Origin of the sequence: Kutzneria sp. NPDC051319, from assembly GCF_040682195.1 — a bacterium.
In the GTDB taxonomy this organism is placed as follows: domain Bacteria; phylum Actinomycetota; class Actinomycetes; order Mycobacteriales; family Pseudonocardiaceae; genus Kutzneria.
This window is the reverse complement of the sequence record NZ_JBFBAM010000042.1, coordinates 1-81835: the sequence shown is the minus strand read 5'-3', so window position 1 is coordinate 81835 and position 81835 is coordinate 1. Positions and strand designations below refer to the sequence as shown.

General features: G+C 70.1%; 44 protein-coding genes and 1 pseudogene. 14 read left to right on the top strand and 31 right to left on the bottom strand.

What is annotated here, in order from left to right:
• Positions 1-49: 49 nt before the first annotated feature.
• The 3 genes from AB0M73_RS32105 to AB0M73_RS32095 form a co-directional block, all read right to left on the bottom strand.
• Positions 50-2554: a DUF5127 domain-containing protein gene (locus tag AB0M73_RS32105; RefSeq protein ID WP_363898486.1), complete on the bottom strand. Its 2505-nt coding sequence runs from the start codon at positions 2552-2554 to the stop codon at positions 50-52.
• Positions 2555-2620: 66 nt separating this feature from the next.
• Complete coding sequence (locus AB0M73_RS32100; RefSeq protein WP_363898483.1) at positions 2621-4939, bottom strand: ricin-type beta-trefoil lectin domain protein; 2319 nt, start codon at positions 4937-4939, stop codon at positions 2621-2623.
• Between the two features lie 165 nt (positions 4940-5104).
• Positions 5105-5740, bottom strand: coding sequence for an HAD family hydrolase (locus AB0M73_RS32095; protein WP_363898480.1), 636 nt, complete (start codon positions 5738-5740; stop codon positions 5105-5107).
• 22 nt (positions 5741-5762) lie between these two features.
• Between AB0M73_RS32095 and AB0M73_RS32090 the strand changes: the two genes are divergently transcribed.
• Positions 5763-7316, top strand: a complete 1554-nt coding sequence (locus AB0M73_RS32090) for an NAD(P)/FAD-dependent oxidoreductase (RefSeq protein WP_363898477.1) — start codon at positions 5763-5765, stop codon at positions 7314-7316.
• On the opposite strand, the gene AB0M73_RS32085 is transcribed toward AB0M73_RS32090, so the two are convergent.
• Together AB0M73_RS32085 and AB0M73_RS32080 are read right to left on the bottom strand one after the other, a co-directional pair.
• The gene (locus AB0M73_RS32085) at positions 7313-8722 is read right to left on the bottom strand and encodes a S1 family peptidase (RefSeq protein WP_363898474.1); all 1410 of its coding nucleotides are present in this window, start codon (positions 8720-8722) and stop codon (positions 7313-7315) included. The two genes, AB0M73_RS32090 and AB0M73_RS32085, sit on opposite strands and share 4 nt — an antisense overlap.
• A gap of 35 nt (positions 8723-8757) precedes the next feature.
• Positions 8758-9414: a helix-turn-helix transcriptional regulator gene (locus tag AB0M73_RS32080; RefSeq protein ID WP_363898472.1), complete on the bottom strand. Its 657-nt coding sequence runs from the start codon at positions 9412-9414 to the stop codon at positions 8758-8760.
• A gap of 139 nt (positions 9415-9553) precedes the next feature.
• On the opposite strand from AB0M73_RS32080, the pseudogene AB0M73_RS32075 reads away from it, so the two are divergent.
• Positions 9554-10467: pseudogene (locus AB0M73_RS32075) on the top strand (SDR family NAD(P)-dependent oxidoreductase).
• On the opposite strand, the gene AB0M73_RS32070 reads toward AB0M73_RS32075, so the two are convergent.
• The 3 genes from AB0M73_RS32070 to AB0M73_RS32060 are packed head-to-tail and all read right to left on the bottom strand — an operon-like array spanning position 10445 to position 12797.
• Entirely contained in the window at positions 10445-11062 is a 618-nt protein-coding gene (locus AB0M73_RS32070; protein WP_363898469.1) for an alpha-ketoglutarate-dependent dioxygenase AlkB, read from the bottom strand. The pseudogene AB0M73_RS32075 and the gene AB0M73_RS32070 sit on opposite strands and share 23 nt — an antisense overlap.
• Positions 11063-11072: 10 nt before the next feature.
• Complete coding sequence (locus AB0M73_RS32065) at positions 11073-11615, bottom strand: hypothetical protein (protein WP_363898466.1); 543 nt, start codon at positions 11613-11615, stop codon at positions 11073-11075.
• 18 nt (positions 11616-11633) lie between these two features.
• A complete protein-coding gene (locus AB0M73_RS32060; protein ID WP_363898463.1) occupies positions 11634-12797 on the bottom strand; it encodes a 4-hydroxybenzoate 3-monooxygenase in 1164 nt (387 codons plus the stop codon).
• 90 nt (positions 12798-12887) lie between these two features.
• On the opposite strand from AB0M73_RS32060, the gene AB0M73_RS32055 reads away from it, so the two are divergent.
• The 3 genes from AB0M73_RS32055 (at position 12888) to AB0M73_RS32045 (ending at position 16835) form a co-directional block, all read left to right on the top strand.
• Positions 12888-13703: an IclR family transcriptional regulator gene (locus AB0M73_RS32055; RefSeq protein WP_363898460.1), complete on the top strand. Its 816-nt coding sequence runs from the start codon at positions 12888-12890 to the stop codon at positions 13701-13703.
• Between the two features lie 81 nt (positions 13704-13784).
• Positions 13785-14645, top strand: a complete 861-nt coding sequence (locus AB0M73_RS32050) for a serine hydrolase (protein ID WP_363898457.1) — start codon at positions 13785-13787, stop codon at positions 14643-14645.
• A 150-nt stretch (positions 14646-14795) separates the two neighbouring features.
• Positions 14796-16835 (top strand): alpha-galactosidase, encoded by a 2040-nt coding sequence (locus AB0M73_RS32045; protein ID WP_363898454.1) that lies wholly within the window; start codon positions 14796-14798, stop codon positions 16833-16835.
• 2 nt (positions 16836-16837) lie between these two features.
• On the opposite strand, the gene AB0M73_RS32040 is transcribed toward AB0M73_RS32045, so the two are convergent.
• Positions 16838-17674, bottom strand: a complete 837-nt coding sequence (locus tag AB0M73_RS32040; protein WP_363898451.1) for an LLM class F420-dependent oxidoreductase — start codon at positions 17672-17674, stop codon at positions 16838-16840.
• A gap of 47 nt (positions 17675-17721) precedes the next feature.
• Between AB0M73_RS32040 and AB0M73_RS32035 the strand changes: the two genes are divergently transcribed.
• Both AB0M73_RS32035 and AB0M73_RS32030 read left to right on the top strand, forming a co-directional pair.
• Positions 17722-20298 carry a fibronectin type III domain-containing protein gene (locus AB0M73_RS32035; protein WP_363898448.1) on the top strand — a complete coding sequence of 859 codons (2577 nt, stop codon included), beginning with the start codon at positions 17722-17724 and terminating at the stop codon, positions 20296-20298.
• A gap of 88 nt (positions 20299-20386) precedes the next feature.
• Positions 20387-21280, top strand: a complete 894-nt coding sequence (locus AB0M73_RS32030; RefSeq protein ID WP_363898445.1) for a hypothetical protein — start codon at positions 20387-20389, stop codon at positions 21278-21280.
• On the opposite strand, the gene AB0M73_RS32025 is transcribed toward AB0M73_RS32030, so the two are convergent.
• From AB0M73_RS32025 to AB0M73_RS32015, 3 genes are all read right to left on the bottom strand, one after another.
• Positions 21229-21783: a hypothetical protein gene (locus AB0M73_RS32025; protein WP_363898442.1), complete on the bottom strand. Its 555-nt coding sequence runs from the start codon at positions 21781-21783 to the stop codon at positions 21229-21231. The genes AB0M73_RS32030 and AB0M73_RS32025 overlap by 52 nt on opposite strands.
• 8 nt (positions 21784-21791) lie before the next feature.
• Positions 21792-22202, bottom strand: coding sequence for a PPOX class F420-dependent oxidoreductase (locus AB0M73_RS32020; protein ID WP_043727263.1), 411 nt, complete (start codon positions 22200-22202; stop codon positions 21792-21794).
• Between the two features lie 64 nt (positions 22203-22266).
• Complete coding sequence (locus AB0M73_RS32015; protein ID WP_363898439.1) at positions 22267-22944, bottom strand: DUF998 domain-containing protein; 678 nt, start codon at positions 22942-22944, stop codon at positions 22267-22269.
• A gap of 160 nt (positions 22945-23104) precedes the next feature.
• Here AB0M73_RS32015 and AB0M73_RS32010 point away from each other — a divergent pair, with 160 nt between their 5' ends.
• From AB0M73_RS32010 to AB0M73_RS32000, 3 genes are read left to right on the top strand one after another with little or no spacing between them, the layout of a single operon-like run.
• On the top strand, positions 23105-23506 hold the full coding sequence (locus AB0M73_RS32010) for a VOC family protein (RefSeq protein ID WP_363898436.1): 402 nt from the start codon (positions 23105-23107) through the stop codon (positions 23504-23506).
• Positions 23507-23550: 44 nt separating this feature from the next.
• Entirely contained in the window at positions 23551-23889 is a 339-nt protein-coding gene (locus AB0M73_RS32005) for a helix-turn-helix transcriptional regulator (RefSeq protein WP_043727257.1), read from the top strand.
• Positions 23886-24821 (top strand): hypothetical protein, encoded by a 936-nt coding sequence (locus AB0M73_RS32000; protein ID WP_363898432.1) that lies wholly within the window; start codon positions 23886-23888, stop codon positions 24819-24821. The genes AB0M73_RS32005 and AB0M73_RS32000 overlap by 4 nt, the downstream gene beginning before the upstream one ends.
• Here AB0M73_RS32000 and AB0M73_RS31995 read toward each other — a convergent pair.
• From AB0M73_RS31995 to AB0M73_RS31955, 9 genes are all read right to left on the bottom strand, one after another.
• Positions 24799-25587, bottom strand: a complete 789-nt coding sequence (locus AB0M73_RS31995; protein ID WP_363898429.1) for an alpha/beta fold hydrolase — start codon at positions 25585-25587, stop codon at positions 24799-24801. The two genes, AB0M73_RS32000 and AB0M73_RS31995, sit on opposite strands and share 23 nt — an antisense overlap.
• Positions 25584-26165: a TetR/AcrR family transcriptional regulator gene (locus AB0M73_RS31990; RefSeq protein WP_363898426.1), complete on the bottom strand. Its 582-nt coding sequence runs from the start codon at positions 26163-26165 to the stop codon at positions 25584-25586. Before AB0M73_RS31990 ends, AB0M73_RS31995 begins: the two co-directional genes overlap by 4 nt.
• Before the next feature lie 34 nt (positions 26166-26199).
• Complete coding sequence (locus AB0M73_RS31985) at positions 26200-26724, bottom strand: GNAT family N-acetyltransferase (RefSeq protein WP_363898423.1); 525 nt, start codon at positions 26722-26724, stop codon at positions 26200-26202.
• A gap of 82 nt (positions 26725-26806) precedes the next feature.
• Positions 26807-28006 (bottom strand): cytochrome P450, encoded by a 1200-nt coding sequence (locus tag AB0M73_RS31980; protein WP_363898420.1) that lies wholly within the window; start codon positions 28004-28006, stop codon positions 26807-26809.
• A complete protein-coding gene (locus AB0M73_RS31975) occupies positions 28003-29211 on the bottom strand; it encodes an MFS transporter (protein ID WP_363898417.1) in 1209 nt (402 codons plus the stop codon). Before AB0M73_RS31975 ends, AB0M73_RS31980 begins: the two co-directional genes overlap by 4 nt.
• Before the next feature lie 37 nt (positions 29212-29248).
• Complete coding sequence (locus AB0M73_RS31970; RefSeq protein WP_363898414.1) at positions 29249-47692, bottom strand: non-ribosomal peptide synthase/polyketide synthase; 18444 nt, start codon at positions 47690-47692, stop codon at positions 29249-29251.
• Between the two features lie 42 nt (positions 47693-47734).
• The gene (locus AB0M73_RS31965) at positions 47735-48976 is read right to left on the bottom strand and encodes a serine hydrolase domain-containing protein (protein WP_363898411.1); all 1242 of its coding nucleotides are present in this window, start codon (positions 48974-48976) and stop codon (positions 47735-47737) included.
• 66 nt (positions 48977-49042) lie between these two features.
• Positions 49043-49243, bottom strand: a complete 201-nt coding sequence (locus tag AB0M73_RS31960; protein WP_043733703.1) for an MbtH family NRPS accessory protein — start codon at positions 49241-49243, stop codon at positions 49043-49045.
• Positions 49244-49257: 14 nt separating this feature from the next.
• On the bottom strand, positions 49258-66567 hold the full coding sequence (locus AB0M73_RS31955; RefSeq protein ID WP_363898407.1) for a non-ribosomal peptide synthase/polyketide synthase: 17310 nt from the start codon (positions 66565-66567) through the stop codon (positions 49258-49260).
• Between the two features lie 906 nt (positions 66568-67473).
• Between AB0M73_RS31955 and AB0M73_RS31950 the strand changes: the two genes are divergently transcribed.
• The gene (locus tag AB0M73_RS31950; protein ID WP_363898404.1) at positions 67474-67737 is read left to right on the top strand and encodes a hypothetical protein; all 264 of its coding nucleotides are present in this window, start codon (positions 67474-67476) and stop codon (positions 67735-67737) included.
• A 125-nt stretch (positions 67738-67862) separates the two neighbouring features.
• Here AB0M73_RS31950 and AB0M73_RS31945 read toward each other — a convergent pair whose 3' ends face one another.
• The 5 genes from AB0M73_RS31945 to AB0M73_RS31925 all read right to left on the bottom strand — a co-directional run bounded on the left by AB0M73_RS31945 (position 67863) and on the right by AB0M73_RS31925 (position 72347).
• A complete protein-coding gene (locus AB0M73_RS31945; protein WP_363898401.1) occupies positions 67863-69038 on the bottom strand; it encodes a histidine kinase in 1176 nt (391 codons plus the stop codon).
• Positions 69035-70762, bottom strand: a complete 1728-nt coding sequence (locus tag AB0M73_RS31940; RefSeq protein WP_363898398.1) for a cation acetate symporter — start codon at positions 70760-70762, stop codon at positions 69035-69037. Before AB0M73_RS31940 ends, AB0M73_RS31945 begins: the two co-directional genes overlap by 4 nt.
• A gap of 3 nt (positions 70763-70765) precedes the next feature.
• Positions 70766-71143 carry a hypothetical protein gene (locus tag AB0M73_RS31935; RefSeq protein WP_363898395.1) on the bottom strand — a complete coding sequence of 126 codons (378 nt, stop codon included), beginning with the start codon at positions 71141-71143 and terminating at the stop codon, positions 70766-70768.
• The gene (locus tag AB0M73_RS31930; protein WP_052396422.1) at positions 71140-71973 is read right to left on the bottom strand and encodes a LytTR family DNA-binding domain-containing protein; all 834 of its coding nucleotides are present in this window, start codon (positions 71971-71973) and stop codon (positions 71140-71142) included. The genes AB0M73_RS31935 and AB0M73_RS31930 overlap by 4 nt, the downstream gene beginning before the upstream one ends.
• A gap of 89 nt (positions 71974-72062) precedes the next feature.
• Positions 72063-72347, bottom strand: a complete 285-nt coding sequence (locus AB0M73_RS31925; RefSeq protein ID WP_363898391.1) for a hypothetical protein — start codon at positions 72345-72347, stop codon at positions 72063-72065.
• Positions 72348-72539: 192 nt separating this feature from the next.
• On the opposite strand from AB0M73_RS31925, the gene AB0M73_RS31920 reads away from it, so the two are divergent.
• The 3 genes from AB0M73_RS31920 to AB0M73_RS31910 are packed head-to-tail and all read left to right on the top strand — an operon-like array spanning position 72540 to position 78285.
• Positions 72540-74243: a fatty acyl-AMP ligase gene (locus AB0M73_RS31920; RefSeq protein ID WP_363898388.1), complete on the top strand. Its 1704-nt coding sequence runs from the start codon at positions 72540-72542 to the stop codon at positions 74241-74243.
• Positions 74240-77584: a cytochrome P450 gene (locus AB0M73_RS31915; protein WP_363898385.1), complete on the top strand. Its 3345-nt coding sequence runs from the start codon at positions 74240-74242 to the stop codon at positions 77582-77584. Before AB0M73_RS31920 ends, AB0M73_RS31915 begins: the two co-directional genes overlap by 4 nt.
• Positions 77585-77592: 8 nt before the next feature.
• Complete coding sequence (locus tag AB0M73_RS31910; RefSeq protein ID WP_363898382.1) at positions 77593-78285, top strand: hypothetical protein; 693 nt, start codon at positions 77593-77595, stop codon at positions 78283-78285.
• Here AB0M73_RS31910 and AB0M73_RS31905 read toward each other — a convergent pair.
• The 5 genes from AB0M73_RS31905 to AB0M73_RS31885 are packed head-to-tail and all read right to left on the bottom strand — an operon-like array spanning position 78251 to position 81671.
• Positions 78251-79054, bottom strand: a complete 804-nt coding sequence (locus AB0M73_RS31905) for a hypothetical protein (protein WP_043727219.1) — start codon at positions 79052-79054, stop codon at positions 78251-78253. The two genes, AB0M73_RS31910 and AB0M73_RS31905, sit on opposite strands and share 35 nt — an antisense overlap.
• Positions 79055-79102: 48 nt before the next feature.
• The gene (locus AB0M73_RS31900) at positions 79103-80086 is read right to left on the bottom strand and encodes a serine hydrolase domain-containing protein (protein WP_363898378.1); all 984 of its coding nucleotides are present in this window, start codon (positions 80084-80086) and stop codon (positions 79103-79105) included.
• 13 nt (positions 80087-80099) lie between these two features.
• Positions 80100-80462, bottom strand: coding sequence for a DUF4180 domain-containing protein (locus tag AB0M73_RS31895; protein ID WP_363898375.1), 363 nt, complete (start codon positions 80460-80462; stop codon positions 80100-80102).
• The gene (locus AB0M73_RS31890) at positions 80455-81255 is read right to left on the bottom strand and encodes an alpha/beta hydrolase (protein ID WP_363898372.1); all 801 of its coding nucleotides are present in this window, start codon (positions 81253-81255) and stop codon (positions 80455-80457) included. The genes AB0M73_RS31895 and AB0M73_RS31890 overlap by 8 nt, the downstream gene beginning before the upstream one ends.
• Positions 81252-81671 carry a helix-turn-helix domain-containing protein gene (locus AB0M73_RS31885; RefSeq protein ID WP_043727210.1) on the bottom strand — a complete coding sequence of 140 codons (420 nt, stop codon included), beginning with the start codon at positions 81669-81671 and terminating at the stop codon, positions 81252-81254. The genes AB0M73_RS31890 and AB0M73_RS31885 overlap by 4 nt, the downstream gene beginning before the upstream one ends.
• Positions 81672-81835 lie beyond the last annotated feature (164 nt).

Genomic DNA, 81835 nt, shown 5'->3' with positions numbered 1-81835 from the left:
CGAGTTACGGAACTCGACACATGCTTGCCCGAGAGCGGGACTCGCGGTTTTAGAGGAGGCGCCAGAGGTGGTCTTCGGAGCCGTTGTCGGACCACTGGGTGACCTGGGCGGAGTCGGCGGTGGACTGGTCCTGCACGGCCATCACCTTGCCGCTGTGCACGTTGACGATCTTGGACCAGCCGTCACCGGCGTCGACGATGCGCCAGAGGTGGTCGGGCGTCCCGTTGTCCACGTACTGCTGCACGTGGGCGCCGTCGTCGGTGGACTGGTTGTGCACCGCCAGGATCTTGCCGCTGTGCCGGTTGACGATCCGCACGACACCCGAACTGTCGGGCACGATCGCCCACAGGTGGTCGGGGGTGCCGTTGTCCGCGTACTGAGTGACCTCGGCGCTGTTGGCGGTGGACTGGTTCTGCACGGCCAACAGCTTGTTGCTGTGCTTGTTCTGGATCCGTACCCACTGCGTGACGCCGGTCTGCGTGCGGGGCAACAGGGCCAGAAAGCCTCCGACGACGGGCCGCGCCCTGAAGTACAGGAACGAGCCGTTGGCCACCCTGTACCAGTCGGACACCGGCACCCGGTCGCCGGTGGTGTTGGCGAAGTTGAACACGCCGTTGATCAGCGTGTCCCGGACCGGGCGGTCGGCCAGCCAGGCGGCGGTCCACAGCTCCCAGTCCGCCTTGGTGTAGTCGTTGCGCGGATCCAGCAGCACGCCGTACGGGGTGGCGTTGGCCTGGTACCAGGCGGCCTCCTGCGCATGCACGGCCTCGGGCACCAGGTCGAGGCCCAGCAGCTCGTCGGGGTAGCCGTTGTACTTGAGGCTCCACGTGTTGTTCAGGTCGTAGGCCAGCTTCAGGTGCGTGCCGGACGGGTCCTGGGCCAGGTCGAACCACTGGCTGATGTAGGAGCGCGCCACCGAGATGTAGTGGTCGGCCTCGGCGGCGTTGCCGAGGAACCGGGAGATCACGCTCATCGCGCCGACGCCGACGATGCCCTTGAGCGCGAGGTTGGCGCTGTGCGCGATGAAGCCGGTGAAGTCGTCGGTCTGGTTCTGCAGACCGGGATCCAGGGTGTTGCCGACCAGGTAGTCGGCCCACTGCTTGAGGATGGCGTAGTGGGCCTGCGCGAAGGCGTGGGCGTCGGCGGCCGGCAGGCGCTGCACCAGCGCGGCCGACATGATGAGCATGTTGGCCGATTCCTCGACCGGCATGTCCTCCTCGTTGCCGTCGTTGTGGCCGGTGGCGTTGGGGTAGTGCGTGCCGAGGTCGTGCTCGGCGAACTCCTTGGGCCAGCCGCCGTGCTCGGCGTAGTCGAACAACGGCTCCAGCAACAGCCGCAGGTACGACGGCCCGAGGTAGAGGTAGCCGGGAAAGGCCGGGTAGATCACGTCGACGGTGCACATGTTGCCGTTGGAGGAGATCTCCTTCAGCGTGGCCCACGGGGATCCGTTGCGGTCCACCAGTTCCGTGGCGCCCATGGCCTGCCGCACGGCCAGCGTGCACAGCGCCGCGTACTTGGCGCCGCCGGCGGCGGTGGCGTCCTGGTTGAGCTGGGCGTCCAAGGCGACCGCACGGGACAGCGCCGCGCCGCGGTCGGCCACGAACCAGTCCATCATGGACTGCCACGTCGACCAGTAGTGCGTCCACCATGGACGGAGCGCGTCGGTCAGGTAAGCGACGACCGGGGTGCGGACATGGCCCAGCACGGCCGTGAACTCGGCCGTGGTGGAGCCGACGGAGCCGAGGTCGGCGTTGAGGCCGAGCACCGGCCAACGGTTGGAGATCTGGCGCGGCATGTCCGTGTCGACGGTGCCAGGCAACGTGCCGGCCGAGGCAGCGTTGCCGCGCACCACGGTGTCCTGCCCGATCTGCCATGTCAGGCCGTCGGTGTTCACGCCGGCCAGCATCACGGTTCCCCACGACGCCTGGTCGTTGTTCTCCGCCAACGGGGTCGGCGAGGTCGGCGTGAACGACAGCGTGGTGGTCGACGCCGTCTGGTCCTTGCGCCAGTTGACGAGCTGGCCGTTGTCGCCGTGGGCCCACTCGGCGGAGATGTCCAGATACACGCTCACCTGGTGCTGCCGGCCGTCGGCGCTGGCCACGCCGACCGTCACGTAGCTGAGCGGGACACACTGCCGCTGCACGTTCTCCGGGTCGACCGGGGAGAAGAACGTCACCGTCAGGGTGACGCCGCCGCCGGTCAGGGTGTAGATCGACCGGGTTGCCGTGACCTGCAAGGACGTCTGCGTCAGCTGGGGCAGCGCCGGCTGCGTCGGCGCGCCCGCGAACACATAGGACGTGCCGTCCACACGGACGATGCCGCACAGCGCGGTGGTGCGGCCGTTCCAGAAGCTCGACCACGCCCCGGGCAGGTTGTCAGCGGCATGCCACGCCGACAGGTACGGAGACCGCACCGCCAGCGGGGTGGCCGGCGGACGCAACGGCGTGAAGGTGCCGGCCGGAGCTGCCTCCGCAGCGCCCGGCACCGTCATCATCGGCAGCGCCCCCGCCGCCGCGATCACGCCTGCGAGTCTCAGCACCGAGCGTCGTGACATGTCTTCCACTGTGCCCCCTTTGATCAGCCTGTTCCATAGTCCGTTGGTGCGGGCCGTCGCGCCCGGTCAAGCCGCCGGCAGCTGCCAGCGCTGGTTCGCACCGCCGTTGCAGTCCCAGATCTCCAGCTGGGTCCCGTCCGTGGTGGAGAAGCCCGGGTCGTCCAGGCACTTGCCCGACTGGACGCTTCGCAGGCTGCCGTCGGCCGCCTGCGTCCACTGCTGGTTTCCGCCGCCGTTGCAGTCCCACAGCTCGACCAGCGTGCCGTTGGCCGTGCCCAGTCCGGTAACGTCCATGCACTGCCCGGAATTCACGAGCGAGCCGTTGCGGACGGTCCAGGTCTGCGCGGCGGAGCCGTCGCATGTGGCCAGCGCGACCTGCGCGCCGGCCCGGGCGCACTTGCCGGCCATGCCGGACGTGATCGGGCCCTGGCGGGCCGGCGAACCGGCGCCGGGCGTGATCGCCAGGTTGTCGAACTGGTCCGTGGCATAGCCGACGACGCCGATGCCGGCCTGGCCGTTGGTCCAGCGCCCGTCGGTGGCGGTGCCCGCGGTGTGGCCGTCGACCGATCCGGTGATGGTGCTGCCCTGGAAGGTCACGGAGAGCGTGTGCCACGCGTTCGTGCCGAGGGCGGTTGTGGTGCCGGAGGCCAAGGTCGTGAGGGTTCCGCTGGTGTCGCCGGAGACGATGGACCACGCCCCGGTACCGCTCACCCGGAAGTAGTAGGCGTCCTGATGGGACTGCGGGCGGGACTGCGCGTTGGCCCGGCCCATCAGCTCCACCGTGCCGGCCTTGGCCAGCCGGACGTCGGCCGAGACGGTGTAGTTGCCCCAGTCCTGGTCGCCGATCAGGGAGAACGCGTCGGAGTCGTCCTGCCACTCGATCGGCCGGATCGGCGCCATCTGGGTGAGGCACTGGCCGCTGCGGCCCACGCACGGCTGCGCCTCGTACGAGCCCTGCATGTCCGAGAGGTACTTGGCTTCCGTGCCGCTGGCGTACTCGAAGCCGTCGCGGTACGGCAAGGCCAGGCCGTGCTCGGCCGGGCTGACCGCGGTTCCCTTGCCCTGCCCGGTGGTCGTGGAGATGGTGTAGATCGTGTTCGGCTGGAGGGTCAGCGTGTAGCTGGCGCCGTTGACGTCGGCGCTGTGCTGGAAGTCGGGGCCGGTGCCGAGGCTGGTGGTCCAGACGTGCGCGGTGCTCGTGTTGAGGCCCCGCACGGAGAAACTCACCTGCTGGGCGGCGGTCGCAGTGGACGTCTCGATGACGGTGCTGTAGTCGTGGCCGTCGGTCAGGGTGACGTAGCTGCCGCTGGTGCCGAGATAGCCGCTGGCCGAGTCGATGAAGTGCCAGCCCGGTTTGGTGAACTGGGTGACCTGCGCCGTCGCCCAGGTGCTCTTGCCCGTGCTGTACGCGCCCGACCACGGCGACGGCGCGACGGCGAGCCCGACCGTGCTGTACGGCAGGTTGGGGTAGATCGCGGCGAGTAACGGCCAGTTCAGGTAGGCGGTCATCTTGGCGTCGAGGTAGCCGCGGGTGATCGACCTGATCAGGGCCGCGGTGCCGCTGTTGATGTCCTGCGACCCGTTCTCGCTGGCCCACAGCGGCTTGCCGGTGGCCAGGGCGTTGGACGTCGTGCCGCACGAGACAGCGTCGCCGCCGTCGCCGCCGTGGCAGGGGTAGTGCGCGCCGACGATGTCCACCGCCTTGGCGAAGGTGGGGTCCTTGACCATGTCGTCGGCTACTTCCCAGCCGGAGTCCGCGCCGACGACCTTCACGCCGCCGTAGCCCTTCGCGGCCAGGGTGGCGTGCAGGTTCTCGTACCAGCCCTTGTCGTAGCCGCGTTCGTTCCAGCCGCCGAGGAAGCTGATGCCCAGGCCGTGCTGCCTGGCACAGCCCAGCCACGTCATCAGGTAGTCGACCATGTCCTGGGACCAGAAGTTCCCGTTGCCGATCCAGCCCGGGGCGGCCCAGGCCAGCCCGTACAGCTCGATGTTCGGGTTGCGGGACTTGGCCTGCTCGGCCAGCCACCACTCGTAGCCGCCGCCGCAGTTCACGGCGCCTTTTGTGTGCTCGATGCTCGGCTCGGAGCCGTCGGTGGAGTTGGCGTCGCCGCCGATCTCCAGCTTGAGGACCTGGAGGTCCGCGCCGTAGCCCGGCTTGAACAGGTAGTCCAGCACCTGGCTCCGCTGGGGTTCCGGGTAGTCGATCAGCAGCCTCGAGTTGCCCCCGCCGCCGCTGATCGCGCCGATGCCGTCGAAGGTCCGGCCGCCTTGGGAGCCGTCGATGGTGATCGACGTCGCCGCGTCGGCCGTCGCCGGCCCGGCGAGGGCCAACGCGGTCACGACGGCCAACATCGCTGTCCAGTACCTGGCCACGGCTGTCCCCATTCATCCTGGCACCGTGGCGGCGGCGCTTTGACATCGTTGTCAGCGATGACGCACCCACCATGCTGCCCGGTCCCCCCAGGGCCGGACAAGGATCACGCGTTCACAGATGTGCACGGCCCCCCGGTCCACAACGTCCGGTTCAGTATGGACGATCGGGCCCGGCGGTCACCGCAGAATGAGGCGAACCGCATCCGCCGCGGCGGCCACGACATGATCCGGACCATGGCCCCCGGCCGGCCACTCGCGGCCGTGACGCACCCAGGCCGTGCGCAGGCCGGCGGCGCGGCCGCCCACGATGTCGGCCTCGCTGTCGCCGACCATCCACCCGTCACCGAGCGCCGAGCCGGCCCGTGCCGCGGCGATCTCGAACAGGCCGACGTCGGGCTTCCGGATGTTCTCGGCGGCGGAGATCGCCCAGCCGTCCACGTGCTCGGCGATGCCGCTGCTGGTCAGGGTGAGCGTCTGCACGTCCTCATAACCATTAGTCACAACGCCGATGCGCCAGCCAGCGGCCCGCAGCTGCTTCAGGCCGTCGAGCACGCCGTCGTAAGCCGGGACCAGCGTCGGCTGGCGGTCGCGGTACTGCACCCACAGCTCGTCGTAGGAGGCGGCGAGCCCGTAGCGCTCGCGGACCAGGCCGAAGTACTCCTCCTTCGGCACCATCCCGTTGCCGTCGGCCGCCATCAGCCAGTCCGCCTCCGCCGGGTCGAGGCCGTGGTCGGCGGCGAACTCCACGGCCCAGGCGAGCTGGCCGGCGTGGCGGTCGGCGAGAGTACCGTCAAGATCGAAGAGTGCGAGCACGAAGCAGATCTTAGGGTGGGGTATGGACTTCGACGCCGTGGTCATCGGGGCCGGGCACAACGGGCTGGTCGCGGCGAACCTGCTGGGCGACGCCGGCTGGCGGGTGCTGGTCCTGGAGGCGGCGGACGAGCCCGGCGGGTCGGTGCGCAGCGCGGAGGTGACGGCGCCGGGCTTCGTGACCGACCTCTACAGCTCCTCGTATCCGCTGGCCGTCGCCTCGCCCGTGCTCAAGGGCCTCCAGTTGGAGCGGCACGGGCTGAAGTGGCGGCACGCCCCGGATGTGCTGGCCCATGTGCTGCCGGACGGGCGCGGGGTGACGCTGTCGCCAGACATCGAGCGGACGATGGCCTCGGTGGCGCAGTTCGATTCCCGTGACGGCGAGGCCTGGCGCGCGATGCACGACCAGTGGTTGACGGCGCGGGATCCGTTGCTGGAGGCGCTGCTCCGGCCGTTCCCGCCGGTGCGGGCGGCCGGGAAGCTCGTGGCCGCAACGGGATCGGCGGAGGCGCTGCGGCTGGCCCGGATGCTGACGTTGTCGGCACGGGTGCTGGCCGAGGAGCGGTTCGCCGGCGAGGGTGCGCGGTTGTTGTTGAACGGCAACGCGATGCACGCAGATGCCGGGATCGACAACGCCGGCAGCGGGGTGTTCGCCTGGCTGCTGGCCATGGTCGCGCAGGAGCTGGGCTTTCCGACACCGGAGGGCGGGGCCGGCGAGCTGACCCGGGCGTTGGTGGCGCGGCTGAAATCCGTTGGCGGGCAGGTGGAATGCGGCCGGCGGGTGACCGAGATCCTGATCGCCCGAGGGACGGCCGTCGGCGTGCGGGACCACGAGGGCAACGCCATCCGTGCCCTCAAAGCCGTCCTGGCCGACGTGCCGGCGCCGCAGCTGTACACCGACCTTGTTGGACCGCAACACCTTCCGTCACGTCTCGTGCAGGATCTTCAGCGGTTCAGGTGGGATCCGGCCACTGTCAAAGTGAACTGGGCTCTGTCGGCGCCGATTCCCTGGACGGCCAAGGAAGGTGCGACCGCCGGCGTGGTGCATCTGGGTGGCGACATGGACATGATGTCCGGGGCCAGCACCGACATGGCACTGGGGCGCGTACCCCGCAACCCGTTCCTGCTTCTCGGGCAGACCACCACCGCCGACCCGACCCGCTCCCCCGCCGGCACCGAGTCGGCGTGGGCATACACCCATGTGCCGCAGGGACAACGCTGGACCAAGGACCGGGTGACGCGGTTCGCGGACAAGATCCAGCAGGTGGTCGAGAAGCACGCCCCCGGCTTCGCCGACCGGATCATCGCCCGGCACGTGCAGGGCCCCGACGACTTCACCGCCACCGTCAACGGCGGCACCGCGATCATCGCCCAGCAGCTGGTGTTCCGGCCGACGCCGGGCCTCGGCCGCGCCGACACTCCCGTCGACCGGCTCTTCCTCGCCGGCAGCTCGGCCCATCCCGGCGGCGGCGTGCACGGCGCCCCCGGCGGCAATGCCGCCCGGGCCGCGGTGGCCCGGGCGAAATGGGGCGACGCCTACAAGTCGGTCGTCGGCGTCGCCCACCGCCTCGTGTTCTAGCCGTTGGGCGTGGTGATCACGTCGAAGTGCGAGCCCTTGCCGCCGCTGAACGCGTTGACGTCGTCGAGGATCGTGCCGATGGGCGAGTAGTTGTTGGCCTCGCCGCTGGTGCACGGGCCGCTGCCGTTCTGGCCCGGCAGGTTGCCCTCGAGAATGCCGAGCGCGGTGTTGTCGACCTGGCTGAACAGCGGGCCGCCGCTGTCGCCGGGGCGGGCGCAGATGTTGGTGTTGATGCCGACGTCGGTGGAGGTGACCTGGCCGCAGCGGGTGCCGGGCAGGTAGTCGGCGCCGGCACCGCTGTCCACGGCCTGCGGGTAGTTGCGCTTGCTGGAGGCCGAGCCGTCGGCGCAGACCACCCAGCCGGCCTTGATGTCGGAAAGGGGGTGGATGCCGGTGATGGGCTGGCTGCCCGAGTCGGCGTTCTGCCCGTTGCACGCCTGCGAGGAGTCCAGGCCGCCGGGGCGGCAGTACAGCAGGACCGTGTTGTGCGGGGTCTGGTTGTTGAGCCACGCGTCGGCGGTGGTCAGATCGACGTACTGCACGAACTGGTAGTCGTACGGGTACGCGTACTTCTCCACGCCGTGCTGGTTCACGATCGGCGTCGTGTTGTGCTGTGTGGGCGTGAAGTTCGTCTTGTTCTGGGCGCAGTGCCCGGCGGTGAGCACCCAGGGGGTGTTGTTGGGGAAGCCGCCGCCGGTGGACCGCACGTTGAAGGCGACCGTGCAGCCGCCCATGCTGCCGTCGTCCCGGGTGTAGTCCAGCCGCAGGCCGCCGCGCATGGGGCCGTAGCCGCTGCAGAACAGCGGGTGGCAGTAGCCCCAGTCGACCGGGCCGCTCAGTGGCGTCGGGATCGGCAGGTCCTTCACAACCACGCCGGGCTGGCTGACAGCGGCCCGGGCCGCGGCCGGCGTGCGCCGCCACAGGACCACGTTGTTGGCCTGCTGGTCGATCGCCGGCAGGTAGGCGGAGTCAGCGCCCGCGTCGACCTGCGTGGCCAACTGGTTGCGGACCGTGGTCAGCTCGGACAGGGAGTTCGCGACGGTGCGGGTCCGCACGTGCGAGCGGTCCGGGAGCTGGGTCAGGTACGGCTTGATCGCCGCCTGGTCGGTGGCGTCCACGGTGAGCACGCCGCCGTGCTGCTGGTCGATCGCCATGCCGCCGTAGGTGGCGGAAGCCTTGGCGCGCAACGTCGTGTCCAGTCGGGACGCGTCGAGCTGTAGCTCCAGACGGCGTAGCGCCTCGGCCGGACTGACGCCGTAGGCCTGCTCCAGATAGCTCATCGACGCGGCCACGGTGGCCGGATCGAGTGTCGGCGCCTGGCTGACGGCGGCCGCGTTCACAGTGGACGCGGCCACGGCCGGGACGGCCACCGCGACAGCCGCGATGAGCACGACGATTCTGCGCACTTCTCCCCCTTCGTCGCTGAGACGACGGGGGAACTTTACAGAGCCCGCAACAGGGCCAGCGCCTGGGCGGACCTACTGCCCGGCTCGGCGTGGAAGACGACGAGAATCTGCCCGTCGGAACCGGTCACGGCCAGCTTCTCGTGCCGCAGGTCGAGGTCGCCGACCAGCGGGTGGGTCAGGTACGAGACGCCGCTGGTGCGCCGGCGGACGTCGTGCCGGGCCCACAGCCGGCGGAACTCCTCGCTGCGTACGGACAAATCCCCCACCAGCTCGGCCAGCGCGGGATCGTCCACATCGGGACCGACCAGGGCGCGCAGCCCGGCCACCGTGCCGGCGATGATCGCGTCCCAGTCCCTCCGGTACATCCCGCGCACGGCCGGGTTGAGGAAGGCCTCCCGCATCATGTTCTTGCCCTCGCGGTAGCTCGGGCACAGCGCGGTGGCCATGGGGTTGGCCACGAGCACGTCGTGCAGACGGCTCTGCACGTACGCGGGCGTGTCGGGCCAGGACATCACCAGCTGCCGGATGCCCTCGGATGCCTTGTCCGCCTTGCGGGTCGGGCGTTTCCGGACCGCGGGCCGGGCCAGGGCGCGCAGGTGCTCGGTGGCCTCTACGTCCAGTTGCAACGCCCGCGCGATCGCCTCCAGCACCTGTTCGGACGGGTTCTGGTCTCGCCCCTGTTCCAGCCGCACGGCGGGCCCGCAGGTACTCGCCGAGTCGCGTGTCCATGCTTCCAGCGTAAGGGGATCGCGTGCGCCCTGCCTGTCCCCCGTGGTCCCAGGATCCGGGGAGCACTGGCTGGCCTATGTGGACGGTCGCAGACTGATTCCCATGACACGTATCACGACTCCGTTCGGATTCGCCTCCACCGCCGGCGAAGTGGCCGCCGGTGTCGACCTCGCCGGCCGCCGCGCGATCGTCACCGGCGGCGCATCCGGCATCGGCGTCGAGACGGCCCGCACACTGGCCCGCGCCGGGGCCGAGGTCACGCTGGCCGTCCGGGATGTCGAGGCCGGCAAGCGCATCGCCGCCGACATCGGCGGGGAGTTCGAGTGTCCCATGTGGACCTGGCCGACCGGCGGACCATCGCCGACTTCGTGGGCGGCTGGGACGGGCCGCTGCACGTCCTGGTGAACAACGCCGGCGTGATGGCGATGCCGGAGCAGCACACGGCCGAGGGCTGGGAGATGCAGTTCGCCACCAACCACGTGGGCCACTTCGCGCTCACCGTGGGGCTGCACGAGGCACTGGCCCTTGGACGCGGCCGGATCGTGGCCCTGAGTTCCAGCGCCAACAAGCACTCGCCGGTGATCTTCGACGACCTGCACTTCGCGTTCCGCCCGTACGACCCGTGGCTGGCCTACGGTCAGTCCAAGACCGCCAATGTCCTGTTCGCGGTGGAGGCGACCCGGCGTTGGGCGGCCGACGGCATCACCGCCAACGCCGTCATGCCGGGCGCGATCTCCACCAACCTCCAGCGCCATGTCGGCGGCCGGCTGCGCAGCTCGACCGACGACTGGAAGACGGTGCAGCAGGGCGCGGCGACCTCGGTGCTGCTGGCGGTGTCGCCGCTGCTCGACGGCGTCGGCGGACGGTACTTCGAGGACTGCAACGAAGCCGAGACCCTGGATGCGCGCGGCGAGGACCTGCTGCACGGCGTCGCGGCCTACGCGCTGGACCTGGCCAATGCCGTGCGGCTGTGGGAAGTGACCGAGCAGATGCTCAGTGCACACCCCGTGGCCTGAACTGCACGCTGATCCGCGGCCCGACCGGCTTCGCCGTCTTGGGCACGGAGTGCTCCCACGTCCGCTGGCACGTGCCGCCCATGACGATCAGGTCGCCGTGGCCCAGCGTGTGCCGGACGCTCTCCCCGCCGCCTCGGGGGCGCAGCAACAGCGCCCTCGGGGCGCCCAGCGACACGATCGCCACCATGGTCCGATCGGTGTTGCGGCCACTGTTGTCGCCATGCCAGGCCACGCTGTCGTGGCCGTCGCGGTAGTAGCACATGCCGGCCGTGCGGAACGGCTCCCCCAGCTCCGGCCCGTAGTGGTCGGTGAGGGCGTCCCGGGCCCGGTCGAGCACGGGATCCGGCAGCTGGACGTGCTCGCGGTAGAAGCAGACCAGCCGGGGCACGTCCACTATCCGGTCGTACATCTGGCGGCGCTCCGCGTACCAGGGCACGTGTCCCACCAGCCGGTCGAACAGCAGATCCGCGCCGGTGAGCCAGCTCGGCAGCACGTCCACCCACGCGCCCTCGGTCAGTTCGGTGCGGTGGACCCCGCGCAGCGACGCCAGCGTGGGCGACTCGGCCTGGTCGAACAGTGAACCCTGCAACGCCATGCCACCGACACTATCGAACGTCTGTTCGAACCGCCAGCCACCGCGGCCAAGTCGTGCGGGTGAGCGGCCGGCCGGGATGGTCGGCGACGTGCACCAGGAACTGCGCGCGGGCCGACACCAGCGGATCGGGATCGTCGACGCTCGGCCGGAATGCTTCGGTCGGCACGTGGTGGACCAACCCGGCGTAGCGCCAGTCCTTGCAGCGGTACGGCCGCCGGATCGCCGTCAGCACCAGATCCGCGGCCTCGGACCGCAGCTCGTCGGGCACGCCGCCGACAGCGAAGCGGCGGAGCACCTGCTCCTTGATTGACCACGGCGAGTAGGCGTGCGCGTTCCGATCCCGCCATTCCCCTGCACGCAGCGCCTCCCAACGCAGGAAGAGCAGGGCGAACGACGCGAATTCCATGCCCGGCGACCACACGTCCAGAAAGGCCGCGATCAGCCCGGCGAAGCCACGGTCATCGTTGGCATGAGCCCGTTGGCATTCGAGCGCGCGAGCACGGACCTGGTCGTCGGGATCGACCAGGCCGTGCAGCCATGCGTGATCAAGCACGCACGCAGGATGCCAGATCTACCAGGGCAGACCGACGTAGTTTTCGGCAATGCTGGTCAGCGCGGCCCTACTGCCGGCGGTGTAGCGCAGCTCGGCCAGCTGAATCTGACGCTGGAAGGCGTCGGCCGTGGGCAGAATGTGCAGCATCGACGTCATCTTCCACGAGAACGCCTCGGCCTTCCACACCCGTCGCAGCGCGGCGTCCGAATAGGACTCGACCAGACGGGATTCGTTGCGCTTCAGCAGTTCCGTCAGCGCCCGGGCCAGCAGGCGGACGTCCGCGACGGCGAGGTTCATGCCCTTGGCCCCGGTCGGCGGCACGATGTGGGCGGCGTCGCCGGCCAGGAACAGGCGACCGTGCCGCATGGGGGCGGCGACGAAGCTGCGCATGGCGGTGATTCCCTTGTCCAGCACGGGTCCTTCGAGCACCGGACTTTCGCCGTCGACGGCCATGCGGGTGTGCAGCTCGGCCCAGACCCGGTCGTCGGGCCACTCGTCGAGGTCCTCGTCCGGGTCGACCTGGAGGTAGAGCCGGGTGATCTCGGGCGAACGCATGCTGTACAGGGCGAAACCCCGCTCGTGATACGTGTAGGCGAGTTCTTCGCGGGTGGGCGCGGCCTTGGCCAGAATGCCCAGCCACGCGAAGGGATAGGTGTGGTCGTAGGCGTCATGGGGCACGGCTTTCCGGCTGGGGCCGTGGAATCCGTCGCAGCCGGCGATCACGTCGCAGACCAGCTCCTGGACCTGCCCGTCGGCGTCGCGGAAGGTGATGCGCGGGCGGTCGGTGTCGATGTCGTGCACGGCCGTGTCGCTGACGTCGAACAGGATCTGCCCGCCGTCGCGGTTACGGGCGTCGATGAGGTCCTTCACGACCTCCTGCTGCCCGTACACGGTGACGTTGCGGCCGACCAGCTCCTCGAACGCGACGCGGTGGTCGGCGCCGTCGAAGCGCAGCGAGATGCCGCCGTGGACCAGGCCCTCGCGGTCCATCCGGTCGCCGAGGCCGACCTCCCGCAACAGGTCCGTTGTGGTGTTCTCCAGGACGCCGGCCCGCACGCGGTGCCGCACGTAGTCCTCACCGCGCTCCTCGATCACCACGGAGTCGACACCGTCGAGATGCAGCAGGTGGGACAGCAGCAGGCCGGCCGGGCCGGCTCCGATGATCCCGACTTGTGTGCGCACGGTGTCGTCCTTCCTGGTTGCGAGCGTCCAGCATGGGAGCCATGCTCGTTCCGGTCACCGCCGGTTTCCGTTGAACGGAAGGGTTGCCCGTTGCCGCCTCGCACCACCGAGCCCGTCAGTGTCGGGGCGCGCCTGATCGCCGTGCTGGACACCTTCTCTGCGCGCGCATCGGCACTGACGTTGTCCGAGATCAGCCGGCGCACGGGACTGCCGCTGACGTCCACGCACCGGCTGGTCGGCGAGCTGGCCGCCGGTGGGCTGCTGGAGCGTGGGGATGACAGCCGGTACCGGATCGGGTTGCGGCTATGGGAGATCGCGTCGCTCGCGCCGCGCGGAGTCCGCCTGCGGGAGAGCGCGATGCCGTTCCTGGAGGACCTGTACGAGGCGACGCACCAACACGTGCAGCTGGCCGTGTTGGAGGGGCACGAGGTGCTGTACCTGGAGCGGATCTCCGGGCGGGACGCCGTGTCGATCATCTCCCGGGTCGGTGGGCGGCTGGCCCCGCACGCCACCGGCGTCGGGGTCGTGCTGCTGGCCCACGCTCCGGCCGATGTGCAGGAGGCGATCCTGGCTGCCCCGCTGCGCCGGTTCACGCCTCGGACCGTGACCAGGCCATCGGACCTCCGACGAATCCTGGCCGACGTCCGCCGCGACGGCTACGCCATCACCGACGGCACCATCGAGACCGTGGCGCTGTCGGTCGCCGCCCCCGTGCGCGGGCCGGACGACGCCGTGGTCGCGGCGATCTCCGTGGTGGTGCCGACGGAGTCGGCCCAGCCCCGAGAGATAGTTCCGGCGGTCGTCGCGGCCGCCCGGGGCATTTCCCGCGTGTTGGGCGCACCGAGCAGTCAGCGGCTGGCGCGCACTGTACGTCGGGAGACCCACCGAAGAGATCTCCCATTGTGAAACAACACTGTCACAAGCCCTGTGACACGGTTGTTTCACTATGGCGACCATCCTTTTCGCGGTGCCGGCGACTAAACCAGCATGCGAATCCCGGCGACCGTTGTCCTCACGGTGGCGTCGCTGACGCTCGTGGGCTGTGGGCACGTCCGCGCCACCGGCAGCCAGCCGTCCCCCGTGGCCGTCACCGCCCCACCTCCCCTCAGCTCCGTCGCCGTGACCAGCACCTCCGATGCCGCGGCCGGCACCTCGGACACCGTCGCGGCGGCTGCGCCGGGCTCGCCCGAGGCCGACGGGCGGTTCTCCCTCGTCGTCTTCGACCGCACGACCGGGCAGGTCGTGATGAGTGAGAATCCGACCGATCACTTTCCGGCGGAATCGGTCGTGAAACTACTCATCGCGGTCACGGCATTGCAGAACGGCTCCGATGCCGGTCTGGTGGCGACGATGTTGTCGGTCAGCGACGACGACATCGCCAACACATTGTGGGAGCAGTACGGCAATATCGCGATCATCGAGCGGATGGCCAAGGTGATGGACCTGCCCGACATCGTCGTGCCGGACGATCCGGGCTGGTGGGGCAACACCCAGATCACCGCCGACGACGTGGTGGAGATCTACCGGTACATCCTCGACCGGGCGCCCGCGCCACTGCGGGACACCATCATGAAGGCGCTGGCCAGCACCACCAGAACCGCCGCCGACGACTTCTACCAGTACTACGGCATCGTCGACGCCACCGAAGGCCATGACTGGGCGGTCAAGCAGGGCTGGGCGTGCTGCAAGCCCGACCGCGTGCTGCACAGCACCGGCGTCATCGGGGACGACCATCGCTACATCATCGCCGCCCTGAGCGCGCACGATGGGCCGTCCACCACCTGGGACCAGGTCGGCGGCGAGCTCACCGACACGATCCGGCAAGCGGAGGCGAAGCTGCACCGCTGACAAAAATCACCCATGTGAACCGGAATGCATTCAGTCATCCGATGAATTCACTGTGGATGTGGGCCGATCGGCCTAAAAACGCCCGGTCACTGTTGCTTGCAAAGGTTCTCCGCCCTAGGTTTCGCCTCAGTTACGGCGAGGAGGTAGGATGTGTTCCGGGTCTTAGCGATGGTGCCCGTGCTGCTCGCCGGGTTGGCCACGCCGGCGGCGGCCCAGAACGCGCCGGCCCCGACGCCGCCGATGGGGTGGAACGACTGGAACGCCTTCGGCTGCGGCGTCGACCAGCAGCTGGTGGAGCAGACCGCGGACACGCTGGTGTCCAGCGGCATGCGGGACGCCGGTTACACCTACGTGAACATCGACGACTGCTGGGCGCTGCCCGACCGGGACACCAGCGGCAACCTCGTCGCCGACCCCGCGAAGTTCCCGGACGGCATCGGCAAGCTGGCCGACTACGTGCACGCCCGAGGCCTCAAGCTCGGCATCTACGAGGACTCCGGCACCCACACGTGCTCGAAGAGCGGCGGTTTCCCCGGCAGCCTCGGGCATGAACAGCAGGACGCGGACCTGTTCGCCAGTTGGCACGTCGACTACCTCAAGTACGACGACTGCAACGTCCCGGCCGACGGCCAGAACGTCGAGGCGACGATCGCCCGGTACCAGGCGATGCGGGATGCCCTGGCCGGCAAGGGAATCGTGTTCAGCATCTGCGAGAAGACCGACTTCGGCGTGCCGAACTCGGCGTGGCCGACGGTCGGCAACCTGTGGCGCACCACCGGCGACATCCACGACAACTTCGCGCGCATGGTGTCGCTGTTCCACACCAACGTGACGCTGCCCGAGCTGGCCGGCCCGGATCACTGGAACGACCCGGACATGCTGGAGATCGGCAACGGCGGCATGTCCGACGTGGAGTACCGGTCGCACTTCGCGCTGTGGGCGGAGATGGCCGCGCCGCTGATCGTCGGCACCGAGGTGCGCACGATGTCGGCCGCCACCAAGGACATCCTGACCAACCGCGAGATCATCGCCGTTGATCAGGATCGGCTGGGCGCGCAGGGGCGTCCGGTGTCGTCGACCAACGGCTTGTGGGTGCTGACCAAGCCGTTGGCCGACGGCAGCCGTGCCGTCACGCTGTTCAACGAGACCGCCTCGCCGGCGACCATCACCACCACCGCCGACGCCGTCGGGCTGGACCGGGCTTTCGACTACCAGGTGCGGGATCTGTTCGCCCACACCACGTCCGAGTCCGCCGGCAAGATCACGGCGGCGCTGCCGGCGCACGGCTCGGCGATGTACCGGATCTCCCCCAACCGGCAACTGGCCCTGCCGCACGTAGTGGTCGGGCTGTCCGATGTGGACTCATCGAGCGTCACCGCCACCGTCACCAATGACGGCCTCCTGCCGGCGATCTGGAACCAGCTGCACCTCACGCTGCCGCCGGGCTGGTCGGCCCGGCCGTCCCACGACGAGCTGATCCCGGTCGTCCCGTCCGGCGCCGGCCGCTCCGTCAGATACCAGCTCACGCTGCCGGCGGTCGACACCCCGTTGCCGACCGAGCAGTTCACGATCTCCCTGAACGGCAAGCAATCCTTCACCGAAGAGCTGCACCGGCCGACGCCCGTGGCGGCCCCGCTGAAGACCTTCGCCGCCGTGGACCCGACCACCCGGCCCCAGTTCGGCCAGCTCGGCGACCGCCTGGCGATCATCGCCGCCGGCGCCGACGTCTCCGGCACCAACAACCAGTACGGCACGATCTACCGGCCGCAGGGCCTGCCCGCTACCGGCGTCTCCACCGTTCACGTGCTGTCGCAGCAGAACCGCAACGCCGCCACCAAGTCCGGCCTGATCGCGCGCAACGATCTGTCCAAAGCGGACAACTCGGCCGGCTACGTCACGCTGGAAGTGACGCCCGGCAAGGGCATCCAGCTCCAGTGGGACGCCGACGGCAACGGCCAGCTGGAGTCGTCCAAGACGGTGACCGGCGTGACCGCGCCGGTGTGGCTGCGCCTGGTGCGCGACGGCACGGCGTTCACCGGGCAGTACTCGGTGGACGGTTCCACCTGGAGCACCGTCGCGATGATCACCGTGCCGTCCGCGCTCACAACAGAGGACGTCGGCGTGTTCACCACGTCCCACAACAAGTACGTCGACGGCCGGGCCGACTTCGCCTCGTTCACGGCCGGCTGATGCTACTCGCCGTGCAGCTCCGCCACCGCGGTCTCGATCCGGTCCAGCTCCCGTTCCATCGGGCCGCGCCCGACGGACGGCACCCAGAACACCGCGCGCCGGAAGCCGTCCGTCTCGAACCGCTCCAGCGAGGAGGCCTTGGCCTGCGCGTTCATCAGCACGAAGTCGAGCTTGCGGTCGGCCCGGTCCTGCATGTCCTTGGCCCGGCCCACGATGTCGTCGGCCCGACCGCCGTAGTTGGGCATCCAGCCGTCGCCGAAGGACAGCACCCGGTCGGCCACCGTGGGGCCGTTGCCGCCGATCAGGACCGGCGGGTGCGGCCGCTGCGCGGGCTTGGGCCAGGCCCAGATCCGGTCGAACTTCACGAACTCGCCGGCGTAGGAGGCCTCGTCCTGCGTCCAGATCGCCTTCATGGCCCCGATCCGCTCGGCCATCAGCCGCATCCGGGTCCGCGGGTCGGTGCCGTGGTTCTCCATCTCCTCGCGGTTCCAGCCGGCGCCGACCCCGAACTCCAGCCGTCCCCCGGACAGGTGGTCGACGCTGGCGACCTCCTTGGCCGTGGTGATCGGGTCGCGCTGGTTCACCAGACAGATCCCGCTGCCCACCCGCAGCTTCGTCGTCGCCGCGGCCGCCGCGGTCAGCGCGACGAACAGGTCGTAGGTGTGGGCGTACTTGCGGGGAAGCTCGCCGCCCGAAGGGTAAGGAGTGCGGCGATCGGCCGGGATGTGGGTGTGCTCCGGGAAGAACAGCGACTCGAACCCGCGCTCCTCGACCAGCCGCGCGAGCGGCCCGGGGGCGACGGTATCGGGCGTGGCGAAGACGGCAACACCGATGTCCATGCACGCACCGTACGCCGATCGTCACGCGATCACGATGTGGAGAACTCATGAAACGATCAGTCCAGCTGGCGGTCGGCGCGGCCGCGGCGGTGATCTCCGCCGTCGCGCTGACGGCCACCCCGGCGGACGCCTCCGGGTCACACGGCGCGGACGTCTACGTCTCCCCGCACGGAAACGACCGGCTGTCAGGCACTTCGGCGCAACCGGTGCGCACTCTGCCGAGGGCGCAGGAACTTGCGCGTGAGCGGGCGGGGCATGCCAACGGGGACATCACCGTCCACCTCGCGGCCGGGGTGTTCGATCTGTCACAGCCGCTGAAGTTCGACGCGCGGGACTCCGGGGTCAACGGTCACCGCGTGATCTGGCAGGGCAGTCGCGGCACGGAGATCAGCGGCGGCAAGCAGGTCACCGGCTGGCACGCGGTACCGGGCAAACCGGGCCTTTTCTCCGCCCCAGCGCCAAAGGGGCTGGACAACACGCGCCAGCTGTACGTCAACGGCGTGCGCGAACAGCGGGCCCAGGGGCCGCTGCCGGTCACGGTGAAGGCCACCGCCACCGGCTACACCGCCTCCGCGGCGACCATGGCCGGCTGGCGCAATCCGACCGACATCGAGTTCGTGTACACGGCCGGCGAGGCGCTGTGGAACATCCAGCGTGACGGGCTCGGTCAGTGGACCGAACCGCGCTGCCCCATCGGGTCCATGAGCGACACCACCATCACCATGGCCCAGCCCTGCTGGGACAACTCCACCAAACGTGTGCTGTTCCCCGACATTCCGGGTCGCAGCGTCAACATGGTCGGTCCGTACGACCTGACCAACGGCCGGCATCCCACGTACGTGGAGAACGCGTTCGAGGTGCTGGACACGCCCGGCGAGTGGTACCTGGACCGGTCGTCGCACACCGTCTACTACATGCCTCGGCCCGGCGAGAACCTGCGCACCGCCGACGTCGAGGCGCCGGCCCTTGAGCAGCTGATCACCGCCACGGGCCTGCACGACGTGTCCTTCCGCGGCATCCAGTTCGAGTACGCGACCTGGCTGACGCCGTCGTCGCCGGAGGGCTTCTCCGAGATCCAGGCCGGGTACACCAACACCGGCCCCGACGGCTGGGCCGTGCAGGGCCTGTGCCAGTTCGTGCCCAACGGCAAGTGCCCGTACGCCTCGTGGACGCCGGAACCCGGCAACATCACCGTGTCCGGCGGATCAGGGGTGGAGTTCAGCGACTCCGCGTTCACCCATCTCGGCGCGGCCGGGCTGCGGCTGGCCGACAACACCGCGAACACCATGGTGCGCGGCAACGTCTTCACCGACATCTCCGGCAACGGCATCGAGATCGGCGGCGTCGACCAGCCCACCACCGGCAGCACGCATGACGTGCAGGTGCTGGACAACCACCTCTACGGCCTGCCACGGGAGTTCCATGGCGGCGTCGCCATTCTCAACGGCTACAGCCAGCACGACGTCATCTCGCACAACCAGATCGACCACGTCGCCTACTCGGCGATCTCCATGGGCTGGGGCGGCTGGCCGGACAAGATCAAGGTCGCCGCCACACCCAACAACTCGCACGACAACATCGTGTCCGACAACCTGATCCACGACTACATGCTGTCGCTGGACGACGGCGGCGGCATCTACACCCAGGGCATCACCGGCAGTTCGCTGGCCACCGGCGAGAAGGTCACCGGCAACGTGATCTACGGCCAGCTGGGGCTGGGCAAGGGTGTCTACACCGACAACGGCAACACCTATGAGAACATCGTAGGCAACGTCATCTACGGCGTGGCCTACGCCGATGTCGGCACCGCGCACGTCGACTACCGGGACAACCTCGGCAACAACGATCCCACGCTGATCCAGGGCAACTACTGGGAGCAGGGCGACAAGGACGGCAACAACAAGGGCGTCATCACCCAGGACAACCACCTGCTGGCCAACCCTTCGGCCGCACCGAAGTCCATTATGGACAACGCCGGGCTGGAGCCGGCCTACCGCGGGCTGCTTTCCCGGTCCGCCACCGGCAACGGCGTTCCCGCGCAGCCGACCCGCGTCGGCGCCTTCGCCGCCGACGGCAAGGTGTACGTCACCTGGAACCCCAGCTACGCCTTCAACAACGCCGCCCTGGACAGCTACCTCGTCACCGCCGGCTCCAGGACCGTGAGCATTCCCGCGGCCCAGTTCGACAAGCAGGGTTACGCCGTGGTCGACGGGTTGGCCAACGGAACGTCCACTGTGGTCACCGTTCGGGCCCACAACCGCTTCGGCGCCAGCACTCCTTCGCTGCCCGCCGCCGCGGTCACGCCCGGTCCGTTGGCCGGCAAGGTGTCCGACGCCCCCACCGGCGGCAAGGCCGTGCCCTCGGCCGGCGCCGTCAGCCTGCACTGGACTCCCCCGGCCGCCATGGGTGACACGCCGATCGTCGCCTACGTGATCACCGTGTCCGACGGGCGGACGATCACCGTCAACGGGCGGGACGCCCTCGTCACCCAGCCCACCGCCAAGGGCATGCTTCGGGTCGTCGACGGCCTCAAGCCCGCCACCGCCTACACCTTCACCATCGCCGCCGTCACCGCCGACGGTCCCGGCGCCGCTCTCACCGTGACGGCGACGACGCTGTCCTAGAAGTTGCCGCCACGCCGGCGTCATCAGCCGGCGTGGCGGCCCCAAATTCGGTGGCGCCGCCGCTGAGACCCGCGTCACACTGCTGGGCATGCTGGAACAATGGGGGGACCAGGGCTTCGTCATCCTGCCGGAGCTGTTGTCCCATAACGACCTCGCACCCGCCGTCGCCGAACTGGGATTGATGTTCCCCTCCGCCGCCGGCTTCCACGACGGCTCCGATCCCCGACGCTCGCGCTTCCTCGACGACGAGTTCGACGGCATCGACAACTTCCCCTTCACCAGCACCGAAGTCAGCCTGCTGGCCGTGCACTCCAAGATCGTCGACCTGGCTTCGTCCCTGCTCGGCGCCGACGACATCCGCATCTACGGCGCCGAGGCGTGGGCCAAGTACACCGGTGCCACCTCCTACGACCAGGACCTGCACCGGGACTACCTCAACCACACCGTTCTCGTGCCCAGCACCGAGTTCCGGCAGGTCGAGATGTTCGTCTACCTCGTCGACGTGCCCGAGGAACTCGGCCCTCCGCACCTGCTGGCCCGAGAGTGGACCTCGCACCTGCCCGCCGTGCCCAACTGGTTCCCACGCTCCGGCGCCGGCTCCGACTTCGTCGCCCCTGCCTCCCCAGACCTCTACACCCACGAGGTCTCCGGCGCCGGTCCCGCCGGCACCGTCGTCGCCTTCGAGACCGGCACCTTCCACCGCGGCACCGAGCTCCGCCGGCCCGGCGGCGCCCGCTACTCCATGCACCTCAACTTCCGCCGCGCCACCGACGACTGGGCCATCCAGAAGGGCTGGGCCGCGCAGAGCCACCTGCCCGCCTGGTACTCCTTCGTCGACCGCGCCTCCGCCCGCCAGCTCGGCCTCTTCGGCTTCCCCCCGCCCGGCCACCCGTACTGGACCCCCGACACCCTCGCCGGCATGGCCCTGCGCTACCCCGGGCTCGACCTGTCCCCGTGGAAGAGCGCCAGCAAGGCCGACTGAGTGGGGCTGACCGTGAGCACGGCATTCGTGGCAACGGGATAGATCTCCGCCCGCTGCCACTGCACCTTGGTGACGCTGGAGGCAACCCCGACACGGGCATCGCGGGCCCGTTGCTCGGCACCGAGTTGGCGGGCGTCGAACAGGTGGACGCTGTTGACGCACAGCGGCCGGGCGGTGCCTCTGGAGCTGCCCGCCGGTGCCGGCGGGCCGGCCAGGACCAGGTAGTAGTCCAGGGTTTCAGCCTTGGCGATGTCGAGCAGGCCCTCCCGCTTGAGGTACCACTTGACGTTGACGGTCTTGCCGCTCAGCGCGCCGGTCGTGAAACGACCGTCGATGGCCGCCGTCGCGGCGGACAGCTCCAGTCGGATGTCGAAGATCCTCGCCGCAATCCACTCGCCGAGGTGACCGGAGACATGCGGGCGTCCGATGATCGCCGCGATCCGATGATCAATGGCGTTGCGCTCACGGACCAGCGCGGCGATCTCCTCGATGTCCTCGGCCATCGAGGTTCTCAAACGTTCCTGATGTCGGCCTTGAGGGTGTGGGGCTCGCGGTCCACGTCTCCGGGCTGGAGGCCGAAGCTGATGATGCGGCGGGGGTGGACGCGGATGGTGGGGCCGGCGAGCTGGCCGGCGCCGTCGGCGAGGGCCTCGGCGGTGCCGCGGATCTCGAGGCAGCGGACGCGCCACGGGGAGGTGGAGACGATGTCGTCGATGACGAAGGCGACGCGGCCGTTGGCGGCGACGTTGCGGAACTTGCGGCTGGCGGCCATGTTGTGGCCGCCGATGTCGATGGTGCCGGTTTCGGCGTTGTAGCGGAAGCCGACGGGGCTGACCTGGAGGGTGCCGTCGGGCTGGGACGTGGCCAGCCGGCCGAGGGGCTGGGTGGCGAGGTAGTCGAGCTCGGCCTGGGTGAAGGACACGGTGGCGGACCTTTCCTGTGGTGGAGGCTGCGACATCAGTCTGCAACCTCCACCATCCTGGAGATCAAGCCTGGGTCACGACCGCGGCCGGCGTGGGGAACACGTCGCCGAGGATGGCCTCGCCCTTGGTCAGCCACGCGAAGCCGAAGGCCATCACGGCGATCGATTCCAGCCACAGCTCGGGGTGGATCGCGGCGGTCTGCGCCTGGAGGAACTGGTGCACGGCGGCGATGGCCAGCAGGCAGCCGATGATCACCACGCCACAGGTCAGGTACAGCCGGTTGCGCTGCAACTTGCGCTCGGTGGGTCCCATCTCGTTGGTCCGGCGGAACAGGAAGATGGCGAAGAACGCGATGGTCAGGAAGAAGATGGACGCGAACACCAGGTGCAGCACGCCGATGACGTGAGCGGTGCTCGACGGGTTCTCGGGCGCCGTGGGGAACAGTCCGACGCCGATGGCGGCGACGCCGGCGAGGTTGCCGGCGACGTCGTCGATGACGTCGTATCCACGGTAGGAGAACAGGAACGCGCCCACCGCGAACATGCTGCCGACAAAAACGCCGCGCATGTCGGTGTAGAAGTAGGCGCTGATCGAGTCCTGCAGTCCGCCGCCCTCGACGAGCAGCTTGCCGATGATCAGCACCGCCGGCAGGCCGATGCCGATCAGGCCGATGGCTCGCCGCAGGTACAGGTACGAGTGGACGAGAGTGTCCGATGGGGATCGTGTTGTTGTCGGGGTCATGGCCGCCTCCGCGCGAAGTCGCTGTCTGCTTGATCGGCTCGTCGCGCCAGGGACCTTAGTCCTGACCTCGGGTTTTCACGTGATCGGCGGACACTTCGCGTTGTCGGACCCCCGAGCCGGTGCGAGGATGGCGGCCTGTTGCCTACCCGAGGAGCGAGCCATGGGCTCACAGCTCAACCCCTACATCAGCTTCGACGGCGACGCCCGCCAGGCCATGGAGTTCTACCAGGCGGTGTTCGGCGGCGAGCTGACCCTCAACACCTTCGGGCAGTTCGGCCAGGGCGGAGAGATCGGCGACAAGATCATGCACGGCCAGCTGACCACCGCCAGCGGCTACACGATCATGGCCGCGGACACCCCGCCCGGCATGGAGTACAAGCCCGGCAGCAACATCACGGTGAGCCTGTCCGGCGACGACGAGGCGGAGCTGCGCGGCTACTGGGAGAAGCTGTCCGACGGCGGGACGGTGAGCACTCCGTTGGAGAAGCAGATGTGGGGTGACGTGTTCGGCTCCTGTCAGGACAAGTTCGGCATCTACTGGTTGGTCAACATCGCGGGCTGACTCCCCCCTTGCCAATAGTCCGGTGATCGGTATATACCGATCACGTGACTGATGGCGCGCTCAGAGAGCCGACCTTCCTCGTGCTGACCGCGCTCGCGGCCGGCCCCCAGCACGGCTACGGGATCCTGCTCGACGTGGAGCAGATCTCGGCCGGCCGGGTCCGGCTGCGGGCCGGCACGCTCTACACCGCCCTCGATCGGCTGGTCGCCGACGACTGGGTGGCCGCGGACCGCGAGGAGGTGGTCGACGGGCGGCTCCGCCGGTACTACCGGCTGACCGACCGCGGCGCGGCGCGCCTCGCGACCGAAGTGGAACGGCTGCGCGTGACCACCCGCGCGGCCGAGACGCGCCTGCGCGCGCGGACCGTCGGGGGGACGGCATGACCAGGGAAAAACATTACCGGCGGCTGCTTGCGCTGTACCCGAGCGACCATCGCCGACAGCACGGCGAGGAGATGCTCGGGGTGCTGCTGGCCGCGCACGGCGGCTGGCGCGACGACCTCGATCTGGTCCGCGGGGCGGCGGCGCTGCATCTGAGGCGGACGTTCAACATGGACGGTGGGCTGCGCCGGCGGGACGTGCTGGCGATCATCAGCCTGCTTGGCCCGATCGTGACACTGACCGGCGCGGTCACGAACCTGCACGAGATCGTGTGGTGGATCTTCAGGGCCGGCAGCCTGTCGGACATGCCGCTCGAACAGGTCCCGGACGCCCCGGTGTGGGGGATCTGGCTGGTGGTGGCGATTCTGGCGCTGCTCGGACTGCGCCGCGCCGCTGCGGTGTCGGCCTGGCTGGCGGTCGCCGCCTACGTGGTGATCATGCCCCTGGTCGCCGGCAGCCAGGCCTGGCACTTCGAGGCGAACGGCCTGTCGCTGCTCGGCGTCTTCGCGGCGGTCGCGCTGACCTGGTCGCCGGGCCCTCGGCGCGGCAAGGAGCTGGTCGGTCGGCGGGGCATCCTGCTGGCCATCGCCACCGTCGCCGCCGCCGCCCTGGTCATCGCCATGACGCCCTCCCTGTACTGGGTCAGTGTCCTGGCCTGGGAGGCGGGGCCGTGGCTGGCCATCGGCGCAATGGCACTGGGCCCCTACCTCGCCTGCCGTGGTGTCACAGACCGCAGGGTCGGCCGGCGCGCGACACTGGTGCTCGCGCTGCCGACCGTCACCTACCTGCTCCAGGAAGTCCTGGCGGCGATCGTCGGTCCCCCGCTGTACTGGATCGCGACGATCCCCTGGTTCCTGTTCTACGGCGTGCCGGCGCTGATCGTGTTGGCGGGCTTCGGAATCCTGCGTCCGATCACGGCCGCGCGGGCGAGCTGAGTACCTCGTGCAGCTTGGCGGCGAAGTCCACGGCGTGCCGTGCGTAGCCGAGGTGGTCGCCGGGGAACTCCACGACGTCGATGCCGAGCCGGTCGGACAGCACCTCGTTCGGCCGGTACGCCAGCAGCCCGCGTGACTCGACGCCGCAGGTGAGGACCAGCTGGTCCTTGGCGGCGGCGAGCGCGGCCAGGTCCGGCACGTGCCGCGGGTACGGGACGAACTCGTGGTCGAACCAGAACGGCACGTTGTGCTTGGACCGCCCCATCATCTCGCGCATCGCCGGCGGCGGCTCGTAACCGGGCGGCGGGGCCTGCTGGGCCAGGCCGACGACCTTGCCGAACAGGCCCATCGCCGCCTCCGGCCCGTCGGTCCGGTACAGCTGGTACACCTCGTCCATCTCGGCCAGCCGCTCGTCACGGTCGGGCAGCAGCGAGATCAGCGGCGGCTCGTGCGGCACGGCCTTCAACACCACCGACGGGTGCTTGGCCAGCAGCTCCAGCGTGACGATGGCGCCGGAGCTGCTGCCGAACACGTAGCCGGGCTCGTCGGCCAGCAGCGACCGGGCGTCCTCGACGTCGGCGGCCAGCTTGTCGGCCGGCACGGCGTCGACCGGGCTGCGGGCGAAGCCGGCCCGGTCGTACAGCACCACCTTGTAGCGGTCGGCCAGCTGCGCCGCCACGCCTTCGAACACGGTGCTGTCGTCGTTGCCGCCGACGATGAACAGCAGCACCGGACCGCTGCCCATCGTCTTGGTGTACAAGGTCATTGCGTCCCCCTCAACTGCTTGAGCGCCGTCTCCACGAGACCGAGCAGCGGCACCGGAGGGTCCGCCCGCAGCCAGTGTTCGGACGCCACCTGGGTGGCGGCGGCGACCGCCGCCGCCATGATCTCCGGATACATGCCGTGGTCACCGGGACCGAGCCGGTCGGCGATGGCCGCGGCCAGGCCCTTCTGCATCTTCACGTACGTCTTCAGCAGCTCGCCGGCCATCGCCGGTGAGGACAGCACGGGCCGCAGCCCGGCCAGCCACCCGGGCGGCGGCAGCTCGGCGGCCTCGGCGTGCACCTCGAGCACGGCGGCGGTGATCGCGTCCCACAGCGGCTCGTCGGCCGGCCGGTCGAGCAGGGCCTGGCCGACGCGGAAGATGCGGTCGGACGCCCGGGACGAGATCGCCTCGTACTTGCTGGAGAAGTAGTTGTTGAAGGTGCGCGGGGACACGCCCGCCGCGGCGGCGATGTCCTCGACCAGCACGTTGTCCAGCCCGCGCTCGACGGCCAGGGTCAGCGCGGCCATGCTCAGCGCCTCGCGGGTGGCCACCTTCTTGCGCTCACGGAGTCCGGACACCCCACCACCCTAGCAAAAGTTGCGGGGCGCGCAGTTATTTCCGGAGGAGCTGCCGGTCGGCGGCGCGCAGCGTGACCACGCGGGTGACCTTGCCGTCCTCGCCGGCCACGTCCCGCACGATCTCGAAGCCGGCCTTCAGGGCCATCGCCAACGAGCGGGTGTTCTCGGCGGCGACACAGCCGTGGACGGCGTCGAGGCCCAGCTCGTCGAAGCCGTAGTCGATCACACGATTGGACAGCTCGGTGCCCAGCCCCAGCCGCCACACGTCACGGACCAGGGCGCAGATCAGCTCGTGGCCGTCGACGTTGCCGGTCTTCTTCAGCTCGGCGTGGCCGACGTAGCGGCCGTCCAGCCGCACCGCCCACACGTCGAACATGTTCTTGGCGTACACCTCGGTGAACAACAGCCCGAAGAGCGATCTGATCGTCTCCTCGGGCTGTCGCTCCTGTCCCATCCACTTGCAGACCTCCTCGTCGCGTAACAGCGCGACGAAGTGTTCCTCGTCCTCGGGCGTGTAGGGGCTCAGCACCAGGCGCTCGGAGCGCAGCGTGGGAGTCACGGCAGAACGCTATCCGCAGCCCGAAACGGCGGCAATAATCCTATCGTGCAAGGAAAATAGCCGATGGGGTGAGTAACGGGGGTCAGCGCGGCTCGACGTCAAGCGGAAGCTTGCGAACACTCACGATCATAGCCGGATTCTGGAACTCGACCGGCTCGTCGCGGGCCACCGAGAACCCGGAGTAGCGGCGGTGCAACGCTTCGAAGGCGATGCGGCCCTCCATGCGGGCCAGCGGCGTGCCGAGGCAGAAGTGGATGCCGTGGCCGAACGTCAGGTGCGGATTGGGGGTGCGGGCGAAGTCGAAGCGCTCGGGGTCCGCGAAAACCTTGGGGTCGCGGTTGGCCGAGGCGATATTGGCCATGATGATCGAATTGGCCGGAATCGCGCGCCCGCCCAGTTCCACCTCCGCCGTGGTGCGCCGGCCGAGTTCGTTGAACGGCGGCAGACAGCGCAGGACTTCCTCCAGTGCCACCGGAATCCGGGACGGATCCGCGCGCAGCGCCGCGGAAACCTCGGGGTGGCGGTCGAAGCTGATGGTGGCGTTGCCGATCAGGGCCGTGGTGGTGATGTGGCCGGCCACCAGCAGCAGCGCCACGAAGCCGACGATCTCCTGGTCCGTCAGGCTTTCCCCGTCGACCGAGGCCCGAATCAGCTTGCTGGTCAGGCCGTCGCTGGGGTTGGCCCGGTGGTGGCGGATGTGGGCCAGCACGTACTCGTTCATCTCACGGATCGTCGGCGCGATCAGCTCCAGCGCCGCCTCGATCTCGGCCATGGTGGAGCTTTCCGTGAGCTGGTCGCCGCTGAACAGCACCTTGGCCCACTTCTCGAACAGCTCCCGGTCCTGCGCCGGGATGCCCAGCAGCTCGGCGATCACCAGGATCGGCAGCGGATAGGCCAGCTCGTCGACGATGTCGACGCGGTCCTTGCCGGCCACGCCGTCCAGCAGCTGCTCGGTGATCTCCCAGATCCGCGGCTCCAGCCCGGCCACCGTGCGCGGGGTGAAGGCCTGGCTGACCAGGGTGCGCAGCTTGCGGTGGTTGGGCGGGTCCATCGTCAGGAACATGCCGCTGCGGAACGCCTCGAAGTCCTCCTGCACGGGGGCCAGGCCGGAGAAGTCGCTGGAGAAGGCGCCCGGATCGGACAGCACGCGGGAGACGGAGGCGTGGTCGAGCAGCCGCCACATGCCGTTCTCCTCGTCCAGGTAGACCGGCTCCGTGGCGCGCCGGTCGATCCACTGGTCCAGGCGGTCCTCGAAGGCATACCGGGGCGGGGCGAGCGTCATGGGGTGGGCTCCTTGACTCGGTCGATGACGGGAAAGGCGCGCATGGTGGGGCTGACCGTGACGACGACGGTGACCACGGCGATGCCGGCCGCGCACAGCAGGATCGCGTTGACGCCGCCGAACTGCTGCACGAGCACGCCGCCGAAGGCCGGCCCGGTGGCGGCGGAGACGCCGGAGATCACCGCCATCACGCTGGTCATCCGGCCGTGCAGGCGTTCCGGGGTGAGCAGCAGCTGGGAGGTGGCGATCGTGGTGTTGGCGGTGGGTGGCAGCAAAGCCATGCCGGCGAACAGAATGCCGAGCACGTAGCCGTTGTCGACGAACACGGCCAGCGGCGTGAGCAGGGTCAGCACCCAGAACACGCCGGCGATGGACAGGAACGGGCTGATGGCCCGTTGCAGCGTCGGCGCGAGCAGGGCGCCCAGCAGGCCGCCGACGCCCAGCATGGCCGCCATGATGCCGATCTCGCCGGACGGCACGTTCCGTTCCTTGGCCAGCACGACGAGGATCACGTAGTAGGCGGAGAAGAAGAAGTTCAGGCTGATCGCGCAGGCCACGGTGGCCCGGACGTGCGGCTGCCGCCACACGAAACGCAGCCCCTCCACCATTTCCTTGCTGAGGTGGCCCTTCTCCAGCTTCTCGGGCCGCCGGTAGGGGACGCGCACGAACAGCAGCAACACGAAGCTGATCAGGTGCGTCAGCACCTCGACCGCGAACGGCACGGCCCGCCCGACGGCGTAGAGGAAGCCGCCGGCCGCCGTTCCCGTGAGCTGACCGAGGGCACCACGGGCGGAGTTCATCGCCACCGCCGTGGACAGCTGCTCCTGCGACACGATCTGGGCCACAGCGGCGTTTTCCGCCGGCAGGAACAGCGCGCGGCACACACCCATCGTCGCCGCCACGAAGATCATGTGCGGCACGGTGGCGTGGTCCAGCAACAGGGCGACGACCAGGCTGGCCACCACGATGCCTTGCGCCGCTTCGCAGCAGAGCATGACGATCTTGCGGTTCCACCGGTCGACCAGCGCCCCCGCCGGCAGGCCGGCGACCAGCTGGGCCGCCGCGTCGACACCGAGCACGAAGCCCGAGACGGCCGGCGAGCCGGTGATGGCCAGCACCAGCAGCGGGAAGGCGATCATGGACCCGCTGAAGCCGGCCGTGGACAGCGCCTGCCCGGCCCACAGGAGGCGGTAGGAGCGGTTCATCGGCTGTCCTCCGTAGTCACGGGGCGGTGGCGGGCGTTCATCGGCAGTCCTCGGCGATGGCGCGCAGGGCCGCGGCGAAGTCGTGCACAACTGCGTCCACAGTGGACCGTTCGTGTCGGGACGGTTGGTAGAGCCACGAGAAGGCCAGCTTCCCGTCCTGCACGGCGCCGACGACGTCCAGGAGGTGGGCCTTGCGCTCGGCCGGGTCGTGGTCGCGGCCGAAGGAGCCGTGGGTGGCGGCGAACAGCCCGCCGCCGGCCTGGCCGTCGGCGGCGTCCCACTGGCCGAGGTAGTTGAAGGCGATGCCCGGCTCCACGACCGGGACGTCGCCGCCGAGGTAGCGCAGCGCGCCGTAGCCGAAACCGTTGTCCGGCACGGCTCGCAGCTGCTTGCGGACCGACTTGATCCGGCTCCGCCAGTCGCCTTGGACGTGCAACGTCACCGGGAAGATCGTGGTGAACCAGCCGACCGTCCTCGTCAGGTCGACGTCGTCGAGCACGTCCTCGCGGCCGTGTCCTTCGAGGTCGATGGCGACCCGCTCCTCCCCCGTCCACTTGGACAGCGCGGAGGCCAGCGCGGTGAGCAGCACGTCGTTGATCCGCGTGCGGTAGGCGGCGGGAGCCTTGCGCAGCAGGGCATCCGTGTCGGCCTCGTCGAGCACGACCGACACGGTGTCGGTCGCCGGGTCGTCGCCGTCGTGATCGACCGGCAGCTCCTCGGCGGCCTCGATGTCCTGCCAGTACTCGGCATCCAGCCCGCCGTTGCGGACGTGCTCGGTCAGGCGGTTGGACCATTCCTGGAAGGACGTGGTCTTCGGCCCGAGGTCGATCTCCTCGCCGCGGGCGGCCTGACGGTAGGCGGTGTCGAGGTCGTCGAGCAGGATCCGCCACGACACGCCGTCCACGATGACGTGGTGCGCGGCCAGGAACAGCCAGGGCCGGCCGTCCCGGTCGAACAGCACGGCCTTGAACAGCGGGCCGGTGGTCAGGTCGAGGCCGGCGTGCACCTCGTCGGCGAACTCCTCGCTGAACTCGTGGCGGATCAGCGCCGGGACCGGCTCCAGCGGGGCGTTGTACTGCTCCCCGTCGAACCGCATCCGCAGCGCGTCGTGGTGGCCCCACACCGCGTCCAGCGCCCGCTGCAATGCTTGCTCGTCCACGTCCTCGACGAGCTCGGCCAGCAGGGACTGGTTGAAGTGGTGGGGATTCACGGTGTGGTGCTGGAAGAACCAGTGCTGGATCGGGGTCAGCGGCACCGGGCCGGTGACCAGCTGCCGGCGCTCGCCGGCATTGGTCACGGCCGTCACCGCGGGCGCCAGCTGCTCGATGGTCTGGTGCAGGAAGACGTCCTTGGACGCCAGGTGCATGCCGGCCTGCCGAGCCCGGGACACCACCTGCATGCTGAGGATGGAATCGCCGCCCAGCTCGAAGAAGTTGTCGGTGATGCCGACGTTCTGGACACCGAGCACGTCCGACCAGATCTTGGCCAGCGCCTGCTCGATCTCCGTGCTGGGCTCGACGTGCTCGCCGCTGGCCGTCACGGTCACGTCCGGCAGCCGCTTGCGGTCGACCTTGCCGCTGGGGTTGAGCGGCAGCGCGTCCAGCTCCTGGAACGCGGCCGGCACCATGTAGTCCGGCAGCGTGCGGGCCAGGAAGTCCCTGAGGCCAGCCGTTTCGCCGACGACGTAGGCGATCAGGCGCTTGTCGCGGGCGATCACCACTGCCTCGCGGACGTCCGGACGGCGGCGGATGGCTGCCTCGACCTCGCCGAGTTCCACGCGGAAGCCGCGGATCTTGACCTGGTCGTCGGCGCGGCCGAGGAACTCCAGCTGGCCGTCCGGCCGCCAGCGCACCACGTCGCCGGTGCGGTACATGCGGCCCGGCTCGAAGGGGTTGGCGACGAACCGGGCGGCGGTCAGGCCGGGGCGGTCGAGGTAGCCGCGGGCCAGGCCGAGGCCGGCGACATAGAGCTCGCCGGCGACACCGACCGGGACCGGCGTCAGCGCGTCGTCGAGGACGTAGGCCCTGGTGTTGCGGATCGGCCGCCCGATGGGCGGGACAACACCTGTTGTCAGCTCCTCGCTCCAGGTGCTGACCACGGTGGACTCCGTCGGCCCGTAAGCGTTGATCATGCGCCGGCCGGGGGCCCACCGGGTCACCAGTTCGGCCGAGCAGGCGTCGGCGCCCACGATCAGCGTGGTGAAGGTCGGCAGCTCGACGTCGGGGAGCGTGCCGAGCGCGGCCGGTGGGATCAAGGCGTGGGTGATCCGGTGACCGTCGAGCACCTCGGCCAACTGCTCCCCGAGCAGCGGCCCGGGCGGCGGGACAACGAGTGTTGCCCCGGCCGGCAGTGTCATGCACAGCTCCAGGATCGACGCGTCGAAACTGGGCGAGGAGAACGCCAGCACCCGGTCGCCGGGGCGGACCCGGAAGTGAGCGATTTCCGCCGCCGCGAAGCTCGCCAGGCCGGTGTGTGTGACGACAACGCCCTTGGGTCGGCCGGTCGAGCCGGAGGTGTAGATCACGTAGGCCGGCTGGTCGATCCGGTGCGGGCGCTGCGGGTTCGCCTCGTCGCTGCCGGCGAAGTCGTCCAGCAGCAGCACCGGCAGTTCGGTGTCCGGGGCGATTTCTCGTTGTGTGACGACGAGTTGTGGCTTGGCGTCGGCCAGCATGTAGGTGATGCGCTCGACCGGGTAGGTCGGGTCGACGGGTAGGAACGCGCCGCCGGCCTTGGCCACCGCCAGCTGCGCGACGATTGTCTCCACCGACTTCGGCAGCGCCAGGGCGACGATCTTCTCCGGCCCGACGCCGCGGTCGATGAGGATCCGGGCCAGGGCGTTGGCCCGGGCGTTCAGCTCGGCATAGGTCAAGGTCTCGGTGCCCATGACCGCAGTGGCGATCGGCGTGCGGGCCGCCTGCTCCTCCACCAGTTCCGCCAGCGTGCACGGCTTGGTGGCGACGGTGGAGTTGTTCCAGGCCGCCAGCTTCTGGAGCTCGTCGGCGGTGAGTAGCGGCAGCTCGGCGATCTTGACCGACGGTTCGGCCGCGATGCCGTCGAGCAGGATGCCCAGGTGCTCGGTGAGGCGGGCGATGGTGTCGGCCTCGAACAGGTCGGCATTGTAGGTGACGGCGACAAGCAGGTCACCGCCCTGCTCCTGGAATTCGATGGTCACGTCGAAGTTCGCGGTCGTCAGCGGCAACTCGACGTCCTCGACCTCGATGCCCGGCAGCCGGGGCGCGGCCTGCGGGGCGTTCTGCAGCACGACCATCACCTGGAACAGCGGCGTGCGGCTGGGATCGCGCTGCGGCTGCACGGCGTCGACGACCCGCTCGAACGGAACGTCCTGATGCCTGAACGCCTCCTGGACGTTGCCGCGCACGGTGTCCAGGTAGTCGTCGAAGGTGCCGGCAACGGTCGAGCGCAGGACCAGGGTGTTGACGAAGAAGCCCACCACCCGGTCCAGCTCCGCGCGGTCACGGCCGTTGGTGACGGTGCCGACGGTGACATCGCGCTGGCCGGTCCAGCGGGACAGCAGGATGTTGCAGGCGGCGTTGAGGGTCGTGAACAACGTCGTCTCGTGACGGCGGCTGATCTCCCGCAGCCTGGTTGCGATCCGTTGCGGGACAACGGCCTCGTGCACGGCGCCGGTCGTGGTGCGGACCGCCGGGCGGGGCCGGTCCGTGGGCAGGTCGGCGGCCGGCAGCTCGGCCAAGGTCTGGGTCCAGTACGCCAGCTGACCGTCGAGGTCACGGCTTCGTTGCCAGGCGGCGAAGTCCGCGTACTGGATCGTCGGCCGGTCGAGGGTCTCGCCGCGGTAGAGGGCCATCACCTCGTCGAGGATGACGCCGTTGGACCAGCCGTCGGTGACGATGTGATGGATCTCCAGGGTGAGCACGTGTTCGTCGTCGGCCACGCGCTCCAGCCGCGGCCGGATCAGCGGGCCCCGGCGCAGGTCGAACGGCCGGTTGTCGGTGAAGGTGACTTCGTGCGGCGGGTGCACGATCTGCACGCCGTCGTCGAAGGTGGTGCGCAGCGCCTCGTGCCGGGCCACGACCTCGGTGAAGGCGTCGGCCAGCCGGTCGGCGTCCAGCGGGCCCCTGAGCTTGATCGCCAGCGACGTCACATACTCGCCGCCGCCGGGGTTGAAGCTGTCCAGGAACCACAGCCGCTGCTGGTTGAACGACTGCGGCAGCGGCGCATCCCTTGGCACGACCGGGATATCGGTCTCGGTGGCACCGAGGGCGCCGACGAGTTCGGCCACGGTCGGATGGGTGAACAGAACCCGCGGGGAGATCGACACGCCGCAGTCGGCCAGCAGCCGCGAGACGAGCCGGATGCTCAGGATGGAGTCGCCGCCGAGCTCGAAGAAGTTGTCGTCGATGCCGACCTTGGGCACGCCGAGCAGCTCCGCCCAGATGCCCGCTACCGTCGCCTCCAGCTCGTTGCGGGGTGCGACGAAGTCGGTGTCGGCGGCGGTCGGCTCCGGCAGTGCCCGGCGGTCGACCTTTCCGTTGCGGCTCAGCGGGAGTTCGTCCAGCGTGATCACGGTCGAGGGCACCATGTACTCCGGCAGCACGGTCCGCAGCGCGGCCAGATCGGCGGCGCCGACGACGTAGGCGATGATCCGCTTGTCCCGGACGATCACCACCGCCTGGTCCACTTCGGCCTGCGCGGTGAGGGCCGTCTCGATCTCGCCGAGCTCGATCCGGAAGCCGCGGATCTTCACCTGGTCGTCGGCGCGGCCGAGGAACTCCAGCTCGCCGTCGACGCGGCGGACGATGTCCCCGGTCCGGTACATGCGCCGGCCGGCATCGAACGGGTCGGCCACGAACCGGTCCGCCGTCAGGCCCGGCTGGTCGTGGTAGCCGCGGGCCAGTCCCGCGCCGGCGATGCACAGCTCCCCCGGCGCACCGTCGGGAACAGGCCTCAGGTCGGCGTCGAGGACGTAGGTGCGCATGTTGTCCAGGGGACGGCCGATCGGCACCGAGTCGACAACATCTGTTGTCATCCGGTGCGCGGTCGCGAAGGTCGTGGTCTCCGTAGGTCCGTAGCCGTCGACCACCGCGATGCCCGGGCACGCCGCCAGCACTCGCCGCACGGCATTGGCCGGCACCACGTCGCCGCCCGTCCACACCTCCGTGACGCCGCTCAGGCAGTCCGGCGCGTCCTGGGCGATCATCCGGAACAGCCCGGCGGTCAGCCAGAGCCCGGTCACATCGACGCTTCGCAGCTCTTCGACCGTGAGGTCCGGCCGGCCGGTCAGCACCACTTCGCCGCCGCGCAGCAACGGCACCCACAGCTCGTAGGTGGACGCGTCGAACGCCAGCGGCGAGTGCGCCAGCACCCTCTCGTGGCCGTGATCGAAGCGACCGTCGTGCATCAGCGCCACGACATCCCGATGCCGGACCGCCACGCCCTTCGGCGTTCCCGTCGAGCCCGAGGTGTACATGACGTAGGCGAGGTTGTCCGGGTGCACCTCGACGTCTGGTGCCGTCGCCGCCCCGTCCGCGGTGATCATCTCCGGGCCGATCACGATGCTGTCCCCCGCGATCGCCCGCCGCCGCTCCTCCGGAGCCCGGACATCCAGCGGCACGTAGGCCGCCCCCGCCTTGAGCACCGCCAGCTCGGCGATCACGTGCTCGATCGACGGCTCCAGCAGCAGCGCCACCCGGTCTTCGGCCCGCACCCCCATCGCCCGCAACCGGTGCGCCAGGTGATTGGCCCGGCCGTCCAACTCCGCATAGCTCAGCGTCACATCGCCGCAGGTCACTGCCGGTGCGAACGGCGTGCGCGCCACCTGCTCGGCGAACAGCGCCGGGATGCTAGCAGCCGGCACGTCCCGCCGCTCCCCAGCCGCCTCGTCGATCATGCTCCGCAGCTCTTCCGCGCCCAACCGCGGTAGAATTGATACGGGGGCGCTCAAATTCGCGACCATCGAGCTGATCAACTTCTCAACACGTTTCAGCAGCTCAACAGCCGTTTTCGCGTCGAACAGCTCCGGGTCGTAGCCCAGGTCCAGCGTCAGCTCCGCGTCCATCGACGCCCGCACGCACAGCGGGAAGTTCGTGACATCCCCGGACGCCACCGACAGCACCCGCGGCGCCCCGGCCACCCCCGGCTCGCTGATCGGGTAGTTCTCGAACACCACCATGCTGTCGAACCGGCTGCCGACCTGGACGAACCCGTTGTCCCGGGCCTCGCTCTGCTCGTCCTGCAGCCGCCGCAGCCAGTCCCGCACCGGCACCGCGCCGCCGATGTCGACGCGCGTCGGCACGGTGTTGATGAACAGCCCGATCATCGACTCCACGCCCAGCAGCTCGGCCGGCCGCCCGGAGATCGTGGTGCCGAACAGCACCGTCCGCTCCCCCGAGTACAGCGACAGCACCAGGCCCCACGCCGCCTGGATCATCGTGTTCACGGTGATCCCGTTGCGCCGCGCCACTTCCGCCAGCCCGCTGACCGTGATCCTCGTCGACGCGCTCGACCGCGACCGGTGCGCCTCCGCCGGCTGCCGGTCGTACGGCAGCGCCGTCCGCGGGACACCGTCGAGCACCTCGCGCCAGTACTCCTCGGCCGCCGCGTGGTCCTGCTCCCCCAGCCATTCCAGGTAGTCGCGGAACGGCCGGCGGGTGATCGTCGGCGTGCGGCCGCAGTATTCCTCGCACACCTCGGTGAACACCTGGGCCAGGCTCCAGCCGTCCATCAGCACGTGGTGCGAGGTCCACGCCAGCTCGATCTCGTCGCCGTCTTCGATGACATCGACCCTGGTCAGCGGCGACCGGTCCAGGCTGATCGGGCCGTCGACCAGCCGCGCGGTGCGGTCGACGACCTGCACCGGCTCGTCGACGCCGGTCCACACCAGCCTCGTCCGCAGCGCAGGCGTCCGGTCGACAACCCGTTGCCACGCCTCGCGGAACCGGCCGGCGTCGTCGATGCCGGCCATGCGGATCCGGAGCGTGTCCACGTACAGGTCGGGATCCACCAGGCTGTGGAACAGCAGGCCCTTCTGCAACGGCGTGAGCGGGTAGACGTCGTCCACGCTTCGGCCGTCGCCGACGATCGTGTCCACTTCGGACTGACTGAGCCGCGTCAACGGGAAGTCCGACGGCGTTCGGCTGCTGTTGTCCGCGCAGTGGGCCACGATCTCCCGCAGCCCGGCCAGCATCGACTCGGCCAGGTTCCGCACCGTCTGCTCGTCGTGGACCTCCGGCCAGTAGGTCCAGCCCAGCTCCAGCTGCCCGTCCTGCACGATGCCGATCACGTCGACCAGGTACGTGCGGGACCCTTCCTGGTCGCCGCCGCTGATCGACCGGTAGAAGCCGCTCGCGCTGTCGGCCCACTGGCCGTGGTAGTTGAAGCTGATGCCCGGCTTGATCTCCGGCGCCGTGCCACGCAGATGCCGCAGCGCCCCGTAGCCGAGGCCCTTCGACGGCACCGCCCGCAGCTGCTCCTTGACCGACTTGAGCTTTGCGCCCCAGTCCCCGGCCGGGATGGTCAGTGCCACCGGGTATTCCGCCGTGAACCAGCCGACCGTCCGCGACAGGTCGACGCCGTCCACAATGTCCTCACGGCCGTGCCCTTCCAGGCCTATCAGCACCGTGTCCCGGCCGCACCAGCCGGCCACCGCCTGTCCGAGCGCGCTCAGCAGCACGTCGTTGGCCTGCGTCCGGTAGGACTCCGGCACCTTGCGCAGCAACGCATCCGTGGTTTCCCGGTCGAGCCGAACGGTGATCGTCTCGCTCACGGCCGTGTTGCCCTGCCCATCCATCGGCAGGCTCGCATCGGCTTCCGCCGTGTGCTCCCAGTACGCCAGGTCCTGACCGAAGTCATGGGCCGCGATTCGGCGGGACCAGTCCACATAGGACGTCGTCTTCGGCGGTAGCGGCCGGCCGTGGTAAGCCGACTCGATGTCGTCGAGAAGGATCCGCCAGGACACGCCGTCGACCACGAGGTGGTTGATCGTCAGCGCGAGGTTGGGGGCGTCAAAACTCCACCCCACGTGCTCGCTCTCCGCCTGCACCTCCTGCCGCCACGCGCCGTCGACCTGCGTGAACCTCGTGCGCAGCGCGTCGTGGTGTCCGATCACCTCGTCCAAGGCCCGTCGCAGCCGCTCCACGTCGATGTCTTCGCCCAGTTCGGCGACGAGCGACATCGTGAACGCGTCCATGCCGCTGTTCAGGTACCACGCCTGGATCGGCGTCACCGGCGCCGTGCCGGTCGCGTCCGCCACGATCGCCCGCTCCGCCCGTACCACCCGGGCCAACTCCGCCACCGTCTGATGCCGGAACACATCCTTGGACACCAGGTTCAGCCCCGCCGCCCGAGCCCTGGACACCACCTGGATGCTCAGGATCGAGTCCCCGCCCAGCGCGAAGAAGTTGTCCGTGACGCCCACCCGCTCGGCCCCCAGCACCTCCTCCCAGATCCCCGCCAGCACCCGTTCCTTCTCGCTGCGCGGCCCCACCCACTCCTCGGCCTCGACCACCGGCTCCGGCAGCGCCTTCCGGTCGATTTTCCCGCCGCTCGTCGTCGGTAGCCGATCCATCGCCACGAACACCGACGGCACCATGTAGTCCGGCAGCGATTCCCGCAGCCGATCCTTGAGGCTGACAACAGCTGTTGTCGACACCGCGCCCGCGCTGATGCCCGCAACGCTGCGCGGCAACTCGGCCGAGGTCGGCGTGACAACATCTATTGTCGAAGAACGGTCGACCACGTAGGCGACCAGCCGGTGGTCCCGCACCACGACCGCCGCCTGCTCGACCTCGGGCAGCCGCAGCAACGCCGCCTCGATCTCGCCCGGCTCGACGCGGAAGCCCCGCAGCTTGACCTGCTCGTCGACGCGGCCCAGGTACTCCAGGGATCCGTCCGTGGTCCAACGAACCCGGTCACCGGTGACGTAGAGGCGGCCGGCGCCGAAGGGGTTGGCGATGAAGCTGGCGGCGGTGAGCCCGGGGCGGTTGAGGTAGCCGCGAGCCAACTGGGCGCCGGCGATGTGCAGCTGACCGGCGACGCCGACGGGTACCGGGCGGAGCGAGTCGTCGAGGACGTAAGCCCGGAGGTTGCTCAGCGGGCGGCCGATCACGGGGCGCGTGCCAGTGATCGGGGCGATGGTGGCGTCGACCGTGCACTCAGTGGGGCCGTACAGGTTGTAGGCCCGCGTTCCGGGCAACTGCTGAAGGTCGTGCCACAACTGCTCGTCGATCGCCTCGGCCCCGAGCACGAGCACAGGCGGCATCGGGCGACCGGTGGTCAGCAGGTGGCGGATGAACGACGGCGTCGAGTTGATCAGGTCGACGTCGTGATCAAGCACGGTCTCGGGGTCGACGATGTGCAGCTCGTGGCCGGCCGCCATCAGCAGCAGGCCCTCCCACGCCGCGTCGAACGACAGCGACGCGGTGAGGGCGACCTTGAGCCACCGGCCATCGGCGAAGTCGTCGCCGTGATCGAAGTGCAGGTTGGTGAGCGCTCGGTGGCTGATCACCACGCCCTTGGGCGTGCCGGTGGAGCCGGAGGTGTAGATGACGTACGCGGCGCTGTCGGGCTGCGGAGCCGGCAACGGCCTCGGCTCGGCATCGGTGGCCGCGGCGGTCAGCACCAACACGGGCTGCGCGTCGGCCTTGATGAACCCGGCGCGGTCGGCCGGCAGCTCGGGATCGAGGTAGAGCACGGCGGCGCCGGCCTTGTGCACGGCCAAGATGGCGATGACGGCGTCGGCGGAGCGCGGCATCGACACCGCGACGATGCGGTCGGGACCGGCACCGCTATCCACCAGTTGGGCCGCCAGCCGCGAGGACCGGTCGTCGACCTCGGCGAAGGTCAGGCGGACGTCGTTGTGCACCAGGGCAACTGCGTCCGGGGTGACCAGAGCTTGGGCGGTGAAGATCGAGGGGAACGTGGTGGCCGGAACCTCGGTCGACGTGCCGGACCACTCCACCAGCTGCGCGACCTCGGCCGACGTGAGCAGCGGCAGCTCGCCCAACGGCCGGTCGGGGTTGTCGGCGACGGCGGCCAGCAGGGTGCGGAGGTGGCCGATGAGACGAGTGATGGTCGAGGCGTCGAACAGGTCGGTGTTGTAGTTGACCAGGCCCCGCAGCTGAGAACCGGCCTCGGCGAACTCGAAGGTCAGATCGAAGCTGGCGGTGGTCATGGGCAGCGCCAGCTCGGAGGCGGTGAGCCCGTCGAACGACGGCAGCTTCGCCCCGCCGTTCTGCAACGTGACCATGGCCTGGAACAGGGGCGAACGGCTGGTGTCGCGAGTGGGCTGCACCTCGTCGACCACCCGCTCGAAGGGAACATCCTGGTGGGCGAAGGCCTCCAGGACCGATTCCCGAACGGCAGCGGCGAACTCACGGAAGGTCTGCCGACCGTCCACACGGGACCGGAGCACGACGGTGTTGACGAACATGCCGACAACCCGCTCCAGCTGAGGGTTGTCGCGGCCCGAAGTGACGGTGCCGACGGCGATGTCGTCCTGGCCGGTCCACCGAGCCAGCAGCGCCTGACAGGCGGCCACGAGCGTCATGAACAGGGTGCAGTCGGCGAGACGAACCGAAGGCAGGTCGAACTCGATGGCGGCGCCGTTGTGGGTCTGCGTGGCCGGGCGGGGGCGGTCGGTGGGCAGTTCCAGGGCGGGGACGTCCCGCAGACGGTCGCGCCAGTAGGACAGCTGGCCGTCCAGGTCCTGACCACGTTGCCACGCGGCGAAGTCGGCGTACTGGAGCCCCACCTCGGGCAGCGTGGAACCGTTGTACAGCGCGGAAAGCTCGTCGACCAGGACGCCGATGGACCAGCCGTCGGTGATGATGTGGTGCATCGACAGCACCAGCTCGTGCTCACGCGGCGACGACTCGGTCAGCCGGATCCGCAGCAGAGGGCCGTTGACCAGGTCGAACGGGCCGTCAACGTCGCTGAACTCGACCTCGTGGGGCGGATTCACGACCAGACCGGGGCGGTCGGAGACGGTGGTGCGCAGGGACTCGTGCCGAGCGATCAACGTGGTCAGCGCGGACCTGAGCCTCGGCTCATCCAGCTCACCCAGCAACCTCACCGCGAAGACGGTCGTGTACTCGGTGCTGTCGGGATCGAACTGGTGCAGGAACCACAGTCGTTGCTGGGCATAGGACAGCGGCAGCTCACCATCGCGGGGGACGGCCGGGATGACGGTGAGGTCCGAAGACCCCGGCAGTGCGGCGGCCAGGGCGGCGACCGTCGGGGCGGTGAACAGGACGCGCGGGGAGACCTCGACGCCGAACTCGGCGCGCAGCCGGGAGGTGATCCGGATGCTGAGGATGGAGTCGCCGCCGAGCTCGAAGTAGTTGTCCTCCAGGCCAACCCGCTCGACACCGAGGGTCTCGGCCCAGATCGTGGCGATCTTGCGCTGCTCCTCGGTGGCCGGCGCGACATAGCCTCGGCTGACGACCTCGGGGGCCGGCAACGCACGACGGTCGAGCTTGCCGTTGCGGGTCAACGGAATCTCGTCGACGCGCACGAAGGCGGCCGGGATCATGTGATCCGGCAACGTCTTGGCCAGGTGCTCGCGCAGGCCCTCGGTTTCGCCGACAACGTAGGCGACGAGCCGGTGATGGCCCGGGGTGTCCTCGCGCGGGATCACGGCCGTGGCGGTGACCTGCGGTGACGTCAGCAGGGCGGCCTCGATCTCGCCGAGCTCGATGCGGAAGCCGCGGATCTTGACCTGGTGGTCGGCACGGCCGAAGTACTCCAGCTCGCCGTCCGCCCGCCACCGGGCCAGATCGCCGGTTCGATACATGCGACTGCCCGGATCGAACGGGTTCGCGATGAACCGGGTCGCGGTCAGGCCGGGGCGATTCAGGTAGCCGCGCGCGAGACCGGCGCCGGCGACGTACATCTCGCCGATCACACCGGCCGGCACCGGGTTGAGATCCGTGTCCAGCACGTAGACACGGAGGTCGGGCAGGCCGACGCCGATGGTGTTGCCGGCGCTGGCATCGAGTGCGCGATGGGTGACGTGCACGGTCGTCTCGGTGATGCCGTACATGTTGACCAGCTCGACCTTGCCCCACCACGCGTCCAGCCGCCGCGCGTCGAGCGCCTCGCCGCCGAAGATCACGTAGCGCAGCGACAGGCCATCCACCGGTTCCAGCTGGTAGAAGGCCGACGGCGTCTGGTTGAGCACGGTGACGCGCTCGTCGACCAGCAGCCGCAAGAAGTCCCGGGGCGAACGGGAAACCGCGTGCGGCACGACAACCAGCCGGCCGCCGTGCAGCAGCGGGCCCCACAGCTCCCACACCGAGAAGTCGAACGCGTACGAGTGGAACAGCGTCCAGACATCGTTGCTGCCGAGGGAGAACAGGTCACGTGTCGAGGCGAAGAGCCGGGTCACGTTGGCGTGCGTGACCACCACGCCCTTGGGCACGCCGGTCGAGCCGGAAGTGTAGATCAGATAGGCCGGGCTCTCGGGTGTGATCAGCACGTCCGGGTCGGTGGACGGCTCGCCGTCGGCCTCGACCGAGGTCAGCATCAGCAGGGCGTTGCTGTCCTCCAGCATCCGCTCGACCCGGTCCCGCGGGTAGTCGGGGTCGATCGGCAGGTACGCGGCTCCGGCCTTCAACACCGCCAGCACGGCGACGACCAGGTCGGCGGTCCGCGGCAGGCACAGGGCGACGAAGGTCTCCGCGCCGGCGCCGGCGGCGATCAGCCGGTGGGCCAGCCGGTTGGCCCGGGCATTCAGGTCCGCATAGGACAGACTCGTCCCCTCGGACGTCAGCGCGACGGCGTTCGGGGTGGCCTCGACCTGCGCGGTGAACAGGGAGGTGATCGTCGGGGCCGGTAGATCGACGGCGGTGCCCTGCCAGCCGGCCAGCACGTTGTGCCGCTCGGCCCCGGACATCCACGACAGGTTGCGCAGCTGATCGTCAGTGAAGCTGACGACCAGCGTCTGCAACCGGTTGGCCATCGTCTCGGCCGTCCGCGCGTCGAACAGGGCGGGATCCGTGGCCAGCTCGAAGGTCAGGCGGCGGTCGAGGTAGGCCCGCAGCACGACCGGAAAGTTGGTGCTGTCCGTGGCCTCGACATGCTGCACGGCCACGCCGGCCCGCTCGTCGAACGGGTAGTTCTCGAACGCCACCATGCTGTCGAACAGGCTCTGCCCGGCCGGCACGTCGCTGTAGGCGCGGAGCCTGCCCAGCGCCACGAAGTCGTAGCGGCGCGACTCGGTCTGCCGATCCTGCACCGACCGAAGCCACGGCACCAGCCGCTCCTGGCTGCGCACCTGGACCCGGGTCGGGATGGTGTTGATGAACATGCCGATCATCGACTCGACGCCGGGCAGGTCGTCCGGACGCCCGGAGACCGTGGTGCCGAACACGACGTCGTCGGTGCCGCTCTGCCGGGCCAGCAACAGCGCCCATGCGCCCTGCACGACGGTGTTCACGGTCAACCCGTTGCGCTGCGCGAACTCCCGTAGCCGAACGGACTGCTCCTCCGACAGCGGCACCCGCACCGACTGCGAGGACCGGGCCTGATGTGCCTGCGCCGGCTGACGGTCGTACGGCAGCGGCGTCGGCGCCTCGAACCCGCCGAGCTCTTCCCGCCAGAACGCCTCGGCCGCGGCCGAGTCCTGCGACGACAGCCAGGACAGGTAGTCGCGGAACGGCCGGCGGACCGTGGTCACCTGGCCGCCGTACTGGGCGCAGACCTCCTCGAACACCTGCCCGAGGCTCCAGCCGTCCAGCATGATGTGGTGCGAGGTCCACGCCAGTCGGATCCGGTCGCCGCCCAGCGGCACGATCGCCAGCCGCATCAGCGGAGCTTGAGTGAGGTCGAGGTCGGTGTCGCCGGAGTCCTGGTAGGCGATGGGCACGGTGACATGCCGCTGCACGATCTGCACCGGCTCGTCGAGCCCGTCCCAGGCCAGCCGCGTGCGCAGCGCCGGCGTGCGGTCCACGACCGCCTGCCATGCCGCCCCGAACGCCACCGGGTCGGCGATGCCGTCCAGCACCATGCGGGCCTGGTCGACGTAGATCTCCGGCTCGACCAGGCTGTGGAACAACATGCCGGCCTGCAGCGGAGTCAGCGGGTAGATGTCCTCGACGTTGCGGCCGTCGCCGACCAAAGCGTCCACAGTGGACTGCGACAGCCGGGCCAGCGGGAAGTCCGACGGCGTGCGGCCGCCGGCCATCGGCCAGCCGCAGTGGTCGATGATCTCCCGCAACGCCCGCAGCATCGCGTCGGCCAGCCGCCGGACGGTCTGCCACTCGTACAGATTGTCGGAATACAGCCAGGTCAGGGTGAGCTCGCCGGACTCGACGACGCCGGCGACATCGAGCAGGTAGCCGTTGCGCTGCTCCGGGGCGAGGTCGAAGCCGGTCGTCTCGCGCTGCCCGCGGAACAGGCCGGCGGCGCCGGAATCCCACTGGCCGTGGTAGTTGAAGCAGATCCCGGGCTCGGCGTGAAGATCCTTGCCGCCGAGGTAGCGCAGGGCCTCGTAGCTGAGGCCACGCTGGGGCACCGCCCGCAGCCGTTCCTTGACGGACTTCAGCGTGTGGCCCCAGTCCCGGCCGGCCGGAATCGCCAGCGCCACCGGGAACTGCGTGGTGAACCAGCCGACCGTGCGGGACAGGTCGACGCCGTCGAACAGGTCCTCGCGGCCGTGGCCCTCCAACGCGATGAGCACGTCGTCGCGGCCGGTCCAGTCGGCCAGTGCCTGACCGAGTGCACTCAGCAGCACGTCGTTGATCTGCGTGCGATAGACGTCCGGGACCTTGTGCAGCAGCGCGTCCGTCTCTTCGCGGCCCAGGCTGACGGTCATCGTCCGGGTCGAGCCGGAGGTGTTCTCGCCGATGTGGTCGGTCGGCAGCGGCTCGCCATCGGTGATCTGCTGCCAGTACGCCAGATCCTCGTCGAAGGTGTGCCCGTTGAGCCGGTGCGCCCACTGGGTGAACGCGGTGCCGGTCGGCTCCGGCGTCGCGCCGCCGTAGGCGGCCTCGATGTCGCCGAGCAGCAGCCGCAGCGAGACGCCGTCCACGACGAGGTGGTGAATCGCCAGGAACAGCAACGGAGTCTCGCCGGGGATGAAGATCGCCTTCACCATGCGGCCGGCGGTGATGTCCAGGCCGTCACGGCTGATCTCCGTGCCGTCCTCCAGGATCCCGGTCGGCGCGGCCGCCGGCTCCTGCCGCCAAACGCCGTCGTCGCAGGTGAAACGGGTGTGCAGGGCCTCGTGATGGGCGATCACGGTGTCGATCGCGGCCGACAGCCGAGCCCGGTCCACATCGGCCGGCAGCTCCAGCAGCATCGACATCGTGAAGTGGTTCAGCGGCCCGTAGGTCTCGAAGAACCAGTGCTGGATCGGCGTCAGCGGCGCGGGGCCGGCGATGACCGGCGCCGCGACCTCGGTTTCGGTCCGGGCCACCAGCGCCAGGTCGGCGATCGTCTGGTGGGTGAACAGGTCCCGCGAGGTCAGCCGCAGGCCGGCGGCCCGAGCGCGGGACACCACCTGGATGCTGAGGATGGAGTCGCCACCCAGCGCGAAGAAGTTGTCCCGCACGCCGATCCGGTCGCTGCCGAGCACACCGGCCCAGATCTCGGCCAGCAGCCGCTCGTTGTCCGTGCGCGGCGCGACCCACTCCGCGGTCTGCGCCACGGGCGCCGGCAAGGCCTTCCGGTCGAGCTTGCCGGTGCTGCTGACCGGCAGCCCGTCCAGCTGCACGAACACCGCCGGCACCATGTAGTCCGGCAGCGATTCGCGAAGCCGTTCCCGCAGGGACGAGGTGTCCCCCACCACGTAGCCGACGAGTCTGTTGTCCCGCACGACGACCGCGGCCGCGTCGACCTCGGGCAGCCGGAGCAGCGCGGCCTCGACCTCGCCCGGCTCGATGCGGAAGCCGCGGATCTTGACCTGGTCGTCGGCTCGGCCGATGTACTCCAGACGCCCGTCGGCCCGCCGACGCACCAGGTCACCGGTCCGGTACAGCCGTCCGTCACCGAAGGGATTGGCCACGAAGCGATCGGCGGTCAGGCCGGGCCGGTTCAGGTAGCCACGGGCGACCTGCGCGCCGGCCAGGCACAGTTCCCCCACCACGCCGGTCGGCACCGGCCGCAGATAGCCGTCCAGGACATAGGCCTGCATGTTCCGCAGCGGACGGCCCAAAGAGGACTGATCACCAGCGACGACGCAGGACAGCGCGTCGACGGTGCACTCGGTGGGGCCGTAGAAGTTGTGCGCGGTGGTTCCGTCGACGGCCGCGAGTTCCCGCCAGAGCTCGTCGCTGAGGGCCTCGCCGCCGAGCATCAGCACGGCCGGGCGGTGTCGCGGATCGGTCAGCAGGCCGGCCGGCAGGAGTTGCCGCAGGTAGGTCGGGGTGAGGTCGAGGAAGTCGATCCCGTTGCCCGCCACGTAGTCCACGAGGGCGTCGGCGTCCATCCGGGTCTCGTCGTCGATCACGTGCAGCTCGTGGCCGTCGGCCAACAGCACCGGGCCTTCGAGGGAGGTGTCGAAGGAGAACACGGCGGTGGTCGCCACCCGCAGCCGACGGCCGGCGGCGAAGTCGTTGCGGTGGTTGAACAGCAGGTTCACCAGGTTGCGGTGCTCGACCGCGACGCCCTTGGGGGTGCCGGTGGAGCCGGAGGTGTAGATGATGTAGGCGGTGCTGTCCGTCCGCACCGGACAGTCCGGATTGGTCTCCGGCATGCCGGCCGCGTCCGACAGCACCACACGGTTACCCACCACAGGTGTGGTGGCGTCGTCCGGGTCGACCACCACAAGTGTGGTGCCGGCGTCACGAAGCAGCAGATCAACACGGTCCTTGGGCAGTCCGCGGTCCACCGGCAGGTACACCGCACCCGCCTTGAACACCGCCAGCATCGCGATGACCAGTTCGGCCGAACGGGGCAGCGCAAGGGCAACGACCCGCTCCGGTCCCGCGCCCGACGCGATCAGGTGGTGGGCCAAGCGGTTCACGCGGGCGTTGAGCTCGGCGTAGGTGAATTCTGTGTCCTGGAACACCAGCGCGCGGGCGGTCGGCGCCTTGGCCACCGTCTCCTCGAAGACCTCGACAATGGTGGAGGCCGTCACGTCCAGGGCGGTGTCGTTGGCCTCGACGAGCAACCGTGACCGCTCGTCCGCGGCCAGCAGGGGCAGGTCACCGACCCGCCGGACCGAAGTGATCTCCATCAGCAGCGTGGAAAGGTGCCCGGCCATCCGCGACACCGTGTCCGCGTCGAAGAGATCGGTGCTGTACTCCACGGATCCGGCCAGACCGTCGCCGGTGTCCTGGAACTCGAAACTGAGGTCGAAGGTCGCGGACCGCCGGCTCACATCGACCGGTTCCACCGCGAGGGCGCCGAACTCGGGCTGGCTGCCGGCCGCCCCGTGCAGCAGCACCAGCACGTCGAACAGCGGGTTCCGACTGGGATCCCGCTCCAGCCGCAAGGCCTCCACGACCTTGTCGAACGGCGCCTCGGCGTGCTCCAACGACGTCAGCACGGTCGTCCTGACCTGCGCCAGGAAGTCGCCGAAGGACACCTCGTCGTCCACTGTGGACCGCAGCACCACGGTGTTGACGAAAAAGCCGACCATCCGCTCCAGCTCGGGCCGGTTGCGGACGTTCACCACCGAGCCGACGGCGATGTCCGGTCGGCCGGTGTATCGGGCCAGCAGGATCTGACAGGCCGCCACCAGCACGGTGTACAGCGTGGTGTCGTGCTCGCGGGCCAGCTCCGACAGCCGCTGGGAAACCGCTGCCGGCAGCCGGAAGTCGTGGACGGCGCCGGCCGAGGTCCGCACCGCCGGGCGCGGCCGGTCGGTCGGAAACTCCAGCGGCTCCACACCGGCCAGCTGCGAGGTCCAGTACTCCAGGTGCTTGTCCAGCGAGCGGCCACGCTGCCACACGGCGTAGTCCGCGTACTGAGCCGTGGGCTCGGCCAGGGTTGCGCCGCCGTACAGGCGACCCAACTCGTCGATCATGACACCCATCGAGGCGCCATCGGTGATCACGTGGTGCGCGGTCAGCAGCAGCACGTGGTCGCCGGCGGCCAGCCGGACCAGAAGTGCCCGCAGCAGCGGGCCTTTCCGCAGGTCGAACGGCCGCGAGTACTCGTCGGCCAGCACCTGGTCCAGCTCCGCCGGCTCCTCGACCACTCGCAGCGGGACGTCGACGGCATCGGCGATGGCCTGCACCGCGACGCCGTCCACAACGGACACCGTGGTACGCAACGACTCGTGCCGGGCGACCAGCGCCGCGATCGCGGCGGTGAGCGCCGGCACGTCGAGGTCGCCGGACAGCCGCAGCGCGACGGCGCTGTTGTACTCCGACTCCCCCGGACGCAGCTCGTCGAGGAACCACAGGCGCTGCTGGGCGTACGACAGCGGCAGCGCCGAGGTCCGATCGGCGCGCGGGATGCCGTCGGACGCCTTCGCCCGCCCGGCGAGTCGTCGCCTGAGCTGCTCGCGCAGTTCCGCCGGCAGCGCGTCGATGCGGCTCTGCCTCGATGTCGTCATGATGTCCGTTTCTCTCCAGAGGGTGGTCGAGACAGTGGTCGCTCAGCGGCGGGCGGCCACGCGGCCGCCGGTCTGCAGGCCGCTGACCAGGCCCGTCGACGGGTCGCGCAGGAAGCGGCCGCCGAGCACGCGGCGTCCGGACTCGGGCTCCAGCACGGAAAAGGCCCAGTCGGCATGCACCGTCAGCTCCGGGTACAGCTCGCCGCCGACGCGCAGCACACCGTCGCCGGCGTCGACGAAGTACTCCATGTCGCCGTTGGCGTAGCTGCCGGTCAGCCCGGCCGGCATCGGCATCTCGTCGCGGCGGTGGGACAGGTCGTAGTCGGCCACGTCGAGGCCGAGCGCGCGGAGCCGGCCGACAAGATCCACCCACAGTGCCGCACCGGAAACGGCGTTGGTGGTCAGCGCGACGACCTGGCCGCCGGTGGGGTCGATGCGCAGGTGGCAGGACGTGCCGTCGGCGGTGCCGTCGTGGCCGACCCAGCCGTCGAACACCGCGAGCCCGAGGCCCCAGCCGTTGGCCAGTCCGAACGGGACGACGCCCGGCACCTCCCGGCGCATCGTGCGAAGCAGCTGCGGGGTCAGCGGACCGTCGCCGGTCACGTGCATGAGCCCGAAGGTCACGAGGTCCTCGGCGCTCAGCGCCAGCGCCCCGGCGCCGGCCTCGATCTCCTGCAGGGTCTGCTCGACCTCGATGCCACGACCGGCGTGACCGGCCATGAAGGTCCCTACGGATCGCTTTCCGCCGTGCTCCACGGTGAACGCCGGCTCGATCCCCAGCGGGGTGAGCAGCAGCGCCTCGACCGCCTCCCACCAGTCCATCCCGGTGATCTCCTCCACCAGCCGGGACAGCAGCACGTAGCCGACGTTGGAGTAGGAGAAGCCGAGTCCGGGGCGCAGCACCAGTTCCGCGTCCCGGCAGGCCCGTAAGTACTGGCGGGCCGAGGAGGTCTCGCCGCCCAGGGCCGCCGGCAGGCCGCTGGTGTGGCTGAGCAGCTGCCGCACGGTCAGCCGCCCGACCCGTGGACCGAGGTCACCCAGGTGCTCGCCGAGCCGGTCCTCCAGGTCGAGGTCGCCGTCCGCGACCAGCAGCATGGCCAGCGTTGCGGTGAACGGCTTGGTGATCGACCCGATCGGATACTTGCCGGGCGCGCCGACGGTGATCGTCTCACCGCCGGTGTGCACGGACAGCTGCGCCGCCGGCACATCGTGCCTGGCCAAGAGATCCCGCAGCGCCTCCGCCAGCGTCGATCTGTCTACATCGGACCGGACTGTCGAGGTCACGGCATGCCTCCCCAGTTGGTGTTCCTGACCACGGGCTTGTTTTCAGTCTTCCCTGAAGTGATAGTGTTATTGATTGGCGGTCATCCACTCCCGCAGGCTGCGCGGGCGCATGTCGGTCCACACCTGGTCGACGTGGTCCATGCACTCCTGCTTGCCGCCCTGGAAGCCCGTCGGCCGCCAGCCGGCCGGCACCTCGTTGGCCAGCGGCCACAGCGAGTACTGCTCCTCGTCGTTGACCAGCACCTGGTAGTCGATGTCGTCGCGCACTGTCTTGTGTCCCTTCACAGTTCCTCGTCGCCGAAGGCGACCCGTTCCAGTTCGAGCAGGACCCGCTCCTCGATGAGCTCGGCGAGGACGGTCACGGTTGCGCTGGCCAGCACGTCACGCGGCGTCAGCTCGACGTCGAACGCGGTGCGGACCATGGAGGTGATGTGCAGGCTGCGCACGGAGTCGCCGCCCAGGTCGTAGAAGTTGTCGGTGGCGCCGACGCGGTCGAGCTGCAGCGCCTCGGCCCAGATGCCGGCCAGCACCTCCTCGGTCTCGGTCTCCGGCGCGGTGTAGCCGGTGGTCGGCAGCTCCTGGGTGGGCGCGGGCAGCGCGCGCCGGTCGAGTTTTCCGTTGGGGGTCAACGGGAGCTCGTCCAGCGGCACGAAGACCGACGGCACCATGTGCTCCGGCAGCCGGCCGCCGAGGTGTTCCCGCAGGCCGTCGGTGTTGCCGACGACGTAGGCGACGAGCCGCTGATCAGCGGCGACCACCACTGCCGCCTTGACGTCCGGGCGTGCTGTGAGGGCCGCCTCGATCTCCCCCGGCTCGACCCGGAAGCCGCGGATCTTGACCTGGTTGTCGGCGCGGCCGAGGAACTCCAGCTCGTCGTCGGCGTTCCACCGGACCAGGTCGCCGGTGCGGTACATCCGGACGCCAGGTTCGAACGGGTTGGCCACGAAGCGGGAGGCCGTGAGCCCGGCGCGGTCGAGGTAGCCGCGGGCGAGGCCGATGCCGGCCACGTACAGCTCCCCCGGCACGCCGCGCGGAACCGGCCGCAGCCCGTCGTCCAGCACGTACGCCTTGGTGTTCCAGATCGGGCGGCCGATCGGCGGCGTGCCACCGGGTTCCAGCGGATCGCTCCAGGTGGCGACCACAGTGGACTCTGTCGGGCCGTAGGCGTTGATCAGCCGGCGGCCGGGCGCCCACCGGGCCACGAGATCCGGCGTGCAGGCGTCGCCGCCGAGGATCAGCGTCCGCAGCGACGGCAGCGGGACCTCGGGCACGGTGGCCATCGCGACCGGCGGCACCAGGGCGTGTGTGACCTCCCGGCCGCTGAACACCGCGGCGAGGTGCTCCCCCAGCAGCGGTCCCGGCGGTGGCACGACCAGCGCCGCGCCAGCCGGCAACGACATGCACAGTTCGAGCACGGAGGCGTCGAAGCTCGGCGAGGCGAACTGGAGCACCCGGTCGCCGGGGCGGACGTCGAAGTGCTCGATCTCCGCCGCGGAGAAGCTGGCCAGGCCGGCATGCGTGACGACGACGCCCTTGGGGCGGCCGGTCGAGCCGGAGGTGTAGATCACGTAGGCCGGGCTGGTCGGCGACAGGGATCGAGTCACCGGTTCGTCCGAATAGGACGCTTCGGAGCCGTCCATGACGATGTCCGCCCGCAACGGGCTGTCCGGCATGGTGATCGTGAGCACCGGCTTGGCGTCGGCGAGCATGAACTCGATGCGCTCCGCCGGGTAGGCGGGGTCGACCGGCAGGTAGGCGGCGCCGGCCTTGAGCACCGCGAGCTGGGCGACGATGATCTCCAGCGACCGCGGCAGGGCCAGTGCGACGATCTTCTCCGGGCAGGCCCCGGCGGCGATCAGCTTGCGGGCCAACCGGTTCGCCCGCCGGTCCAACTCGGCGAACGTCAACGTGGTGTCGGACAGGACCGCGATCGCCTCGGGAGTGCGGGTGGCCCGGGCCTCGATCAGCTCCGGCAACGTCGCCGGCACGACCACCCGCGCGGTGGCGTTCACCCTGGTCAGCACGTGTTCCCGCTCGTCGGCGGCGAGCACGTCGATGTCGCCGAGGAGGGGGTTGTCGCACAGGGCTTCCACCACGCGGACCAGGTGGCCGACCATACGCTGCACGGTGTCCGGCTCGAACAGCTCGGGGTCGTAGCCGATGCCGAGGGTCAGGGTCTCCCCCGGCACGCCGACGACGGTCAGCGCGTAGTTCGTCGCCTCGGTGGCGTCGAGGTCGCGGATACCGCCTTTCTCGCTGACCGGGTAGTTCTCGAACACCACGGCACTGTCGAACAGCGTCGGCACGCCGGCCAGGGATTGCAGGCGGGACAGGGGAACGTACTCGAACCGCCGCGATTCCGCCTGCGCCTGCTGCATCTCCTGCAACCAGTCCACGGCGGACACTCCGGCGTCCACGGTGGCCCGGACCGGCAGGGTGTTGATGAAGATGCCGGCGATGTCGTCGGCGCCGGGCAGGTCGGTCGGCCGACCGGAGACGGTCGCCCCGAAGCAGACGTCGCCCTGCCCGCTGTAGCGGGACAGCAGCAACGCCCAAGCGCCCTGCACGACCGCGTTCACGGTCAGCCTGCGGCTGCGGGCGAACTCGTGCACCCGGCCGGCCGCCCGCTCATCCAGCCGCGCCGACACCCACTCGGTGGAGGCCGTGTCGTGGCTGGTGGTCGGCGTGCGGTCGAACGGCAGCGGCGTCGGGCCCTCGACGCCGGCCAACGCCTCGCGCCAGTACTCGTCTGCGGTGTCGAGGTCCTGCCGGCGCAGCCAGGCCACATAGTCCGAGAACGGCCGGCGCACGGGGATTTCCGTGCCCAACACGTCGGACAGGACCTGGAACACCGACCAGCCGTCGAGCAGCACGTGGTGGAAGGACCAGACCACCTGCACCTCGGTGGCCGACAGCCGGGCCAGGGTGATCCGCAGCAGGGGGCCGGCGGCGAGGTTGAAGCCCTCGGCCCGATCGGTGGCCAGGAGATCCGCCAGCAGCGGCTCGCGGTTGAGGCCCTGCCAGTCGTACATGGCGATCGGCACGTTCACGTGCCGGTCGACGACCTGCACCGGCTCCGGCACGCCGTCCCACACGATCCGGCTGCGCAGCACCGGGGTCCGATCCACCACCCGCTGCCAGGCCGCGGCCAGCCGCGACACGTCCGGCGCGTCCTCGAGCACGAAGGCGACCTGCTCGAAGTAGAGGCCACGGTCCTGTTGGGACAGTCCGTGGAACACCATGCCGGCCTGCATCGGCGTGAGCGGGTAGATGTCCTCGATCTCCCGGCCGTCGCCGGCGAGCCGGTCGACCTGGTGCTGGGCCAGGCCGGCCAACGGGAAGTCGGACGGCGTGCGGCCGCCGGCGCCGGGCTCGGCGCAGTGCCGGATGATCTCGTGCAGCGCGGCGACGAGGTCGCCGGCGAGCCGGCGGATGGTCGACTCACGGTGCAGTTCCGTGCAGTACTGCCAGGTCAGCTCCAGCTTGCCGCCCTGGACCAGCCCGACGACGTCGAGCTGGTGCGGGCGGCGCTCGTCCGGGCTGATCGAGGAGTCGAGCGTGCCGGCGTCGGTGAACTGGCCGAGGTAGTTGAAGCTGATCCGGGGCTCAGCCGTGGCGTGAACCAGGCCGGCGACGCCCTTGTTCGGCACCACTCGCAGCTGTTCCTTGACGGACTTGAGCGTGTCGGCCCAGCCTCCGCCGATGGTCAGTTCCACCGGGTACATCGAGGTGAACCAGCCGACCGTGCGGGACAGGTCGACGTCGTCGAACAACTGCTCCCGGCCGTGGCCCTCCAGGTCGATCAGCACCCGGTCGCGGCCGGTCCAGTCGGCCAGGACCCGGCCCAGCGCCGCCAGCAGGACATCGTCGACCTGGGTGCGGTAGACGCCCGGGACGTCCTGGAGCAGGGCCCTGGTCTGGATGGAGTCGAGGCCGACAACAACTGTTGTCGTGGTGGCGAAGGTGTTGGGGCCGTTGCCGTCCGTCGGCAGTGTCGGATCGGCGGTCATGCCCGTCCAGTAGGCGAGCTCCGCGCCGAAGTCGTGCTTGTCCAGGCGCTGAGACCACTCGCGGAACGAGGTTGTCTTGGGCGGCAGGGCCTTGCGGTGGTACGCCGCCTCCAGGTCCTCGACCAGCACACGCCAGGAGACGCCGTCGATCACCAGGTGGTGTGCGGTCAGCACCAGCACGTTCGGCTCGGCCAGTCGAGCGGTGATCACCGGCCCGTCGGCGAGGTTGATCTCGGCGTCGAGGATCTCCGACGACTCGTCGGGGGCGTTGTGCTGCCACCACGTGCCGTCGATGCGGTGGAACCGCATGCGCAGGGCGTCGTGGTGCGCGACAACGGTGGCCAGTGCGGCCCGGAGCTGCGGGACGTCGAAGTCCTGCGGCCACTCGATCCGCATGGACTGCTTGAACGACTCCGGCGCGACCAGGTCGCCGTCGAGGTACCAGCGCTGGATCGGCGTCAGCGGCACCTCGCCGCTGACTGCGCCCTGCTCGGCGACGATCTGCACGGCGGTGGTGGCGTTGGCCGCGAGGCCGGCGACGGTCGGGTGCGCGAACAGGTCCCTCGGCGTGAGGTCGAGGCCGGCGGCACGGGCCCGGGAGACCACCTGAATGCTGAGGATGGAGTCGCCGCCGAGCTCGAAGAAGTTGTCCTCCACGCCGATGCGCTCGGCGCCGAGGATCTCCGCCCAGATGCCGGCGAGGACACGCTCGTTGTCGGTGCGCGGCGGCAGGTAGCCGGTGCTGGCGGCCAGCTCGGGGGCCGGCAGCGCCTTGCGGTCGACCTTGCCGTTGCGGCTGAGGGGGAGCTCGTCCAGCCGGACCAGCGCCGCCGGCACCATGTAGTCCGGCAGCCGCTCGGCGAGGAAGTCCTTGACGCCTTCGGTTTCGCCCACGATGTAGGCGATGAGCCGCTTGCGGCCGTCGTCGTTCCGCATGGCCACGACCGCCTGCTCGACCGCGGCGTGCTCGGCCAGGACGGCCTCGATCTCCCCCAGCTCGATGCGGAAGCCCCGCACCTTGACCTGGTCGTCGGCACGGCCGACGAACTCGACGACGCCGTCACGCCAGCGGACGAGGTCACCGGTGCGGTAGAGGCGCTCGCCGCCGCCGAAGGGATCCGCGATGAACCGCGAAGCCGTCATGCCCGGACGGCCGATGTAGCCGCGGGCCACGCCGGCGCCGCCGATGTACAGCTCGCCGACGGTGCCCGGCGGCACCAGGCGGAGGTCGCCGTCCAGGATGTGGAGCCGCATGTTGTCCAGCGGCGAGCCGATGGGAACGGTGTCCGGGACGTGGCCCTTCATCTTGTGCCGGGAGGCGAAGGTGGTGGTCTCGGTCGGGCCGTAACCGTCCACAACGGACACGCCGGTGGCGATCACCCGCCGCACGGCGTCGGCCGGGACCACATCGCCGCCGGTCCAGACCTCGGTGAGGCCCGCGAAGCACTCCGGGTCCTCCTGGGCGATCAACCGGAACAGGCCGGCGGTCAGCCACATGCCGGTCACGCCCTGGCCGACCGCCCACCGGATGACCGAGGCGTCGACGTCTCCGGGCGGGGCGACGATCACGCGGCCGCCGTTGAGCAGCGGGACCCACACCTCGTACGTGGAGGCGTCGAAGGCCTGCGGCGAATGAAGCAGCGTCGTGCCGTGGCCGCCGGCGAAGGAGCGGTCCCGGGCCAGGTCGACGATGTCCGCGTGGGTGACGGCGACGCCCTTGGGCACGCCGGTCGAGCCGGACGTGAACATCACGTACGCCAGGTTGGCCCGGCCGACCTTGACAACAGGTGTTGTCGAAGGCTCGTCGACATCGACCTCGCCGTCGTTCAGCACCAGTCGCACGCCGGCCTGGTCGAGGACCGCCTGCTGACGGTGGGCCGGGGCACGGAGGTCGATCGGGACATACGCGGCGCCGGCCTTGAGCACGGCCAACTCGGCGACCACCAGGTCGACCGACCGCTCGATACGCAACCCGACGCGGTCCTCGATGCCCACCCCCAGTTTCACCAGGCGGTTGGCCAGGCGGTTCGCGCGGGCATCGAGTTCCGCGTAGGTCAGGTGATCCAGCGCCAACGCCTCGGGATCCTGCTGGGCGAAGGCCGTGAGCACGGTGTTGAAGCAGGGCGCGGTCGCCGTGGCGTTCCACTCCCGCAGCACGAGGCGGCGTTCGGCGTCGGTCAGCAGGTCCAGGTCCCGCACCGGCTTCTCCGGCGCGCGTGCAATGGCCGTGAGCACCAGTTCGAGCTGGTCGGCCAGGCTGTGGACGGTGGCCTCGTCGAACAGGGTCGGGTCGTAGTCGAAGCTGACGGCCAGCGCGTCGCCGGGCTGCACGACCACGCTGAGCGGGTAGTTGGTCGGCTGGACCTCGCCCATGCCGTGCATGCCGATGCCGTGCGCGGCGATCGCTTCCTCGTCGAACGGGTAGTTCTCGAAGACCAGCAGGCTGTCGAACAGGGTCGCCCCGATCCAGCCCTGGAGCTGGGCCAGCGACACGAAGTCCCACTGGCGGGCCCGGGAGAGCTCCTGCTGCACGCCGCGCAGCCAGTCGGCCACGGACTTGCCGTCGTCGATGCGGATCCGGCTCGGCAATGTGTTGATCACCATGCCGACCATCGACTCGACGCCGGCCAGATCGGCCGGGCGGCCCGACACTGTGGTGCCGAACACGATATCGCGGCCGCCACTGCGGCGGGCCAGCAACAGACCCCAGGCGGCCTGCACCACCGTGTTCACGGTGAGGCCCAGGCGATGGGCCAGCGCCTTGAGCGGCTCAGCCGCGTAGTCGACACGGACAGTGGCGCAGGACTGCGCCCGGTGCGACTCCACCGGCTGCCGGTCGAACGGCAGCGGCGTCGGGCCTTCGACGCCGTCTAGGGCCTCACGCCAGAAGGTCTCCGCCTGGTTGAGGTCCTGTCTGGACAACCAGCGCAGGTACTCGGCGAAGGGCGTGCGCCGCGGCGGGGTGCCGACGGCCTTGTAGTCCTCGCACACCTCCTGCACCAGCTGGGCGCAGCTCCACCCGTCCAGCAGCACGTGGTGGAACGTCCAGACCAGCAGCACGTCGCCGGCGGCGAGCTTGGCCAGCGTCACGCGCATCAGCGGGGCGACGGCGAGATCCATGCCAGCGGCCCGGTCGTTGGCCAGCAGTTCCCGGAGTCGGACGTCGATGTCGCCGGAGGTCCAGTCCAGCACGGTGATCGGGAGCGTGACGTCACGCTGCACGACCTGGACCGGCTCGGCCAGGCCGTCCCACACGATCCGGCTGCGCAGCACCGGGGTCCGGTCCACGACCCGTTGCCAGGCGGCGGCGAACGCGGCCGGGTCGTCGATGCCGGTCAGTCTCAGCTGCACCTGGTTGAAGTAGGCGCCGGAGGAGCCGTCGACCAGGCTGTGGAAGATCATGCCGGCCTGGAGCGGAGTCAGCGGGTAGATGTCCGCCACGCCACGGCCGTCGCCGACCAGTCCGTCCACATCGGACTGGCTCAGTCGGGCCAGCGGGAAGTCGGACGGCGTGCGGCCGCCGACGCCGGGCCGGGCACAGTGCCGAACGATGCCGGTCAACGCCTGGACCATGGCGTCGGCGAGAGTGCGGACCGTTGCCTCGGTGTGCACCTGGTCCGAGAAGTACCAGGTCAGTTCGAGCTTGTCGTGCTGCACTAACGCGACGACGTCCAGCAGGTGCGGGCGGCGCTGGCGGGGGTCGGCCGAGCCGCCGATCGAGCCGTCGTCGGTGAACTGGCCGAGGTAGTTGAAGCTGATTTCCGGGTCGATGGCCGGGGCGGAGCCGGTGAGGTGGCGCAGCGCCCCGTAACCGACGCCGCGGCGCGGGATCGCCCGCAGGCTTTCCTTGACGGACTTGAGGATCGTGTCCCAGTCGCCGCTCGCGGCCAGCTCGACCGGGAAGATCGAGGTGAACCAGCCGACCGTGCGGGACAGGTCGACGTCGTCGAACAGCTGTTCCCGGCCGTGGCCTTCGAGATCGACGAGAACCCGGTCGCGGCTGGTCCACTCGGCCAGCGTCCGGCCGAGCGCGCTGAGCAGAACGTCGTTGACCTGCGTGCGATACACGCCCGGCACGTCCTGGAGCAGCGCCCGGGTGTGCTCGGCGTCGAGGCCGACGGTGATCGTGCGGACCGAGCCCATGGTGTTGACGCCGTCGGCGTCGGTCGGCAGCCCGACGTCGGAGGTCAGGGACTTCCAGTGCGCCAGCTCGTCGTCGAAGCCGCCGGCTTCGGCGAAGTCGGCCAGCCGGATCGACCACTCCTGGAACGAGGTCGTCTTGGCCGGCAAGGCGTCGCCGCGCAGCGCGGATCGCAGGTCCTCACCGAGGATCCGCCAGGACACAGTGTCGACGACCAAGTGGTGGGCCTCGACCAGCAGCCGGCCGTCGACCAGCTCCGCGCGCAGCAGCGGCCCGTTGACCAGGTCGAACGCCGGGCCGTCGAGAATCTTGGTTGCCTGCACCGGTTTCGTGGTCTGGCCCTCGGCGAAGGTGGTGCGCAGGGCGTCGTGGTGCGCGAGCAGGACGTTGAGGGCCCGGTCGAGCGCTTCCCGGTCGTCGGGGACGTCCAGCAGCATGGACTGCGTGAAGTGCTGGGCCTGCACGGGTTCGGCGTCGAGGAACCAGCGCTGGACCGGGGTCAGCGGCGCGTCGCCGGTCACCGCGTCCTGGCTGGCGGTCACGGTGGTGGCGGTGCCGGCGGCCTTGGCCAGCGCGGCGATCGTGGGGTGGGTGAACAGGTCGCCGGGCATCAGGCTGAGGCCGGCCTGGCGGGCGCGGGAGACGACCTGGATGCTGACGATCGAGTCGCCGCCGAGTTCGAAGAAGTTGTCCTCGACGCCGATCCGGTCCAGTCGCAGCACTTCGGCCCAGATCTTGGCCAGCGTCAGTTCGGCGTCGGTGCTCGGGGCGACGTGGCCCCGGGTCGTGTCGGCGATGTCCGGCGCCGGCAGCGCCTTGCGGTCGACCTTGCCGGTGGCGCTGAGCGGCAACGACTCCAGCCGGACGATCACCGCCGGCACCATGTAGTCGGGCAGCGTCTCGGCCAGGAACTCCTTCAGGCCCACGGTTTCGCCGACGACGTAGCCGACGAGCCGCTTGCGGCCGTCGTCCGTGCGCACAGCCACGACAGCCTGCTCGACGCTCGGGTGCGCGGCCATGGCCGCTTCGATCTCGCCGAGCTCGATGCGGAAGCCGCGGATCTTGACCTGGTCGTCGGCGCGGCCGACGAACTCCACCACACCGCCACGCCAGCGCACCAGGTCACCGGTGCGGTACAGCCGCTCGCCACTGTCGAAGGGATCGGCGATGAAGCGAGAGGCGGTGAACCCGGGCTGGCCGCGGTAACCCCGGGCCACGCCGGCGCCGCCGATGAACAACTCCCCCACCACACCGGGCGGCACCAGCCGAAGGTCGGTGTCCAGCACGTACAGCCGCATGTTGTCCAGTGGCGTGCCGATCGGCACCACGTCCGGCACCGCGTCGGTCATCAGGTGCCGGGAGGCGAAGGTCGTGGTCTCGGTCGGGCCGTAGACGTCCACAACGGACAGACCGTCGCAGGCGGCCAGCACACGGCGCAGGGCCTCGGCCGGCACGGCCTCGCCGCCGGTCCAGACCTCGGCCAGTCCGTCGAAGCACCCGGGATCCTCCTGCGCCACCAGGCGGAACAGGCCGATGGTCAGGAACAGCGAGGTGACGCCCTGGCCGACCGCCCACCGGATCACGGCCGGGTCCACGCTCCCCGGCGGGGCGACGATCACGCGGCCGCCGTTGAGCAGCGGCACCCACAGCTCGTAGGTCGAGGCGTCGAAGGCCTGCGGCGAGTGCAGCATCACGACCCGGTGGTGCGGCCGGAAGGACCGGTAGGCGGCCAGCGCGACGATGTCCCGATGGGTGATCGCGACGCCCTTGGGCACGCCCGTCGACCCGGACGTGAACATCACGTACGCCAGGTTGGCGGGGTGCACGGCCACATCCACCGGGCCGTCGGACGTCCCCTCGTCGATCATGGTGATCTGTCCGCTGTGGACGGACTCGCCGATGGACCGCCATCTCTCGTCGGTGATCAGCACCGACGAGCCGGCCGCCATGGTGCGGAGCCGGTCCTTGGGCGCGCGGGCGTCCAGCGGCAGGTACGCGCCGCCGGCCTTGAGCACCGCCAGCTCGGCGACCACCAGCTCCGGCGACCGCTCCAGCAGCAGCGCCACCGGCTCGTCCCGTACGACGCCGAGCTCGATCAGCCTGTGCGCCAAGCGGTTCGAGCGGCGATCCAGCTCAGCGTAAGTCAGGTTGTCGACCGCCATCTCGGTCGGCCGCCGGCGGACCTGGGCCGCGAACAGGTCGACCACGTTGACCTCGGGCAGCGGGTGCGCGGTGTCGGTGTACTCGTCGAGCAGCAGCGTCCGCTCGGTGTCGGTGACCGTGGACAGCGACGACAGCAGTCGGTCGGGGTCGGCCGCGATCTCCTCGATCAGCACGCGCAGCCGGTTGGCCAAAGCCTCGATCGTCGACCCGTCGAACAACTTGGGGTCGTAGCCGAAGGCCAGGGTCAGCCGGTCGCCGGGATAGGCCACGACCGCGAGGGGATAGTTCGTCGTCTCGACGCCGCGCAGGTCGCGAAGGCCGAGGTCGGCGTCCACCGGGTAGTTCTCGAACACCAGGATGCTGTCGAACAGAGTGCCGGTGGGCGGGGCGTAGTCGAACCTCCGGGCCGCCGCCTGCTCGTCCTGGATCCGGCGCAGCCACGGCACCAGCGCCCTCGACTCCTCGACGTCCACTATGGACGGCAAGGTCGCGATGAAGATGCCGGTGATCCCGTCGGACCCGGGCAGATCGGCCGGCCGGCCGGAGACGGTGCTACCGAAGCACACCTCCCGCTGCCCGCTGTGCCGGGCCAGCAGCAGCGCCCAGGCGCCCTGCACGACAGTGTTGACGGTCAAGCCGTTGCGCTGCGCCATTTCCCGCAGGCCGTCGGCCGGGAAGTCGATGCGGAGGCTCGCCGTCGACTCGGTGACGCCAGACGGCTGCCTGTCGTACGGCAGCGGCGTGCGCTCGCACGTGTGCTGCCGCCAGAATTCCTCAGCGGCCGAAGCGTCCTGTTCGGACAGCCAGGCCGCATAGTCCCGGAACGGGCGTCGAGCCGGCAGTTCCTCGCCGTGCACCGCAGCCATGACGTCCGCGAGCACCTGGAACAGGCTCCAGCCGTCCAGCAGCAGGTGGTGGAACGTCCACAGGACCCGCGTTTCGGTGCCCAGGTCGACCAGCGTCACCCGCATCAGCGGGGCGACCTCCAGGTCCAGGCCGGCGGCCCGGTCCTCGGCCAACAGGGCGTCGAAGTCCCCGTCGTAGCGGCGGACGGGCAGCGTGACGCCTCGACGCACGATCTGCACCGGCCGGTCGACACCTTCCCACACGATGTCGCTGCGCAGCACCGGCGTCCGGTCCACCACCGTCTGCCAGGCTGCCGCCAGCTCGTCGGGCCGAGCGTCGACGGTGAAGGTGACCTGCTGGAAGTAGGCGCCCTGGCCGTTCTCGACGAGCCGGTGGAACACCATGCCGGCCTGCGTCGGCGTCAGCGGATAGATGTCCTCGACGGTGCGCCCGTCGCCGACCAGACGATCCACTGTGGACTGATCGAGACCGGCCAGCGGGAAGTCCGACGGGGTGCGACCGCCGACGCCCGGCTGCGCGCAGTGCTCGATGATCTCCAACAACGCCATGCGCAGCGCGGCGGCCAGCCCCTCGATGGTCGCCCGCGAATGCCGTGCACCGTGGAAGACCGTGAACTCCAGGCAGCCGTTCTCGACGCGCCCCACCACGTCCAGCAGGTGCCGTCGCGGCGCGGCAGGGTCCTCGTGCAGCGCCATTTCACCGTCGAACTGCCCGAGGTAGTTGAAGCTGACCGCCGGCTCGATCGCCGGCACGCTCCCGACGAGGTAGCGCAGCGCCCCGTAGGAGACACCCTTGTGCGGCATCGACCGCAGTTGTTCCTTGACGGCCTTGAGGTCCCGGGCCCAGTCACCGACGATCTCCAGCGGCACAGGGAAGATCGACGTGAACCAACCGACCGTGCGGGAGATGTCCACGCCGGGGAACAGGTCCTCGCGGCCGTGGCCCTCCAGATCCACCACGACACGCGGGCTGCCGGTCCACTCCGACAACACCCGGCCGACGGCCGCCAGCAGCACGTCGTTGACCTGCGTGCGATACACACCGGGCACGTCCTGCAACAGCGCCCGGGTCTCGGCGGCGTCGAGCCGCACGCTGACCTCGCACGTGTCGGCAACGGTGTCCGGGCCGTCGCCGTCGACCGGGATCGGCACGTCCTCGATCGCCTGCCAGTGCGCCTCGTCGCCGAACGCGTGGTTGCTGAGCTTGTGCGCCCACTCCTGGAACGACGTCGTGCGCGGACCGAGGTCCCCGCCGCGGTAGGCGGTGATCAGGTCCTCGGTCAGGATCCGCCAGGACACGCCGTCGACGACCAGGTGGTGCACGTACAGCGTGACCTGACGGTCGCCGGTGATCGCGGCCCTGATCAGCGGGCCCTGCGTCAGATCGAACACCGGATCCGCGTCGCCGAGCACGGTGACGGGCTCCGTAGCCCGAATGACCTGACGGTCGGTGAACCGTGCCCGCAGCATGTCGTGCTGGTCGACCAGGGCCTGGAGGGCAACGGACAGCTTCGTGGCGTCGATGGGCTCGTCGAAGCGAACCACGGCGCTCTGCGTGAAGTGCCCGGGCGTAGCCGGGTTCGTGTCGAGGAACCACCGCTGGACCGGGGTCAGCGGCACCTCGCCCAACGCCGGGCCACGCTCGACGAGCTCGCCGACAACAACTGTTGTCGCCAGTCCGGAGATGGTCTGGTTGAGGAAGATGTCCTGCGACGACACCTTGAGCCCGGCCCTGGCCGCCTTGGACACGACCTGGATGCTCAGGATCGAGTCGCCGCCCAACTCGAAGAAGTTGTCCAGCACGCCGACGCGGGCGACGCCCAGCACCTCGGCCCAGACCTCGGCCAACACCCGCTCCGTGTCGGTGCGCGGGGCCATGAAGTCGGTGCCGTGGGACTCCCAGTCCGGGGCCGGCAGCGCGGCCCGGTCGAGCTTCCCGTTGGGGTTGAGCGGGAACTTGTCCAGCCAGACGAAGCCGGCCGGCACCATGTGCTCGGGCAGCGACCGGGCCAGGTGCACCCGCAGGTCGGCCTCGTCGCCGCCGATGACGTAGCCGACGAGGCGCTTGTGCCCGTTGTCCTCACGAACGACCACGACCGCGTCGGCGACGTCGGAGTGGGCGCGCAGGGCGTTCTCGATCTCGCCGAGCTCGATGCGGAAGCCGCGGATCTTCACCTGGTGGTCGGCGCGGCCCAGGTAGTCCAGCTCGCCGTCGGCGGTCCAGCGCACGAGGTCGCCGGTGAGGTACATCCGGCTGCCGGCCGGCCCGAACGGGTCGGCGACGAAGCGGTCCGCGGTCAGGCCGCCGCGGTTGAGGTAGCCGCGGGCCAGGCCGTTGCCGCCCAGGCACAACTGCCCGGTCACGCCCGGCGGCACCGGCCGGAAGGCCGAGTCCAGCACGTACGCCCGGGTGTTGGCGATCGGCCGGCCGATGGGCGGGTTCCGGTCGTCGCCCCGATGCCGGCTGATGCTGTCGTACCAGGCAGTCGCGTAGACGGTGGCCTCGGTCGGGCCGTAGATGTTGGCGATCTTCACGCCGGGCAGCGCCGCCCGCACGTCCCGCACGGCCTTGGCCGTCAGAGCTTCGCCGGCCAGCACGACGTGATCCGGCGTCACGGACACCGCGCCCTGGGTCAGCAGCTGCGCGAACGCCGACGGCACGCCGCTGACCAGGCTCGCCGTCCAGTCGGCGTCGGGACGTTCACCGAGGGCCAGGACGTCCCGGACAACCTCGATGCGTCCGCCGACCATCAGCGGGCAGAGGATCTCGAACACCGACACGTCGAAGTTGAGCGAGGTAGAGGCGACCACAGTGGACAGACCGCCGGGCCCGAAGTCCTTGGCCGCCCACGTCATCAGGTCGACCGCGGTGGCGTGCGTGACGACGACGCCCTTGGGACGGCCGGTCGAGCCCGAGGTGTAGATGACGTACGCCGGATGCGCCGGGATCAGGCCGGGGCGGTCGAGGTTCTCCGTCTGCGCCGGCTGGTCGCCGATCTCGGTCAGCACCACGACCGGCTCGGCGTCGGCGATCATCAGCTGCCGGCGCTCGGCCGGGTACTTCGGGTCCACCGGGAGGTAGGCGGCGCCGGACTTCAGCACGGCCAGCACCGCGACGATCATCTGCTCCGAGCGCGGCATGGAGATCGCCACCAGCCGCTCCGGGCCGGCGCCTTCCGCGAGCAGACTGCGGGCGAGGCCATTCGCCCGCTCGTCCAGCTCACGGTAGGTCAGCTCGCGGCCCTCGCAGAGCACCGCGACGGCCTCGGGCGTCCGTTCGGCCTGCTGCTCGAACAGATCCGGCAACGTCACCGCCGGCACGTCGACGGCCGGACCCTGCCACTCGGTCAGCACCTGCCGGCGCTCGACGTCGTTCAGCAGCGGCAACTCCCCCACCGTGCGGTCCGGGTCAGCGGCGATGCCGTTCAGCAGCACGCGAAGGTGGCCGGCGATGCGGTCGATCGTGCTGGCATCGAACAGATCGGTGTTGTGCTCGATGGCTGCGACGAGGCCGCCGTCGCGCGGCACGAACTCGAAGACCAGATCGAAGCGGGCCCGCGGGCGCGGCAGATCGTGCTCGTCGATGCGCAGCGCACCGGCCGTGCGGGCCGGGACCATGTCGTTCTGGAGAATGATCAGGGCCTGCGCCAACGGGTTCCGGCTCGGGTCGCGCACCGGCTGGAGGTCGGCCACCACCTGGTCGAACGGCAGGTCGGCGTAGGCGAACGCCTCCAGCACGGTTTCCTTGGCACCGGCCAGGAAGTCGGGGAAGCTCTGCGCCGGTTCCACCCACGAGCGCAGCACCAGGGTGTTCACGAAGAAGCCGGTGACCGGCTCCAGCTCGGCGTGGTCACGGCCGGAGACGACCGTGCCGATGGCGACATCCTGCTGATTGCTGTGGCGGGCCAACAGAAGTTGCACGGCGGCGGTCAAGGTCATGAACAGCGTGGCGCCGTGGTCCTGGCCGATCTCCGACAGCCGCCGGACCAGATCCGCCGGCAGGTCGTAGCGGCGGATCGCGCCCGCGGTGGTCCGGACCTGCGGTCGGGGGCGGTCGGTCGGCAGCTCCAGCGGGGCCAGGCCGGCCAGCTTGCGCCGCCAGTACGCCAGCTGCCGCTCCCGGAGCCGCCCGGTGAGCCGTTCCCGTTGCCACAGCGCGAAATCCGCGTACTGGATGGTCGGGGTGGGCAGCTCGCCACCGGTGTAGAGGGTGACCAGCTCGTCGACGAGCACGCCGACCGACCAGCCGTCGGTGACGATGTGGTGCTGACACAACAACAACACATGGTCATCTGCGCCGAGTTCGAGCAGACCGGCCCGGGTCAACGGGCCCTCACGCAGGTCGAACGGGCGCTCCAGCTCGGCCTCGATGTCGTCGATCCGGCGCAGGGGAACCGATCCAGTCTCGTGGATCACTTGCACGATCTCGCCGTCGACGGTGTCGAACGTCGTGCGCAGGGACTCGTGCCGCGACACCAAGGTGTTCAGGGCAGCCTGCAGGGCTTCCCGGTCGAGCGGGCCCCGAAGCCGGAGGCCGATGCCGGAGTTGTACTCCGTGTCGCCGGCGGTCAGGTCGTTCATCAGCCATAACCGGCGCTGCGCCGGGGAAATCGGCACCGGCCCGGTGCGCGGCGCCCGGCGGATCCGGTTCTCGGCGGCGCGGGCCTGAGGCGGCAGCAGCTCGGCGATGCCGGCGACCGTGCGGGCGTCGAACACCACGCGCGGCGAGAGGTCGACGTCGAAGCTGGTGCGGATGCGGGCCAGCAGCTTCGCGCCGAGGATGGAATCGCCGCCCAGCTCGAAGAAGTCGTCGTGGACGCCGACCTCCGTGACGCCGAGCAGCTCTCCCCACAGCCCGGCCAGCACGGTCTCGGCCTCGGTGCGCGGAGCCACGTGCTGGCTGCGGCGCGCGGCCGACCAGTCCGGCTCCGGCAGGGCCTTGCGGTCGAGCTTCCCATTGGGGCCCAACGGGAAGCGGTCCAGGCGCATGATCGCCGCCGGCACCATGTAGTCCGGCAGCGTGGTCGCCAGGTGCGCCCGCAGGTCGGCGTCGGTGCTGCTTAAGACGTAACCAACGAGGCGCTTCACGCCGGGCCGGTCCTCACGGGCGATCACCACCGCGTCACGGACGTGCGGGTGCCGACGCAGCGCCGTCTCGATCTCGCCCAGCTCCACGCGGAAGCCGCGGATCTTCACCTGGTGGTCGGCGCGGCCGACGAACTCCAGCACGCCCCCAGACGTCCAACGAACCAGGTCGCCGGTGCGGTACATGCGGGTGCCGGGCGTGGTGGGGCTGGCGACGAAGCGCGAAGCCGTCAGGCCCGGACGCTCAAGGTAGCCGCGGGCCAGTCCGATACCTTCGACGTACAGCTCCCCGGTGACGCCGACACCGACCGCGCGGAGGTCGGCGTCCAGGACGTGGGCCCGGGTGTTCCAGATCGGGCGGCCGATGGGCGGGGTGCCGCCCGGGGTCAGCGGGTCGCTCCAGGTGGCGACGACCGTCGACTCGGTCGGGCCGTAGGAGTTGATCATGCGGCGGCCGGGGGCCCAGCGGCGGACCAGGTCGGCGGTGCAGGCGTCGCCGCCGACGATCAGCGTGCGGAAGTCGGGCAGCTTGGTGTCCGGCACGGTCGCGAGCGCCACCGGCGGAATCAGCGCGTGCGTGACGCGCTCCGTGCGGAGGACGTCGGCCAGGTGGTCGCCGAGCAGCGGCCCCGGCGGCGGCACCACGAGGGCGGCGCCGGCCGGCAGCGACATGCACAGTTCCAGGATGGACGCGTCGAAGCTGGGCGAGGAGAACTGGAGCACGCGGTCGCCCGCGCGGACCTCGTAGCGGTCCATCTCGGCCGCGGCGAAGCTGGCCAGGCCGGCGTGCGTGACCACAACACCCTTGGGCCGCCCGGTGGACCCGGACGTGAAGATCACGTACGCCGCGTGGTCGGTGCACTGTGGACGGTCGAGTGGCCGGTCGTCATGCTCGTCCAGCAGGCCGGGCGTGTCCATGGTGATCGTCGGCACAGCGGCCGGCAGGCGGTCGGCCAGTGCGCGCCGGGTGACAACGAGCACCGGATCCGCGTCGTCGAACATGAGCGAAATTCGCTCTTTCGGGTAGTCCGGGTCCACCGGCAGGAAGGCCGCCCCGGTCTTGGCCACCGCCAGCTGCGCTGCGACCAGGTCGGCCGAGCGGGGCAGGGCCAGCGCGACGATTCGCTCCGGCGCCGCCCCGTGCGCCGCGAGCAGGCGCGCCAGCCGGTTGGCCCGGGCGTCGAGCTCGGCATAGCTGACCGTGCCGTCCGCTCCCAGCAGCGCGGGCGCGCCGGGAGTGCGCGCGACCTGGGCCTCGACCAGCTGGGCCAGGGTGCGGGCGGGCAAAGGCCGGTCAGTGGCGTTCCACTCCGGTGGGACCGACATCGATCAGGGCACCTTTCGGGCACGGGTCAAAACGGGTAGGTGGCATCGCCAGAGCCGGTCACGGCACTGGTCGTCCTCACGGGCGGGCAGCAGCCGCCTGCTCTCAGGCGCGTTCCTGCCCGAAGGGTGAGCGCAATTCACGGCGCGCCGCCGACACCGCCCGGGTCCGTCCGCGCGCACGCCGTTCTCGCGGCGATTCCCCTTCGCCTGCGTGCTACGGGAATGGACAACCGGGTCCCGTCGTCACCGGACCGCGATCGATGGGCTCGACAGTTGGGGCCACCACAACCATCGAGATCCGTAGGCAACGGTGCCCAAGGATTCTCGCCAATTCTACCGCCGAATGGAGTATCCCCGGGTGTTTAGTTCCGGAGCCGGAACACGCACGTGGGAACTCCATCGGAATCATCGAACTTCACTCAGGCGTGGCAGATTGCTCCATCAGAGTGGTTTAAATCGTGTGACACCGACGTGGAGCAGAAGTCGTCCCAACCTCCCGCCGACCCCTAACCCGCTTGAGGTAACCCGACCGGGGATTCGCTCACACACCGCGTTCTGTTGAGACCCCTAGCACAAGGTCATCCGACTTGACATCAGGTAAATCCTACATTTCCTACCCGTCGGTAGGAAGTATGCACGTGCAGGAAGTCACGAACCCACCCTTAGCGTGATGTGCATCGCATTAGCACGAAATTTATGACGGCGGAGCCACACCCCAATCACGAACAACTCATTCCGGTCACGACGACCGTTACTTCACGCCGCAACTATTCGCGGTCGGGAACGGGTTCGGGGCATGTGCGGTTGATCGTGGGCAAAGACTCTGGGGTAAACCTTCGGTCTCCCCTGAACCCCGCGGTGGCGTCGGCCGTGTACCGGGCATCTGAACGGGAAAGGGGTCCACCGATGACCACTCCACTGCCGCACCGGGCGATCGCCATGCTCCGCGCCGTCGCCGCCGGCCGCGCCGAGCTCACCGCCAGCAGCGAACCCGATCTCCGCGTGGACGGCCTGCCGTGCTGCGACCAGGCCATGGCCCACGACCTCGTGCACGCCGGCCTCGTCGTCGCCGACGGCTCCGGCGCCGCCTGGATGCCGGCCAGGCTCACACCATCAGGTGAAAGGGCGTTGGCCTCGGCGGGGCCACCTGGAGGAAGGGCGGCCGCCTGAGCGAAGGGCAGCCACCGAAACTCGACACATGATTGCCTGGGAGCGGGACTCGCGGTGTGTTGGAGCGCGGGTTTCGGTGTGACGGTGGGCGGGACTCGCGGGGGTGCGACACGCCGGTGGTGGGGTTAGTCGGCGTGGATGCCGGGGCGGTATTTGGGGACGCGGAGGTGGATCTTGGTGCCGGCGCCGACGGCGGTCTCCACGACCAGGCCGTACTCGTCGCCGTAGACCTGGCGGAGGCGCTCGTCGATGTTGCCCAGGGCGATGCCGGTCTGCTCGTCGGGCTCGCCGGCCAGGGTGCGCCGCAGACGCTCGGGATCCATGCCGACGCCGTCGTCCTCGATGCTGATGTGGGCCTCGGCCCCGGCGTCGGCGGCCTGGATGCTGATGTGGCCGGGGCCGACCTTGCCCTCCATGCCGTGCCGCACGGCGTTCTCCACCAGCGGTTGCATGCACAGGAACGGCACGGCGACGGGCAGGACCTCGGGCGCGATCCGCAGGGTGACCTGGAGGCGTTCACCGAAGCGAGCGCGTTCCAACGACAGGTACTGGTCGATGGACCGGAGCTCCTCGGCCAGGGTCGTGTACTCGCCGTGCCGCCGGAACGAGTAGCGGGTGAACTCCGCGAAGTCGAGCAGCAGGGTGCGGGCCCGCTCGGGGTTGGTCCGCACGTAGGAGGCGATGGCCGTCAGCGAGTTGAAGATGAAGTGCGGGGAGATCTGCGCGCGTAGGGCCCGCACCTCGGCCTCGATGAGCCGTTGCTTGGACCGGTCGAGCTCGGCCAGCTCCAGCTGCCCGCCGGCCCAGCGGGCGACCTCGTTGGCGGCACGGACCAGCCCGGCCGAAGCCTCCTCGGCGTAGGCCAGCAGCACGCCGCCGATACGACCGTCCACATGCAACGGAACCATGACGGCGAACCGAAGCGGGCAAGCGACATCAGCGCACGACACGCGGGCCACGTGCGAACGGCCGTGCGTCAGGGCCGGGGAGATGATCTCCAGCACATCGGCCGAGTGTTGCTCGGCTATGCCGTCCCACGCCAATACCCGCTCGCCGTCGGTCAACGCCAACGCCGGAGTGTCCAACAGGGCCCGCAGATGCGGCGCGGAACGACGAGCGGCCTCGGGCACGAGACCGGCCCGCAGCGGCGGCGCGGCCGACCACGCGGTGTGCAGGGTCTCGTACGTGGCCCGGTCGACGGCATTGCCGGACTCCCGCAGGGCATTACGCAGGCGCCACAACAGAACCAGCACAGCCAGGGTCATCACGCACAGCAGTCCCGCCAGCACAGCGGTCGTCACGGCGTCTCCTCCTGAGCGAGACCGAGCGCCTCCGGTGCGTGCAGCCGCACCATCGTGCGGTTCACCGACGCGGGCACGGTCCGGGGCGTCAGCAACGATCCCACGATCATCACCGCGAAGCCCAGCGGCACACTCCACGCCGCCGGCCGGCTGAGCAGGTCGTACACCAGCCCGGCGCCGGGCGGCACCAGCAGGGTCACCAGCCCGGCCACCAGCGCCAGTCCCCCGCCGGCGATCATGCCGGCCATTGCCCCGAACGGCGTGAGCCGCCGCCACCAGATCCCCAGCAGCAGCAAGGGGCAGAACGACGACGCGGCCACGGCGAAGGCCAATCCCACGACGTCGGCCAACGACATCCCGGAAACCAGCAGGGCCGCCCCGAACGGCACGATGGCCGCGAAGAACGCCGCCACCCGGAATCCGCGAAGTCCCCGCAGCAGCAACACATCCTGCGACAGCACGCCGGCCACCGACAGCGTCAGGCCCGACGACGTCGACAGGAACGCCGCGAACGCCCCACCGGCCACCAGCGCGCCGAGCAACTCCCCCAGCGTTCCGCCCACGAGCCGCGACGGCAGCACCAGCACGACCGCGTCCGTCTGCCCGGTGAGCAACAGCTCCGGCGTGTAGATCCGCCCCAACGCCGCGTAGGCCGGGGGCAGCACGTAGAAAATGCCGAGCAGGGCCAGCACGACCACGGTCGTCCGACGAGCCTGCCGGCCGTTCGGGTTGGTGTAGAAGCGAACCACGACGTGCGGCAGGCCCATGGTGCCGAGGAAGGTCGCGATGATCAGCGAGTACGTGACGTAGAAGGGATTGCCGTGTCCCTCTCCGCCCAACGGCTGCGCCCACAGGGCGTTCGTGTCGGCGGGGATGCCCTTGACCTGCGGCACAACGGACTTGGCCGGGAAGTCCAGCGCGGCCCCGGCCGCGATCCGGTGCGGCCCCGGCGTCAGCGACACCGACGTGCCGGCATACGTCCGCCCGTCCACCACACCGTTGACAACCACCGACACCCGGGACGACACCTCAACGTCCACGGTGGTCTGCACGGTCACCTTGGTGTCGTTGGCAAACACCGCCGGCACCGACCCGTCCAACGACGGCGCACCGGCATCCCGCCACGCCAACACCAGGAAGATCACCGGAATCGCCAGCGCCGAGAGCTTCAGCCAGTACTGCACGGCCTGCACGAACGTGATGCTCCGCATCCCCCCGGCCATCACGTTCACCGCGACCACCACCGCCACCAGCAACGCCCCGAGCCACCCCGGCGCGCCGGTCACGGTCGTCAATGTCAAGCCCGCGCCCTGCAACTGCGGCACGAGGTACAGCCACCCGATGCCGACCGACAGCACGCTGGCCATCCGCCGCACCCGCCGCGACTCCAGCCGGGCCTCGGCGAAGTCCGGCACGGTGTACGCCCCCGACCGCCGCAGCGGCGCCGCCACCAACGCCAGCAACACCAGATATCCCACGGTGTAACCGATCGGGTACCACAGCATGTCCGGCCCGTACGCGAAGATCAGTCCGGCGACGCCGAGGAACGATGCCGCCGACAGGTACTCCCCGCCGATGGCCGAGGCGTTCCACCATGGCGACACGGTGCGCGACGCCACGAAGAAGTCCGACGTGGTGCGGGAGACCCGCAGGCCGTAGCCGCCGATCAGCAGCGCGGCGGCGAGGACGAGCGCCACGAAGACCGCGGAATAGGTGCTGCTCACTGGTCAGGACTGCTCGACGAGATCGGCGAAGTCCCGCTCGGTGCGCTCCACCCGCCACACGTAGTAGCAGGCGGCCGCCACCACGACCGGGTACACCGCCAGCCCGAGCACCAGCCACGGCAACGGCAATCCCAGCACCACCACCGTCTTCGTCAGCGGAACCACGCTGAACAACACCGGCAGCGCGGCCAGCGGCCCGCACACCAGCAGCACGACCAGCACCCCGAGCCGCAGCTGGGTCCGCATCAGCGACCGCATGTACAGGGCGCCGACCTCGGACTGCTCGTCGATCTCCCGCACGATCGGATACGACCGTGACCGCCGCGCCGCCCGCGTCCACGGGCTGGTGACGACGACCCGCCGCGGCCGCTCCGCGTTCACTTGCCCGCCCGCACCGCGTGCGGCCGGGCCCGCTTGACCAGCAGGTCCCGCAGCTGCGGGGTGTGCCGGCGGCTCACGGTCAGCATCGCGCCGCCGATCTTCACCGACAGCTGTCCACCGTCCAGCCGCAGCTCCTCGACGTGGGCCAGCGCGATCAGGTGGCTGCGGTGGATCCGCACGAAGCCGGCCTCACGCCAGCGCTCCTCCAGCCCGGTCAACGGCGTGCGGACCAGGTAGCTGCCGTTCGCGGTGTGCAGTCGCGCGTAGTCGCCCTGCGCCTCGGCATAGCGGACATCGGCCAGCCGTAGGAACCGCGTGATGCCGCCCAGCTCCACCGGGATCACGTCGTCCGGAGTGACCGACGGCGGCTCGGCCGCCTGCTGGGCCGGCACGTGCACGGAACTGGCGATCACCTTGTGCGCCACCCGGTGCACGGCCTCGGCCAGCCGCTGCGGGCGGATAGGCTTGAGCACGTAGTCGAGCGCCTTGAGCTCGAACGCCTCGACCGCCGACTTGTCGTCCGCGGTGACGAAGACCAGCGCCGGCGGGCTGGCGAACCGGGTCAGCACCCGGGCCAGCTCCATGCCGTTGAGGCCGGGCATCTTGATGTCCAGGAAGACGGCGTCGACCGGGCGGTCCGCGTCAGCGGCGCGGTGCAGCAGGCGCAGCGCGTCGGTGGAGTCCTGCGCGCCCTCGGCCGTGCCCACGCGCGGGTCCGCGCCGAGCAGGTAGACGATCTCCTCGAGCACCGGCAGCTCGTCATCCACGGCCAGCACTCGCAGCGGCCGGGCCGACGGCCCGTCGCACTCCGGACACGACGCTGGACTCATGTCTCGCAACCTTAGTCACCACGCAACCTTGAGCGGCGGCCAGCTGAGGACCATACGGTCGCCCCGGACGGACCGGACCGCCAGTGTGCTCACCCGTTCGGACGTATCGTACGGCCACTGGCCGCCCGCACGTCACCCAGGGCGATCTCCAGTTCGAGGAGTGCCTCCTCCGACCGTCTTCGCGCCACCTCCACCGAGGCCGCCGCGCCGGCCCCGGCCAGCCGTCGGGTCGGTTCACGCAGCGTGGTCAGCAGGTCGGTGAGCGCGCAGGCCATCCTGGCGGCGTCGGCGATGGCCGCCATGAGCTCCCGGGCGCTGGCCGGGCGCGCGTCCGGCAGCGCGGCCAGATCGTCGCGCGACAGATCCTCGACCATTCGCGCCACCTCACCCCCATTTGTTCCACAGTGGACGTCCGTCGAGCACACCAACAGTAGAGATGTAGCTTTCGGCGACACGACCGGTCGGGGTGCTTGCGCGCCGGACGACACCTGCCGCACGGTGTGCGGAGACGGGGGCGCGATCAGCGGGCGAGCGGTCGTGGACGGTGTGCGAGGACGGTGGCTGGCTTGGAGAACTCGGTACTGGCGTCGTTGCGCGCGCTCGCCCCGGACAAGGCGCTGTTGACCTTCGTGGACGACGAGGGCGCCGACCGGGCCTCGCTGACCGCGGCCGAGGTCGTGACCAGGGCCGAGTCGGTGGCGGAGTCGCTGCGGCGCTGGGGTTTCCAGGTCGGCGACCGCGCGGTGCTGGTGTACCCGCCGGGCCCGGAGTTCGTGATCGCCCTGGTCGGATGCCTGATCGCCGGCGTGGTTCCGGTGCCGGTGTACCCGCCGGACCCGTTCCGGCTGCGGCAGACGCTGCCGGCGTTCGCCGCCGTGTTGGACGACTGCCGGCCGCGTGCGGTGCTCACGGTCAAGGCCTACGACCGGGCCCGCAGCATCGGCGCGGTCGCCGGCGTGTTCGATCGGACGAAGCCGAGCTGGCCGCGGATAACGTGGCGGCACACCGACAACTGCCGCCCGGCCACTGCTCCGGTCGAGTGGCGTTCGCCGTCCGATCCCGACGAGCCGGCGCTGTTGCAGTACACGTCCGGCTCAACCGGATCGCCACGCGGAGTGGTCATCACGCACGGCAACCTGATCGGCGAGGTCACCGCCAACGCCGTGGACCTCGGCCTGGGCGAGCGGGCCCGCGGCGTGTTCTGGCTGCCGCAGTACCACGACTTCGGGCTGATCAGCGTGATCATGTCGACGCTGAGCGGCAACGCGCACAGCCGGCTGCTCTCGCCGCTGGCCTTCCTGCGTCGCCCGGCCGTGTGGTTCGAGGTGATGTCCCGAGTGCGGGCCACGCACACCGCGGCCCCCAACTTCGCCTTCGACCTCGCGGTGCGCAAGACCAGTGTCGAACAACGGGCGGCCTGGGACCTGAGCTCGGTCCGGGTCTTCATGTCGGCGGCGGAGCCGATCCGCCCGGAGACCGTGACGGCGTTCCTGGACGCCTTCGAGCCGGCCGGGCTGCACCGGGACGCCTTCTACGCCGCCTACGGGCTGGCCGAGCACACCGTCAGCGTCACCATGGGTGGTCGCGGCACGCTGCGCCTGGACCGGGTCAGCCTGGAGGCCGGTCGCGCGGTGCCGGCGCTGCCCGACCGCACGGCGACGACGCTGGTCGGCTGCGGGCGGCTGACCAAGTTCGACGCCCGGCTGCGGATCGTGGACCCTGACACGCGCGAGGTGCTGCCTCCCTGCCGGGTCGGGGAGATCTGGGTCAGCTCGGCGACGAAGGCGCTGGGCTACTACGGCCGGCCCGAGCAGACCAGGACCACGTTCCGGGCCCGGGTGGCCGGCGGCGAGGACCCGACCGACTACCTGCGCACCGGGGACCTCGGTTTCCTGCACGGGGACGAGCTTTTTGTGACCGGGCGGCTGAAGGACCTGATCATCGTGCGCGGCCGCAACCTGCACCCGGAGGACATCGAGGCGAGCGTGCGGGACTGCCACCCGGCGATCCGGCCCGGCGGTGTGGCGGCGTTCTCGGTGCCGGCCGAGGACGGTGAGCGGCTGGTCGTGCTGGTGGAGACGCGGGACCGCCGGGCCGACGAGCAGGCGATCATCGAGGCCGTGACCGAGTGCGTGCAGCGTGATCACCAACTGGCCTGTGCCCGGGTGGTGGTCGGGCCGCAGGGCCTGGTGCGCAAGACAACCAGCGGCAAGATCCGGCGCGGTGCGTGCCGTGAGGCGTTCCTGTCCCGCGAGGGCGTGCCCGCGTGAGGCGTGTCTGTGTGGTCGGGGCGGGAGTCAGCGGTTTGACCGTCGCCCGGGAACTGGAACGTCTCGGCCATTCCGTGACGGTGTTGGAGGCGGCGGAGAACGTCGGCGGCAAGTGCGCCTCGGTGACGTTGGACGGGCACGTGTTCGACGTCGGCGGGCACGTGTGCACGCTGACGTACAAGCGGTTGGCGGCGCTGGTCACAGAGCTCGGTCTGTCCATTGAGGACATCACTCCGGTGACACGGAGCCCCTTCCTGAGCAAGGACGCGCGGCGGCGGTACGACGCGCTCAAGGCGGAGCACTTCCCGGACATCGCGAAAGCCGGGCTGGCCCACTCGGCTAAGGCGCTGGCGATGCCGGTGCGGGAGTGGCTTTCCCTGTTGCCGGAGTTCGCGGCGACGTTCGAACTGGGCTACACCTCCTCCGGATACGGTCGCCTCGACGGCGACCTGCCGGCGTTGTACCTGGTCAAGTACGCCGAGATGACGGGCCTGGTCTCGGACCGGGGCGCGTCGGTGCTGGGCCGCCGGTTGCCGTTCACCATCGCCGGCGGCTTCGGCCAGGTGTGGGAACGCATAGCCGCCGAGCTGGCCGATGTTCGTTGCGGGGCAAGCATTTCCTCGATCCGACGACACGGCAACCGGGTGTTGGTGACCGTCGACGGCGAGACGCTGCGGTTCGACGATCTGGTGTTGACCGTGCCGCTGGACCAGTTGCTGCCGGTGCTGGATGCTCGCGAGGACGAACAGGATCTCGCCTCCCGGATCCGGTATCAGGACTACCGCACGACGTTCTGCACGGCCCCGGACCAGCCACGGATGGCCTTCACGCTGTACGGCGACACGTCTTTCCACCACCGATACACCGACAGCGAGATCTACGCCCGCTACTCCTATGGACCGGCCGACGCCGACGAGGTGTTCTGCGATCGCCAGTGGAAGTACATGCCGCACTTCGGGTGTGCCGACCTGGCCGCCGGGATCTACGACCGGATCGAGGAGATCCAGGGCCGGCACCGGACCTACCACGTGGGCAGCCTGCCGGCCTTCGAGCTGGTCGAGTGCAACCTCGACTATGCCCTGGACTTCGTCGCCCGCCACTTCGGCAACGATCTCACGAACTGGTTGGCCCGACACGTGTCGGCCGAGATCAAGCGCCCGGCCGACCCGCACGCCCCGATCGCCACGCTGGGCCTGGAGTCGCTCCAGATGGCGACCGTGCTGGCCGATCTGTCGTCCCACCTCGGCTATCGGGTGCCACATTCGCTGCTGCTCGAACTGCCCACTTTGGACGCTGTCGCCCGGCACCTCGACGAGCACGGCGACGAGGTCGCCGGCCCGGAGAGCCTGGCGTTGGCATTGACACCGCCGCGCCCGTTCTTCTGCATCGGCGGCGCGGTCGGCGCGGCCTACTACCTGCTGCCGCTGGCCCGGGCGATCGGGCCGCAGCAGACGTTCTATGCCTTGCAGAGCCCCGGTTTCGACGGCGTCGACGAGCCACTGGACGAGGTGCCGGCGCTGGCCGGCCGCTACGTCGAGGAGATCAAGGCGATCCAGCCGCACGGGCCCTACCTCATCGGCGGGCACTCGTTCGGCGGCCTCGTGGCGTACGAGGTCGCTTGCGTACTCAGGAAACACGGCGACGAGGTCGCCCAGGTGATCCTGATCGACACCTACCTGGCCGAGCCCGGCCAGCCCGAGCCGCCGGCCGATGACGTGGCGATCATCGAGGAGCTGTGGCGGATGCGCAGCCTCGCCTTCCGCGGCGCCGACGCCCCTCGACGCCGGGTCGATCAGTCCCTCTCCCCCGCCGAGCAGCGCCGCGAGCTGGCCCGCTTCCTCGGCGCGAGCGGGCCGGCGGACGAGCACATCGCCGCCATCATGCGGGTCTACCAGGCCCAGCTTGAGGCCGTGGTGCGCTACGAGCCGGGGCCGTCCGACCTCGCCGTGACGTTGATCAAGGCCGAGGGCGGCTTCCCGCAGGTGCTGTTCGACGACCGGCACATCGCGCTGCGCCTGGACGATCCGGCCAACGGCTGGGAAAGCCTCGCGCTGCAAAGCTTGTCGGTGATCACCGTACCCGGCAACCACTTCACGGCCTTCGCACCGCCGGACCTCACCGCGCTGGCCGCGGCGATCCGGTCCTGCATCGCCACCATTCCCGCGCCGCGACCGCCGCAGCAGGCACGGGTCGAGGCCAGCATCCACCTCAACCCGATGGACCCAGACTTCCTCCAGGACCCGTATCCCTTCTACCACCTGCTGCGCGACCTGGCTCCGGTGTACCGGGACGAGGCGTTGGACGGCTGGGTGCTGACACGGCACGCCGAAGTGTCCCAGCTGCTGCGGGATCCTTCGGTGATCCGGCCGTCCACCGCCACGCTCCTGCCGCGGCTGCCCGAGGAGACGCTGGCCGAGCTGAGGCCGTTCATCGAGTGGCTGGACGCCAGCCTCCCGTTCAGCAACCACGAGCGGCACGACCGGATGCGGCGGCTGATGGCCGGCAGCTTCACCGGCCGGGCGGTGGAGGCGCTGCGTGGCGACGTGGAGAAGGCCGTGGCCGAGATGCTGGACGGTATCGACCGGCCAGGGCCGGTGGAGTTTATGTCCGAGGTGGCGTATCCGTTGCCCGGCCGCGTGGTGATGGACCTCGTGGGCGTGCCGCGCTGTGATCAGCCGCAGGTGGCCGAGTGGGGCCGCGAGGTCATGGCCGTGCTGGGACAGGCCCAGTTCGGCGAGGATCCGGTCAGCACCGCGTACCGGGCCATGGCCGCCGCGGACGAGCTGACCAAGTACATCGGCGGCATGGTCTCCGACCCCGAGATGGCCACCACCGTCATCTCGGTGATCAACGCCGGCCTGGAGACCACGGCCCACTACATCGGCAACAGCGTGCTGGCGTTGCTCCGCAACCCCGATCAGTACGCGCTCCTGCGTGATGACCCGTCGGTCGCCCGGACCGCGGCCGAGGAGCTGCTCCGCTACGACAGTCCCGCGCCGATCATCACGCCGCAGCGGGCGACCGTCGACCTTGAGTTGGCCGGCAAGCGGATCACCGCCGGTGAGCTGGTGTTTCCCGTGCTGGGCGCGGCCAACCGCGATCCCGGCCGGTACCCCGACCCGGACCGCCTCGACCTGCGCCGGCCCGACGCCGCCGGGCATCTCACGTTCGGCGCCGGCGCGCACTACTGCCTCGGGGCGGCGCTGGCCCGGATCGAGGGCCAGGTGCTGTTCCCCGCGCTGGCCGCGCGGTTCCCGTCGTTGCGGCTGGCCGAGGAGCCCGTCTTCCGGCCGGACCCCGCGCTGCGGGGCCTCGATCGGCTGACGCTGCTGATCACCTAGAATGCGTCGTGGCCGTGATGCTCGACGACAAGTACATCCAGGACCGGCACACCATGCATCGGTGGTTGCGGTCGCAGGCGCCCATCTGCGAGGCGGTGCTGCCCGACGGGCGGCGGGTGTGGCTGATCAGCCGCTACGCCGACGCCTTCGAGGCGCTCCGGTCGTCGCCGACCGAGCCGGCGCCCGGCGACGTCGATGCCGTGCTGGCCGGCCTGGACGGTGACTTCGACCTGCTGCGGGACTTCGCCCAGCCGATCGCCGGCGACAACGTGGTCGCGCATCTCCTGGTCAACGCCGTCGTCGACCTGCTCCGGCACCCCGATCAGGTCGGGCTGAACGTGGCCGAGCTGTCACGGCACGACGGCCCCTACGGCATGGCGCTGCGCACCGCGACGGACACGATCACCTTGGCCGGCATCGACATCGAGGCCGGGGAGACGGTCGCCGTGCTGATCGGCTCGGCCAACCGCGACCCGATCATGTTCGACCGGCCCGACGAGCTCGACTTCGGCCGCAACACCACCGGCCACCTCACCCTGGGCGACCACGAGGACCTGGTCGACGAGGCGATCACCAAGCTGCGCCAACGGTTCCCGGCCCTCGCCCTGAGCGGCGAGCCCACCCGCCTGGACGACGTGGTGGTCAACGGCTACGCCACGGCGCCGGTCACAGCGGGCCCGTCGAGTGGCGGCCCTTCCTGATCGGGTCGACCGGGGCCAGCGGCAGCTCCATGATCGCGCGGATCAGGTCCCGCACCGCCGCCGCGCGATCCTCCGAGTCGAGCAATATCAGCAGCCGTTCGGCCGACAGCTGACGAGAGAAGGCGAACGGCTGCGAGAAGTACAGCCGCAGCCGTTCCGACGTGGACTCCTGCGCCCGCAGGAAGGACCGGCCCAGGTACGCCGCCAGCGCCGCCCCGACCACGCCGATCGAGCCGGCGGCGATGACGATCACCGTGGAGCCGGTCGACGCCACCACCGCAACCGCGACGACCAGCACCGCGAAGCCGACGACCACCGCCCGCTGCGCATGGCGAAAGCTGCGCTCCGCCTGGGAAGTCGCCAGCGCGTGGTAGTAGTCCAGGCGGCGCTGGGTGAGCGCCCACAGGGCCGTCAGCTCCAGCGGCCCGCGCTTGTCGGCGGCCTCCTCGGCCCGCTCCAAACGCCGGCGCGTCTCCTCCACCTGCCAGCGGTCGGCGTGCTCCCGTTGCAGTGCGTCGCGATAGGCCAAGTTGACGAACAGCGCCAGCAGGCCGAACAGCACAGCCGTGGCGACCGCCAGCGCCAGGTAGGGGATCTGCCCCGGCAGCACCTGCTCGAAGCCCAGCGTGATCCGGTAGTTCCGGTAGAGCACAAAGGACGCCACGCCGACGGCCACCGCCACCAACACGGTCAGCCAGCCGCCTCGGCGCTGCCGGCGGCGCTCGGGCGACCCGCGCCATGCATCCGACTCAAGCGTGCTGGCGTCCACTCGCGAATGCTAGCCAGCGGCCCGACGCCGCCGACACCTCCAATGGAGTCAACCGAACAGGCGGATGATCGGCCGCCGGCCGACCGTGGTGTTGGCAATGACGGTGCGGGTGAACGCGCCGGACGGTTCGCATTCCGACCAGAACGAGACACCCGGGTCGCCGCCCGACATGATCACGACATCGGACGTCGGGTGCAACCAGAAGCCCAGACCGTAGCGGCGGTGCGGAGAATCGGGCTGCGCGCTGCGTGGCCGCAGCATCTCGTCCACCCACTTCGACGCGACGATGCGGCCGGCGAAAAAGGCCTGCCACAACGCGTGGACGTCGGACAGCGTGGTGTAGATGCCGCCATCGCCGTTGCCCCGCACCGGTAGGTCGAAAACGTTGGTGCGCAAGCCTTCCCTGTCCAGGTAACCGAGCGCCATCCGCGCGTCCGGCTCGTCGCTGCGCAGGAAGGCCGTGTCCGTCATGCCGGCCGGGGCGCACACCCGCCGTGCCACCAGCTCGTGGAACGGCACGCCGCTGACGCGCTCGGCAATCACCGCCAGCACGACAAAAGCTCCGTTGTTGTAGACGAAGTCCGTGCCCGGCGGGAACTTCATCGGGTAGCCGTCGAGGACGGGCACGTAATCCTCGGTGGTGACCAGGTTTTGCGCCGGCACGGACAGCACCGGATCCTTGTCGCCGTCCTCGCTGTAGTAGTCGCCGATGCCGGAGCGGTGGGAGAGCAGCTGCTCCACCGTCACCGCGTCGTCGATCAACGGCAGGTCCGCGCCCAGCGCGGACCGCGCCGTCGTCGACAGGTCGAGGGTGCCGTCCTCGACCAGAGACATCGCCGCCAGGGCCGTTAACGACTTGGTGCCGCTGGCAATCGCGAACCGAGTGTCCACAGTGTTCGGAACACCCAGCCCGCGATGTGCCATGCCGTAGGCCCGCGCGAACACCGTCTCGCCGGCCTCGTCCAGCCGCACCACGCCGGAGAAGTCCGTCGCGGCGGCGACGCTGTCGACCTCGGGCCCCAGTTCGCTCATCGGGCCAGGATAGTCAGGCCAGGCGGACGGCCAACTCATTTGTGTCGGCCAGGAACCACAGGCGGCGGCCCCGGTTGGACTCCCGCACGTACGCCCGCAGCGGCTCGCTGACGGCGAGGTGTTCGCCCAGGTCGCCGACGACGGCGAGGCGCTGGCCGTAACCGATGACCTTCTGCGTGAAGTGCCCCAGCAGGGTCGTGCGCAGGTCGAAGACGCCGTCGGCGAACCGCTCCACCGGAATGACCACCAGCGTCACCGACTGTCCCCACAGTTGCCCGATGATGTCGACCGCGTCCTGCTCGCTTGACAGCTTCGGGCCGTCCGCGTCCAGCACGTACGCCATCGTGCCGCCGATGTCGGTCAGCGTGTCAGCCATGGAGGAATCCCCCGATCCGATCCGTCTGGTCCGGCAGCATGTGCCCGGCGCCGGGCAGCATCACCACGGTGGCGTCGGTCGTCGACCTGAGCCGCCGCTGCGTGGCCCGTGAGTTCAGCAGCTCGTCGCTCTCGCCGACGATCACCAGCAACGGCATGGTCAGCCGGCGCAGCCGGGCCGCCGAGAAGATCGGCATCAGCAGCCGCGGCCGGAAGTGCTGGAACACCATGCGCACGTACTTCTCCGGCGCCGACCTGGGCTCCGGCTGCTTGCGGCCCAGCACCTGGCTTAGGAGGAACACGGCCATATTGCCGAACCGCTGGCGGCCGATGCCGCCCGGCACCGTCAGCACCATGCGGCTGACGCGCCCCGGCCGCCGCGTGGCGTAGTCGATGGCGAACCAGCCGCCCAGCGACACGGCGACCACCTGCACCTCGGTCAGGCCCAGACCCGCCAGCACGTCGTCCAACCACTCGGCGTAGGCCGGAGAGCCCAAGGGCGGCCGCGACGGCGCGCTCAGGCCCGGCTCCCCGATCACGTCCACGGCGTGGAAGTGAAACCGGTCGGCCAGGTGCCCGACCAGCGGCATCCAGGTCAGGGCGTTGCCGCCCGAGCCGTGCAGCAGCACGACCGGTGGCCCGTTCTGGTTCCCGGACACCAGCACGAAGGTGTCGCCGTGGCGGGTCGACACCGTGCGCCGGTCGGCCGGGACCGGCCAGTGGGCCAGCCACTCCTCGTACTGGCGACGGATCTGCTGGGCCCCGGCGTCGGTCTTGTAGATCGTTGCGGTCACGACTCCCCCTCGGCGAGCAACGCGATCCACCGCAGCAGTTCCGCGGTGGTGGTCAGGTCCCCCAGGACGATGAGCTTCAGGCGGCCGCGCGCCTCGTCGTACGCCGACTCGATGCGCAGGGGCTGCTCCTGGTAGCCGCGGGTGTTCGCGGCCCCGACCGCCCCCATCGCGATGCGGCTCGCGTCCTCGCGGCTGATCGCGTCGATCTCGACGATGCTCGACACCTCGACGTGCCGGGTGCGCCGGACCTTGGACTCCGCGCCGGTGAAGGCGTCGAGGTCCTCGCGGGCGATCCGGTACTGCTTGCCGATCCGCACCGCCTTCAGGCGGCCCTCACGGACGTAGTTGCGAACCGTGCGCACATGCAGGCCCAGCAGGTCCGCGACCTGTTCGACCGAGTACATCTCCTGGGACACGAACCCCAGACTACCGCATCACTCCCTATAGGCAACCGATTAGGGAACGATAGGGAAGGTTGCGACCTCACCGAGGGCCACCCCGGATGCAGGGAAGGACGCCTTACCCGCATCCAGCGCGGGTAAGGCGGGCTTCCCTGCATGACGAGGCCCGGACACGCGGC

Excerpts from the sequence above, each read along its gene's own strand:
- AB0M73_RS32000 (WP_363898432.1), top strand. The coding sequence starts at position 23,886 with ATGACCAGGGAAAAACATTACCGGCGGCTGCTTGCGCTGTACCCGAGC.
- AB0M73_RS32025 (WP_363898442.1), bottom strand. The coding sequence starts at position 21,783 with ATGGCCGAGGACATCGAGGAGATCGCCGCGCTGGTCCGTGAGCGCAAC.
- AB0M73_RS31975 (WP_363898417.1), bottom strand. The coding sequence starts at position 29,211 with ATGAACCGCTCCTACCGCCTCCTGTGGGCCGGGCAGGCGCTGTCCACG.
- AB0M73_RS32010 (WP_363898436.1), top strand. The coding sequence starts at position 23,105 with ATGGGCTCACAGCTCAACCCCTACATCAGCTTCGACGGCGACGCCCGC.
- AB0M73_RS31925 (WP_363898391.1), bottom strand. The coding sequence starts at position 72,347 with ATGGTCGAGGATCTGTCGCGCGACGATCTGGCCGCGCTGCCGGACGCG.
- AB0M73_RS31955 (WP_363898407.1), bottom strand. The coding sequence starts at position 66,567 with ATGTCGGTCCCACCGGAGTGGAACGCCACTGACCGGCCTTTGCCCGCC.
- AB0M73_RS31930 (WP_052396422.1), bottom strand. The coding sequence starts at position 71,973 with ATGAGTCCAGCGTCGTGTCCGGAGTGCGACGGGCCGTCGGCCCGGCCG.
- AB0M73_RS32035 (WP_363898448.1), top strand. The coding sequence starts at position 17,722 with ATGAAACGATCAGTCCAGCTGGCGGTCGGCGCGGCCGCGGCGGTGATC.
- AB0M73_RS32100 (WP_363898483.1), bottom strand. The coding sequence starts at position 4,939 with ATGGGGACAGCCGTGGCCAGGTACTGGACAGCGATGTTGGCCGTCGTG.
- AB0M73_RS32050 (WP_363898457.1), top strand. The coding sequence starts at position 13,785 with ATGCGAATCCCGGCGACCGTTGTCCTCACGGTGGCGTCGCTGACGCTC.
- AB0M73_RS31970 (WP_363898414.1), bottom strand. The coding sequence starts at position 47,692 with ATGACGACATCGAGGCAGAGCCGCATCGACGCGCTGCCGGCGGAACTG.
- AB0M73_RS31995 (WP_363898429.1), bottom strand. The coding sequence starts at position 25,587 with ATGACCTTGTACACCAAGACGATGGGCAGCGGTCCGGTGCTGCTGTTC.
- AB0M73_RS32070 (WP_363898469.1), bottom strand. The coding sequence starts at position 11,062 with ATGGCGTTGCAGGGTTCACTGTTCGACCAGGCCGAGTCGCCCACGCTG.
- AB0M73_RS32105 (WP_363898486.1), bottom strand. The coding sequence starts at position 2,554 with ATGTCACGACGCTCGGTGCTGAGACTCGCAGGCGTGATCGCGGCGGCG.
- AB0M73_RS31900 (WP_363898378.1), bottom strand. The coding sequence starts at position 80,086 with ATGAGCGAACTGGGGCCCGAGGTCGACAGCGTCGCCGCCGCGACGGAC.
- AB0M73_RS31980 (WP_363898420.1), bottom strand. The coding sequence starts at position 28,006 with ATGACGCTCGCCCCGCCCCGGTATGCCTTCGAGGACCGCCTGGACCAG.
- AB0M73_RS32015 (WP_363898439.1), bottom strand. The coding sequence starts at position 22,944 with ATGACCCCGACAACAACACGATCCCCATCGGACACTCTCGTCCACTCG.
- AB0M73_RS32030 (WP_363898445.1), top strand. The coding sequence starts at position 20,387 with ATGCTGGAACAATGGGGGGACCAGGGCTTCGTCATCCTGCCGGAGCTG.
- AB0M73_RS31895 (WP_363898375.1), bottom strand. The coding sequence starts at position 80,462 with ATGGCTGACACGCTGACCGACATCGGCGGCACGATGGCGTACGTGCTG.
- AB0M73_RS32090 (WP_363898477.1), top strand. The coding sequence starts at position 5,763 with ATGGACTTCGACGCCGTGGTCATCGGGGCCGGGCACAACGGGCTGGTC.
- AB0M73_RS32040 (WP_363898451.1), bottom strand. The coding sequence starts at position 17,674 with ATGGACATCGGTGTTGCCGTCTTCGCCACGCCCGATACCGTCGCCCCC.
- AB0M73_RS31950 (WP_363898404.1), top strand. The coding sequence starts at position 67,474 with ATGACCACTCCACTGCCGCACCGGGCGATCGCCATGCTCCGCGCCGTC.